Origin of the sequence: Kribbella sp. NPDC051718 (genome assembly GCF_040681515.1) — a bacterium.
GTDB lineage: Bacteria > Actinomycetota > Actinomycetes > Propionibacteriales > Kribbellaceae > Kribbella.
This window is the reverse complement of record NZ_JBFAYZ010000009.1, coordinates 113,131-228,473: the sequence shown is the minus strand read 5'-3', so window position 1 is coordinate 228,473 and position 115,343 is coordinate 113,131. Positions and strand designations below refer to the sequence as shown.

At 68.2% G+C, this 115,343-nt stretch carries 102 protein-coding genes and 1 pseudogene (2 of these 103 only partly in view); 47 read left to right on the top strand and 56 right to left on the bottom strand.

Features of this window, described 5'->3' with window-relative positions; translation table 11 throughout:
• The 20 genes from AB0M15_RS30690 to AB0M15_RS30595 all read right to left on the bottom strand — a co-directional run.
• Positions 1-551, bottom strand: the 5' portion of a protein-coding gene (locus tag AB0M15_RS30690) for a hypothetical protein (protein ID WP_363825529.1). Its footprint begins 3,313 nt before the window's first position; only the first 551 of its 3,864 coding nucleotides appear in the window; the start codon lies at positions 549-551; its stop codon lies off the left edge, out of view.
• 137 nt (positions 552-688) lie between these two features.
• Positions 689-913: a translation initiation factor IF-1 gene (infA, locus tag AB0M15_RS30685; protein ID WP_363825526.1), complete on the bottom strand. Its 225-nt coding sequence runs from the start codon at positions 911-913 to the stop codon at positions 689-691.
• Between the two features lie 2 nt (positions 914-915).
• On the bottom strand, positions 916-1,698 hold the full coding sequence (locus AB0M15_RS30680; RefSeq protein ID WP_363825521.1) for a GNAT family N-acetyltransferase: 783 nt from the start codon (positions 1,696-1,698) through the stop codon (positions 916-918).
• A 189-nt stretch (positions 1,699-1,887) separates the two neighbouring features.
• Positions 1,888-2,430, bottom strand: a complete 543-nt coding sequence (locus AB0M15_RS30675; RefSeq protein WP_363825518.1) for an HAD-IA family hydrolase — start codon at positions 2,428-2,430, stop codon at positions 1,888-1,890.
• Positions 2,427-3,407, bottom strand: a complete 981-nt coding sequence (locus AB0M15_RS30670; protein ID WP_363825516.1) for a hypothetical protein — start codon at positions 3,405-3,407, stop codon at positions 2,427-2,429. The genes AB0M15_RS30675 and AB0M15_RS30670 overlap by 4 nt, the downstream gene beginning before the upstream one ends.
• On the bottom strand, positions 3,382-5,580 hold the full coding sequence (locus AB0M15_RS30665) for a bifunctional (p)ppGpp synthetase/guanosine-3',5'-bis(diphosphate) 3'-pyrophosphohydrolase (RefSeq protein ID WP_328335278.1): 2,199 nt from the start codon (positions 5,578-5,580) through the stop codon (positions 3,382-3,384). Before AB0M15_RS30665 ends, AB0M15_RS30670 begins: the two co-directional genes overlap by 26 nt.
• 311 nt (positions 5,581-5,891) lie before the next feature.
• Complete coding sequence (locus tag AB0M15_RS30660; RefSeq protein ID WP_363825513.1) at positions 5,892-6,431, bottom strand: adenine phosphoribosyltransferase; 540 nt, start codon at positions 6,429-6,431, stop codon at positions 5,892-5,894.
• A gap of 10 nt (positions 6,432-6,441) precedes the next feature.
• On the bottom strand, positions 6,442-7,629 hold the full coding sequence (gene secF, locus AB0M15_RS30655; RefSeq protein WP_363825511.1) for a protein translocase subunit SecF: 1,188 nt from the start codon (positions 7,627-7,629) through the stop codon (positions 6,442-6,444).
• Positions 7,629-9,395, bottom strand: coding sequence for a protein translocase subunit SecD (gene secD / locus AB0M15_RS30650; RefSeq protein ID WP_363825508.1), 1,767 nt, complete (start codon positions 9,393-9,395; stop codon positions 7,629-7,631). Before secD ends, secF begins: the two co-directional genes overlap by 1 nt.
• A gap of 82 nt (positions 9,396-9,477) precedes the next feature.
• The gene (gene yajC / locus AB0M15_RS30645) at positions 9,478-9,927 is read right to left on the bottom strand and encodes a preprotein translocase subunit YajC (RefSeq protein ID WP_363825506.1); all 450 of its coding nucleotides are present in this window, start codon (positions 9,925-9,927) and stop codon (positions 9,478-9,480) included.
• A 197-nt stretch (positions 9,928-10,124) separates the two neighbouring features.
• Positions 10,125-11,177: a Holliday junction branch migration DNA helicase RuvB gene (gene ruvB / locus AB0M15_RS30640; protein ID WP_328325328.1), complete on the bottom strand. Its 1,053-nt coding sequence runs from the start codon at positions 11,175-11,177 to the stop codon at positions 10,125-10,127.
• 5 nt (positions 11,178-11,182) lie between these two features.
• The gene (gene ruvA, locus AB0M15_RS30635; RefSeq protein ID WP_363825501.1) at positions 11,183-11,785 is read right to left on the bottom strand and encodes a Holliday junction branch migration protein RuvA; all 603 of its coding nucleotides are present in this window, start codon (positions 11,783-11,785) and stop codon (positions 11,183-11,185) included.
• A gap of 16 nt (positions 11,786-11,801) precedes the next feature.
• Positions 11,802-12,398, bottom strand: coding sequence for a crossover junction endodeoxyribonuclease RuvC (gene ruvC / locus AB0M15_RS30630; protein WP_343966041.1), 597 nt, complete (start codon positions 12,396-12,398; stop codon positions 11,802-11,804).
• 88 nt (positions 12,399-12,486) lie between these two features.
• Positions 12,487-13,656 (bottom strand): GNAT family N-acetyltransferase, encoded by a 1,170-nt coding sequence (locus AB0M15_RS30625; RefSeq protein WP_363825497.1) that lies wholly within the window; start codon positions 13,654-13,656, stop codon positions 12,487-12,489.
• Positions 13,657-13,697: 41 nt separating this feature from the next.
• Positions 13,698-14,159, bottom strand: coding sequence for a hotdog fold domain-containing protein (locus AB0M15_RS30620; protein ID WP_363825494.1), 462 nt, complete (start codon positions 14,157-14,159; stop codon positions 13,698-13,700).
• A 33-nt stretch (positions 14,160-14,192) separates the two neighbouring features.
• Positions 14,193-14,954: a YebC/PmpR family DNA-binding transcriptional regulator gene (locus tag AB0M15_RS30615; RefSeq protein ID WP_363825491.1), complete on the bottom strand. Its 762-nt coding sequence runs from the start codon at positions 14,952-14,954 to the stop codon at positions 14,193-14,195.
• 34 nt (positions 14,955-14,988) lie between these two features.
• The gene (gene pdxT, locus AB0M15_RS30610) at positions 14,989-15,582 is read right to left on the bottom strand and encodes a pyridoxal 5'-phosphate synthase glutaminase subunit PdxT (protein WP_363825487.1); all 594 of its coding nucleotides are present in this window, start codon (positions 15,580-15,582) and stop codon (positions 14,989-14,991) included.
• Positions 15,579-16,139, bottom strand: coding sequence for a hypothetical protein (locus tag AB0M15_RS30605; RefSeq protein WP_363825485.1), 561 nt, complete (start codon positions 16,137-16,139; stop codon positions 15,579-15,581). Before AB0M15_RS30605 ends, pdxT begins: the two co-directional genes overlap by 4 nt.
• 9 nt (positions 16,140-16,148) lie before the next feature.
• Positions 16,149-17,051 carry a pyridoxal 5'-phosphate synthase lyase subunit PdxS gene (gene pdxS, locus AB0M15_RS30600; RefSeq protein ID WP_363825482.1) on the bottom strand — a complete coding sequence of 301 codons (903 nt, stop codon included), beginning with the start codon at positions 17,049-17,051 and terminating at the stop codon, positions 16,149-16,151.
• Positions 17,052-17,126: 75 nt separating this feature from the next.
• Complete coding sequence (locus AB0M15_RS30595; protein WP_363825479.1) at positions 17,127-18,482, bottom strand: PLP-dependent aminotransferase family protein; 1,356 nt, start codon at positions 18,480-18,482, stop codon at positions 17,127-17,129.
• Between the two features lie 66 nt (positions 18,483-18,548).
• Here AB0M15_RS30595 and AB0M15_RS30590 point away from each other — a divergent pair, with 66 nt between their 5' ends.
• Complete coding sequence (locus AB0M15_RS30590; RefSeq protein ID WP_363825476.1) at positions 18,549-20,201, top strand: bifunctional 3'-5' exonuclease/DNA polymerase; 1,653 nt, start codon at positions 18,549-18,551, stop codon at positions 20,199-20,201.
• Here AB0M15_RS30590 and AB0M15_RS30585 read toward each other — a convergent pair.
• The gene (locus AB0M15_RS30585) at positions 20,183-21,169 is read right to left on the bottom strand and encodes a sigma-70 family RNA polymerase sigma factor (RefSeq protein WP_363825473.1); all 987 of its coding nucleotides are present in this window, start codon (positions 21,167-21,169) and stop codon (positions 20,183-20,185) included. The genes AB0M15_RS30590 and AB0M15_RS30585 overlap by 19 nt on opposite strands.
• Complete coding sequence (locus AB0M15_RS30580) at positions 21,169-21,654, bottom strand: hypothetical protein (protein ID WP_363825470.1); 486 nt, start codon at positions 21,652-21,654, stop codon at positions 21,169-21,171. Before AB0M15_RS30580 ends, AB0M15_RS30585 begins: the two co-directional genes overlap by 1 nt.
• Positions 21,655-21,740: 86 nt before the next feature.
• Between AB0M15_RS30580 and AB0M15_RS30575 the strand changes: the two genes are divergently transcribed.
• Both AB0M15_RS30575 and AB0M15_RS30570 read left to right on the top strand, forming a co-directional pair.
• Positions 21,741-22,532 carry an S-methyl-5'-thioadenosine phosphorylase gene (locus AB0M15_RS30575; RefSeq protein ID WP_363825467.1) on the top strand — a complete coding sequence of 264 codons (792 nt, stop codon included), beginning with the start codon at positions 21,741-21,743 and terminating at the stop codon, positions 22,530-22,532.
• The gene (locus tag AB0M15_RS30570) at positions 22,529-23,548 is read left to right on the top strand and encodes an NAD-dependent epimerase/dehydratase family protein (protein ID WP_363825464.1); all 1,020 of its coding nucleotides are present in this window, start codon (positions 22,529-22,531) and stop codon (positions 23,546-23,548) included. Before AB0M15_RS30575 ends, AB0M15_RS30570 begins: the two co-directional genes overlap by 4 nt.
• On the opposite strand, the gene AB0M15_RS30565 is transcribed toward AB0M15_RS30570, so the two are convergent.
• The 5 genes from AB0M15_RS30565 to AB0M15_RS30545 form a co-directional block, all read right to left on the bottom strand.
• Positions 23,545-24,222 carry a response regulator transcription factor gene (locus tag AB0M15_RS30565; protein WP_363825461.1) on the bottom strand — a complete coding sequence of 226 codons (678 nt, stop codon included), beginning with the start codon at positions 24,220-24,222 and terminating at the stop codon, positions 23,545-23,547. The genes AB0M15_RS30570 and AB0M15_RS30565 overlap by 4 nt on opposite strands.
• The gene (locus AB0M15_RS30560) at positions 24,219-25,364 is read right to left on the bottom strand and encodes a sensor histidine kinase (RefSeq protein WP_363825458.1); all 1,146 of its coding nucleotides are present in this window, start codon (positions 25,362-25,364) and stop codon (positions 24,219-24,221) included. The genes AB0M15_RS30565 and AB0M15_RS30560 overlap by 4 nt, the downstream gene beginning before the upstream one ends.
• Positions 25,365-25,367: 3 nt before the next feature.
• On the bottom strand, positions 25,368-27,425 hold the full coding sequence (locus AB0M15_RS30555; protein WP_363825455.1) for an MMPL family transporter: 2,058 nt from the start codon (positions 27,423-27,425) through the stop codon (positions 25,368-25,370).
• Positions 27,426-27,709: 284 nt separating this feature from the next.
• Positions 27,710-28,873, bottom strand: coding sequence for a HAMP domain-containing sensor histidine kinase (locus tag AB0M15_RS30550; RefSeq protein WP_363825452.1), 1,164 nt, complete (start codon positions 28,871-28,873; stop codon positions 27,710-27,712).
• Positions 28,870-29,568, bottom strand: a complete 699-nt coding sequence (locus tag AB0M15_RS30545) for a response regulator transcription factor (RefSeq protein ID WP_363825448.1) — start codon at positions 29,566-29,568, stop codon at positions 28,870-28,872. The genes AB0M15_RS30550 and AB0M15_RS30545 overlap by 4 nt, the downstream gene beginning before the upstream one ends.
• 122 nt (positions 29,569-29,690) lie before the next feature.
• Here AB0M15_RS30545 and AB0M15_RS30540 point away from each other — a divergent pair, with 122 nt between their 5' ends.
• The 5 genes from AB0M15_RS30540 to AB0M15_RS30520 all read left to right on the top strand — a co-directional run bounded on the left by AB0M15_RS30540 (position 29,691) and on the right by AB0M15_RS30520 (position 34,353).
• Complete coding sequence (locus AB0M15_RS30540; protein ID WP_363825445.1) at positions 29,691-30,356, top strand: glycosyltransferase family 2 protein; 666 nt, start codon at positions 29,691-29,693, stop codon at positions 30,354-30,356.
• On the top strand, positions 30,353-31,633 hold the full coding sequence (locus tag AB0M15_RS30535; protein ID WP_363825442.1) for a DUF2064 domain-containing protein: 1,281 nt from the start codon (positions 30,353-30,355) through the stop codon (positions 31,631-31,633). Before AB0M15_RS30540 ends, AB0M15_RS30535 begins: the two co-directional genes overlap by 4 nt.
• A gap of 251 nt (positions 31,634-31,884) precedes the next feature.
• On the top strand, positions 31,885-33,132 hold the full coding sequence (locus AB0M15_RS30530; protein WP_363825439.1) for a glycosyltransferase 87 family protein: 1,248 nt from the start codon (positions 31,885-31,887) through the stop codon (positions 33,130-33,132).
• A 5-nt stretch (positions 33,133-33,137) separates the two neighbouring features.
• Positions 33,138-33,995, top strand: coding sequence for a hypothetical protein (locus tag AB0M15_RS30525; protein ID WP_363825437.1), 858 nt, complete (start codon positions 33,138-33,140; stop codon positions 33,993-33,995).
• Between the two features lie 79 nt (positions 33,996-34,074).
• A complete protein-coding gene (locus AB0M15_RS30520) occupies positions 34,075-34,353 on the top strand; it encodes a WhiB family transcriptional regulator (protein ID WP_363825434.1) in 279 nt (92 codons plus the stop codon).
• Here the strand turns inward: AB0M15_RS30520 and AB0M15_RS30515 are convergent.
• On the bottom strand, positions 34,346-34,807 hold the full coding sequence (locus tag AB0M15_RS30515; protein ID WP_363825431.1) for a hypothetical protein: 462 nt from the start codon (positions 34,805-34,807) through the stop codon (positions 34,346-34,348). The two genes, AB0M15_RS30520 and AB0M15_RS30515, sit on opposite strands and share 8 nt — an antisense overlap.
• A gap of 35 nt (positions 34,808-34,842) precedes the next feature.
• Here AB0M15_RS30515 and AB0M15_RS30510 point away from each other — a divergent pair, with 35 nt between their 5' ends.
• On the top strand, positions 34,843-35,772 hold the full coding sequence (locus tag AB0M15_RS30510) for a threonine/serine dehydratase (RefSeq protein WP_363825428.1): 930 nt from the start codon (positions 34,843-34,845) through the stop codon (positions 35,770-35,772).
• Between the two features lie 20 nt (positions 35,773-35,792).
• Here the strand turns inward: AB0M15_RS30510 and AB0M15_RS30505 are convergent, their stop codons facing one another.
• From AB0M15_RS30505 to AB0M15_RS30460, 10 genes and pseudogenes are all read right to left on the bottom strand, one after another.
• Positions 35,793-37,247 (bottom strand): glycosyltransferase 87 family protein, encoded by a 1,455-nt coding sequence (locus tag AB0M15_RS30505; RefSeq protein ID WP_363825425.1) that lies wholly within the window; start codon positions 37,245-37,247, stop codon positions 35,793-35,795.
• 47 nt (positions 37,248-37,294) lie between these two features.
• Entirely contained in the window at positions 37,295-38,131 is an 837-nt protein-coding gene (locus tag AB0M15_RS30500; protein WP_363825422.1) for an alpha/beta fold hydrolase, read from the bottom strand.
• Between the two features lie 62 nt (positions 38,132-38,193).
• On the bottom strand, positions 38,194-40,473 hold the full coding sequence (locus tag AB0M15_RS30495; RefSeq protein ID WP_363825418.1) for a BTAD domain-containing putative transcriptional regulator: 2,280 nt from the start codon (positions 40,471-40,473) through the stop codon (positions 38,194-38,196).
• A gap of 169 nt (positions 40,474-40,642) precedes the next feature.
• Positions 40,643-41,413 carry a BTAD domain-containing putative transcriptional regulator gene (locus tag AB0M15_RS30490; RefSeq protein WP_363825416.1) on the bottom strand — a complete coding sequence of 257 codons (771 nt, stop codon included), beginning with the start codon at positions 41,411-41,413 and terminating at the stop codon, positions 40,643-40,645.
• 57 nt (positions 41,414-41,470) lie between these two features.
• On the bottom strand, positions 41,471-42,292 hold the full coding sequence (locus tag AB0M15_RS30485; protein WP_363825413.1) for a bifunctional allantoicase/(S)-ureidoglycine aminohydrolase: 822 nt from the start codon (positions 42,290-42,292) through the stop codon (positions 41,471-41,473).
• Positions 42,289-43,632, bottom strand: a complete 1,344-nt coding sequence (allB, locus tag AB0M15_RS30480; RefSeq protein WP_363825409.1) for an allantoinase AllB — start codon at positions 43,630-43,632, stop codon at positions 42,289-42,291. Before allB ends, AB0M15_RS30485 begins: the two co-directional genes overlap by 4 nt.
• A gap of 22 nt (positions 43,633-43,654) precedes the next feature.
• Positions 43,655-44,821 carry a glycerate kinase gene (locus AB0M15_RS30475; RefSeq protein WP_363825404.1) on the bottom strand — a complete coding sequence of 389 codons (1,167 nt, stop codon included), beginning with the start codon at positions 44,819-44,821 and terminating at the stop codon, positions 43,655-43,657.
• A gap of 173 nt (positions 44,822-44,994) precedes the next feature.
• Positions 44,995-46,755, bottom strand: a pseudogene (gcl, locus tag AB0M15_RS30470) (glyoxylate carboligase); the annotation flags it as partial.
• Positions 46,755-47,639 (bottom strand): 2-hydroxy-3-oxopropionate reductase, encoded by an 885-nt coding sequence (locus AB0M15_RS30465; RefSeq protein ID WP_363825400.1) that lies wholly within the window; start codon positions 47,637-47,639, stop codon positions 46,755-46,757. The gene AB0M15_RS30465 and the pseudogene gcl, both read right to left, overlap by 1 nt.
• Positions 47,640-47,662: 23 nt before the next feature.
• A complete protein-coding gene (locus AB0M15_RS30460) occupies positions 47,663-48,478 on the bottom strand; it encodes a TIM barrel protein (RefSeq protein ID WP_363825396.1) in 816 nt (271 codons plus the stop codon).
• Positions 48,479-48,686: 208 nt separating this feature from the next.
• On the opposite strand from AB0M15_RS30460, the gene AB0M15_RS30455 reads away from it, so the two are divergent.
• The 12 genes from AB0M15_RS30455 (at position 48,687) to AB0M15_RS30400 (ending at position 63,338) form a co-directional block, all read left to right on the top strand.
• Positions 48,687-50,219, top strand: a complete 1,533-nt coding sequence (locus AB0M15_RS30455; protein WP_363825393.1) for a helix-turn-helix domain-containing protein — start codon at positions 48,687-48,689, stop codon at positions 50,217-50,219.
• 132 nt (positions 50,220-50,351) lie between these two features.
• Positions 50,352-52,277, top strand: a complete 1,926-nt coding sequence (gene uraD / locus AB0M15_RS30450; RefSeq protein ID WP_363825389.1) for a 2-oxo-4-hydroxy-4-carboxy-5-ureidoimidazoline decarboxylase — start codon at positions 50,352-50,354, stop codon at positions 52,275-52,277.
• The gene (locus AB0M15_RS30445) at positions 52,274-53,716 is read left to right on the top strand and encodes an FAD binding domain-containing protein (RefSeq protein WP_363825386.1); all 1,443 of its coding nucleotides are present in this window, start codon (positions 52,274-52,276) and stop codon (positions 53,714-53,716) included. Before uraD (AB0M15_RS30450) ends, AB0M15_RS30445 begins: the two co-directional genes overlap by 4 nt.
• A complete protein-coding gene (gene xdhB, locus AB0M15_RS30440; RefSeq protein WP_363825383.1) occupies positions 53,713-56,046 on the top strand; it encodes a xanthine dehydrogenase molybdopterin binding subunit in 2,334 nt (777 codons plus the stop codon). Before AB0M15_RS30445 ends, xdhB begins: the two co-directional genes overlap by 4 nt.
• 1 nt (position 56,047) lies before the next feature.
• Positions 56,048-56,884, top strand: a complete 837-nt coding sequence (gene xdhC, locus AB0M15_RS30435; protein WP_363825380.1) for a xanthine dehydrogenase accessory protein XdhC — start codon at positions 56,048-56,050, stop codon at positions 56,882-56,884.
• Positions 56,881-58,173, top strand: coding sequence for a guanine deaminase (guaD, locus tag AB0M15_RS30430; protein WP_363825377.1), 1,293 nt, complete (start codon positions 56,881-56,883; stop codon positions 58,171-58,173). The genes xdhC and guaD overlap by 4 nt, the downstream gene beginning before the upstream one ends.
• Positions 58,170-58,661 carry a 2-oxo-4-hydroxy-4-carboxy-5-ureidoimidazoline decarboxylase gene (gene uraD, locus AB0M15_RS30425; RefSeq protein WP_363825374.1) on the top strand — a complete coding sequence of 164 codons (492 nt, stop codon included), beginning with the start codon at positions 58,170-58,172 and terminating at the stop codon, positions 58,659-58,661. Before guaD ends, uraD (AB0M15_RS30425) begins: the two co-directional genes overlap by 4 nt.
• Positions 58,658-58,987 carry a hydroxyisourate hydrolase gene (gene uraH, locus AB0M15_RS30420; protein WP_363825371.1) on the top strand — a complete coding sequence of 110 codons (330 nt, stop codon included), beginning with the start codon at positions 58,658-58,660 and terminating at the stop codon, positions 58,985-58,987. Before uraD (AB0M15_RS30425) ends, uraH begins: the two co-directional genes overlap by 4 nt.
• Before the next feature lie 4 nt (positions 58,988-58,991).
• Entirely contained in the window at positions 58,992-59,897 is a 906-nt protein-coding gene (pucL, locus tag AB0M15_RS30415; protein WP_363825368.1) for a factor-independent urate hydroxylase, read from the top strand.
• A complete protein-coding gene (locus AB0M15_RS30410; RefSeq protein WP_363825365.1) occupies positions 59,894-61,246 on the top strand; it encodes an 8-oxoguanine deaminase in 1,353 nt (450 codons plus the stop codon). Before pucL ends, AB0M15_RS30410 begins: the two co-directional genes overlap by 4 nt.
• Complete coding sequence (locus AB0M15_RS30405; RefSeq protein ID WP_363825362.1) at positions 61,239-62,465, top strand: aldolase; 1,227 nt, start codon at positions 61,239-61,241, stop codon at positions 62,463-62,465. The genes AB0M15_RS30410 and AB0M15_RS30405 overlap by 8 nt, the downstream gene beginning before the upstream one ends.
• A 72-nt stretch (positions 62,466-62,537) precedes the next feature.
• Positions 62,538-63,338 (top strand): IclR family transcriptional regulator, encoded by an 801-nt coding sequence (locus AB0M15_RS30400; RefSeq protein ID WP_363825359.1) that lies wholly within the window; start codon positions 62,538-62,540, stop codon positions 63,336-63,338.
• Between the two features lie 222 nt (positions 63,339-63,560).
• On the opposite strand, the gene AB0M15_RS30395 is transcribed toward AB0M15_RS30400, so the two are convergent.
• A complete protein-coding gene (locus AB0M15_RS30395; protein ID WP_363825356.1) occupies positions 63,561-64,610 on the bottom strand; it encodes a biotin/lipoate A/B protein ligase family protein in 1,050 nt (349 codons plus the stop codon).
• A 67-nt stretch (positions 64,611-64,677) separates the two neighbouring features.
• On the opposite strand from AB0M15_RS30395, the gene AB0M15_RS30390 reads away from it, so the two are divergent.
• Genes AB0M15_RS30390 through AB0M15_RS30355 form a run of 8 tightly spaced genes read left to right on the top strand, consistent with a single transcriptional unit; the run spans position 64,678 to position 74,492 of the window.
• A complete protein-coding gene (locus AB0M15_RS30390) occupies positions 64,678-65,235 on the top strand; it encodes a hypothetical protein (protein WP_363825353.1) in 558 nt (185 codons plus the stop codon).
• A 27-nt stretch (positions 65,236-65,262) separates the two neighbouring features.
• A complete protein-coding gene (locus tag AB0M15_RS30385) occupies positions 65,263-66,567 on the top strand; it encodes a SidA/IucD/PvdA family monooxygenase (RefSeq protein WP_363825350.1) in 1,305 nt (434 codons plus the stop codon).
• 35 nt (positions 66,568-66,602) lie between these two features.
• Complete coding sequence (locus AB0M15_RS30380) at positions 66,603-68,138, top strand: PqqD family protein (protein WP_363825347.1); 1,536 nt, start codon at positions 66,603-66,605, stop codon at positions 68,136-68,138.
• 3 nt (positions 68,139-68,141) lie between these two features.
• Entirely contained in the window at positions 68,142-68,609 is a 468-nt protein-coding gene (locus AB0M15_RS30375; RefSeq protein WP_363825344.1) for a cupin domain-containing protein, read from the top strand.
• Positions 68,606-70,258, top strand: a complete 1,653-nt coding sequence (locus AB0M15_RS30370; protein WP_363825341.1) for a class I tRNA ligase family protein — start codon at positions 68,606-68,608, stop codon at positions 70,256-70,258. Before AB0M15_RS30375 ends, AB0M15_RS30370 begins: the two co-directional genes overlap by 4 nt.
• Before the next feature lie 6 nt (positions 70,259-70,264).
• A complete protein-coding gene (locus tag AB0M15_RS30365) occupies positions 70,265-71,413 on the top strand; it encodes an FAD-binding oxidoreductase (RefSeq protein WP_363825338.1) in 1,149 nt (382 codons plus the stop codon).
• A 6-nt stretch (positions 71,414-71,419) separates the two neighbouring features.
• Positions 71,420-72,676, top strand: a complete 1,257-nt coding sequence (locus tag AB0M15_RS30360) for an ATP-grasp domain-containing protein (RefSeq protein ID WP_363825335.1) — start codon at positions 71,420-71,422, stop codon at positions 72,674-72,676.
• 25 nt (positions 72,677-72,701) lie between these two features.
• Entirely contained in the window at positions 72,702-74,492 is a 1,791-nt protein-coding gene (locus tag AB0M15_RS30355; RefSeq protein ID WP_363825332.1) for an ABC transporter substrate-binding protein, read from the top strand.
• A gap of 57 nt (positions 74,493-74,549) precedes the next feature.
• Here AB0M15_RS30355 and AB0M15_RS30350 read toward each other — a convergent pair whose 3' ends face one another.
• Positions 74,550-75,794, bottom strand: coding sequence for a cytochrome P450 (locus tag AB0M15_RS30350; protein ID WP_363825329.1), 1,245 nt, complete (start codon positions 75,792-75,794; stop codon positions 74,550-74,552).
• 235 nt (positions 75,795-76,029) lie between these two features.
• Here AB0M15_RS30350 and AB0M15_RS30345 point away from each other — a divergent pair, with 235 nt between their 5' ends.
• A complete protein-coding gene (locus AB0M15_RS30345; RefSeq protein ID WP_363825326.1) occupies positions 76,030-77,331 on the top strand; it encodes an MFS transporter in 1,302 nt (433 codons plus the stop codon).
• 125 nt (positions 77,332-77,456) lie between these two features.
• Here the strand turns inward: AB0M15_RS30345 and AB0M15_RS30340 are convergent, their stop codons facing one another.
• Entirely contained in the window at positions 77,457-78,851 is a 1,395-nt protein-coding gene (locus AB0M15_RS30340) for a hypothetical protein (RefSeq protein ID WP_363825323.1), read from the bottom strand.
• Positions 78,852-78,990: 139 nt separating this feature from the next.
• Between AB0M15_RS30340 and ddaH the strand changes: the two genes are divergently transcribed.
• The 6 genes from ddaH to AB0M15_RS30310 are packed head-to-tail and all read left to right on the top strand — an operon-like array spanning position 78,991 to position 84,298.
• Entirely contained in the window at positions 78,991-79,812 is an 822-nt protein-coding gene (gene ddaH, locus AB0M15_RS30335; RefSeq protein WP_363825320.1) for a dimethylargininase, read from the top strand.
• Positions 79,813-79,814: 2 nt separating this feature from the next.
• A complete protein-coding gene (locus tag AB0M15_RS30330) occupies positions 79,815-80,150 on the top strand; it encodes a hypothetical protein (RefSeq protein WP_363825317.1) in 336 nt (111 codons plus the stop codon).
• A 45-nt stretch (positions 80,151-80,195) separates the two neighbouring features.
• On the top strand, positions 80,196-80,660 hold the full coding sequence (locus tag AB0M15_RS30325; RefSeq protein WP_363825314.1) for a cobalamin-dependent protein: 465 nt from the start codon (positions 80,196-80,198) through the stop codon (positions 80,658-80,660).
• Positions 80,657-82,000, top strand: coding sequence for a methylaspartate mutase (locus tag AB0M15_RS30320; protein ID WP_363825311.1), 1,344 nt, complete (start codon positions 80,657-80,659; stop codon positions 81,998-82,000). Before AB0M15_RS30325 ends, AB0M15_RS30320 begins: the two co-directional genes overlap by 4 nt.
• The gene (locus AB0M15_RS30315; RefSeq protein ID WP_363825307.1) at positions 81,997-83,010 is read left to right on the top strand and encodes an asparagine synthetase A; all 1,014 of its coding nucleotides are present in this window, start codon (positions 81,997-81,999) and stop codon (positions 83,008-83,010) included. The genes AB0M15_RS30320 and AB0M15_RS30315 overlap by 4 nt, the downstream gene beginning before the upstream one ends.
• A gap of 31 nt (positions 83,011-83,041) precedes the next feature.
• Entirely contained in the window at positions 83,042-84,298 is a 1,257-nt protein-coding gene (locus AB0M15_RS30310; protein ID WP_363825304.1) for an amino acid permease, read from the top strand.
• Here AB0M15_RS30310 and AB0M15_RS30305 read toward each other — a convergent pair.
• Positions 84,283-85,308 (bottom strand): matrixin family metalloprotease, encoded by a 1,026-nt coding sequence (locus tag AB0M15_RS30305; protein ID WP_363825301.1) that lies wholly within the window; start codon positions 85,306-85,308, stop codon positions 84,283-84,285. The genes AB0M15_RS30310 and AB0M15_RS30305 overlap by 16 nt on opposite strands.
• Positions 85,309-85,444: 136 nt before the next feature.
• Between AB0M15_RS30305 and AB0M15_RS30300 the strand changes: the two genes are divergently transcribed.
• A complete protein-coding gene (locus AB0M15_RS30300; RefSeq protein WP_363825297.1) occupies positions 85,445-86,683 on the top strand; it encodes a glutamate synthase-related protein in 1,239 nt (412 codons plus the stop codon).
• Here AB0M15_RS30300 and AB0M15_RS30295 read toward each other — a convergent pair.
• A complete protein-coding gene (locus AB0M15_RS30295; protein ID WP_363825294.1) occupies positions 86,680-87,495 on the bottom strand; it encodes a BTAD domain-containing putative transcriptional regulator in 816 nt (271 codons plus the stop codon). The genes AB0M15_RS30300 and AB0M15_RS30295 overlap by 4 nt on opposite strands.
• A 311-nt stretch (positions 87,496-87,806) precedes the next feature.
• On the opposite strand from AB0M15_RS30295, the gene AB0M15_RS30290 reads away from it, so the two are divergent.
• The 7 genes from AB0M15_RS30290 to AB0M15_RS30260 all read left to right on the top strand — a co-directional run bounded on the left by AB0M15_RS30290 (position 87,807) and on the right by AB0M15_RS30260 (position 95,977).
• Positions 87,807-89,093: an ATP-grasp domain-containing protein gene (locus tag AB0M15_RS30290; RefSeq protein WP_363825291.1), complete on the top strand. Its 1,287-nt coding sequence runs from the start codon at positions 87,807-87,809 to the stop codon at positions 89,091-89,093.
• Positions 89,094-89,127: 34 nt separating this feature from the next.
• Complete coding sequence (locus AB0M15_RS30285; RefSeq protein ID WP_363825288.1) at positions 89,128-90,465, top strand: SidA/IucD/PvdA family monooxygenase; 1,338 nt, start codon at positions 89,128-89,130, stop codon at positions 90,463-90,465.
• Positions 90,466-90,493: 28 nt separating this feature from the next.
• The gene (locus AB0M15_RS30280; RefSeq protein WP_363825284.1) at positions 90,494-91,960 is read left to right on the top strand and encodes a cation:proton antiporter; all 1,467 of its coding nucleotides are present in this window, start codon (positions 90,494-90,496) and stop codon (positions 91,958-91,960) included.
• Positions 91,961-92,208: 248 nt separating this feature from the next.
• Positions 92,209-92,832: a sigma-70 family RNA polymerase sigma factor gene (locus tag AB0M15_RS30275; protein WP_363825281.1), complete on the top strand. Its 624-nt coding sequence runs from the start codon at positions 92,209-92,211 to the stop codon at positions 92,830-92,832.
• A gap of 97 nt (positions 92,833-92,929) precedes the next feature.
• Positions 92,930-94,123 (top strand): hypothetical protein, encoded by a 1,194-nt coding sequence (locus tag AB0M15_RS30270; protein WP_363825278.1) that lies wholly within the window; start codon positions 92,930-92,932, stop codon positions 94,121-94,123.
• 319 nt (positions 94,124-94,442) lie between these two features.
• Positions 94,443-95,540, top strand: coding sequence for a DUF222 domain-containing protein (locus AB0M15_RS30265; RefSeq protein ID WP_363825275.1), 1,098 nt, complete (start codon positions 94,443-94,445; stop codon positions 95,538-95,540).
• Positions 95,541-95,620: 80 nt separating this feature from the next.
• Entirely contained in the window at positions 95,621-95,977 is a 357-nt protein-coding gene (locus AB0M15_RS30260) for a hypothetical protein (protein WP_363825272.1), read from the top strand.
• Between the two features lie 17 nt (positions 95,978-95,994).
• Here AB0M15_RS30260 and AB0M15_RS30255 read toward each other — a convergent pair whose 3' ends face one another.
• The 6 genes from AB0M15_RS30255 to AB0M15_RS30230 all read right to left on the bottom strand — a co-directional run bounded on the left by AB0M15_RS30255 (position 95,995) and on the right by AB0M15_RS30230 (position 102,026).
• A complete protein-coding gene (locus tag AB0M15_RS30255) occupies positions 95,995-96,507 on the bottom strand; it encodes a hypothetical protein (RefSeq protein WP_363825269.1) in 513 nt (170 codons plus the stop codon).
• A gap of 163 nt (positions 96,508-96,670) precedes the next feature.
• The gene (locus AB0M15_RS30250; RefSeq protein ID WP_363825266.1) at positions 96,671-97,438 is read right to left on the bottom strand and encodes an enoyl-CoA hydratase; all 768 of its coding nucleotides are present in this window, start codon (positions 97,436-97,438) and stop codon (positions 96,671-96,673) included.
• Complete coding sequence (mmsB, locus tag AB0M15_RS30245) at positions 97,435-98,334, bottom strand: 3-hydroxyisobutyrate dehydrogenase (protein ID WP_363825261.1); 900 nt, start codon at positions 98,332-98,334, stop codon at positions 97,435-97,437. The genes AB0M15_RS30250 and mmsB overlap by 4 nt, the downstream gene beginning before the upstream one ends.
• Positions 98,331-99,383 (bottom strand): enoyl-CoA hydratase/isomerase family protein, encoded by a 1,053-nt coding sequence (locus tag AB0M15_RS30240; RefSeq protein ID WP_363825258.1) that lies wholly within the window; start codon positions 99,381-99,383, stop codon positions 98,331-98,333. The genes mmsB and AB0M15_RS30240 overlap by 4 nt, the downstream gene beginning before the upstream one ends.
• A complete protein-coding gene (locus AB0M15_RS30235; RefSeq protein WP_363825255.1) occupies positions 99,380-100,522 on the bottom strand; it encodes an acyl-CoA dehydrogenase family protein in 1,143 nt (380 codons plus the stop codon). The genes AB0M15_RS30240 and AB0M15_RS30235 overlap by 4 nt, the downstream gene beginning before the upstream one ends.
• A gap of 4 nt (positions 100,523-100,526) precedes the next feature.
• Positions 100,527-102,026, bottom strand: a complete 1,500-nt coding sequence (locus tag AB0M15_RS30230) for a CoA-acylating methylmalonate-semialdehyde dehydrogenase (protein WP_363825251.1) — start codon at positions 102,024-102,026, stop codon at positions 100,527-100,529.
• A gap of 172 nt (positions 102,027-102,198) precedes the next feature.
• Here AB0M15_RS30230 and AB0M15_RS30225 point away from each other — a divergent pair, with 172 nt between their 5' ends.
• A complete protein-coding gene (locus AB0M15_RS30225; RefSeq protein WP_363825246.1) occupies positions 102,199-104,931 on the top strand; it encodes a BTAD domain-containing putative transcriptional regulator in 2,733 nt (910 codons plus the stop codon).
• Here AB0M15_RS30225 and AB0M15_RS30220 read toward each other — a convergent pair.
• From AB0M15_RS30220 to AB0M15_RS30210, 3 genes are all read right to left on the bottom strand, one after another.
• Positions 104,891-105,811, bottom strand: coding sequence for a DUF916 domain-containing protein (locus AB0M15_RS30220; RefSeq protein WP_363825242.1), 921 nt, complete (start codon positions 105,809-105,811; stop codon positions 104,891-104,893). The two genes, AB0M15_RS30225 and AB0M15_RS30220, sit on opposite strands and share 41 nt — an antisense overlap.
• A gap of 59 nt (positions 105,812-105,870) precedes the next feature.
• Entirely contained in the window at positions 105,871-107,391 is a 1,521-nt protein-coding gene (locus tag AB0M15_RS30215; RefSeq protein ID WP_363825239.1) for a metallophosphoesterase family protein, read from the bottom strand.
• Positions 107,392-107,512: 121 nt separating this feature from the next.
• Positions 107,513-108,715: a HupE/UreJ family protein gene (locus AB0M15_RS30210; protein WP_363825236.1), complete on the bottom strand. Its 1,203-nt coding sequence runs from the start codon at positions 108,713-108,715 to the stop codon at positions 107,513-107,515.
• A 126-nt stretch (positions 108,716-108,841) separates the two neighbouring features.
• Between AB0M15_RS30210 and AB0M15_RS30205 the strand changes: the two genes are divergently transcribed.
• Positions 108,842-109,504, top strand: a complete 663-nt coding sequence (locus AB0M15_RS30205) for a hypothetical protein (RefSeq protein ID WP_363825233.1) — start codon at positions 108,842-108,844, stop codon at positions 109,502-109,504.
• Here AB0M15_RS30205 and AB0M15_RS30200 read toward each other — a convergent pair.
• The 3 genes from AB0M15_RS30200 to AB0M15_RS30190 are packed head-to-tail and all read right to left on the bottom strand — an operon-like array spanning position 109,436 to position 113,634.
• Positions 109,436-110,641 carry an acyltransferase gene (locus tag AB0M15_RS30200; protein WP_363825230.1) on the bottom strand — a complete coding sequence of 402 codons (1,206 nt, stop codon included), beginning with the start codon at positions 110,639-110,641 and terminating at the stop codon, positions 109,436-109,438. The two genes, AB0M15_RS30205 and AB0M15_RS30200, sit on opposite strands and share 69 nt — an antisense overlap.
• 36 nt (positions 110,642-110,677) lie before the next feature.
• On the bottom strand, positions 110,678-112,888 hold the full coding sequence (locus AB0M15_RS30195; protein WP_363825227.1) for an ABC transporter permease: 2,211 nt from the start codon (positions 112,886-112,888) through the stop codon (positions 110,678-110,680).
• Positions 112,885-113,634, bottom strand: a complete 750-nt coding sequence (locus AB0M15_RS30190; RefSeq protein WP_363825224.1) for an ABC transporter ATP-binding protein — start codon at positions 113,632-113,634, stop codon at positions 112,885-112,887. Before AB0M15_RS30190 ends, AB0M15_RS30195 begins: the two co-directional genes overlap by 4 nt.
• Before the next feature lie 211 nt (positions 113,635-113,845).
• Between AB0M15_RS30190 and AB0M15_RS30185 the strand changes: the two genes are divergently transcribed.
• Complete coding sequence (locus tag AB0M15_RS30185; RefSeq protein WP_363825221.1) at positions 113,846-115,234, top strand: BTAD domain-containing putative transcriptional regulator; 1,389 nt, start codon at positions 113,846-113,848, stop codon at positions 115,232-115,234.
• A gap of 5 nt (positions 115,235-115,239) precedes the next feature.
• Here AB0M15_RS30185 and AB0M15_RS30180 read toward each other — a convergent pair whose 3' ends face one another.
• Positions 115,240-115,343, bottom strand: the end of a protein-coding gene (locus AB0M15_RS30180) for a hypothetical protein (protein WP_363825218.1). Its footprint extends 139 nt past the window's final position; 104 of the gene's 243 nt are visible here — the last part of the coding sequence; the start codon falls outside the window, past its right edge; its stop codon occupies positions 115,240-115,242.

Genomic DNA, 115,343 nt, shown 5'->3' with positions numbered 1-115,343 from the left:
GCCAGCGCGCCGATGGCCAGCGATGGGAGGTCATCGGTCTTGGTCGACCACGAGCCGCTCGCCTGGTCGTACAGCCAGATCCCGCCTTGCGCACCGCCCAGGATGAACTGGCCGTTGCTCGGGCGGATCGCGAGGGCGCCGATCCTGCCGCTCATCGCGGTGAAGATCGGCGTGCTCCGGGTCACCTGGACGATCGGGTCGGGGCCCAGGCCGGTCCACGGACCGGTGAAGGTCGCCGGGCCCGGGCTCTTCGTGCGCTGCCGTCGCTGTTGCCCGGCATTGAGGGCCGCGACAGCGCGGAGCGCGCCCGCGCGCTGATTGTCGAGCTTCTGGTCGCCGGCGGTCCGCCTGCTCATGAAGAAGAAGTCCCGCTCGAGGAACGCCTGTTCGTCCTTCTCGCTCACCCGCGGCGGTCTGGTGCCCGGGATCAGCGTCGGGGTGTCGTCGACCGGCGGCGCGCCGGTTGCACCGACTGGCGCCAGCAACAGACCCGCGACGAGTACCGCCGAGCCGAGTGTTCCTCCTGCGACCTGCTTCCGCCCGATTGCCATAGTGCACTCCCCTTGACGATCCCCCGAGAGCGCGTGCAGACAGATTTGTCTCCATCCGCCAGTTGGTCACTCGCGGCTGCGGGTGTCAAGAGCCCGCGCCCCAGCAGCAGTGGCTGCCGGGCCGCGGCTCGTGCAGGTCAGTTCCGGTAGCGGAAGGTGATTCGGCCGCGCGTCAGGTCGTAGGGGCTCAGCTCGACCAGGACGCGGTCCTCGGGGAGGATTTTGATGTAGTTCTTGCGAATCTTGCCGGAGATGTGGGCCAGGACCTTGTGGCCGTTGGTGAGTTCGACCCGGAAGTTGGCGTTGCGAAGACACTCGACCACAGTGCCCTCGACCTCGATACCACCTGTTGCTTTGGGCATCATCAAACCTCCCGGCTGACGAGCTCGAGAGTGGTACCCGTCCTGCGCGCTCCCAGACTCTCGAAGAGCCCCAGAGCGGCCTTGTTGGATTCATCCACCTCCGCCGTGACGGCTTCGAATCCAGCACTGTGCAGGCCCTGCAGCACGTGAGTCAGCAGCGCCCGGCCAATGCCGTGCCATTGTTCGTCAACCAGGACCGCGACCAGCCCGATCCGGGGCCGCCGTGTCCTGGTCGCCACCCGGACCATACCGACGTACCGACCATCGTGAATCGCGACCGTGTACTTCGATGCATTCATCGGCCGCGTACCGCCCTGCCACGGCAGCACCTCCGCCGGCATCGTCTGCCAGCCGACGGCGGCCTCGACCTCGGCCCGAATCGCCTTGTCCAGCAGCCGAAGCGGCCCCTCGTCGGCGCCCGCGATCACCACGTCCGGAGGAATCGGTCCGACCGGCAGATCGGTCGGTACCACGAACTCGTACTCGCGACGCGAAGTCGCGAACCCGGCCCGCTCCCAACCAGCCCTCAGGTCACGATCGTTCTCGTCGACAACCGTGTACAAAAGCTCCGACTGGTCAGCCAGCATCGCCGCGGCGAGCTGGTCGAAGATCGCGTCGCGCCAGGTGTCGATGCTGACGAAGGTACGGCCGTCGAGCCGGCGTGAAGCGTGCCCGCGTCCGACGACCAGGTCGTTCTCCACGGCGTGCCACTGGTTGTCGGCGACCCGCGAGATCGTGACCGCCTCGGCGCCGGGGCCGTGCGGTGTGTAAGGCAAAGTGTTCATAGGTGTGTTCCTTCCGGGAGTGCCGAAGATTTCTCGGGGCGCTCCCGGCGACACCTATGTCAGTCGCCCGCCCGTGACCACGAGAGGGGACGCACCCACTGCGCTACAGCGTTCATGGGTTCCCACCTCCAAGCGTGATGTCACGGACGACGGAACGGTACCAACCGCCGCCTCATGCCGACCACTCATTTATCCAAGCCCCACCAGCCGACCCAGCGCCGGCATGGTGTGCAACCGCGGAATGCCGGCCGGAATCGAGTGCTTGTCGGTGTCGTCGCTGGTGAACAATGCGGTCTGCAGGCCCAGCTCCCGCGCAGGGAGGAGATTGGGCCCGCGGTCGTCGACGAACAGGACGGTCGACGGATCGACGTCCAAGCCTCGGAGCACTGCCTGGTACGCCCGCGGATCCGGTTTGCGAACGCCGAGCTCGGCGCTGACGTACCAGTCCTGGAGGTAGCGATCGAGGCCGAACCGTTCGCGGAGGATCACAGACCACTCCGCAGCATCGTTGGTCAGGCAGGCCAACCTCACCCCGGCTGACGAGAGCTGCTCCAGCAGCGGGATGAGTCCGGTAGTCAGCTCATGCGCCGAGCAGTACTCGGTGTCGCTCGCCTCGTCCGCTACGCCCAGGGAGCTCCACAGCGTCGCAGTCGTCATCTCGCCGCGGGTGCAGGCGTGGTACGTCGCGAGGACTGTGGCGGGGGATTCGTTGCAGCCTTTGGTGGTCGTCAAGTGCGGAAGCCGGCGTGGACGTGGTCGTGGTGGGTTCGGTCGGAAAAGTAGGCGGAACCGGAGAGTTGGTACGGGCCGCCGACGTTGTAGGAGCCGAGGGTCTCGGCTGCTTGCATGTAGGTGGTGATGAGGGTGCGTGGGGTGGACGGGTTCACGACTGCTTGGCCGTTGATCTGCCAGGTGTCGAAGGCTCGGCCTTGGGGGTGGTCGCTGGGGCGGGTGGTGCCGAAGACGTTCAGGGGGTGGCCGGAGCGGAGGACGCTGATGCCGATTCGGTAGGTCTTCGCGAGGGTGAGCATCGCGGTGAGGACGGTGTCGTGGATGTTGCCTGAGCGGACGTCGGCAGCTGAGGCCGGCGGGAGGGTGATGCGGTCGTTGGCTAGTACCTGGCGGGCAGCCGCAGTGAGGGTGCGGGCGGGTGGACCGGGTTGCGCCGGGTGCTGGGACGTCACCCGCCAGGTGCGGCCCGATCGGGTCAGGCGTACGTCGACGGTGGTGCCGGCGGTGGTCAGCTTGCCGTGGGCGACGGAGTAGGTGCGGCAAGGGACGAGGACGCTGGCGGTGTCGGCCAGCAGGCCGCCGTACTGGGCGTCGATGATCTCGACGACGGTGTTCCGGCGGGTCAGGAGCTTCTGGACGGCTTGGACGGCGGCGAGTTTGGCTTCGGGGACGAGTTCGCCTCGGCCGGGGGTCCAGAGTTTGACGGATGGCAGAGCTGCAGGCGGCGGAGAGGCGGGAGACGCGGGTGTCGACGGCGCGGACGCCGAAGGAGCCGAAGGGGTTGAGGACCCAGGTGGGGTTGAGGACGCAGGAGGCGTCGAGGACGCGGGCGTGGTCGGGGGCGCCGTTGAGCTGCTCGACGAGTTGTCGGAGCTGCAGCCGGTCAGTGCGCCGGCGCCGAGGATCAGCAGGCCGCGGCGGGTGAGCCGCGACCTGCTGACGAAGGATCGGCTACTGGGTGACCCGGTAGACGTCAAAAACGCCCTCGACCGAACGGACCGCCTTCAACACGTGGCCCAGGTGCGTCGGATCGCCCATCTCGAAGGTGAACCGGGACTTGGCGATCCGGTCGCGCGTAGTGGTCAGCGCCGCCGACAGGATGTTCACGTGGTAGTCCGAGAGGACCCGGGTGATGTCGGACAGCAGACGAGCCCGGTCCAAGGCCTCGACCTGGATCGCGACCAGGAAGACGGATTGGGCGGTGGGCGCCCACTCGACCTCGACGATGCGCTCGGGCTGGGTCTGCAGGTTCTCCACGTTGGCGCAGTCGGCCCGGTGCACCGAGACGCCGGCGCCACGGGTCACCCAGCCGATGATCTCGTCGCCCGGCACCGGAGTACAGCAGCGGGCGAGCTTCGAGAGCACGTCCGTCGCGCCCTTGACGATGACGCCGGCATCGCCGCGCGCGGTCCGCTTGCGCCGCTCCCGGGTGGCCGGCAACCGCAGCCCCTCGGCGAGATCCTCGGCCGCACCCTCTTCGCCGCCATAGGTCTCGATCAGTCGCCGTACTACGGCCTGCGCACTCACGTGACTCTCGCCGACCGCGGCGTACAGGCCGGTCACGTCGGGGTAGCGCAGTGAGTTGGCGACCGCGGTCAGCGTCTCGTGCGAGAGCAGGCGCTGCAGCGGCAGGCCCTCCTTGCGGAGCTGCTTGGCGATCGCGTCCTTGCCGTGCTCGATCGCCTCGTCGCGGCGCTCCTTGGAGAACCAGTGCTTGATCTTGTTGCGTGCGCGCGGGCTCTTGACGAACATCAGCCAGTCGCGCGACGGCCCGGCGCCCTGCGCCTTCGAGGTGAAGACCTCGACGACGTCGCCGTTCTCCAGCGTGCTCTCCAGCGGCACCAGCCGCCCGTTCACCCGGGCGCCGATACATCGGTGCCCGACCTCGGTATGGATCGCGTAGGCGAAGTCGACCGGTGACGACCCGGTCGGCAGCGACATCACGTCGCCGCGCGGAGTGAAGACGTAGACCTCGGAGTTGTTGATCTCGAACCGCAGCGAGTCGAGGAACTCCGACGGATCGGAGGTCTCCCGCTGCCAGTCGACGAGCTGCCGCACCCAGGGCATCTCGTTCGGAGCGCCGATCTCGGTGGTCGGCGGCGCGCCCACCTCCGGCGCCGGCGCGTTCGGGTCTTCCTTGTACTTCCAGTGCGCGGCGATACCGTACTCAGCTCGCCGGTGCATCGAGAAGGACCGGATCTGCAGCTCCACCGGCTTGCCCTGCGGGCCGATCACGGTGGTGTGCAGCGACTGGTACATGTTGAACTTCGGCATCGCGATGTAGTCCTTGAACCGCCCGGGAACAGGGTTCCACCGGGCGTGCAGGACTCCGAGGGCCGCATAACAGTCGCGGACCGACTCGACCAGCACGCGGATGCCGACCAGGTCGTAGATGTCGCCGAACTCGCGGCCGCGGACGATCATCTTCTGGTAGATCGAGTAGTAGTGCTTCGGGCGGCCGGTGACGGTCGCCTTCACCTTGGCCGCGCGCAGGTCCTCGTGCACCTGGTCGATCACGGAGGCGAGGTACTCGTCGCGCGACGGAGCTCGCTCGGCCACCAGCCGGACGATCTCGTCGTACACCTTCGGGTGCAGGGTCGAGAAGGACAGGTCCTCGAGCTCCCACTTGATCGTGTTCATACCCAGCCGGTGGGCCAGCGGGGCGTAGATCTCGAGCGTCTCGCGGGCGATCCGCTCCTGCTTCTCCTGCCGCAGGAAGCCCAGCGTGCGCATGTTGTGCAGCCGGTCGGCGAGCTTGATCACCAGCACCCGGATGTCCTTGGCCATCGCGACGACCATCTTGCGGATCGTCTCGGCCTGCGCGGACTCGCCGTACTTGACCTTGTCCAGCTTGGTGACGCCGTCGACCAGCATCGCGATCTCTTCGCTGAAGTCCTTGGTCAGCTCGGCGATCGTGTAGTCGGTGTCCTCGACCGTGTCGTGCAGCAGCGCGGCGCACAGCGTCGGCGCGGTCATGCCCAGCTCGGCCAGGATGGTGGCCACCGCGAGCGGGTGCGTGATGTACGCATCGCCGCTCTTGCGGAGCTGGCCGGTGTGGTGCTTCTCGGCGGTCCGGTACGCCCGCTCGATCATCGCCAGGTCGGCCTTGGGGTGGGTCGCCCGGACCACCCGGAACAGCGGCTCGAGCATCGGCGCCCGGTTCGGGTGCCGGGTGCCGCCGAGGCGAGCCAGCCGGGCGCGGACCCGGGCCGGCGCGATTCTGGGCGGCTGCGCCGAGGGTGGCGGCGCGGCGGCTGGAGACGGCGATGGAGCGGCCACCGGGCGGCTCGCGGGAGCGCGCGGAGGATCGAGCGGCACCACGTCAGGTACCGCTGAAGTCATCGCCGGGTCTTCACCCACGTTGTTTCCCTCCGCCGACAGAGCACCAGTCTAGAGGGAAGGAACCAACGCGGCCGACACGGCCTGTGGACAACACGCCGATTTGATGTAGCCACTTGACTTCAGACAGTGACTAGCGTGTCCACGCGCTCCCCCGCCAGGCGCTCGCGCCCGGGCAGGAACGACAGCTCGATCAGTACCGAGGTGGCGACCACTTCGGCACTGCAGCGGCGTACCAGGCGCAGGCAGGCCTCGACCGTGCCGCCGGTGGCGAGCACGTCGTCGATCACCAGCACCCGGTCACCAGGCTGGAAAGCGTCCTGGTGGACCTCGATGGTCGCCTCGCCGTACTCCAGCGTATACGACTCCTCGTACGTCGCTGCCGGCAGCTTGCCCTTCTTGCGGACCGGCACGAAGCCGGTCCCGAGGGCCAGCGCGACCGGGGCGGCCAGGATGAAGCCACGTGCTTCGATCCCGACCACCTTGTCGACGACGACATTGCCGTCGGCATCGCGACCGGAGGCGGCCAGCGCCTCCACCACCTGGGTGAACCCGCTGTGGTCCGCCAGCAGCGGGGTGATGTCCTTGAACACCACCCCCGCCTGCGGGTAGTCCTGGATGTCGCGAATGCCGTCCTGCAGTACCTGTTCGAGCGAACGCATCAGCCGCGGGTCACTTGCTGCGCTTGGAGCGCGGCTTGCGGGCCGGCTGTGGTCGTCCTGCGGCACTCGTCGGCCGCACCGGGCGGCTCGACGCCGTCGGAGCACCGGCAGTCGCGCTGGCGGCCTTGGGCCGGTCCTGCACCCGGGCCGCGTCCGCCACGGTCGCGCCACCAACTGCCGCGCCGGCGGTGACCGGCGTACCGGCCGTTCCGCCAACTTGGGCGCGCTTGGCGAGCACCCGGCGGCTGAGGGCCTGCATGCCCGGCTCACGCTCCTTGAACAGAGCCAGCAGGGCCGGAGCGATGAAGATCGACGAGTACGCACCGACGGCGATACCGACGAACAGGGCCAGCGACAGGTCCTTCAGCGGACCGGTGCCCAGGACGACCGTACCGACGACCAGGATCGAGCCGACAGGCATCAGCGCGATCAACGTGGTGTTGATCGAGCGGACGATGGTCTGGTTGACGGCCAGGTTGGTCGCGTCGCTGTAGGTGTAGCGGTTCGACCCGGTGATGCCCCGGGTGTTCTCCCGGACCTTGTCGAACACCACGACCGTGTCGTACAGCGAGTAACCGAGGATGGTCAAGACGCCGATCACGGTGGCCGGCGTGACGTCGAAGCCGATCAGCGCGTAGACGCCGACCGTGATGAAGACGTCGTGGATCAGCGCGATGATCGCCGCCATCGACGCCTTGGGCTCGCGGAAGTACGCCCAGATCACGCCGAACACGAGGACCAGGAAGACGATCAGCGCCAGGATCGCCTTGTTCGCGATCTGGGAGCCCCAGGAGGCGCCGATCTGCTGGTTGCTGACCTGGTCGGTCGGAACCCCGACCTCCTTGCCGATCGCGGCCCGGACCTTGACGATGTCGTCCTGGCCGAGCGGCTTGGTCTGCACCCGGACCTGGTCGTCGCCGACCGTGGTAACGACCGGGTCGCCGAGGTCCTTGGCGTTGGTCGCCTTCACCGCCGAGGTGACGTCGTCGACCGTGTTGCTGGTGATCTTGACCTTGGCCTGGTACTCGACGCCGCCCTTGAACTCGATGCCGAGCGCCAGCCCCTTGGCCAGCAGCGCGGCCAGCGAGACGACGATCAGCACGATCGAGACGGTGAACCAGATCTTGCGCTTGCCGATGAAGTCGTAGGAGACCTCGCCGCGGTGCAACCGGGCACCGATGCTTCCGAGCTTCGACATCAGACCTCGCCTCCGACGGGCTTGGGCGTGGACTTCTTCGCGGCCGGGCGGGCCGATGGTTTCATCTGGCCGGGCAGCCGTTCGACGCCGAGATGCTCGGGATCGAGACCGGACAGCTTGTGCCCGTGGCCGAAGAAGTCGGTCCGGGCCAGTAGCGTCACGATCGGCTTGGTGAAGACGAACACGACGAACAGGTCGATCAGGGTGGTCAGGCCGAGCGTGAACGCGAAGCCCTTCACACTGCCGACCGCGAGGATGTAGAGCACCACGGCGGCGAGCAGCGAGATCGAGTCGGCCGCGATGATGGTGTGCTTGGCGCGGGCCCAGCCGGTCTCCACCGAGGAGCGCAGGCTTCGACCCTCGCGGACTTCGTCCCGCAATCGTTCGAAGTAGATGACGAACGAGTCCGCGGTGATACCGATCGCCACGATCAGACCGGCGATACCGGACAGCGTCAGCGAGAAGCCGATCGCCTTGCCGAGCAGCACCACCGACGCGTAGGTGAGCGCCGCCGCGACCAGCAGCGACATCACCACGACGATGCCCAGGCCGCGGTAGTACAGGAACGAGAAGAGCACGACGAGGCCGAGGCCGATCAGGCCCGCGGTGATACCGGCCGAAAGTTGGTCGCCACCGAGCTGGGCCGAGATCGTCTCGACCGAGGAGGTGTCGAACGCCACCGGCAGCGCACCGTACTTCAGCACGTTGCCCAGGTCGCGGGCCTCGGACTCGGTGAACGAGCCGGTGATCTGCGCCTGGCCACCGGGGATCGGCTGGCTCACGGTCGGGGTGGAGATGGTCACGCCGTCGAGCACGATCGCGAACAGGTTCGACGGCGGGGCGAGCTTGGAGATCGCGGTGGTGGCCTTGAGGAACTTGTCGCCGCCCTCACCGGTGAACTTCAGGTTGACCTGCCAGGCGACGCCGTTCTGCGGGATGGCCGCGGAGGCGTCGGACAGGTCGGTGCCCTTCAGGATCGCCGGGCCGAGCAGGTACTTCGTCGAGTAGTCCTGGCTGCAGGAGAACAGCGGCTTGTCGGCGGTGTCCTCCGGCTTCGGCTTTTCCTTGTCGCAGGTGAACGTCGCGAAGGCGGCAGTGGTGGCCGCGTCGGGCTTCCACGCCAGCGGGTCGCCGGTGACAGGTCCACCAGGGATCGTCGACGGGGTCGGCGTGGCCGGTGTGCTCGGCTTGGGGGTCGGCGTCGACGGCTTGGGCGTCGGCGTCGGGGTGGCCTGACCCAGAACGCTGCTCCAGGCCCGGCCGTTCGGCGTGGCGGGGCTCGACGGCTTGATCGTGCTGGACGGCTTCGGCGTCGTGCTCGGCTTCGGCGTGGTCGACGGCTTGCCGGTCGGCGTCGGCGACGGCGGCGCGGGCGGCAGCGGCTGGCCGGCCTGCTGGTCGTAGACGATCCGGAAGTACAGCAGCGCGGTCTGGCCGACCTGCTTGACCAGGGCATCCTGGTTGGCGCCCGGCACCGAGACGGTGATGTGGTTCTTGCCGGAGGTCGCGACCTCGGCCTCACCGACACCGGCACCGTTCACCCGCTGGGAGATGATGTTCTTCGCCTCGGACAGCTGCTCGGCTGTCGGGTCGCCGCCACCGCCGACGTTGCTGGCCGTCAGCGTGACGGTGGTACCGCCGCGCAGGTCCAGGCCGAGCTTGGGCGACCAGGTCTTGGCGATCGCCATGATCCCGAACAACAGGACCAGGATGGCTGCCAGGACGATCAGGTTCCTGCCGGGGCGGGATGTCGTCGTCGTTGCCACGTCAAATTCTTCCTTGCGCTACTGGGCGCGCTCGGGCATCACCGTGATGCCCGTGCGCCGCACGCCGATAGGACGGGGTGGATCAGTTCTCGGTGTGCGTAGGGGGCAGCTTGGGCTTGTCCTGGACCTTGTCGGCGCCGGCGTCCGGCACCTCCACGGACTCCTTGACGTCAGCCTGCTCCGTCGCGGTCTCCTCGGCGGCCTCATCCGCCGGCTCGTCCGCCGCCACGTCCTCGGTCTCCTCGGGGAGGACCCGGCCGATCGCGGCCTTCACGAACTGGACCAGCACGCCGTCGGAGATCTCCAGCGTCACGTACTCGTCGTCGACCTCCTCGACGATGCCGACCTGGCCGCTGGTGGTGATCACCTTGGTACCCGGCTGGAGGGCGGCGACCGTCTCGGCCTGCCTGGCCTTCTGCTTGCGCTGGGTACGGCTCATGAACCAGATCATCCCGACGATCAGGATCAGCGGGAGCAGGAGCGTGATGCCCCCACCGCCGGAGGAGGCCATCGGTGCGGCGATCAATACCATCGGGACTCAGAATCCTTCGTCGAGAGTACGGGTGCCCCGCACGCTCTGCTCGAGCGCGCAGGGTCGTTGCGGGATGGCCCGGGTACGGGCCACCGGGGAGTCTAACGCGTGAGCGGCAACAAGTACCTCATGACTGCGGGTCACGTTTGAGTTACTCGTTATCCGTACAACGTCGGCGATCGCCGGATGGTGCCCGGCTACTCGTCCTCGGTGTCGAAAAGGGTGTCCGCGAAAGTCGCGCCTTTCGGCACCGCCAGGCCGAGGTGGCGCCAGGCGGCCGGGGTGGCGACGCGGCCGCGCGGAGTACGCGCGAGGTAGCCGGAGCGGACCAGGAACGGTTCCGCCACCTCTTCTACGGTTTCGCGCTCCTCACCGACCGCGACCGCGAGCGTGGACAGGCCGACCGGTCCCCCGCCGAAGCGGCGGCAGAGCGCGTCCAGGACCGACCGGTCGAGCCGGTCGAGGCCCATCCGGTCCACCTCGTACAGCTCCAGCGCGGCCTTCGAGAGCGCGATCGTGACGATCCCGTCGGCTCGTACCTCTGCGTAGTCGCGGACCCGGCGGAGCAGCCGGTTCGCGATCCGGGGTGTGCCGCGGGAGCGGGAGGCGATCTCGGCGGCCGCCTCCTTGGTGATGTCGACGTCCAGCAACGCCGCCGAGCGGTTGATGATCTTCTCCAGCTCGGCCGACTCGTAGAACTCCAGATGCCCGGTGAAGCCGAACCTGTCCCGTAGCGGTCCCGGCAGCAGGCCGGCCCGGGTGGTCGCGCCGACCAGCGTGAACGGCGGGATCTCCAGCGGGATGGCGGTCGCACCGGGGCCCTTGCCGACGATGACGTCGACGCGGAAGTCCTCCATCGCCATGTAGAGCAGCTCTTCGGCCGGGCGGGACATCCGGTGGATCTCGTCGAGGAACAGGACCTCGCCCTCGTTCAGCCCGGACAGGATCGCGGCCAGGTCGCCGGCGTGCTGGATCGCCGGGCCGCTGGTGATCCGCAGCGGGGCGGAGAGCTCGGCCGCGATGATCATGGCGAGCGTCGTCTTGCCCAGGCCGGGTGGACCGGACAGCAGCACGTGGTCGGGCGCGCGGTTGCGGCCGCGGGCGGCGTGCAGGACCAGCTCGAGTTGCTCGCTGACCCGGCGCTGCCCGCCGAACTCGGCCAGCGTGCGCGGGCGCAACGCGGACTCGATCTTCCGTTCCTCGATGTCCATCGCATCCGCGGACACCAGCGGGCGAACGTTGTCGTCCATTTGCTTTATGCCTTCGAGAGCGCGCGGAGGGCGGCCCGGAGCAGGTCAGGCACGGACGGTTCGGTGTCGCCCTGGGCAAGCGGTGAGACGGCGATGACCGCGTCGTCGGCGTCGCGGGCGGACCAGCCGAGGCCGACCAGACCGGCATGTACTTGCTCGCGCCAGACCTCGGTCGTTGCCAACGGGCGGCCGGACACCGTGCGGGAGGGGGCGCCAATCTTGTCCTTCAGCTCCAGGACGAGGCGTTGGGCGACCTTCTTGCCGACGCCGGGGATCTTCACCAGCATGGCGAGGTCTTCGGCAGCGACGGCTTGCCGGAGTTGGTCGGGGCTCAGGACGGCGAGGGCCGCTTGGGCCAGCTTCGGGCCGACGCCCGATGCGGTCTGCAGCAGCTCGAACAGCTCCTTCTCGTCGGTGTCCGAGAAGCCGTACAACGTCAGGGAGTCCTCGCGCACGACCATCGAGGTGGCGAGCTTGAACTCCTGGCCGGGGCGCAGCGTCGCCAAGGTGCCGGGGTGGCAGTAGAGCTGCAGCCCGACTCCCCCGACCTCGATCACACAACTATCCAGCCCGATCGCGGCCACCGGGCCACGCACGAACGCGATCATCTTTCCCCTCCAGTAGTCATCGTCGGCCTTCTTGGGCGGCTACTGCGGCGCGCAGTCTTGCTACCTGGAGGCGGGATTGTGCTTGGGCCAGCGCTTCGAGGTTGGCTCGGCTGCCGGCGGCTTCTTCCAGGCGGCTTGTCACTCCGCCTCGCCAGACGTGGCAGATCGCCAGGGCTAGGGCGTCGGCGGCGTCGGCCGGGGTCGGGCGCTCGGCCAGCTTGAGGATGCGGGTCACCATCGTGGTCACCTGCTCCTTGCCGGCCCGGCCGGAGCCGGTGACCGCAGCCTTCACCTCACTCGGTGTATGCAGCGCCACCGGCAGCCCACGCCGGGCAGCAACCACCATCGCCACCCCGGACGCCTGCGCCGTGCCCATCACCGTCCGCACGTTCTGCTGGGCGAACACCCGCTCGACCGCGACCGCGTCCGGCCGGTGCTCGACGATCCACTCCTCCAGCTCGGCCTCGATCCGGACCAGCCGCTTGGCGACGTCCAGATCGGCCGGCGTCCGGATCACTCCGACCGCGATCATCTTCGGCGGCCGCCCAGGGCTGCCTTCGACGACACCGAGACCACACCGGGTCAGTCCCGGGTCGACACCGAGCACGCGCACTGGATCACCTCCGAACGTTTGTTCGACAAACCCTAGACGCCCACCCGGAAGCAGATGAAATCGACGCGCCCAGGACCTGTGGACAACCTCAGAAGTAGTCGAGCATGTACGACGTCGAGCCCGAGAAGGCCGTATCGATCGCCCCGTCGTCGGCGGCCGCGCCACCCCACGCCAGCCCGGCCTTGCGCACGGCAGCCAGGGGCGTACCGGCGTACAGGGCGGTCAGGCCGCGGGAGCCGAGGCGTAGGGCGTCGCCGGCGGACTCGACCCGTGTCAGGGAGCCGGAGCCGCCGGAGACGGACAGGTGCCAGCGGCCGGTGTTGGCGCTGAGTTCGGAGTCGTCGAGGTCCAGGTCGACCTCCAGCGAGGCGCCCAGCGCGAAGCCGCGAGCGGAGATGGCTGCCGGCGCGTCCAGCACCCGCAGCATCCAGCGCTCGATCAGCGCGTGCTTGTCCGCTTCCGTGGGGACCAGGAGGTGCGCAGGGTCTTCCGGCGACAGGTAGGCGTCCACATCGGTCGAGATGGAGGACCCCGAGCCGACCACCGCCCACAGGGCGCGCGCAGTAGCTTCAGAGCCTGCGATCAGCTCCTCCACGCGCAGCTTGCCGCTTTGCCAGCCGTAGACGACGAACCCGTCCTCAGCCAGGTAGCAGAAGCTGTTCTCCTCCCCCAGCCACTCGGCCACCTTCGTCTCGGGCCAGACCACTGGCCCGTTGCTCCGCCCAGTGCTGTGCAACTGCCCGGCGAGCTCAAGGAGGCGGCCGGCGTCGTCAGGACCGGCCCGGCGGACGCTGACCTCCTTGCCACCCAGTGAACGCAGGTCAGCCGCCGGGAAGGTGTACCGGTACCGTCCGCCGCCGAACTCGTACCCCAGATGCCGATAGATGACTGTGGTAGCCGGGTAGAGCCCCGACAACGGGTACCCATGCTCGACCGCCCGGGCAAGAATCCCCCGCATCACCATGCTGCCGACCCCACGCCCCCGGTACTCCGGTGCGACGACGACCCCGGCGACACCGGCCATCGGCACCTTGCGCCCGCTCCACCACTGCTCGAACGGCCAGTACCGGGCGGCGGCGACCACCTCGTCGCCATCCACTACACCGACTATCCGCCGGTCGGCGATCCAGGCCTGCGCATCCGCTTTCCACTCCTCACGACGCCCGGCCTCCAGCAACCCGAAGGAGCGCGATCGGACGCGCAGTACGTCGTCCAAGTGCTCGGTCTGGACATCTACCAACCGCATGTCGTCAGCCACGGTCAGACCCTACGACGCGGGCGGCCCGGAGTACCCCGGGTTTATTTCTTGTCGGTGACCCAGAGGTTGATCGTGCCCTGCACTACGACCGTCCCGTCGGTACGGGTCGCCTTGACCTGGACAGGGACGTCCGGGCCGGCCGTCCACGCGTCCGGGTCGGTCTCGGCCGAGCAGGTGAGGTCCGAGGTCGACTTGGCGAGATACGCGACCTCCATCCCCTTCGGCAGCCAGCGCTTGCCGGAAGGAATGGTCGCCTCGGCCAGGGCGCCCATGGCCGCCTCGAGGCCGTTGCAGACGGCGATCGCGTGCACGGTGCCGATGTGGTTCTGGACGGCCCGGCGCTTCGGTAGTACCAGGGAGGCGTAGTTCGGGCTCACCTGGACGAAGCGTGGGCGGACCGAGCGGAAGTACGGCGCCTTCAGCGTGAAGGCCAGCGAGAACAGCCGCGAACCGCCCGGAACCCCACGGAACTTCTCCCACATGTGCAGCACGTCGTTGGCCATGCCGCACATGTTACCCACGGGTAAAGCTAAATGTCAGCCGACCTCGGCCATGACCTCGTCGGAGACGTCGAAGTTGGCGTAGACGTTCTGGACGTCGTCGCTGTCCTCGAGGGCGTCGATCAGGCGGAAGATCTTGCCGGCGCCCTCGGCGTCCAGCTCGACCGTCATCGACGGGACGAAGGACGCGTCGGCCGACTCGTAGTCGATACCGGCGTCCTGCAACGCGGTCCGGACCTTGACCAGGTCGCTGGCCTCGCTGATCACCTCGAAGGACTCGCCCAGGTCGTTGACCTCGTCGGCGCCGGCCTCGAGCACGGCCTCCATCACGTCGTCCTCGGAGTAGGTCTTGCCGTCCTGCTCCTTGTTCACCACGATGACGCCCTTGCGGTTGAACAGGTAGGCGACGCTGTTCGGGTCGGCGAGCGAACCGCCGTTGCGGGTCATCGCAGTCCGGACGTCGGCCGCCGCGCGGTTGCGGTTGTCGGTCAGGCACTCGATCAGCATCGCGACGCCGTTCGGCCCGTAGCCCTCGTACGTGATCGACTGCCAGTCCGCGCCACCCGCCTCGGCACCGGAACCGCGCTTGACCGCGCGGTCGATGTTGTCGTTGGGGACCGACGACTTCTTCGCCTTCTGGACCGCGTCGTACAGGGTCGGGTTGCCCGCGAGGTCACCGCCGCCCGTCCGGGCGGCCACCTCGATGTTCTTGATCAGCTTCGCGAAGAGCTTGGCGCGCCTCGAGTCGATGACCGCTTTCTTGTGCTTGGTAGTGGCCCATTTGGAGTGGCCTGACATCGCGAACCCAACCCTTCTACCGCCTGCAACTGACCTAGAGGTCGCGCACCAGATCGGCGAAGTAGCCGTGCAGCCGAGCGTCACCCGTCATCTCGGGGTGGAACGACGTGGCCAGCAGCCGATCGTGGCGAACCGCGACGATCCTACCTGCGGCGGGGCCCGACCTCACCGTCGACAGTACTTCGACGTCGCGCCCGACGCGTTCCACCCAGGGTGCCCGGATGAACACCGCGTGGTACGGCGTGTCGAACGCGGCGAAGTCGAGATCCGCCTCGAACGAGTCGACCTGCCGTCCGAACGCGTTCCGGCGGACCGTCACGTCCAGGCCGCCGAGCGTCTCCTGGCCGTCGATCCCGCCGGTGATCTCGTTGGCCAGCATGATCATCCCGGCGCACGTGCCGAAGGTCGGCATCCCGTCCGCGATCCGCTTCTGCAGCGGCTCGAACAGCTCGAAGGTCCGGGCCAGCTTGTCCATCGTGGTCGACTCGCCACCGGGCAGCACCAGCCCGTCGACCTCGGCGAGCTCGGACGGCCGGCGTACCGGGCGCGCCTCGACGCCTACCTGGGCCAGCATGGCCAGGTGCTCACGCACGTTGCCCTGCAGCGCGAACACACCGATCACCGTCACAGCTGAACCCTCCGTTGCCAGTCGATGGTCACTTCGATCCGGCCCTCGTCGAAGACCGCCGGTAGGTCCCGCTCGTGCAGCAGAGCCAGTACGTCGTCCAGCAGCGACTCCCCCGGCGCGACGTTGGCCGTGTCGGGGTGCCAGACCTTCAACTCGAGCATGCTGAAGTCCACTGCGTGCCAGACGTCCGTGTCGGTGAAGAAGACCAGGCCCTTGGGGTCCGCGGCCGACTCCAGCACCGCACGTGCAGCGTGGTGATCCGACGTGTAGCGCACTACTACGACCCCTAGCGACTCCAGCTCGGCCAGTACTGCGTCCAGCCGGTCCGGGTCGGTCTCCTCAGCCCAGTCGGTCGAGTCGGCAGCTAGAGCCGTCACTGCCTCGTCCACGAGCTCCGGCACCAGTACGCCCGGGTCAGCCGCCGGGGCGTCCTCCTGCACAGCCTCCGTCAGGGCAGCCGTGACGGCGGCGCGGTCGGCGTACCCGGAGCGGACCAGGACGCGAGCAAGACCGCGCAACTCGCGCGCGGTCCGCTCACCTACTGCTTGCTCTGCCACCGGTGTTGCTTACCAGCCGCGCTCGGCGAGCCGGTGCGGCTGCGGGATCTCGTCGACGTTGATGCCGACCATGGCCTCGCCCAGCCCGCGGGAGACCTTGGCGAGCACGTCCGGATCGTCGTAGAACGTGGTGGCCTTCACGATCGCCTCGGCGCGCTGGGCCGGATTGCCGGACTTGAAGATGCCGGAGCCGACGAACACGCCCTCGGCGCCGAGCTGCATCATCATGGCCGCGTCGGCCGGGGTGGCGATGCCACCGGCGGTGAACAGTACGACCGGCAGCTTGCCGGCCACTGCGACCTCCTTGACCAGCTCGTACGGCGCCTGCAGCTCCTTCGCCGCGACGAACAGCTCGTCCTCGGGCAGGTTCTGCAGGTGGCGGAGCTGCTGGCGGATCTGGCGCATGTGGGTGGTCGCGTTGGACACGTCACCGGTGCCGGCCTCGCCCTTGGAGCGGATCATCGCCGCGCCCTCGGTGATCCGGCGCAGCGCCTCGCCCAGGTTGGTCGCGCCGCAGACGAACGGAACGGTGAAGTTCCACTTGTCGATGTGGTTGGCGTAGTCGGCCGGGGTGAGCACCTCGGACTCGTCGATGTAGTCGACACCGAGGCTCTGCAGGATCTGCGCCTCGACGAAGTGACCGATCCGGGCCTTGGCCATCACCGGGATCGACACGGTGTTGATGATGGATTCGATCATGTCCGGGTCGCTCATCCGGGAGACGCCGCCCTGGGCCCGGATGTCGGCCGGAACCCGCTCGAGCGCCATCACCGCGACGGCACCGGCGTCCTCGGCGATCTTGGCCTGCTCGGCGGTGACGACGTCCATGATCACGCCGCCCTTGAGCATCTCGGCCATCCCCCGCTTGACCTTGGCGGTACCGGTCTGCGGGGTGTTCTGGGTCTCGGTCACTGCATCCTCCTGGTCGCGGTCTGGCACGGATCCAGCGTAGGACGAGTGGACTGACAACCTTCAGTCCACCTTAAATCAACTGGACTGCTTCAGCGCCTCTCCCAACCGGGCGACGACAAGCCGCAGGGTGGCCGGCGGGGCGGTGAACGGGATCCGGATATGCCGTCGGTCGGTCCCGTCCGGCGTGAACAGCTCCCCGGCACCCAGGAGCAGTCCCTGCTCCCGCGCGGCCTCCAGCACCTTCCTGGCCCGTACTTCGGTGAGCTCGAGCCACAGCGTCATGCCACCGGTCGGGGTCGGCCACGCCACGCCGTCGAGTGTCTTCAGCCCGGTCTCCAGCGCCGCCAGGTTGGACCGGAGGCGGGTCTTGCGCCGGGAGATCACCCGGTCGAGCCTGCCGAGGATCGCCTGCGCCAGTAGGTCATCCAGCGCGCTGGGCGACGTCACGCTGAGCTGTGCCGAGGTGTTGATCCTCCGCCTGAGCTGCCGGCCGGTACGGACCCAGCCAACGCGTAGTCCGCCCCAGACGGTCTTGCTGAGCGAGCCGACGCTAACCGTGCGCGGGTATCGACTCAGCGGCTCGGCCTGCTCTCCACTGGCCAGCCAGAGCGGCCGCATGGTCTCGTCGCTGATCAGTGCGGCGTCGTAGCGTCGGGCGATCTCCACTACGGCCGTACGCCGGTCCGCTGGGAGGCTGAGGCCGGTTGGGTTGTGGTTGTCCGCCTGGAGGTAGATCACCTTCGGCTTGTGGCGCCTGCAGAGATGGGCGAGCTGGTCCGTGTCCCAGACGCCAGCGGGCCAGCCGACCACGTCCAGGCGGTGTCGGCGGAGCAGGTCGAAGGCTGCTGGGTAGGTGGGCGACTCGGTGATCGCGACGCCCGGTCCCAGGTCCAGGCCCGCCAGGGCTGCGTTGAGGCCGGCTGCGGCGCCTACGGTCAGGGTCAGTTGGCCTGGTTCGGTGGGGACGCCTTCGAGGATGAGGCGTTCGGCTAGCGCAGTACGGAGGTCCAGTGAGCCGCCGGAAGGTGGGCCGTCGCCGCCCATGGCTTGTGGGAGGCCCTCGGCGATGATCTGCGCGGCCACCTCGGCCACGTCGTGCGGGGCGGCGGTGGTGGCGAAGCGAAGGTCGAGCAGGGGCTGGTCGCCGGCCGACACCGTCGAGGCCGGGGCAATGGGGTCCAGTAGGCGGTCGAGCGGCCTTACGTGCGTACCGGAGCCTCGTTTTGTCTCCAGTACGCCGTCAGCGCGCAGCTGGTCGAGTGCGCGCACCACTGTCACCCGGCTGAGGCCGAGTCGCTCGGCCAGTACTCGCTCTGACGGGAGGCGGGATCCGATCGACAGGTCGCCTCGCTCGATCCGGCGCAGCACCAGAGCCTCGACCTGTTCGGTCTTGGTCCCGTCCGCCGGATCCAGGTCGCTCCCCCGCCACATAAGTCCAGTGTCACACGATTGGCCTCACTCACAGTTTTTGTCCGTGCCAGGTGTGAGGATCAGCGCATGGACGAGCGGTGGGCGATCGCGCCGGTTGAGGGTGGTGGGGCGCTGTTGGCCGCCCTCCATCCCGACGGTCAGCCGGCGGGTCCGGTGCTGCGTGAGCCGGACCTGGCCGCCGCTGTCGGGTCTCGGCCGGAGGTGACGAGGTGGGTCTGGCGGTCGTCGCCCGAGATCTACCCGCGGTTGCTGGCGGCCGGCGTCCGGGTCGAGCGGTGCTATGACATCGAGTCGGCCGAGTTGTTGCTGCTCGGGCATGAGGGGCGATGGGGTGAGCCTCGGTCCGCGGCGGCTGCTTGGGCCCGGCTGAGCGGGAAGCCGGTGCCTGCCGATCCGCCATTGCGGTCGATCACACCTGGCGAGCAGTCGTCGCTGTTCGAGATCCAGGAAGAGCCGATCGGATTCGAGGCGTTGCTGCGGGTCTATGCAGAGCAACTCCGCCGGCATCAGCAAGCGGAGTATCCGGAGCGGATGCGGCTGCTGACTGCCTCGGAGTCGTCCGGGATGCTGGTCGCCGCCGAGATGGATCGCGCCGGGCTGCCGTGGAGTGCGGAGCGGCATCGGACGCTGTTGACCGAGTTGCTTGGCGAGCGGTTCGCGGGGAGCGGGGAGCCGCGACGGTTGACCGAGTTGGCGGATCAGATCTCCGAGGCGTTCGGGCGACGGGTGCGGCCGGAGCTGCCTGCGGATGTACTGAAGGCTTTCAAGCAGGCGGGGTTCCAGGTCACGTCGACTCGCAAGTGGGAGCTGGAGCGGATCGAGCATCCGGCGGTGGCGCCGATCCTCGAGTACAAGACGCTCTACCGGATCTACACAGCCAACGGGTGGTCATGGTTGACCGACTGGGTGCATGACGGGCGGTTCCGGCCGGGGTTCATCCCGGGTGGCACCGTGTCCGGGCGGTGGGTGACCAACGGCGGCGGCGGACTGCAGATTCCGAAGGTGATCCGGAAGGCGGTGGTCGCGGATCCGGGGTGGCGGCTGGTGGTCGCCGATGCGTCGCAACTGGAGCCTCGGGTGCTGGCGGCGATCTCGCGTGATCCTGGGTTGATGGAGGTCGCGGGCGACTCGGGCGATCTGTACAAAGCCGTTTCGGACAAGGCGTTCTCGGGTGATCGCGGGATGGCGAAGCTGGCCGTGCTCGGTTCGATCTACGGGCAGACGTCGGGCGACGGGCTGAAGAATCTCGCCATGCTGCGGAAGCGGTTCCCGAAGGCCGTCGCCTATGTGGACGATGCGGCTCGGGCTGGGGAGGAAGGGCGTTTGGTGCGGACCTGGCTCGGGCGGACCTGCCCGCCGTCGGGGTCGCCGATCGACGAGGCGATGCTGGAAGGGCCGTCGGAGGAACGGCAGACGGACGCGCGGCATGCTCGGGCGCGGGGACGGTTCACGCGGAACTTCGTCGTCCAGGGATCGGCTGCGGACTGGGCGTTGTTGATGATGGCCGCGCTGCGACAATCCATCGCCGAGCTCAAGGCCGAGCTGGTCTTCTTCCAGCACGACGAGGTGATCGTGCACTGCCCGGCCGACGAGGCCGAGGAGGTTGCCCGGGCGATCCAGGCCGCGGGCGATCTTGCGGGCCGGATCACCTTCGGGGAGACGCCGACCCGCTTTCCTTTCACGACGGCCATCGTGGAGTGCTATGCCGACGCGAAATGAGTAGGTAGCCCGAGGCGTTCGAAGTCGGTGAGCTCGAAGGCGGTCATCTCCGCAATCAGGCCGTGCTCGATCCGGAACACGTCGATGCCGAACGGGCGGTAGAGGTCGTCGCCGGGCACCCGGAGGTACGCGGCCAGGGCCGGCTGGCGGTTCACCGTGGTGGGTATGAAGCGCCAGTCGCCGCGGTTGGTGTCGCCGTCGGGATCGAGGTTGGCGGCCATGATCCGCTGGGCGTCGACGCGGCCTTCGAACCAGAACGGGTACGGCGGCATGGTGATGCGGATGTCCTCGTGCATGAGCTGGGCGATGCCTGCCGAGTCGGCTCGCTCCCAGGCGTCCATGTACTTCTTCAGCAGCGCCTGCTCTTCGGCTGAGGGGTCGCCGGTTGGGGCCCACTCGGTGCGCCTCGGCGGGAGGTGCTCACGTAGTACCGGCCGGGCTCGCTGGAGGGCGCTGTTGACCGAGGCGACGGTGGAGTCGAGTAGGTCGGCGGTCTCTTTGGCGGACCAGCCGAGTACGTCTCTCAGGATCAGTACGGCGCGCTGACGCGCGGGGAGGTGCTGGATCGCGATGAGGAAGGCCAGCTCGATCGTCTCTCGTCGTACGACTGCTGCGTCAGGCTCTTCGGCTCGGTCGAGGAGGACGTCGGGGTACGGCTGGAGCCAAGGGAGGTCGGTGCGGGCGATCGCTTCGCCTGTTGGCCAGGAGGCGGGCTCCAGTTGGTGCGGGAGGACGCGTTGCGGGCGGCGTACGTCGTCGATGCATGCGTTGGTGGCGATCTTGTACAGCCAGGCGCGGAAGGAGGAGCGACCCTCGAAGTCCGTGCGCCTGCGCCAGGCGCGGAGGAAGGTCTCCTGGACCATGTCCTCGGCGTCGTCGAAGGAGCCGAGCATGCGGTAGCAGTGCACGCGCAGCTCGTGCCGGTACTGCTCTGCCTGGGCGGCGAAGGTTTCCTCGGTGACAGTCATCAGCTGCCGTCTTCCAGTTCGATGGTGGTGGGCATGGGCGCGTGGCCGGCTAGGCGGAACCACGTGACGATGCGGCGGGTCCGGAGCACGCGGGTCGACACCACGATGTCGTTGTGGAATCGCCTGGCCAGTTGGACCCGGCGTACCGCAGTACCGAGCTCTGTCGCCCAGGGCTCGACGTCTGTGCCGGTTGCTCCGATCGCCCGGGTCAAGGCCGACTCGGCTCGCTCGCGGGTGTCGCTGGTCGCAGTACTGGCTCGGTGGGCTGCATCCAGCAAGAGTAGGGAGGACGCGGGGTCTAGCGCGCCGCTGCCGGCCAGCTCGGCGACCAGGGCGGAGCGGCGGGCCAGTTCGGTCTCGAGAGAGGCGCGGGCCGTGGCAACGCGGTGGTGGAGGCGGTCGAGGCGGCCGGCGGTCCAGCTGCAGTAGGCGCCAAGCAGGAGCAGTAGCACTCCCACCAGGATCAGCACTGCAGAGACCGTCACGGGGACATTCGACCATCGATTACGGAGCGCTGACGGTCCGGGCGGATCGGGTAGTTGCCGGGGCGCGGGATTCTAGGGTCGGAGGCATGGCGGAAATCGGTGTTATCGGTGGGTCTGGCTTCTACTCGTTCCTGTCCGGGGCGCGCACGGTGGAGGTGTCGACGCCGTTCGGGCCGCCTAGTGAGCTGCCGGTGGTGGGGGTCGTCGGCGGGCGGGAGGTCGCGTTCATTCCGCGCCATGGTGGGGATCATCGGTTCCCGCCTCATCGGGTCAACTACCGCGCGAATCTGTTCGCCTTGCGCCAGCTTGGCGTCCGGCAGGTCCTGGCGCCCTGTGCCGTCGGCTCGCTGCGTGTGTCGCTGACGCCTGGGACTTTGCTGGTGCCTGACCAGTTCGTCGATCGGACTTGGGGGCGGGAACATACGGTTTACGACGGCAGCGGACCGGTTGTGCACGTTTCGGTGGCTGATCCGTACTGCCCGGCGGGGCGAGCTGCAGTGATTGCTGCAGGCAACGGATCGGTGGTTGCCGAGGGCACCATGGTGGTGATCAACGGGCCGCGGTTCTCGACCCGGGCGGAGTCGCAGTGGCATGCGGCGCAGGGGTGGTCGGTGGTCGGAATGACCGGCGCTCCGGAGGCGTCGATCGCCCGCGAGTTGGCGCTCTGCTACACGTCGGTCGCTGTCGTCACCGATCACGATGCGGGTGTCTCGGTGGGTGGAGGCGTCACCCAGGCGGAGGTGTTCGAGGTCTTCGGCCGGAGCATCGAGCGGTTGAAGGGGCTGCTGTCCGAGGTGATCGGGCAACTACCCAAGGCCGACGAGGACTGCAGCTGCCGGCATTCCCTGGACGGTACGGCCGGAGAGGACCTCTGGTGAAGATTCTGCTGACGGGTGGCGCCGGTTTCATTGGCCGACACGTACACGCGCAACTGCTCGCCGACGGGCACTCGGTGCGCGTGCTCGACTCGCTACGCCCAGATGTGCATGAGATCCCACCTGTCATCGACAGCCTGATCGTCGGCGACATCCGCGATGCTTCGGTGGTCTCGGAGGCGTTGCAGGGCGTGGACGCGGTCGTGCATCTCGCGGCGAAGGTCGGCCTCGGCGTCGACCTCGACGACATGGACGACTACGTCGGTACCAACAGCCTCGGTACCGCCGTACTGCTGCGCGCTCTTGGGCAGCACCACGTGCAGCGACTCGTCTATGCCAGCTCGATGGTCGTCTACGGCGAGGGCCACTACGAATGCGACCGCCACGGCGCTGTCGCCCCCGGACCACGCCGGGTCTCGGATCTTGAGTCCGGGCTCTTCGAACCGCCCTGCCCGATCTGTTCCGAACCTCTGCGGCCAGGGTTGGTGAGCGAGGACGCTCCCACCGACCCCCGCAACACGTACGCCGCCACCAAACTCCACGGCGAACACCTGGCCGCCACCTGGTCCCGCGAAACCGGCGGCCAGGCGACTGCGCTTCGCTTCCACAATGTCTATGGCCCGGGCATGCCCCGCAACACCCCGTACGCCGGAGTCGCCGCCATCTTCCGCTCGATGCTGGAACGAGGAGAGGCACCGCGGGTCTTCGAAGACGGCGGTCAACGGCGAGACTTCATCCACGTCGCGGACATCGCGTCCGCGGTGCTCGCGGCTGTCGACGCGCCTGCGGCTGCACCGTTCGTCGCTTACAACGTAGGCAGCGGTACGGTCCGCACGATCGGCGATCTGGCGTCCGAGTTGGCACGCGCATACGGCGGCCCCGCACCGGTGGTCACCGGCGCATACCGGCTCGGCGACGTCCGGCACATCACCGCGTCATCGGAGCGCCTGCGAGACGAGCTCCACTGGAAGCCCGACTACGACCTACGGAGCGGCATCGCAGACCTCATCGGCTCCTAAGGTGGGTCTCCTTGGCTGGAGGCGCGAACCAGACCGGATTCGTAGGCGGCGATCACCAGTTGGGCCCGGTCGCGGGCGTCCAGCTTGGTCAGCAACCGGCTCACGTAGGTCTTCGCGGTCAGCGGACTGATCACCAGTTGTTCGGCGAGTTCGCCGTTGCTCAGGCCACGGCCGATCAGCGTCAGTACCTCGCGTTCCCGCCGGGTCAGCGCCGCCAGTGCGCCGGGTGCCGGGCCGGCCGGATCGGGTTGCCTCAGCACTCTTTCGATCAGTGCCTGGGTCGCACCGGGCGACAACAGTGCCTCGCCGGCGGCCACGGTACGGATGGCGGTCAGCAGGTGCGCGGGTTTGGTGTCCTTGACCAGGAATCCGCTCGCTCCCGCACGCAACGCGGCCACCACGTTGTGGTCGCTCTCGAACGTGGTCAGGATCAGCACCCGTACGCCGCTCAGATCCTCGTCGGCCGCGATCGTGGCGGTGGCAGTGATCCCGTCCGTCCCCGGCATCCGGATGTCCATCACGACGACGTCGGCCCTGGTCGACCGGACCAGTTCGACCGCCTCGTCGCCGTCAGCGGCTTCACCGACGACGTCCATGTCCGGCGCGGAGCGGACGAGCATCGCGAAGGCGCTCCGGACCAGCTCCTGGTCGTCGGCCAGCACCACCCTGATCATCGCGCTCCCGGAGTGGGTACGGTCGCCGCGACCCGGAATCCGCCGTACCGGTCGTCGCCAGTGACCAGCTGACCTCCGACGGACTGCGCCCGCTCGTACATCCCCGCGATGCCGTAGCCGGCTGTGCCGCCGCTGTCGGACCTGCCCCGGCCGTCATCGGTGACCTCGAGCCGAACCTCCTCGACGTCGTACTCGAGCCGCACCAGTGCCTGTCGAGCGTGCGCGTGCTTCACCACGTTGGTCAGGGCCTCCTGCGCGATCCGGTAGAGGGTGATCTCGACGGCTGCCGGCAGCGGCCGGCTGGTGCCACTGATTCGCAGCTCGACCTGTACTCCGACCGCTGTGGTGACCGCTACGAGCCGGGCCAGGCCTGCGAGATCCGGCGTCGGGTGCCGATCCACGTCGACCTCGTTGCCGCGGAGGACGTCGAGGGTGGTTCTCAGCTCGGCCAGTACTCCGCTGCTCGCGTCCGCCACCGTGTGCAGCGACTGAGAGATCAGCGCGAGGGTCGGATCGTCGGTGCGCTCGTCGAGCAGATGAGCGGCCACACCGGCATGGGAGTTGATCACGACGATGTGGTGGGCCAGGACGTCGTGCAGGTCGCGCGCGATCCGCAGCCGCTCCTCGGCGACCCGGCGCTCGCTCGTCTCCGTGAGCAGGGCGCGGTGCAGGCGCATCGCCTGGCCACCGACCGCGGCGACCGCGAACCAGCCAAGCGGGCTGATCACCTCCGCGCCGATCGATTCGTCTTGCGGGACGCTCGCGCTCACCAGGACTCCGGCGACGCTGATTCCGACCATCGCCAGCGTCGAGGCGCGGGAGGTGGTCAGGGAGACCGTGTAGATGAGGACTACCGCTACGGGGAGCATGACTTCGTGCGTGTAGTTCAAGGCGTGGTAGACCATCTGGACGGCTACACAGAAGAGCAGCGCCTGGATCGGGTAGCGGCGTCTGACAAGAACCGGCATGGTCGCCAGGACGAGCAGGGTGACCCCGAGAGCGTCGAGTTGCCTGTCGTCGAGCCAGTGCGGCGGCAGGGCTAGGACGGCGGCCACCGGCAGGACCAGCAGCGCCGCGGTCAGCAGCAGGTCGCCCCTGCCGATCCCCCACCGCCTCGCTCCCACCAAGACCGCCGTCCCCATCCCTCAGCTCCGTTTCTCGCCGACCAGCACCGACTCGTCCGGTACTGCTGGCGGTAGTGGGTTGTCCGCGGGCCGGCTCGGCCACCAGATCCATCGGCGCAGGCCCACCATCATCGGCGCCAGCAACGCGGGCGCTACCAGCAGAGTCTGCAGCAGAACCCCGACGGCGACCACCACACCCATCTCCACCATCGGCACGAACGGCAACGACGCCAGCACCCCGAAGGTTGCCGCCAGCACCAATCCGGCCGACGCGATCACCGGCGCGGTGGCCCGCACCGCCCGCCGGGTGGCGACGGTGGTACCGAGTCCCTTGCGGTCCTCGGCGATCCGGGCGACCAGGAAGATCGCATAGTCGACGCCGAACGCCACCAGGAACACGAACACCAGCACCGGCAGCGTCGGCTCCACTCCGCCGAACCCGAGCACGTGCTCGAACACCAGCGAGCCAAGTCCGAGTGCCGCGAGATACGAGAGCACTACCGCGGCCACGACGAGCAGCGAGGCGACCAAGGATCGGAGCAGCAGGAACAGAACCAGCAACACCACGGTGAGTACGAGGGGAATCACCAGTTTGGTGTCGGCGGCGCTCGCCTCCTGGACGTCGACCCGCTCCGCCCCTTCGCCACCGACCAGCGCCGCGGGCGGCAGGTCGGCCCGCAGCCGTTTGATCACGGCCGCTTCAGCATCGCTGTCCGGCTGAGCCGCCGGTACGACGTCGACCAGTGACCAGCCGTTGCCCTCCCGTTCGGTCTCCGCTGACACCACCTTGTCCGTCGCACGCGCCACGGCGAGCACCTGTGCCACCTGGTCGGTAGGAGTCGCAACGGTGAGGGGCCGGCCACCCTCACCCGGGTAGGCCCGGTCAAGCGTCGCGAACCCCGTCACCGACTCCGGAGTGTTGGTGAACGAGTCGGCCTCCCGCAGGTCCGTCGAGAGCCCGAGCACCCCGAGTCCCAGCAAGCCGAGCGCCAGCGCCGAAACTCCGGCCGACCGCAACGGCCGGGCGAAGACCCACCGCCACCAGTCGCGGCCGGCGGGCGCAGTACTGGCCAGGGCAGGGACACGCGGCCAGAAGACCTTGCGGCCGAGCGCCGTCAGTACTGCGGGGAACAGCGTCAGCATGGTGACCAGAGTCGCCGCGATGCCCAGCGCACCGATCACCCCGATCCCGGAGATGTCGTTCATGTCTGCCACGAACAGACAGCCCAGGCCGAGGGCGACCGTCGATCCCGACGCGAGGATCGCCGGCCCCACACTCTTCAGCGCGGCGCGCATGGCGGCATGGACGTCGCGGTGGTGGCGCAGTTGCTCGCGGTACCGCGCGACGATGAGCAGCGCGTAGTCGGTCCCGGCGCCGAACACCATCACGATCATGATCGAGGAGCTCTGCGTACTCACCGTCAGGTCCAGCGCACCGGCGACGACCCGGACCAGCGCCATCGACAGGTACGCGGCAGCCCCGACGGTCAGCAGCGGCACCAGCCAGAGGAACGGGCTGCGGTAGGTGATGATCAGCAGGACCGCTACGACGATGACGGTGACGAGCATCAGGGTGGTGTCGATCCCGTCGAACACTGCGTCGACGTCCGCGCCGATCGCGGCCGGGCCGGTCACCTCGGCCCGCAGACCACTCGGCCGGTCGGCGGTGACCGCCCGGACCCGCTCGACGAACCTGGCGACACCTGCATCGTCCGCGCTCGCCGGCTGATCGACGGCGTACATCAGCGCCGTGCCGTCCTCGGAGGGGACCGGCGGCATGTCGACCTTGAACTCGCGTGCCAGCGTGGCGTGCTGCCGCGCCACCGCCTGCTTGTCCCCGTCGGCCAGACCGCCGTCCCGGTGATACACGACGATCAGTTCGTCGTCCTCGGAGCCCGGGACGCGATCCTCGGTCTGATGTACGAGCGTCGATTCCGCATTGCCCGGCAGTTGATCGGTGGCGTCGTCGCTCTGCACGTCACCCAGCCCCGCGACCAACGGAAACACCGCCACCAGCAACAGCACCCAGACCGCGACCACACCCCACTTACCCCGCCGCCCAGCCTGCAACGTGAACATGAGAACCTCCCTGTCTTCGGACCCCAAACACTGGCCCAGCAGGCGAGGTGATTCGTCCGCCCCCAGTGGACAACCCGCACTACTCCCGTGGTCGACAACCACCGCCCCCCGCGGCTCTACCCACCGCCACTTTGTGCTCCGTCTGAGCATTCCAACGCCGTCCAGATGCTCAGGCGGAGCACAAAGTGCTCGCATTGCCGACGAAGGAGGCCGCGCGCCAGGGTGCAGGGGAGCGCCGGCGAGGCGCGGGACGGAGGAGCGGGCGTAGTGGGTCGCGTGGGGGTTTATGCGGTGGTGGTTACTGGTGGGAGTTCGATTTTGAAGGTGCAGCCGCCGGGGATGTTGGTTACTGCTATGCGGCCGTCGTGGGATTCGACTACGCCTCGGGCGATGGCGAGGCCCAGGCCGCCGCCGCTGCTGGTGCTGGTGCTGGTAGCGAGGCCGTCGGCGGGGGTGCGTTGTTCGTCGCCTCGCCAGCCGATGTCGAAGACGCGGTCGAGGTCGTCGTCGGGGATGCCGCCGCAGCCGTCGGTGACGGCCAGGCGGACTCGGCCGTCGTCCTCGCGGGCGACCATCACCCGGACGGAGCCGCCGCGTTCGGTGTGGCGGATCGCGTTGCCGACGAGGTTTGTGACCGCGCGCGTCAGCTCGTCCGCATCGCCGTGGACTGCGAGCCGGTCGTCGTCTGGCGGCGTCGACACCGTCAAGGACACGCCCTCCGACCGGGCGTGCTCGCAGCTCTCCCCCACCACGTCCTCAGCCAGTTCACGCAAGCTCACCGCCGACCGCCGACGCGGCGGTGGCGCGGCCGACAACCGGGACAGCTCGAACAGGTCGTCCACCAACCCGGTCATCCGGTCAACAGTCGCCCGCATCTGCCGCAGAGCACCAGGTACGTCGTCGATGACGCCGTCCTCCAGCCCCTCCGAGACAGCCCGCAACCCAGCGAGCGGCGTACGCAGATCGTGGGACATGAAAGCGACCAACTCCCGCCGACTCGCCTCCAACGCCCGCTCGCGCTCGTTCGACGCGGCCAGCTTCTGACGAGTCATCTCCAACTCGTCAGTGATCGCGGCCAACTCGGCCGGCACGTTCGCGATGCCCTCGACCGGCTCGTACGACGTACCGAGGTGCCGCAACCGTCGTCCGACATCACGCGAGCCTGTACTGATCCAGTGCCCGAGCAGCACCGACATCGCCAGCCCCAGCAACCCGGAGAACGCCAGCGTCCACAACACCACCAGCGAGTCATGAGCCGAGATGAACATCGCCTGCACGCTCTGAGTCACCGCAGCAAGCGCACCCAGCATCGGCACCAGACCGGCGACGATGATCGTGATCCGCAGCGACTTGCGCCGGAATCGCCACAGCACTGCCGCACCGAGCAGGGCGACGATCAGCGTCCAGCCGGCGGTGAGCGCGAGGATCGTGAACTGGTCGCGGTTCATTCGGCCTCACCCGCGAACCGGTAGCCCGTCCGGGGAACGGTCAGCACCAACTGCGGATCCGACGGATCCACCTCGATCTTCTCCCGCAGCCGGCGTACGTGCACGGTCACCGTCGACGAGTCGCCGAAGTCCCAGCCCCACACCCGCCGCAGCAGCTCCGCCTTCGTGTACGCCTTGCCCGGATGCGACACCAGGAACGCCAGTAGATCGAACTCGCGATGCGTCAACGACAACGCGGCCCCCTCGAGCGTGGCGATCCGGGCAGCGGTATCGACGGTGATCGGCCCGGCGCGAAGCTTGGTCGGCGTCAGGTCGAGCCCGGCCAGCCGTTCCTCCCGCCGCAGCATTGCCTGCACCCGCAGCGTCAGTTCGCGCGGGCTGAACGGCTTGACCACGTAGTCGTCCGCGCCGAACTCCAGCCCGACCAGGCGGTCCTCTTCCTCACCCCGGGCCGACAGCATGATCACCGCGGCACCGTCGTCGGCGGCGCGCATGCGGCGCAGTACCTCCAGACCCGACAGTCCGGGCAGCATCACGTCCAGTACGACGACCGACGGCTTCCACTGCTGCCACACCTCGACCGCCATCACACCATCGGCGACCACGCGGGCGTCGTACCCGGCCTTGGTCAGGTACGCCGAGACGACGTTCGACACGGTCGGGTCGTCGTCCACCACGAGCACACGAGTAGCCACTGGTCGAGCGTAGATCCTCCGTCTGGCCGAAAGCGCCACCTGGCCCGCTACGGAGTGGGACGTAAGCGAGCGGTATCCACTACTGGCCCCTGAAACCGGCCGATGCTCCCTACGGTCGAAGAGTGCAGCCAGTAGATGCCGAAGTCGACCTCATCCTCCCCTGCCTCAACGAGGCCGCCGCCCTGCCCTGGGTGCTCACCCGGCTGCCGGCCGGAGTACGGGCCGTTGTCGTCGACAACGGCTCCACCGACGGGTCCGCGGAGATCGCTGCTCGGCTAGGGGCGCTAGTGGTGCCGTGTGAGGTCCGCGGGTACGGCGCTGCCTGCCACGTGGGTCTGGAAGCCAGTACTGCGGCAGTGGTCGCCTTCCTCGATGCAGACGCGTCTCTGGATCCTCGGCAGCTCGTACGGGTGACCGCACCCGTACTGTCCGGGCAGATCGACCTCATGCTCGGCAGGAGGCGACCGGTGTCGCGCAATGTGTGGCCGTGGCATCTACGGCTGGCCAATGCGGAGCTGTCCAGGCGCGTGCGTCGACGTACCGGAGTGCAGCTGAAGGATCTCGGACCGATGCGGGCAGCGCGGCGGGAGGCTTTGCTGGGGTTGGATCTGCGCGACCGGCGGTCCGGGTATCCGCTGGAGACGGTGGTGAAGGCGGCGGACGCGGGGTGGCGGATCGCTGAGGTCGAGGTGGACTACCTGCCACGCTCTGGGCGCTCGAAGGTCACCGGTACGCCGCTAGGCGCCGCGCGGGCCGTACTGGACATGTCGAAGGTGCTGTCGGCGTGAAGGCGGACACGCTGATCGTGATCGCCAAGGAGCCGGTCGCGGGGCGGGTCAAGACACGGCTGCAGGCCGAGTTCACCCCTGCGGAGGCGGCAGCGCTTGCTCGGGCCTCGCTGGCCGACACGCTCGCAGCAGTCCGCGATACGCCAGTACGCCGGTACGTGCTCGCTCTGGACGGTCGGAGTGGGCCGTGGTTGCCCGCCGGGTTCGAGGTGATCGAGCAGCGGGGTGATGGGCTGGCAGAGCGACTTGCAGAGGCCTTCGAGGACGCCTACGCCGGTGGGCCGATGCTGCTGGTCGGTATGGACACTCCCCAGCTCACCCGAGAGTTGCTGGACGTCGACTGGGCCGACCACGACGCTGTACTGGGGCTGACCGAGGACGGTGGCTACTGGGCCCTCGGGTTGCGTCAACCGGACCGGCGGGCGCTGGTCGGCGTACCGATGTCCACTGATCACACCGGGGCGGATCAGCTGGCGCGGCTGCGGTTGCTTGGGTACAGGGTGTTGCTGCTGCCGATGTTGCGGGACATGGATACGCCGGAGGATGCGGCGGTGTTGGCGGCGCTCTTCCCCGCGCTGCGGATGTCTCGGTTGCATCGGCGGTTACAGCATTCCGCGTCGCCGGGGCTGTTGTTCGAGAAGGCGCTCTCGGGTGCGCGGGTAGTTGCCACTGGCATCGATGGGCGGGCGGTGCCGTCGCTGAGCGAGATCGATCGCTGGCAGGCGCCGGCGGACGAGGTGGATCTGTTGGCGCTGAGCCGGTGCGAGGGGCCGGTGCTCGATATCGGGTGCGGGCCGGGGCGGATTGTCACGGCGCTGGCGGAGCGTGGGATTCCGGCGCTCGGCGTCGACATCTCGGCCGAGGCTGTCCTGTTGACCACCAACCGAGGTGCTCCCGCGCTCCGGCGTCCTGTCCAAGAACCATTGCCGGGTGAGGGGCGCTGGGGAAGCGTTCTCTTGATGGACGGGAACATCGGCATCGGCGGTGCGCCTGCTCTCCTGCTCCGCCGGTGCGCTGAGCTGGTCCGCCCCGACGGTCTGGTCCTGGTGGAGGTCGACCCCGACGACAACCTCGACGACACCGCCCCGATCATCCTCCAGGCCGACGGCGGCCGACGCTCAAAACCCTTGCCCTGGGCAAGGGTCGGCACCCGGGTAGTACTACGCCACGCCCGCGCCGCCGACCTCCTGGCCACCGAGGACTGGCGCACCCCACACCGAGCCTTCCTAGCCTTCCGCCGCTCCCCCGCCACCCTCCGCCAGGCCTCCTACCGATGAAGCCGTCGGAGGTGCCGGACGAACTCCGCCGGAGAGGCGTGAGTGTTCGCGGCGGCGTGGGGCTACGCCGGGGCGGCGTGGGTGGCCGCCGGGGCGGGATAGCCGTTCGCCGGGGCGGGGTGGGGGTGGCGGCTGGTGGTGTTGTTGCTGTTGGTGTGTCGGTGGGGGTTGTGGCTGCCGAGGCTGCTGGGTGGTGGCCGAATGTGGTGTTGGTGAGCGGGTGTTTGGTGGTGGGCGGTGTTGGGTGGCTGGTGACCAGGCGGCCGGCTGGAGCGCGCGTAGTACTGGCTGTGGTTGCGGTGGCGGCGGTGTGTCAGGTGCCGGGGTTGTTTAGGGCACCGATCACCAGTACGGACGCCTACCGGTATGTGTGGGATGGGCGGGTGCAACTGTCCGGCACCTCGCCCTACAGCCACGTGCCGCTGGCTGACGAATTGGCTCGGCTGAGGGATCCAGTGCTGTTCCCAGGCCTCTCACCGACCGACCACTCCGGAGTGACCGGACCACCACGGGTGCCACGCGACCCAGCGGCGCTAGCAGCAGCCTCAGCAGATGATCCGCGGACGAAGATCAACCGGCCGCGAGTACCGACCATCTACCCACCAGTGGCCCAGGCCTACTTCGCAGCAGTCGCCCTAGTCACCCCGTGGTCGGTAAGGACATTCGGACTCCAGGTAGCCGCCGCAGCACTCGCCGTCGCCCTGACCGCACTCCTGGCCAGCCAACTCAAGCGCACCAACCGCGATCCGCGCTGGGCTCTCCTGTGGGGTTGGTCACCGATCGTGGTCCTGGAGGCCGGCAGCGCAGCCCACGTCGACGTGCTCTCGGCCCTCCTCATCGCAGCCGCAGTAGCCGTCGCAGCCCGCCGCCGACCAGTCCTGGCAGGCCTCCTCCTAGGCGCGGCCGCAGCCACCAAACTCCTGCCTCTCCTCCTGCTCCCAGCCTTCACCGCAATCAAACAACGAGACCTCCGCACACCATTGGTTGCCATCGGCACCTTCATCGCCAGCTACATCCCGCATCTGCTCGCCGCCGGCACCCTGGTGATCGGCTTCTTGCCCGGCTACCTCACCCAGGAAGGCTTCGACGACGGCAGCTCCCGCTCGGCGATTCTCGCGCTGGTATTGCCTCCTGAGGCCCGCCAGCTCGCCGCCGGCCTACTCGCGGTGACGCTGGCCATCCTGGCCATAAGGCGCCACGGCCGCGAGCCGATCGCCGTCACCTGCTGTTGGCTGTACGGCGCCGCCCTACTCATCACCACGCCGACCTACCCCTGGTACGGACTCCCCCTGATCGCCCTCGCCGTACTGGCCAACAGGTTCGAGTGGCTCGTCGTACCGGTCGCCGCCTACCTCGCATACGCCAGCTTCGGCCACGACCAGCGCCAGGGCCTGATCTACACGGCCGCCCTTGTCATCGTTGTCATCGCGATCACGCTGCGTCAGCGAAGCGCCACACCAATCCGGTTTGACGAACCGATCGGGGCGCGCCAACACTGAGCGACGTGAGAATCGCTCTGGTTAATTCGGCCGACCACGCCGAGCTGCACCCGCACGACCTGCCACTTGCGGCCGCCCTGCAAACCGCCGGGCTCGACCCGGTGGCCGAGGTGTGGACCGACCCGTCGGTCGACTGGTCCGCGTACGACGCGGTGCTGCTGCGCGCCGTCTGGGACTACCACCGGCGCTACCTCGAGTTCACCGAGTGGCTCGGCCAGCTCGACAAGGCCGGCGTCAAGCTGCTCAACGAGGCCGACCTGGTCCGTTGGAACGCCGACAAGCGCTACCTGCTCGAGCTGCGCGAGCGCGGCGTCGCGATCGTGCCGTCGCAGGTCGCCGCCGGTGCCTGCCTGCGCGAGGTCGTCGGCGGGCTGGACGGCCAGGAGATCGTGATCAAGCCGACCGTCAGCGCCACCGCCCACAACACGATCCGCGGCATCGCCGGCTCCCCCGAGCTCAGCGGCGCGATCGAGGACCTGCCCGAAGACGTCTACCTCGTGCAGCCGTTCCAGCCGGAGATCCAGAGCGAGGGCGAGTGGTCGCTGATCTTCTTCGGCGGCGAGTTCAGCCACGCGGTCCTGAAGCGCCCGGCAGCTGGTGACTACCGGGTGCAGAACGACTTCGGCGGTACGGCCGAGCTGCTCGACCCGCCCGCGGCCGTCCTCGACGGCTCGACCGCGGCGCTCGCGGCAGCCAACAGCCGCAAGGCCCCCGTCTACGCCCGCGTCGACGGCATCCTCAGCAACGGCCGCTATCTGCTGATGGAGCTCGAGCTGATCGAGCCGTACCTGTTCCTGCCGCTGGCCACAGACGCGGCAACCCGCTTCGCCACCGCGATCACCGACCGGCTCGAGCAAGCTTAAGTACAGTATTCGAGTGGACTAACTCTCATATAGTAAGACGCGCTCCGGAACCCGGTCGGGCGGGCATAGCGTTTGCGTTATGAGGCCGACCCTGACAGTGATCGCAGACCCCGCGGACCGCTGGATGACCAAGGCAGCCTGCGTCGGACAAGCATCCTTGTACGACGAGACTGCATCGCCTTGGGAACAGCGCAAGGCGCGCGAGCTCTGCCTGAGCAGCTGCCCCGTGATCGACGAGTGCCATGCCTGGGCGCGCCGGGAGAAGTTCACCGGTACCGCCGCCGGCCAGCGACTGCTCTACGGCCGTCGGCGTGGCCACCCGGAGCCAGCGGCCGCTCCGGAGAGCGCAGTCAGCTGAGGCCGAGGTTGACGCTGAGGTAGCCGTCGTAGTCCGGGTCGTGCGGCCGTGAGAGCACATGCGCGACCCAGGACTGCCGCTCCTGATCCACTACGAGCAGCTCCCACGCACACGCGGTCGGACCGTCCGGCGGCACCAGGTGGAAGTCCGTAGTACCGAGGTCTGCGCGCAGCGAGCGCACGTACAGGATGTCGAGCTCCCACCAACCGAGGATGCCCCAGAGCGCCTCGGTGCCGGTGTGGACGATCAGGAACGCCATCCCCGGACGCTCAGCCGTCACTGGCGGCAGGAGCTTGTCCGCTGCGTCCAGGGCCGCCTCCTGGGCGGCAGCATCCGGCAGTACTCCGGAAGCCGAGATGCCGGTCACCCTGACCCGCCAGTCGCCGCGTGGCTCGACGCCGAGGGTACGAGTCAGCCGTGGTCGGTAAGCCGTCATCGGGAGTGGCGCGGTCATGGGTCAATCTTCTCAGGCCTACTAATGTCTGACCCATGCCGACCATCGAGGACGTTCGTACTGCCGCCGCCGGACTGCACGGGCGGATCCACCGGACGCCGATGGTCGAGTCGTCGGCGCTCGATGAGCTCTTCGGAGGCCGGCTCACTCTGAAGGCCGAACTGTTCCAGAAGACGGGCAGCTTCAAGGTCCGCGGACTGCTCAACAAGACGCTCAAGTTGACCGCTGAGGAACGCGAGCGGGGCGTCATCACCGTCTCGGCGGGCAACGCGGCCGGTGCGCTGGCCTGGGCGGCGCGGGATGCCGGAGTGCCGGCGACCGTGGTGATGGCGAAGACGGCGGTACCGGCGAAGATCGCGGCGGCGCGGGCGTACGGGGCTCAGGTGGAGCTGGTCGAGGGCGATCTGATGGGCGCCTACGAGTCGATCCGGGACGAGCGGAAGCTGACCGGCGTCCACCCGTTCGACGACCTCGACGTCATCGCCGGGCACGGCAGCCTCACGCTGGAACTCCTCGACGATCGCCCTGACGTGGATACCGTGCTCGTGCCGGTCGGCGGCGGCGGACTCATCTCAGGCGTCGCGCTCGCGCTCAAGTTGATCCGGCCGAGCATCCGGGTGATCGGCATCGAGCCGGAGAACGCCGATGTCGTCAGCCGCAGCCTCGAAGCCGGTTCACCGCAGAAATTGCCGACCGCCAAAAGCGTCGCCGACGGCCTCGCCGCCCCGGTCTGCGGCACCCACAACTACGCGATCATCGCCCAGTACGTCGATCAGCTCGTCCGGGTGAGCGAAGACGCGATCATCGAGGCCACCAGGCTGGTCATCTCCCGTACCAAGCTGGCCCTCGAGCCCGCCGCGGCAGCGCCCTTCGCAGCCTTGCTGGAAGGCAAGGTCGAGCTCGGCACGCTGACAGCCAGCGTGGTCAGCGGAGGAAATCTGGACGTGGCGAAGCTCGCCCTCTGACTGATCCGCCAGCGAGGGGGCTAGGCGTGCGCTGGGTCCAGCTGGCGGAGGGGTGGGTCTGCGATGACGCCGTCGCCGGGGTCGTTGACCAGGTCGCCTTGGCGGACCGGGTCGTTCTCCGGGAGGAGGATGTCGCGGGCCACGACCAGCATCAGCCACAGGGTGCCGGCCATCCGTAGTACGACCGACAGCCAGTAGATCTTGTCGGGCTGGTTCGGGTCTCCGGGCGCGAGGTACTGGGCGAGATGCAGCCAGACCATCATCCAGTAGAAGGACTCGCAGGCCTGCCAGATCAGCCAGTCGCGCAGCTTCGGCCGGGCCAGCGCGACCAGCGGCAGCAGCCAGAGCACGTACTGCGGTGAGTACACCTTGTTGACCAGCAGGAACGCGGCCACCACCAGGAAGGCCAGCTGCGCGAACCGCGGCGGCCGCGGCGCCATCAGCCCGAGGATCGCGATCGACAGGCAGAGCCCGGCGAAGATGACGATGTTGAGCTGGTTGACGTCGGCGACCTCGTGCTTGGCCAGCTTCAGGACGTACCAGATCGAGCCGTAGTCGCTCTCGCGTTCGTCGTTGAAGACCCAGAACGACAGCCACTCGTTCTTCGCCAGCAGGTAGATGGGCGCGTTGACCAGGCCCCAGCTGAAGCCGGTCGCCACGAGCGCGAGGAACCACTGCCAGAGCTTCCGGCCCCGCAGACAGACGATCAGCAGCGGCCCGAGCAGCAGGAACGGGTAGAACTTCGCCGCCGTCCCCAGCCCGAGCAGGATGCCGAACCAGATCGGTTTGCCCCGCGACCAGGCCCACATCGCGCCCGCTGTCAGTACTACCGCGAACAAGTCCCAGTTGATCGTGGAGGTGAAGGCCAGTACCGGCGCAGCGGCGACGTACAGGGCGATCATCGGCTGCCCGCGGGCCCCGCCCTGGCGTTTGGCCACCCCTCGCGCGGTCGCCACGGTCAGGCCGACCAGGATCAGCGCGCAGAGGAAGAGCATCGCGACGTTGACGACGAAGAAGACACCGGCCGTGTCGCGTTTCTGCGCCTCCGTGACGTCCTTCTTCGGGTCGCCGGTGAACACCCAGGTGATCTTGGCCGCGACCTCCATGAAGCCACCGGTGAGCACCGGGTACTCCAGCACCGGGTAGTTGCCGGTGTCCAGGAACGGCCGGTTGCCCTCGGCGAAACCGCGCTCCTGGTAGAGGTAGCCGATGTCGGAGTAGCACAGCGCCTGGAACGGCCGCCAGCTCTGCCGGTTCCAGCCGTCCTCCATACAGGGCGCCTTCTGCAGGACGCCGAGCGCGAAGGTGATGCAGCACACCGCGAGCGCTATCCGCAGCGGCGTCCACCACGACGAGCTGAGCCGGGCGAACTTGCCGGTGGGACCGCCGAGGCCGACAGTCAGACGCGCGACGGCCGGTTCGACCTCAGGCCGTCGTTGCGAGTCCTGGGCACTAGGTGGCGTCACGGTGGCCATACTCTCCTATCCGTCGGCCGCCCGGCAGGCGGCGCCCGCCAGGTTACCTAGGTTGTCCACCCCTGTGCGTCATTGCGGTCGGCCGCGCGTCTCTCCAGCTGGGTCAGGGCGGCAGCGGCCCGGGCCGGGTCCTCCCACCAGAACAGGTGCCCGGCGCCGTCGAACAGCTCCAGCTGAGCACCAGGGATCAAGCCGGCCAGTCGGTGCCCGTTCACTACTGGGGTGCCGGCGTCCGCAGTACCGTGCAGGACCGTGGTCGGCCTGTTGACGGCTCCGAGCCGCTCGCCGGTGTCGTGGGCGAGCGCAGCCTGCCACTGCAGCTGGATGACCGGTACCGGGACCTTCACCGAGAGTGCGCGGCTCTGGTAGGTCTCGAACAGCCCGGGCGTCTCAGCGGCGAACCGCCGGGAGAAGTTGGCCTCGAAGCTCGTCTTGGTCGCATGGTCGGGATCCCTGGTCGCGAACGCCTCGACCATCCGCCGGGAAGTCTCCGACATCACCCCGTCCGGCCCGCCTGCCCAGCTACAGCCGATCGCCAGTGCCCCGACCAGCTCCGGGTGGCGCAGGACGAGTTCCTGCGCCACCATCCCCCCGAGCGAGATCCCGAACACCAGTGCGTCGCTCCACCCCAGCGACGCGATCACTGCGGCCGCATCCTCGGCCAGGTCGGCAGTACTGAACGCCTCGTCCGCCCGGTCGCCGCGCCCGACCCCCCGATGGTCGTACGCGACGATGTCGAACTCCGGCTCCAGCAGGGACAGCAACTCCTCGCCCCACATCTCGTGATGGGCGCCCATCCCCTGGATCAGCAACAGCGGCGCACCCCGCCCGCGCCGTACGTAGTCCAGCCGGCGACCGCCGGTACCTGTCAGATAGTCGAGCATCGTCCCTCCGGGTTCCCTGTCTCGGGCAACCGTCTCCGGAGGGCCTTGCAGCTGACTTGCAGTCAGTCCCCGGCGAGCAGAGCGAGCATGGCGCTCCAGGAGAGCTCCAAGCCCTCCGGTACCGCGATGCCTTCGAAGGCGTCCTCGACCCAGGGCTCAGCCGGGTTGACCAGCCCCCGAGTGCGCAGGCCGAGCAGGGCCGCATGAGTCTGTACCGCCGCCAGCAACCGTCCAGCGTCCTCAGGCGGCCGCCCGACCCGTACCATCGCCAGCGCGCCGATCCGCAGCACGTTCAAGGCGTACGGGTAGTCCTCATGCTCGAGGAACTTCGCCAGTCCGGTCAGTCCGTGCTCGTTGCTGATCGCCTCCACCCGTCCGGTGATGTCGGCAGTCAGCTCGGTCCGGCCACCGACCGCGCAACCGACAGCTAGGAACAGGCACAGCTCCGCGTAGTCGCGGGGCGATTCCTTCGACGCCTCGGGGAGCAGTGCGACCACCTGGTCGACCAACTCGTCCACACCGCGCAGGTCGCCGGAGTAGTAGGTGAGAGCGGTCAGTGAGTTCAGCGCGCGGCCGCGGTCGATCGCCGGCCCGTCGGGCGCGGCCTGCAGCGCGTCCCGGAGCATCCGGATCGCCTCGGCGTGATGCACGCTGCGGTACAGGTAGACGCCCAGGCCGACGGCCGTCGTCAGCGCGGCTGCCGGATCGCGGGCGAGGTCGTGGGCGAATCCGGACCGGACGTTCGGCAGCTCACGGTTCATCCGCCGGATGAACCAGCCTCCCCGGTGCTCGCGGATCGCTACGGCACAGCGCGCGGTGAGCAGATGCACCCAGCGAGCCTGCAGTCTGAGCGTCTCGTCGGGATCCGGATCGAGTCTGCGGCTGTAGGCGCGGATGCTCTCCAGCAGCAGGTACCTGGTCGGCTCGGCCGTGGTGTCGGCGACCACGACGGACCTGGTCACCAACGCCGAGAGCGACTCCAGTACTTCTACCTCGGTACTCCGAACTCCCAGGCTCTCCGCGGCTTCCAGCGTGAACCCGCCTTCGAAGGCCCACAGCTTGAGCAGCAACTCACGATCCGCCGGGTCGAGCAGGTCGACACTCCAGCCGATCGCGGCTTCGAGCGTCTCGTGACTGGCCAGCGAGCCTTGTGGCACTGCCCCGAGCAAGGCGAAGCGGTCGTCGAGGCGGTCGGCGATCTCGCCCAGGCCGAGGACTCTGGCTCTTGCGGCCGCCAGCTCGATCGCCAGCGGGAGGCCGTCGAGGGCGGCTGCGATCCGGCGGGCGGCTGGTAGCTCGGTCGTCGACGGCAGCCAGCCGGGGCGGACCGACTGGACCCGGTCGATGAGCAGGTCCACGGCCGCGTCGGTGTCGGTTGCCCAGGGCAACGGGTTGACCGGGAGGGTCAGCTCGCCTTCGACGGCCAGCGGTTCGCGGCTGGTGGCGAGGATTCGTAGTCGCGGGCAGCCGCGGATCAGGTCGGTGACCAGCTTTGCGGCTGCTGCAATGAGGTGCTCGCAGTTGTCCAGTACGAGTAGGCCTGGATTGGTTCCGATTGTTTGGATCAGCAGTGCGGTCGGGTCGTCTTCTCTGGTGACCAGGCCGAAGGCGTCGACGACGGTTGTCAGCAGAGCGGCGGGGTCCGAGACGTCAGCGAGCTTGGCGAACCAGAGTTCGCCGGCGGCGTTGCTCGATACGTACTCGACTGCCAGGCGGGTCTTGCCCACGCCAGCCGGGCCGATCAGGGTCACCAGGCGGTGGCGGGTCAGGCGGTCGGTGAGTTGTTGCAGGTCGGCGGTGCGGCCGAGGAAGGAGGTCAGCGGGCGTAGTACCGGCGGGATCGGGGTGGCGAGTGCCGGTTCGGCAAGCCGGAGTCTTGGGTCCTGGGCGAGGATCTGCTGTTCGAGTGCTTGCAGTTCGGGGCCGGGGTCGACGCCTAGTTGATCGGCAAGCAGGTCGCGGACTTTGCGCAGGGTCGCGAGCGCGTCGCCTTGGCGGTCGGCTCGGTAGAGGCCGAGCACGAGGAGAGCCCACCGGCGTTCGCGGAGCGGTTGCTCTCGGACCAGTTGTTCGAGTTGGACGACGGCGCCGATCGCGTCGCCGTCGTCCAGTCTTGCTGCGGCGAGTTCTTCCGCTGCTACCTCGCAGAGCTCGTGGAGGCGGCTGCGGTCGGCGGCTGTGGAGTCCTCGGGGAGTTCGGCGTACGGGTCGCCGCGCCAGAGAGCCAGTGCTTCGGTGAGTTGGCGGCGGGCGGTTGCCGGCTTGCTTGCTCTCGCCGATTCGATCAGCTCGGCGAAACGTCGTACGTCCAGCTCGTCGACGGTGAGCCGGTAGCCGGTCATTGGACACAGCAGACCCACCGGCCGCCGCCAGCGCAGCAACCAGCCGGCGCGGCAACGCGCCCCCGACCTCAATCTGAACCCCGTCAACCAAAACCTCGACCGGCCCCAGAACCCGGCACTCGAACACCCCCAGACCATACGCTGCCCCTTCGATGCCTGGGGCTGGGTGTCAGCGCCAGCGGCCGCTTCGGACGGGGACTCGGTGGCGTGGGGTGAGGCGGTGTTCGAGGGCGCACAGTGACGGGCCCGGGTCGAGGCCGACACCGTCGGCGAGGAGGCTGCGGACTCGGTGGAGTTCGGCGATTGCCCTTTCGGGCCGACCTGCTTGACAAAGGGCCAAGACGAGCAGTTCCCAGCGGCGTTCGCGATAGGGGCTCTCGGCAACGGCCTGTTCCAGCGCAGGAACAGCCCGAGCGACATCACCGACCGTCAGCCGAGCCGCCTGCAACTCCTCCACCGCGACCTGGCGAAGCTCCTCCAACCGCGCCCGCGAGCCGGCCACCAACGGCGACTCCCCCAGATCCGCCCACGGCGTACCGCGCCACAACGCCAGCGCCGACTCCAGACTCGCCTCAGCCCGGATCGCGTCATTCCCCCTGAGCTGCTGCAGCCCCCTGTTAACCGCAGCAACAAACTGACCGTGATCCGTCTGCTCGACCGGCACGGCCAGCGCATAGCCCGCCGGCATCCGCCGAATCCACTCCCCGATCCCCGTACTTCGCAACCGCCAAACCATCACCCGCAACGCCCGTACCGCGGCCGCCGGCTGCTCGTCCTGCCAGACGTACTCGGCCAGCACCTCATCAGACACCGCGAACCCGTCCCCCGTGGCCAGCCCAGCCACCAACCGCCGCGACAGAACCCCACCCAACGGGATCCCGACCCCGTCGATCTCGAACGCCAGCTCCCCCAACACCCGACACACCACCCCGGCTCCCATGCCCCCACGTTCCCGCCCAGACCTTGCAAACACCTTGCAAGGCCTGGGCGGGGGTGGTCAGCTCAGCCGCGGGAGCTTCGCGTGGCGGTTCACGTCCTTGTAGATGAGGTACCGGAACGGCCCAGGACCGCCGGCGTAACAAGCCTGGGGGCAGAAGGCGCGGAGCCAGAGGAAGTCGCCCTCCTGCACCTCGACCCAGTCCTTGTTGAGCAGGTACACGGCCTTGCCTTCGAGGATGTAGATGCCGTGTTCCATCACATGCGTCTCCGGGAACGGGATCACCCCGCCCGGCTCGAAGCTCACGATGTTGACGTGGAAGTCGTACCGGACATCCAGCGGATCGACGAACCGCTGGGTCCGCCACCGCCCCTCGGTGCCGGGCATCTCGATGCCCTCGACCTCGGTCTCGTTCGTGACGAAGGCCTCCGGCGCCGGAATCCCCTCGACCGCCTCGTACGCCTTGCGGACGAAATGGAAGGTCGCGAGCTGATCGCTGGTGTTGCGCAGCGTCCAGTCCGAGCTGGGCGGCAGGAATGCGTAACCGCCCGGCGCCAGCTCGTGCTTCTCCCCGCCGACCGTCAGCACCAAGTTGCCGGAGACAACGAAGAGTATCGCTGACGCACCCGGATCCGTCTCCGGCTTGTCGCTGCCACCGCCCGGTGAGACCTCGACGATGTACTGCGAGAACGTCTCCGCGAACCCCGACAGCGGCCGCGCGATCACCCAGAGCCTGGTGTTGTCCCAGAACGGCAGCTGGCTGGTGACGATGTCGCGCATCGTGCCCCGCGGCAGGACGGCGTACGACTCGGTGAAGACCGCGCGATCGGTGGTCAGCTCCGTCTGCGCGGGATGCCCGCCCTTCGGGGAGTAGTAGGTCATGCGTCGTCTCCTCGGGTCAGCAGCCGGCCACGGGGGTCGGCGTGGATGTCGATCGGGCGGCCGCGCAGCCACGTACTGCGCACCACACCGGCCAGTGGCCTGCCGGCGTACGGGGTGATCGCGTTCTTGTGGTGCAGCGCGGCGACGTCCACCACGAACGACTCGTCGGGCGCGAAGACACAGAAGTCCGCGTCGTACCCGACCTCGAGCCGGCCCTTTTGTCCCAGACCGACCTGCGCGGCCGGTGCCTGACACATCCAGCGGGCGACGTCGGTCAGCGTGAATCCGCGCTCGCGCGCCCCCGTCCAGATGGCAGGCAGCCCGACCTGGAGCGAGGCGATACCACCCCAAGCCGCGCCGAAGTCGCCGGTGTCGAGCCGCTTGAGGTCGATCGTCGATGGCGAGTGATCGGACACCACCAGGTCGATCAGCCCGTCGCGCAACCCCTGCCAGAGCAACTCGCGGTTGGCCGCCTCACGGATGGGCGGGCAGCACTTGTACTGCGTTGCGCCGTCGGGGATCTCCTCGGCGGAGAAGGTGAGGTAGTGCGGGCAGGTCTCCGCCGTGATCCGTACGCCGTCGCGCCGGGCGGTCGCGAGTAGCGGCAGGACGTCTGCGCTGGAGACGTGCAAGATGTGCACCCGGCAACCAGTCTGGCGAGCGAGGTCGATCACCTGAGCCACCGCCGCGTTCTCCGCGTCGCGTGGACGGGAGTGCAGGAAGGGCTGATAACTCGCACCGTCCGGCGCGGGAGCACTGTCGATCCGATGCGCATCCTCGGCATGCACGATCAGCAGCCCGTCGAACGAACTGATCTCCCGCATCGCCTGCTCCAGCTGCCCGGAATCCAGCGGCGGGAACTCGTCGACCCCCGAGTGCAGCAGGAAGCACTTGAACCCGAACACCCCGGCCTCGTGCAACGGCCGCAACTGCTCAGCGTTCCCCGGAATCGCGCCACCCCAGAACCCAACATCCACAAATGCCTGGCTCTGGGCCGTCTTCCTCTTGAGCTCCAGCGCCGGTACGTCGCAAGTCGGCGGGATGCTGTTGAGCGGCATGTCGACGATCGTCGTGACACCACCGGCCGCGGCCGCCCGGGTCGCGCTGGTGAACCCTTCCCAGTCGGTCCGCCCCGGATCGTTCACATGCACATGCGAGTCCACCAGCCCCGGAAACAACACCTCGTCCTCAGCCAACTCGACGACGTCGAGTGCTTCGCGGGCGGCGTCGTACGGGTCGATGCTGACGATTCGGCCGTCTTTCACGCCGACGGCGGCGGGCACCAGGCCCGTGGTACTGACCATCCGGCGGGCCCGGATGACGAGGTCCAGCGCGGTCATGCGGTCCCCTCTCGGTTGAAACTCATCGTAGGTCGGCGGCGATCTGTTCACCGAGCAATCGCAGCAACGGCGCCGGATCGGCGATACACCGCTGCACGTCGGGCTCCAGGTCGGTCAGCGCGTAGGCCTTCCCGACCCCCGCCTCCCTCAACTGCTCCCCGTCCAGCGTGTTGACCCCGCAAACAGCCACCACCGGTACGCCGGCAGCCGCCCCCATCGCAGCCACGCCCGCCACCGCCTTCCCCCGCAACGTCTGCTCGTCCAACTTCCCCTCCCCCGTCACCAGCAGATCCGCCCCCACCAGACGCTCCCTGAACCCCACCAGCTCCAGCACCAACTCAATCCCCGCCCGCAACTGCCCGCCCAGCACCGCGACCACCACAAACCCCACGCCGCCGGCAGCCCCCGCCCCCGGCGCCTCCCGGAGGTCGCGACCGACTGGGCGGGCGACCAGATCGGCCCAGTGCCCCAGTCCCTTGTCGAGCTCCTCGACCTCCCCCGGCCCAGCCCCCTTCTGAGGCCCGTACGTCGCCGCAGCGCCGGTTGGGCCGGTCAGCGGGTTGTCCACGTCGCAGGCGACAACCAGCTCGACGCCCTGCAGCCGTTCGCGGAGTGCGGCTAGCTCAAGCGACTCCGCGGCAAGTAACCCGGCACCACCCTCCGGTACTTCGTCCCCGTGGGCGTCGAGCACCCGGGCTCCCAGTGCTCGGATCAGCCCGACGCCTCCGTCCGTACTGGCACTGCCGCCGATCCCGAGGATCACCCGGGTACAGCCGCTATCGATCGCAGCAGCCAGTACTTCACCGACACCACGCGAGGAGGCCGTCATCGGAGCCGGCTCACCGCCAGGCAGCCGCACCAGCCCGCAGACATCAGCCAACTCAACAACAGCCGTGTCCCCGCGCCGGGCGTACCCACTCCGCACCAGCTCACCAGTAGGCCCACAAGCCGCCACCGGCACCAGCTCGAACCCCGCTGCAACAACAGCAGCCAACGTCCCATCCCCACCATCAGCCACCGGCACCCAGTCGACCTCAACATCCGGTCGCGCCTTGCGCACCCCGTCGCCGACTGCAGCCGCGACTTCGTCGCTAGCCAGCGACCCCTTGAACTTGTCCGAGGCAACAATGACCCGCCATCCCGCCGCTGGCTCCGCCAGCGGCGGCGGCGGCGAGGAAGAACCCGACATCAGCTAGGCGCCGACACGGCGGTGGCCGTGGCCGCCGTGGCCGAGGACGGCTGCGGTGCGGTGGCCGGAGCGCTGGTCGAGGAGAGCGCCGAGGCTCCGGCTGGGGCGAGGGCTGGCGCTGACGCCCCGGCCGGGGTGGAGCTGGGGTGATCGGCGGGCTGTGTGGAGGTGAGGATTGCAGTGGGGGCGTCTTCTGGGGTTTCTGCCAGGGGTTCGAATTCGGTGATGTTGTCGAGTTCGGTGCCCATGGAGACGTTGGTGACTCGTTCGAGGATCACCTCGACGACTACCGGGACGCGGAACTCGTCCAGCAGTTTCTTCGCCTGTTCCAGGGCGGGGAGGATCTCGTCCGGCTCGGAGACGCGTAGCGCCTTGCAGCCCAGGCCTTCGGCGACCTTGACGTGGTCGACCCCGTACCCGTTGAGTTCGGGGCTGTTGAGGTTTTCGAAGGAGAGTTGGACGCAGTAGTCCATTTCGAGACCGCGCTGGGCTTGGCGGATCAGGCCCAGGTACGAGTTGTTCACGACGACATGGATGTAAGGGATGTTGAACTGGGCACCCACCGCCAGCTCCTCGATCAGGAACTGGAAGTCGTAGTCACCCGACAGCGCGACGACAGTCGAGTCGGGGTCGGCAACCGCGACACCGAGCGCCGCCGGCACAGTCCACCCCAACGGTCCGGCTTGACCCGCGTTGATCCAGTGCCGCGGCCGATACACATGCAGCAACTGCGCCGCCTGGATCTGCGACAGGCCGATCGTGCTCACATACCGGGTGTCCGCATCGAAGGCGCGGTTCATCTCCTCGTAGACGCGTTGCGGCTTCACCGGCACCACATCGAAGTGCGTCTTCCGCTGCAGCGTCGCCCGCCGCTCGCGGCACTCCTCGCCCCAGCTGAAGCGCCCGGCCAGCTTGCCTTCCAAAGCCCACTCCCGCGCGACCTCGATGAAAACCTCGAGCGCGGCCCGCGCATCCGAGACGATCGAGTAGTCCGGCGCCAGCACCCGCCCGATCTGCGTCGGCTCGATGTCGACGTGCACGATCTTGCGGCCTTCGGTGTACGTCGCGATCGACCCGGTATGCCGGTTGGCCCACCGATTGCCGATCCCCAGCACGAAGTCCGACGCGAGCAACGTCGCGTTCCCATACCGATGCGACGTCTGCAGCCCGACCATCCCAGCCGCCAGCGGATGATCGTCCGGAATCGAACCCCACCCCATCAACGTCGGCACAACCGGTACGCCGACCAGCTCGGCAAACTCGACCAGCAACGAAGCGGCGTCCGCGTTGATCACCCCACCACCCGCAACGATCAGCGGCCGCGCGGCGGAGTTGAGCATGCCCAGCGCCTTCTCCGCCTGCGCCCGGGTCGCGGCCGGCCGTAGTACCGGCAGCGGCTCGTACGTGTCGATGTCGAACTCGATCTCGGCCAGCTGCACGTCGATCGGCAGGTCGACGAGCACCGGCCCCGGCCGCCCCTCGCGCATCAACCAGAACGCGCGCTGGAACGTCCCCGGCACTTGCGCCGCCTCCATCACCGTCACCGCCCACTTGGCGACCGGCCCGGCGATCGAGGCGATGTCGACCGCCTGGAAGTCCTCCTTGTGCAGCTTGGCCACCGGCGCCTGCCCGGTGATGCACAGGATCGGGATCGAGTCGGCCGACGCGGAGTACAGGCCGGTGATCATGTCGGTACCGGCCGGCCCCGAGGTACCGATGCAGACGCCGATGTTCCCGTAGGCGGCCCGCGTGTACCCCTCGGCCATATGAGAAGCAGCCTCGACGTGCCGCGCCAGAACGTGCTTGACCCCGCCATGCTTCTTCAGAGCGCTGTAGAACGGATTGATCGCGGCACCAGGCAACCCGAAGGCCTGCGTCGCGCCCTCCTTCTCCAGGATCAGTACTGCGGCATCGACCGCGCGCATGCGAGCCATCAGGCCACGCCCTTCCCGGAGAGTCGCTCCACGCCGCGCAACAGAGCAGAGTGGTCAAGCCCGCCATCACCGTTGGCCCGAGCCGACGCGACCAGCTGAGCAACCAGAGCACCGAGCGGCACGACGACCCCCGCCTCGCGAGCGGCCGCCGTCACGATGCCCATGTCCTTGTGATGCAGATCGATCCGGAACCCGGGCTGGAAGGAGCGCGACAACATGTTCTCCTTCTTCTGCTGCAGCACCGCCGATCCGGCAAGACCACCACCGAGCACCTCCAGCGCGGCCTTCGTGTCCACGCCGTATGCCTCCAGGAAGATCAGCGCCTCGGACACCGCCTGAATGTTGGCAGCGACGATCAACTGATTGGCAGCCTTGACCGTCTGCCCCGAGCCGCTCGGACCGACATGCACCACGGTCTTCCCGACGGCGTCGAACAGCGGCTTGGCGATGGCGAAGTCGTCCGCCTCACCGCCGACCATGATCGACAACGCCGCGTTCCGGGCGCCGGCCTCACCGCCGGACACCGGAGCGTCGAGCATCCGGAACCCGACCGCCCGCGCCTGCTCGGCGAGCTGCTGCGTGACGTCCGGGCGGATGGACGAGAAGTCGATGATCAGCGTGCCCGTCTCGGCCAGCTGGAAGACCCCTTCCTCGCCGGTCAGCACCTGCTCGACGTCCGGCGAATCCGGCACCATCACGCAGACCACGTCGGCACCCTTGACCGCGTCGGCCAGCGATTCGGCCGCCCGCCCACCGGCCTCGACCAGCGCGACAGCCCGCTCCGGGCTCCGATCGAACCCAGCGACCACGTGACCCGCGTTGGCGAGGTGGACAGCCATCGGGTTGCCCATGATGCCGAGCCCGATGAAAGCAATGTTCGTCATCTCTATCTCCTAAACGGTGTCTATCAGGAAGGAGCCAGGCCGCGGCGCGAACGCGGCAACCAGCTGAAGCTGTCATTGGTGGAAGTGGCCGGCTTGTACTCGAGCGAGACCCAGCCGCCGTAGCCGTTGGCCTCCAGCGCGGCGAGCTGGGCGTCGAGCGGAAGCGATCCGGTCCCGGGCTCGTTGCGCCCAGGAGCATCCGCGATCTGCACATGCGCGATCCGGTCGGTGTGCTCGGCGATCACCCGATCGACGTCATCACCGTTGACCGCGAGGTGGTACAGATCCGCAAGCAGCCCGAGGTTCTGTACCTGCACCTGATCGATGACGCCCAGCACATCGGCGGCCGTCCGCAGCGGATACCGCTCAGCCCCGCTGACCGGCTCGACCAGCACCGTCGCGTCGATCCGGCCGGCCGCCCGAGCCGCCAGCGCAAGGTTCTCCACGGCAAGCTCATCCTGCTCCCGCGCCGCCACGCCGTCTTCGCGGTTCCCGTAAAGCGCGTTGAAGGCCCGGCACCCAAGCTGCTCGCCGATGCCGACGGTCACGTCGACGTTGTCCCGGAACTCCCCCGACCGCTTGGGCGACGACACCAGCCCGCGATCACCAGCCGGCATGTCGCCGGCGAAGAAGTTGAGCCCGACCAACTGCACCCCGGCATCCCGGATCGCCGCCACGAACCCCTCGACGGAGGCATCCCCCGGCACGGCCTCAGCGAACGGCCACCAGAACTCGACCGCCCCGAACCCGGCCTCCCGGGCAGCTGCCGGGCGCTCCAGCAGCGGCAGCTCGGTGAACAGAATCGAGCAGTTCACGGCGTGACGCAGCGCGTGGCTCATGGAGTCCTTCTCTCATTTTCCGCATTGTGGAAACTTGCTTCTGCTATGCGAAATGACCATAGGATGCCGGTCGACGGCCCGTCAAGCACCGGCCGCAAAGCCCGAAGAGGCCTGATCGCTGTCCGGAGGGGCGCTCTTCTCGAAAAGCACTCCTTTCGCGCGCGCGTGCCCGCGTTGTACGTTCCTCCAAAGGGATGAAGGGACGCAGATGCTGCTCTCCGAACTGTTCGAGCCGCCGGAACTGCGGCTCCGGCTGCTCCACGCGGCCCGCGGCGCCTACGACCGCCCGATCGGCCGGATCATCACCACCGACCTGCTCGAGCCCGGCAACTACCTCAACGGCGGCGAGCTCGTCCTCACCGGCCTGGTCTGGCGCCGCAGCGCCAAGGACAGCGAAACCTTCGTCGCATCGGTCGCCGGGCGCGGCGCGACCACGATCCTGGCCGGCAAGGCGCTCCTCGGCGAAGTCCCCGCCGACCTCCTCGAGGCCTGCCGCCGCCACCAGGTCACGCTCGTCGAGGTCCCCACCGAGATCGCCTTCGCCGACGTCACCGAGTACGTCGCAGCAGCCGGCTCAGCCGGTACCGGCGCCCGCCTGTCCGCCAGCCTCGTCCGCCAGCGCCAGCTCCTCTCGGCGATCGCCTCCGGCCGCAGTCTCGATGAACTGACCGCTCGCATCTCCACGGAAATCGGCCACGACTGCCGCGTCATCACCTCCACCGGCCGTCACGTAGTACCGGGCCCGGGACCGCTCGACGACGACACTCTCAACGCGATCACCAGGCGCTTCCTGACGGCGGATCGCACACCCGCGGTCGCCGACGCAGCCGGCACGTCGTACAGCGTGTTCCCCATCGGATCCGGGCTCGGCAACCGCCTCACCGCCTGGCTGCTCGTCGTCGACGGCGACCACACCCAATGGGCCCGCGCCCACGTCGAGGCAGTCCAAGAGTTGTGCGCCATCGCCGCTCTCGACCGCGTACGCCGCGACGAGGGCCGCCTCGCGCTACGCCCGCTGGTCGAGGACGCGCTGAGCCTGGTCGAATCGGGTGGCCCGCAAGCGGAGGTCGCTACTCGCCTGCGCCAGGCCGGCGTACAGGTCGATCGCCCGATGGCTGTCGCCGTGGCCGAGCTCAGAGACGACGGCCCGGTCGAGATCGCGCACTCGCTGATCGAGGACGTCGCCCTCACCGTCGGACCGGCAGTCGTGGCGGCCGGGCGGGACGGCCTGCTGGTCGCGTTGCTGCCGTGGACTGCCGAGCTGCCAGACCTACTCCGCAGCGCATTCGGCCGCCTCGAACCCGGCCTGTCGAGGGCCAGACTCGCGGTCGGCGTCAGCGGCGAGACGACCGTCGACGCCCTGACCGGAGCGCTGGAGGAGGCACGCTTCGCGCAACGGGCGGCGCTGTCCGGGCGTACCAGGGTCTCGGTCGTCACCTCCGACGAGGTCGCCTCGCACGTCCTGCTGCTGGCGACCGTGCCCGACGACGTCCGGCGCACCTACGCGCACCGCGTCCTGGGCCCGGTGCTCGAACACGATCGCCGGACCCGGGCGGATCTGCTGGCCACGCTGACGGAGTTCCTGGCCTGGTCGGGCTCCTGGTCGCGGACCGCGGAGTCCCTGCACCTGCACGTCAACACCGTTCGCTACCGGATCGAACGCGTGGAGCAACTGACCGGTCGCGATCTGTCGAACTTCGAGGACCGGGTCGACGTGTTCCTCGCCCTCAAATCGCTCTGATTGGAGGATCCTCCAAAACACCTGGATCGGAAACCCCGCAAGTTCAGAGGTTTATCGGGTGCAATCAGCCGCCGCCTGAGCCCAAGCTGTCGTGCAGGTCAGATCCGCCGCGACCCCTTGGAAGGTGCCGAAATGAAGGCAGAAACGCGACCGAGCCGCGCGAACCGTCATCCCGTCGACGAAGTCCTGTCGCCGGGCAAGCTCGCCGTCTACGGCACCCAGCACGTGCTGGCCTTCTACGCCGGCGCGGTGATCGTCCCGATCCTGCTGGCGAACTCGATCGGCCTGACCACGGCGCAGCTCGTGCACCTGATCAACGCCGACCTGTTCACCTGCGGCATCGCCTCGATCATCCAGTCGGTCGGCTTCTGGAAGGTCGGCGTCCGGCTGCCGCTGCTGCAGGGCGTGACGTTCACAGCCGTCTCGCCGATGATCGCGATCGGCCTCGCGGCCGGCGGCGGTACCAACGGCTTGCTGGTGATCTACGGCGCTGTCCTGGTCGCCGGGTTGGCCACCTTCTTCATCGCGCCGTTCTTCAGCAAACTGATCCGGTACTTCCCGCCCGTCGTCACCGGCTCGGTGATCACGATCATCGGCCTGGCCCTGCTACCGGTGGCCGCCGGCGACGCGACGGGCGGCGCGGGACCGACCTCGGACCCGACCAGCGGCAAGAACCTCGCGTACGCACTCGGCACGCTCGCACTGATCGTCTTGATCCAACGGGTCTTCAAGGGCTTCATGGCCACCGTCGCGGTACTGGTCGGTCTGGTCGTCGGGACGCTCGTCGCTTGGTCCTTCGGTGACGCGCACTTCGGTGCGGTCGGCGACGCGGCCTGGGTCGGTGTCACGCAGCCGTTCTACTTCGGCTGGCCGAAGTTCTCGATCGCCGCGATCATCTCGATGGTCGTCGTCATGCTGATCACCGCGGTGGAGACCACCGGCGACGTGTTCGCGACCGGCGAGATCGTGCAGAAGCGGATCAGCCGCGACGACATCGCCCGGGCCCTGCGGGCCGACGGCCTGGCCACCACCATCGGCGGTGTCTTCAACTCCTTCCCGTACACCTGCTTCGCCGAGAACGTCGGGCTGGTCCGGCTGACCCGGGTGAAGAGCCGCTGGGTGGTCGCCTCGGCCGGCGGCATCATGATCCTGCTCGGCCTGATCCCCAAGGCGGGCGCGATCGTGGCCGGCATCCCGCACCCAGTCCTGGGCGGCGCCGCCCTGGCGATGTTCGCGACGGTGGCGGTGGTCGGTTTCCAGACGCTGGCCAAGGTCGACTTCCACGACCACCGCAACGTGGTGATCGTGGCGACCAGCGTCGGGCTGGCGATGTACGTGACCGCGCAGCCGCAGATCTCCCAGGCGGTACCGGACTGGGCCGAGATCATCTTCGGCAGCGGCATCACGCTCGGCAGCCTGACCGCGATCGGGCTGAACCTGCTCTTCCACCACGTCGGCAAGGACTTCGGGCCCGCTGTGGCCGGTCAGCCGAACCGTACCGGTCTGGTCCGGCTCGACCAGGTCAACAAGATGAGCCGCGACGAGTTCGTGCAGACCTTCTCCGGGTTGTTCCAGGGGCCGACGTGGATGGTCGAGCGGGCCTGGGAGATGCGGCCGTTCACCGACACGCACGCGTTGCGGCGGTCGTTCCAGGAGGCGCTGTTCTCCGGGTCGCCTGAGGAGCAGCGCGAGCTGATCGGGTCGTACCCGCAGCTCGGTTCGCAGTTCGTCGCTGATGGGCTCAGCGGTGAGGCGTCGCTGCGGGACCAGGCCACCCGTGGGCTGACGTTCCTGCCGGAGCCTGATCGGGACGAGTTGGCGGCGATCACCGCGGAGTACAAGGAGCGATTCGGTTTCCCGCTCGTTATCTCGGTAAGGGATGCGGAGTCGTTCGACCGGATCGTGGAGCAGGGCCGGGTGCGGCTCGGCAACTGCGAGAACCAGGAACATGCCGCCGCGCTGCTGGAGATCGCGAAGATCGCCGGCTACCGCTTCGACGACTTCCTGCAGGACGCGAACCCCATCCACAGTGCAAGGACCCGCTGGAGCCGACCATGACGACGATCAAGGTGAACGGCCGGGACGCCCGACTCGACGGCGTACCCGTCCACACCACCGTGCTGGACTGGCTTCGCGATCGCGGGCTGACCGGCGCCAAGGAAGGCTGTGCCGAGGGCGAGTGCGGTGCTTGCTCCGTGCTCGTCGCCCGCCCCGGTATCGACAGCCCCACCGAGTGGACGGCCGTCAATGCCTGCCTGCTGCCCGCTGCCTCCCTGGACGGCCAGGAGATCATCACCTCCGAGGGTCTGGGCAAGAGCACCTCGCTGCACCCCGTCCAGCAGGAGATGGCCGTCCGCGGTGGTTCGCAATGCGGCTTCTGTACTCCCGGCTTCGTCTGCAGCATGGCCGCCGAGTACTACCGCCCAGCCCGTACTGCGCCCGCCGTCTCCGATGGCTGCGACCACGAACACGGCCCCAACGGCTTCGACCTCCACGCCCTCAGCGGCAACCTCTGCCGCTGCACCGGCTACCGCCCCATCCGAGACGCCGCCTACGCCTTGGGCACCCCCTCCCCCGACGACACCCTCGCAACACGCCGCTCATCACCACCCCCTCCCCCCGCACCCACCCAGCTGTCGACAAACGGATCCGAGTTCCTCCGCCCAGCCACGCTGCCCGAGGTGCTGGACCTCCTAACCACCCGCCCCGAAGCCCGCCTGCTCGCCGGCTCCACCGACGCCGGAGTCGAAGTAAACATCCGCGGCCTCCGCCCACCCCTAGTAATAGCCATCGACCGCCTCCCCGAACTCCGCGAGTTCGACTTCGGGGCCGGTGAGGTGCGGATCGGTGCGGCGTTGACGCTTTCTGAGATTGAGCGGTTGCTTGATGGACAGGTGCCGCTGCTCGGGCAGCTTTTCCCGCAGTTTGCCTCTCGTCTGATCCGGAACGGGGCGACTATCGGTGGCAACCTCGGGACCGCTTCGCCGATTGGTGATACGCCGCCGGCGTTGTTGGCTCTCGACGCGTCGCTTGTGCTGGCGTCGGCTCGTGGTGAGCGGGTCGTCGCGTTGGCGGAGTACTTCACGGGGTATCGGCAGACGGTGAAGGCGCCGGACGAGTTGATTCGTAGTGTGGTGATTCCGTTGCCGTTGGCGCCGATGACCGCGTTCCACAAGATCGCCAAGCGGCGGTTCGACGATATTTCGAGTGTGGCGATCGGGTATGCCGTCGAGGTCGTCGACGGGGTTGTCAGCCGGGCGCGGATCGGGCTCGGTGGGGTGGCTGCTACTCCGTTGCGCGCGAGAGCGACGGAGGAGGCGCTGGTCGGGCGACGGTGGGATGAGTCGACCGTCCGCGAAGCGGCTGTGGTGCTGGCCGCCGAGGGGACTCCGATGGACGATCACCGGGCCAGTTCGGCGTACCGGTCGGCGATGCTGGGGCAGTCGCTGCTGCGGTTCTATGCCCAGCACCTCGCAGCAGAGGGGGTCAGCGCATGAGCTCGCTGTCGCTTCGTCCGGAGAACTCGATCGTCGGGCTGCCGCTCCCGCACGAGAGCGCAGCGTTGCATGTGACCGGCGAGGCGCTCTACACCGACGACCTCGTCATCCGCACGCACGACGTACTGCACGCGTGGCCGGTCCAGTCGCCGCACGCTCACGCGCGGATCCTGGATCTCCGGGTCAAGCCCGCGTACGACGTACCGGGGGTTGTCCGGGTACTGACGTCCGAGGATGTTCCTGGCGTCAACGACGCCGGGGTCAAGCATGATGAACCGCTGTTCCCATCGGAGGCGATGTTCCATGGGCACGCGATCTGCTGGGTGCTCGGCGAGACGCTGGAGGCTGCGCGGCTCGGCGCCTTGGCGGTCGAGGTCGAGTACGAAGAGCTGCCTTCGCTGGTCACAGTCCGCGAGGCAATTGCCGTAGGCAACTTCCAGGGAATCGGCCGCCACCTGGAGAGCGGCGATGTCGAGGGTGCGTTGGCGTCGGCTCCGCATGTCTTCGAGGGCGAGTTCGAGTTCGCCGGCCAGGAGCACTTCTACCTGGAGACCAACTCGGCGCTGGCGCTCATCGACGAGGGCGGCCAGATCTTCGTCCAGAGCAGCACGCAGCACCCGTCGGAAACGCAGGAGATCATCGCCCACGTGCTCGGTGTAGCGAGCCACGCGGTGACCGTCCAGTGCTTGCGGATGGGCGGCGGCTTCGGCGGCAAGGAGATGCAGCCGCACGGGTTCGCGGCCATCGCGGCACTCGGCGCGACGCTGACCGGGCGCCCGGTACGGCTGCGGCTCAACCGCACCCAGGACGTCACGATGACCGGCAAGCGCCACGGCTTCCACAGCTCGTGGCGGGTCGCCTTCGACGACGAGGGTCATCTCCTTGCCCTTGATGCAACCCTCACCGCGGACGGCGGCTGGAGTCTCGATCTGTCCGAGCCGGTGCTCGCCCGCGCGATGTGCCACATCGACAACGGGTACTCGATCCCGAACGTCCGCGTCGACGGCCGGATCGCCAAGACGAACAAGACGTCGCAGACCGCTTTCCGCGGCTTCGGTGGGCCGCAAGGCATGCTCGTCATCGAGGACATCCTCGGCCGGTGCGCGCCGAAGCTCGGGTACGACGCGATGGAGCTGCGGCGGCGCAACTTCTACCGGTCCGGCGACAGTACGCCGTACGGGATGCCGGTCCGGCACGCTGAGCGGCTCGAGGCGTGCTGGAGCGAAGTCCTCTCGGAGGGCGACATCGAGCGCCGGAAGACCGAGATCGAGGAGTTCAACGCAACCCATCCGCACCTCAAGCGGGCGATCGCGATGACGCCGGTGAAGTTCGGGATCTCGTTCAACCTGACCGCCTTCAACCAGGCGGGCGCGCTGGTGCACGTCTACAAGGACGGGTCGGTGCTGATCAATCACGGCGGCACCGAGATGGGCCAGGGCCTGCACACGAAGATGCTGCAGGTGGCGGCGACGTCGCTGGGCATTCCGCTGTCGCGAGTACGGCTGGCGCCGACCAGGACCGACAAGGTGCCCAATACGTCGGCGACGGCGGCTAGCTCGGGTGCCGACCTCAACGGGGCCGCGATCAAGAACGCCTGCGAGCAGATCCGCACCCGCCTCGAACAAGTTGCCGGGGGCAAGCTCGGCATCGGTGCGCATGATGTGCGCTTCGTCGACGGCGTCGTCCGCGGGCTGACCTTCGACAGCCCGACGCTTACCTGGGAAGAGGTCGTCAACGCGGCGTACTTCCAGCGGGTGCAGCTGTGGGCGGCCGGCTTCTACCGCACCGAGGGTCTGCACTGGGACGCCAACGCGATGCGGGGTGAGCCGTTCAAGTACTTCGCGTACGGCGTGGCTGCCTCCGAGGTGGAGGTCGACGCCTTCACTGGCGCGTACACCTTGCGCCAGGTGGACATCGTCCACGACGTCGGCGACAGCCTCAGCCCGTTGATCGACATCGGCCAGATCGAAGGCGGCTTCGTCCAGGGCGCCGGCTGGCTGACCCTCGAGGACCTCCGCTGGGACGAGAGCACCGGCCCGAACCGCGGCCGCCTAGCCACCCAAGCAGCCAGCACGTACAAGCTCCCGAGCTTCTCCGAGATGCCCGAGATCTTCAACGTCCGCCTCCTGGAGAAGGCCCACGAAGACGGCGCAGTCTACGGCTCCAAAGCCGTCGGCGAACCCCCACTGATGCTCGCCTTCTCAGTACGAGAAGCCCTCCGCCAAGCCGCCGCAGCCTTCGGCCCGGCCGGAACGAGCATCGACCTGGGCTGCCCAGCAACGCCCGAGGCGGTCTATTGGGCGCTGGAAAGAGCTAGGCGGGGTGATTGAGATGGAATGGATGCGAGCTGTGCAGCGCCTGCGGGAGCAGCGGCGGGCCGGGGTGTTGGTGACTGTGGTGTCGGTGCGTGGGCACTCGCCGCGGGATGCGGGGGCCAAGATGGTCGTCTCCGCTGATGACGTCTGGGCGACTGTTGGTGGCGGCAATCTCGAGGCGGTCGCGATCGATCGCGCTCGGGCGTTGCTGGCGACCGAGGTGGTCGAGCCTGAGGTGATGGAGTTCTCGCTGTCGGACAAGGCGCCGTTCCAGCAGGCCGTTCAGTGTTGTGGCGGTGAGGTGAAGCTATTGCTGGAGCCGTTGCCGGTGGTACCGGCAGTCGCGATCTTCGGGGTCGGTCACGTCGGACTGGAGCTGGCCCGGATTCTGGCCCGTCACGACCTGGAGCTCCACCTGATCGACTCCCGCCCCGACCAGCTCGTACCGTCGCGGCTGTCGGTCCTCGACGACGCCGTGGCGGGCGTGCACATCCACCACGTACCGGTACTACCGGAGCTCGTCGTCGGTGAGCTCCCGCCCGGCACGCACGCGTTGGTGATGACGCACGACCACGCGGAGGACGCCGCCCTCTGCGACGCCGCGCTGCGCAACGGGCAGCTGGCGACGATCGGCCTGATCGGATCGAGCGCGAAGTGGGCGCGGTTCCGCAAGAAGCTCGCCGACGACGGCAACTCGGCCGAGGCGATCGACTCGATCACCACGCCGATCGGGCTGTCCGACCTGCCCGGCAAGGAGCCGGCCGTGATCGCGGTCAGCGTGGCCGCCTGGCTGCTCCAACTGTTTGTCGCCGAGCGCAACTCCGCGCCGGTTCACCGTGAGGCGAAAGCATGACGCTCTTCAGAGGAACCTTCCTCGATACCCCCGAAAACCCGTTCACCGGCGGCGCTCTGCGAGTCGCGACCGACGCCGCACTGCTCGTCGAGGACGGCCTGATCACCGCCCGCGGCAGCTACGCGGATCTGCGCGACGCCCACCCGGCCGAGCGCGTCGTCGACCTGACCGGCGGGCTCGTACTGCCCGGGTTCGTCGACACCCACGTGCACTTCCCGCAGATCCGCGCCGTCGGCGGGATGGGGATGCCGCTGCTCGAATGGCTCGACCGCTACGCGCTGCCCGAGGAAGCCCGGATGGCCGACGACACCTACGCCTCGGGTGTCGCCGACGAGTTCGTCCGCGGCCTCGCAGCAGCCGGTACGACGAGCGCGCTGGTCTTCGGCGCGCACTTCGCCTCCGCCGTCGACATCCTCTTCACAGCCGCCTCGCGAGTCGGCCTCCGGATCACCAGCGGCCTGGTCGTGAGCGACCGCATCATCCGCGCCGATCTCCTCACCACCCCGGAGCGCGCCTACACCGAGTCGCTCGCACTGGCCGCTCGCTGGCACGGCGTCGGCCGCAACCGGTACGCCGTAACGCCCCGCTTCTCCCTCTCCTGCACAGACGACCTCCTCGCGACCTGCCACACGATCCTCGAGGAGATCCCGGGCGCGCTCTTCACCTCGCACCTCAACGAGAACGAGGCCGAGATCGCCACCGTGACCGAGCTCTTCGGCGGCAGCGACTACGTCAGTACGTACGACAAGCACCGCCTCGTCGACCACCGCAGCGTGCTGGCTCACAACGTCCACCCGACCGATGTCGAGCTCAAGCTGCTCGGCGACAGCGGTGCGACGGTCGCCCACTGCCCGACGAGCAACGCGGCGCTGGGGAGCGGGCTGTTCCCGCTGACGCGGCACCTCGAGCACGGCGTACGGGTCGCACTCGGATCGGATGTCGGCGCTGGTACCGGGTTCTCGCTCTTGAAGGAGGGGCTGCAGGCATATTTCTGTCAGCAGCTGATGGGCGACCGCGGTGTGGCCCTCAACTCCGCTCACTTGTTGCATCTGGCAACGACCGCCGGGGCTACGGCTCTAGGGTTGGACGATGTCGGCGAGCTGAGTGTGGGAAAGCGCTTCGACGCCCAACTGCTGCGGCCGGCCGACGGCTCGCCGCTGGCGATCGGGCTGGAGCACGCCGAGGATGCCGAAGACGCGCTGGCCCGGGCCTTCACGCTCGGTACGCCGGCCGACGTCCGCGCCGTCTGGATCGACGGCCAACTGGTCAACGACGTGGAGGTCGGATGAACCTGCAGGAATTCGACACCGCTCCGGCCGACGAGCTGCGCCCGCTGCTCGCCGCGTGCTGCGACGTCCCGCGCTGGGTGGACTCCGTGCTCGAAGCCCGTCCGTACGCCGACCTCGCCGCCCTCACCAAGGTCGCCGACGAAGCTGCCCGCTCCCTGACCAACGACGAGGTTGCCCGTGCCCTCGCCGCTCACCCGCGCATCGGTGACCGCGCCCAGGGCGAGAGCACCGAAGCAGCCTGGTCCCGCAAGGAACAGTCCGGCGTCGGCGACGACCCGGTGGTCCGGGACGCACTCGCGGCCGGCAACCGGGAGTACGAGCAACGCTTCAACCGGGTCTTCCTGATCTGCGCCACCGGCCTGTCGGCCACTGACATGCTCACCGCGCTGCGTCACCGCCTCACCAACGACGACACCACCGAGACAGTCGTAGTCCACGAAGAGCTCCGCAAAATAGCCCTCCTCCGCCTAGCAAAGGCGATCACATGACCACCCTCTCCACCCACGTCCTTGACACCGCCCTCGGCCAACCCGCTCAGGGCGTTCCAGTCCAGCTCACCCGCCTCACCCCAGCCGTCCTGGTACTCGGCAGCGGAACCACCGACCAGGACGGACGGATCGGCAGCCTGACCGCCAAGGAACTCACAGCCGGCACTTATCAGCTGAGGTTCGACACCGCCGCCTATGCGCGCGCCACCGAACAAGAAATCTTCTTTCCCGAGGTCACCGTGACCTTTCTGATCTCCGACGAGCGGCATTACCACGTTCCGTTGCTGCTCAGTCCGTTCGCCTTTTCCACTTATCGAGGGAGCTGATCCGATGGCGATCCACCTGGGGCCCAATCAGTACGGCAAGGCCGAGAGCCGCGTCGTCCGCATCTACCGCGACACGCCCCGGCACCAGATCCGTGACCTCAACGTCTCCTCCGCGTTGCGCGGCCGGTTCGAGAACGCGCACACGACCGGCGACCAGTCCGACGTGCTGCCGACCGACACCCAGAAGAACACCGCCTTCGCCTTCGCCAAGGAGAAGGGCATCGACTCGATCGAGTCGTTCGCCCTGACGCTCGCCGACCACTTCCTGCAGGCCTCGGCCGCGGCCGACGGCGCCCGGGTCGAGATCGAGGAGTACAACTGGGAGCGCATCCCGGTCGACGGCGCGGGCCACGACCACTCCTTCGTCCGCAGCGGCGCCGGCATCCGGACGACGGTGGTCAACGTCGACGGCCGTGGCGACGACCGCCAGGCGCACGTCGTCTCGGGTATCCGCGACCTGACCGTGCTCAAGTCGACCGGCTCGGAGTTCCACGGCTTCCTCAAGGACAAGTACACGACCCTGAAGGAGACCGACGACCGCATCCTCGCCACCTCCCTGGTCGCCCGCTGGCGCTACGACCACACCGACGTCGACTGGGACAAGTCGTACGACGAGATCAAGAGCCTGCTGCTGGAAAAGTTCGCCACGATCCACAGTCTCGCGCTGCAGCAGACCTTGTACGGGATGGGCGAGGCGGTTCTGGAGCGTCACCCGGAGGTCGCGGAGATCAAGTTCTCGGCGCCCAACAAGCATCATTTCCTGGTCGACCTCAGCCCGTTCGAGGTGGAGAACCCTGGTGAGGTCTTCATCGCGGCGGACCGTCCGTACGGCCTGATCGAGGCGTCGGTCGTCCGGGACGACGCAACGGACGCGGGGTCGGCCTGGCACGCAGTACCGGGCTTCTGTTGATCGTCATCGACGGCGCGGCCGTGGTCACCCTCGACCGGGAACGCCGTGAGCTGACCACCGGCCATGTCGTTGCCGATGGCAACCGGATCGTGGCGGTCGGGGCGGGGCCGGCACCGGCGTACGAGGGCGCGCGGGTGATCGACGGACGCGGGTGTCTGGTGACGCCCGGGTTCGTCAACACCCACCAGCATCTGTACCAATGGGTGACGCGTGGACTGGCAGTCGACGCGACGCTCTTCGGCTGGCTGAACACGCTCTATCCGGTCTGGGCGGGTATCGACGAGCAGTCGGTCCATGTCGCCGCGCAAGGTGCACTGGCTCAACTGGCTCGAACCGGTTGCACGACGGCGTCGGATCACCACTATGTCTTTCCGCGCCGTGGCGGTGATGTCCTGGAGGCGGAGATCACGGCGGCTTCCGAGGTCGGGTTGCGGTTCCATCCGGCTCGCGGGTCGATGGATCTCAGCCAGAAGGACGGTGGGTTGCCGCCCGACTCGGTGGTCGAGGATCGCGAGGAGATCCTGCTCGCGACCGAGGCCGCGATCGACCGTTGGCATGACCCTTCGCCGGATTCGATGCTGCAGGTCGTCGTCGCTCCTTGCTCGCCGTTCAGCGTCACCGGCGACCTCATGCGGGAGTCGGCGGAGCTCGCCCGCCGCAAGGGCGTCCGGCTGCATACGCATCTGGCCGAGACGACGGACGAGGCCGAGTGGTGCGACGAGCGGTTCGGCTGTACGCCGTCGGAGTACGCCGCTGAGCTGGGCTGGACCGGCTCCGACGTGTGGTTCGCGCACGGCATCCACTTCGACGACGCGGAGATCAAGCGGCTGGGCGCGACGGCCACGGGGGTCGCGCATTGCCCCAGCTCGAACGCTCGCCTCGGCGCCGGGATCGCCCGCGTCGCCGACCTGCGAGCCGCCGGTTGTCCGGTCGGACTCGGGGTGGATGGTGCCGCCAGCAACGAAGCGGGCAGTCTGCTCGAGGAGTTGCGGCACGCGCTTCTGTTCGCCCGCGCTCGTGGTGGGCCGCAGGCTCTCGACGTACGAACCGCTCTGGAGCTGGCGACCTTGGATGGTGCGCGGATCTTGGGTCGCTCGGACGAGATCGGCTCCTTGGAGGTCGGGAAGCTGGCCGACCTCGCCGTCTGGCGACTCGACACGCTCGCTCACGCCGGCATCGACGACCCGGTCGCCGCGTTGGTCCTCGGCGCTCCCCCGCCGCTGGAGCTGCTCTTGGTCAACGGACGTCCTGTCGTTGAGCACGACACCGTCGTCACCATCGACGAATCGACCTTGGCCCGCCAGGTGGCCGATACCCAGCGTGCACTTCTAAGGAGCATCAGTGGATGAACAGCTGTTCGCCGAACTGGATCGACGACTGGCGGACGCCGACGCCGCGCTGACGACGCTCTACCCCGGCGACCGTGGGGTCAGGCAACCGATCCACACCGTGTACGTACCGGCCGATCGCTTCACGGCCGGTACGGTCGGTGACTGGGCGGAGCAGGCTCGGTCCGTACTCCGTGAGCACGGTGGGGCGGTCGCTGACCTGGGTTTGCCTGCCGAGCATGCCGCCGAGGTGTACGACCGGGTGCGCGCCAAGCTGGGGCGCGAGCCGATCGAGGACCTGCGCATCGACTTCGAGGACGGCTACGGGGTCCGGCCGGACGAACAGGAGGACGCTGCGGCGGTCGATGCGGCCCGCGCGCTGGCTGACCTCCTCAAAGCCGGCACGGCGCCGCCCTACTACGGACTCCGGATCAAGTCACTGGAGGCTGTCAGTCGCCGGCGCGGTGTGCGGACCCTCGATCTGTTCGTCGGCGAGCTTGCCGGGGTGTTGACTGACGGCTTCGTGATCACGCTCGCCAAAGTCACCTCGGTCGAGCAGATCTCGGCGATGGTGGTGGTGCTCCAGGCGATCGAGGAGGCCCATGGGACAGGCCCGTTGAAGTTCGAGATCCAGGTGGAGACACCGCAGGCGATTCTCGGGGCGGACGGTAGGACGCCGCTGCCCGCGATGATCCGTGCGGGTGCGGGCCGAGTGACTGGTCTGCACTACGGCACCTATGACTACTCAGCTTCGCTGGGCGTCGCAGCGGCGTACCAGAGCATGGAACATCCGGTCGCCGACCATGCGAAAGACGTCATGCAGTTGGCTGCGGCAGGTACCGGCGTCTTCGTCTGCGACGGCTCCACGAACGTGTTGCCCATCGGCTCCCGCGAGCAGGTCCACGCCGCCTGGCGTCTCCACCAACGCCTGGTCCGCCGCTCGCTGGAGCGCGGCATCTACCAAGGCTGGGACATGCACCCCGCCCAACTACCAAGCCGGTACCTCGCCACTTATCTCTTCTACCGCGAGGGCCTGCCCACCGCCGCCACCCGCCTCCGCGCCTACGTCGAAGGTGGCAATTCCGGCTACCTGGACGAGCCCGCCACCGCCGCCGCCCTCGCCGGCTTCGTACTCCGCGGCCTCGAATGCGGCGCCCTCGACTCCACCGAACTCGACCAGCTGATCGGCGTGGACACCCCCGGCCTGGCAAAACTCGCCCGCCGTCCGCTCCGCTCGTAAGATCCTCGGCACTTCCGCCATCTGTGGTTAAACTTCCATAATCCGGAAGTACCGAGCAGATCGGAGCCCAGCGTGGCGGAAGTGGCAGGCCCAGAACTGGCTGGGACGACGCCTGAGGGCGCGGGAGCAAAGCCCCGCACTGGGAGCGTGCAGTCGATCGAGCGGGCGTTCGCTCTCCTCGAGATGATGGCCGACGCCGGTGGCATGGTCCCGCTCTCCCAGCTCGCCACCACGTCCGGACTGCCGCTGCCGACGATTCACCGCCTGGTCCGGACGTTGGTCGACCTCGGTTACGTGCGGCAGGAGCCGTCCCGGCAGTACGTGCTCGGGCCGCGGCTGATCCGGCTCGGCGAGGCGTCCTCGCACATGCTCAGCATCTGGGCCCGCCCTCATCTGGCGCAGCTGGTCGACCAGGTAGGTGAGTCGGCCAACATGGCGATGCTCGACGGCGACCAGATCGTGTACCTGGCCCAGGTACAGTCCCGGCACTCCATGCGCATGTTCACCGAGGTCGGCCGCCGCGTCCTCCCGCACTGCACGGCCGTCGGCAAAGCGATCCTCTCCAAACTCCCCGAACCCGAGGTCCGCGACCTCCTCCACCGCACCGGCATGCCCCAGCACACCTCCACCACCATCACCGACCCCGACGAGTTCATCGCCCAACTCCACAAGGCGGAATCAGACGGCTACGCCCTGGACGAAGGCGAACAGGAACAAGGCGTCCGCTGCATCGCAGTACCAGTCCCCGACGCCCCTTCCCGCCTGGCCCTCTCCCTCTCCGGCCCCGCCGGCCGAATGACCGAAGACCTCCTCCACCAAGCAGTCCCCCTCCTAACCCAAGCTGCCAAATCCCTCTCCGACGACCTCCGCTAAGACCCCACCCAGCCTCACCGCTCGCCGCTCGCCGCTCGCCGAGAGTGGTTGCTGCGGGCAACTAGCTGCTCTCCATGCACGCACAACCCGGCGCGCAAGCGCTTTCCTAGCGTGTCGGGTCGGTGCGCGAGAGGTTATGCGTGCGTGGCGGTCCGCCCCTCCGGCTGCACGAAGCCGTCAGGCCGACCACGATCCCGGCCTACTTGGTCACCGGGACAAGACTTACGGCACGCGGCTGAGCCACTCCTCGGTGCCGAACTTCGAGTCAACCCGGCGCTGGGCCTCGGCGACCGTCTCGTCGTCGATACCGGCGTCGGTGAGGCCGTAGCGGTTGGCGAAGGTGCGGACGAGGCGGGTGATCACCTCGGCGCGGTCGAGGCCGGTTTGGCTGCGGAGGGGGTCGACTCGTTTGCTGGCGCTCTTGGTGCCCTTGTCGGACATCTTCTCGCGGCCGATCCGGAGTACCTCGACCATCTTCGCGGCGTCCATGTCGTACGCCATCGTCACGTGGTGCAGCACCGCGCCACCCGCGAAGCGCTTCTGGGCGGCGCCGGCGATCTTGCCCGCGGGTGAGGTGATGTCGTTGATCGGCTGGTATGTCGCGGCGATGCCGAGTTCGTTCAGCGCGCCGACCACCCAGTCGTCGAGGAAGGCGTACGAGTCGACGAAGGACAGCCCCGAAACGAGCGACTCGGGGACATACAGCGAGTACGTGATCGTGTTGCCCGGCTCGACGAACATCGCGCCGCCACCGCTGATCCGGCGTACCACCGTCACGTCATGCTTGGCCGCCCCGCCCAGATCGACCTCGTTGGCCAGCGACTGGAAGCTCCCGATGATGACCGCGTTGGAGGCCCACTCCCAGATCCGCAACGTCGGCGGACGCTCCCCCGACCCGACCTGCTCGGCCAGTACCTCATCCAGCGCCATCTGCAGCGCCGGCTCCCGCGGTACGTCGTGCACGAACTCCCACGCGTGATCCGTCCACGCTGTCGCCCCCATCAGCGCCCGCCGCACCGCAACCGCCACGGCCTCCGGCGAGAACCCCAGCATCTCGACCCCCTCGCCGAGCACCCCACGAACCCGAGCCGCGATCTGAGCCACCGGCATCTCCACCGGTACCCCGGTCAGCGCCCCGTTGATCCGCTCCAGCGCATCATCCGGCTCCAGAAAGAAGTCCCCGCTGATCCGCCCTCGTCGCACCACCTCATCGACGACGTCCAGATCAGCTACAACCAGCTTCCCACCAGGCACCTTGTATTCACCATGCACACCACTAGCCAACCACCCGCCACCCAGAGATGTTCCTCAAGACCCCCTCCGGGAGCGATCATCAGCCATGCGCGAACGCCTGAACTCGACCCCCACCTGGGCCCTGCTGCTGATCTTCTGGCTCGCCTGGGCTGCCGTGACGTTCGCCATCGGCATCATCGAGACCAGAGATCTGCTCTGGTCAGTCGTGTCCGCCGCCGTGATCTCACTCGTCATAGCCACCGGCATGGCCCTGGCCATCAAGGCCAGACTGCGCTGGGAGAACGGCGCACTCGGCGACGCCCCGAAGGACCACCGTCGGCTGGCCCTGAAGGCCGCCTGGAAAGGCCCGATCCCCACCGACCCAGAGCTCCGCGCGACAACCCTGGCCGTCGCCCAGGAACAACTCCGGCAGATGCGCCGAGGCCGCCCCCTCCAGATCATCGCCATCTCCCTGGCAGTGATCTCCGCCATCGGCCTGGCCGTCACCAACTCCCCTGGCAGCTCCTCCTGCTCGTCTGCTACGTCCCCCTGGCCATCACCTTCGTCTACGCCCCCAGCCGCCTCCGGAAACGCATCGCTCTGCTGTCCGAACCGGAGTAGGTGTATCAGCGGACGTGCGCCGAAGGCTCTCGAAGGGAGGTGATCACACCCCGAGACGAGGGCGGCACAGATGTCGGAACTGAGCGTGGACGTGGAACTGCTGGCCATCGGCGCCGGGCCGTCGAACCTGGGGCTCGCGGTGGCGCTCGAGGAACTGGCCCCGGAGCTGGCGGAGAACAGCCTGCTGATCGACCGGAATTCGGAGATCGCCTGGCAGCAGGGCATGTTGATGCCGTGGGCCACCAGCCAGGTGTCGTTCCTGAAGGACCTGGTGACGCAGCGGGATCCCACCAGCAAGTTCTCCTTCCTCAACCATCTGTTCGAGACCGGGCGGATGGACGAGTTCGTCAACATGAGCACCTTCACGCCGTACCGGGTGGAGTTCACCGAGTACCTGCGCTGGGTCGCCGCGTCGCTCGAGAAGGTGAAGATCGAGCTCGGCCGCGAGGTCATCTCGATGCGCGCCAAGACGGACGAGACCGGCTCGGTGACCGGCTGGGTCACCACGCTGGCCGACGGCAGCACGATCAACAGCCGGTACCTCGTGTACGGCGGGAGTCGCGAGGCCAACATCCCGCCGGTGCTCGCCGACCTGCCGCCCAACCGGGTCGTGCACAGTACGGAGTACCGGCAGCGGGTCGCCCAGTTCGACGGCGAGCTGCCGTACCGGGTCGCCGTCGTCGGCAGCTCTCAGAGCGCCGCGGAGATGTTCCGCGCCCTGCGTGACGACCTGCCCGACAGCGACGTCGCCTGGCTGATGCGGTCCATCGGGCTGAGCTCCGACGCCTCCAGCAAGTTCACCAACGAGCTGTATTACCCCGGCTTCGTCGACGAGTTCTACGACGCCCGGCCGGCCGCGCGCGAGCAGATCCTGCAGGAGATGTACCGGACCAACTACTCCGTCGTCACTCCGCCGATGCTCGAGCACCTGTACGCCGACCTGTACCTCGACCGCTTCAACCACCGTACCGAGCGTCGCCTGATCCCGATGGTCGACATCACCGGCGCCCGCGACACCGGCGACGAACTGGTACTGGAGCTGACCGACCGCCGCACCGGCGCGGTCACCGAACTCCACCGCGACGTCGTCTTCCTCGGCACCGGCTTCGACACCCGGATGCCGCGCCTGGTTCGCGAACTGGCGAGCAGCCTCGACCTCGACCGGATCGACGTCACCCGGCAGTACCAGCTGGAGCTCGGCGTACCGAGCGCCGCGGCCGTCTACCTGCAAGGCGTCAACGAGCAGACCCACGGCATCTCCGACACCCTGCTCAGCGTGCTGGCCCAGCGGGCGGAGGAGATCTGCCGCGACATCATCGCCCACCGCGAGCGGATCCCGGCGGCTGTATCAGGCGAAGAGGCGGCCGCGCTCTAACGGGTGGCAGAACGGCGACCCCGAGGAGACCCCGGATGGCAATGGTCGAACTGGAACGGACCCCACTCGACGAGGTGGCCCGGGCCCGGGAGCAGGCCTTCGCCGGTCTGCAGGCAGCGATGCCACCGGCCATCCTGGCCGAGGCATTGCAGTGCACCGTCAAGCTGCAGGCCGAACTGCCGCATCGCGAGGAACTGGAGAAGAACCTCGTCATGGTGGCGTTCGGCGGCGGCAAGGACAGCTCGTACACGCTGGCCTTCGTCCGCGCGATGCAGCTGATCCTGTACCGCGTCCACGGCCGCACGTTCAAGATGCGGGTCGCCACCAACCGGCACGCGGGCATGCCGCGGCCGGTGATGGAGAACATCGATCGCGAGTACATCGCGCTGCGACTGTTCGACGATCCCGACTGCGAGCTGCTGCTGGTCGACGGCGACGAGGTGTCGGAGTTCTACGTCGACTCGCCGCAGCGCGAGCACGTGATCCGGCGCAACCGGCTGGACATCCTGATGACCGGCCACCGCACCTTCGCCGACGGTCGCCCGACGTTCTGCAACTCCTGCAATCTCAGCGTCTTCAACGCCTTCGGGGTGGCCGCGGCCTACGGCGACGGCGCCGACATCATCATCACCGGCGACTCGCCGCGCGAGCAGCGGCAGTACACCGCCTGGGTCGGCCGGCTGGCCCGCCAGATCCGGGCGACCGACCCGGGCACGATCCGCGAACACGCCAGTACCGAGAACGGTTTCGGCAAGGTGCTCGGCCAGCTCGACGACATCGCCGGCGCCTACTTCACCGACATCCTCGGCCCCGACGCGACGACGGCGATCGCCGAGCGGCAGGTCAGTACCGCGGTCCCGGACCGGTTGAAGTTCTTCTCGATCTACGACGAGACCGACTACGCGGCCGGTGACCACTTCGAGCTGCTGACCGGCTTCCTCGGCTTCCAGTTCGACGACCTGGCCTTCAGCTTCACCGAGTCCGACTGCGCCAACCCGGCCCTGATGGCGCACCTGCGCGGGATCAAGGCGGAACACCTGTTCCAGCGCTCGTACGACGAGGGGATGGCCGAGTACGTCCAGTTCGCCCTCGGCCTGATGCGCAAGAAGGACATCCCGGCCGGCCTGATCGAGACGATGCGGGCCCGGTACGACACCCCGGACGCGCTGAAGCGGATGCGGCTGCTGGCCGAGGAGTACGCGCTGGAGACCTTCGCCCTCACCGAGAGCCACCTGGTCTGCATGACGTACTCCCCCTTCGCCGGCCAGGGCGCCGGGCTCGAGCAGTTCATCGAGCGTGAGCACCCGGAGCTGGTCGACCGGGTCGCGGAGATGCACAGCCTGCTGGCCGGGGTGACCAACGATGTCGAGCTGGCCGCCGAGCTCGAGCGGATCAGCGGCCTCGAGCCGAGCCAGTTGCGGGTGCTCTACAGCCGGTCGGTGCAGACCCCCGGCGGCGGTGGCGCCCCGGTGATCGACCTGATCCTGCAGGGCGATCCGCACAAGGCGGTCATCGAGACCAAGCACTCCCAGAACGGTCCGAACACCTTCGAGCAGATTTCGGGACGGTAACCCATGGTCGTACACATCTCCCGGCTGGATCGTGACAATCTCGTGCACGAGTACAGCGTCGACACCCAGCGGCTCCAGCCGTGGGCGGTGCTGAACGCGCCGTTCGAGGTCTCGTACGCCGTCTGCCGGGCGAACACGGTGTCCAAGCTGCACACCCACCACGAGCAGGAGATCTTCGTCGCCGTCTCCGGCGAGGTCGAGGTCGAGTGCGGTGGCGAGCGGCAGCCCTTCCGGGCCGGCGACGTCTGCTACTTCACGCCGGGCCAGCTGCACCGGGTGCACAACCACAACGACGAGGACTTCGTCTTCACCAGCATCTGGTGGGATCCCGAGATGTCGCACCGGTTCCTGGCCGAGCATGCCGGGTCGGAGACCGAGAAGCTCGCAGCCGAGGCACGCGAGAAGGAAGACGAGAACGCGGCGACCGCCGCGGCAATCGAGAACTCCGAGCGCGAAGGAGCCACCGCGTGACCGGCGTACTGCCCAAGGACGACGACCGTCCCGTCCTGGTCCTGGGCCCGAACCCGACTCCCAACGGTGGCATGCATCTCGGCCACATCGCCGGGCCGTACCTGGCCGGTGACGTGTATGCGCGCTACCAGCGAGCCCGTGGCCGCAACGTCATCTTCACCACCGAGACCGACGACAGCCAGACCTACGTGGTCGCGTCGGCCGCTCGCGAGGGGATCACGTCGGAGGAGCTCTGCAGGCGCTCGACCGGCCAGATCCAGGAAGCCCTGCAGGCGATCGGCATCTCGTACGACGGCTTCGGCCCGTTCGACTCGATGTACAAGGCCACTGTCCTGCAGTACTTCAAGGCGCTGCACGACGCGGGAGTGTTCAAGCTCAAGACCGTCCGGCTGCCGTTCCTGGAGCGGACCGGCGAGTTCATGGTCGAGGGTCTGATCGAGGGCGACTGCCCGGTCTGCCTGAGCAGCAGTCGTGGTGGCCTGTGCGAGACCTGCTGCCACCCGAACAACTTCGACCAGCTGCTCAACCCGCACTCGACGATCAACCCGGACGACAAGCTCACCTACCGCGAAGCCACCATCATGGTGCTGCCGCTGGAGGAGTACCGCGACCGGCTGACGAAGTACCACGAGTCGCTGGCCACCCACCGGCGCCCGCACGTTCGGCAGATGATCGCCGAGCTGCTGGCCCGCCCGTTGCAGGACGTGCCGATCACCTTCCCGCTCAACTGGGGTATCGACGCGCAGTTCCCGGAGGTCCCCGGCCAGGTGCTCAACGCCTGGCTCGAACTCATCCCGGCCGGCATGTTCACCACCTCGTACGCCGCCAGCAAGCTCGGCCGCGACACCGTGCCCGGTGAGCTGTGGAAGAAGGCCGAGAACCTGCGGATCGTGCACTTCCTCGGTTTCGACAACGCGTACTACTTCTGCCTGCCGCACATCGCGATGCTGATGGCGCACGGCGACAAGTACGTCTGGCCGGAATCCATCATCAACAACGAGTTCTACGAGCTGGAGAGCTCGAAGTTCTCGACCAGCAAGCGGCACGTGCTGACGCCGCAGGAGCTGCTGACGGAGGTACCGCGGGACGTCGCCCGGCTCTACCTGGCGCTGACGGCCCCGGAGTACCAACGGTCGACCTTCAGCCGGGCGGGCCTGGACAAGATGGCCGAGGACCGGCTGATCGGCCCCTGGAACCAGCTCGCCGGGACGCTGGCGAAGGCGGTCGCCAATGCCGGCGACGACAGCGCCCGGTTGCCGGTCACCCCGGGCGGGCGCGGCCGGATCGTTCTGATGCTGGAGCGGTTCGACCTGTTCTACGAGATGCCGACGTTCAACCTGAACCGCGCGGCGGACACCGTACTGACCCAGCTCGACCGTCTGCGCGGCCGGGCGGCAGCCCTCGACGGCATCGGCCTGGACGAGCAACCCGAAGCCTGGGGTGACCTCTTCGCCGAGGTCAAAGCCCTGCTGGCGTTGGCTTCCCCGCTCCTGATCGACCTCGTGGCAGCAGCAAAAGCGGCCGGCGTCTTCGACGGTACTTCGAACGCTCTGCTGGCCGCCGGAGCCTTCGACGCCGCCGACATCAAGCCGTTCGCCCCGCCGCTCCTGTCGGCCGAGCCGGCCGGCGCGCTCGCCGGAGGTGGGTGATCCCGGATGCGGATCACGGTGGTAGGTGGTGGCGTGATCGGGCTGCTCACCGCGATCGAGTGCGTCCGCGCGTCCGGCGCCCACCAGGTGGATCTGGTGGACGCCGGTCCGATCCCGTCGCCGCTGGCCACCTCGAACGACCGGCTCCGGGTGACTCGCGCGCTGCACCGGGGCGACCCGGTGCTGACGGCTGCGGCCGCGGGCGCGCATTCCGCCTGGCAGGATGTCGAACGGCTGCTCGGTACGCGGTTCTATCACCCGACCGGTGCCCTCACGGCGATGCCGGCTGAGCAAGCCAACGTCGAACTGGCGGAGCTGACGGCCGACGGCGCGAAGGCCTGGGCGCTGTCGCCGAAGGACCTGGCCAACTGGTATCCGCGCGTCAACTTCCCCCTCGGCAGCGCCGCCGTACTCGAGGCCACGGCCGGCGTGCTGCTGGCCGACCATGCCTTGGTCGCCATGGCGCGCTGGCTCGCGGAGCATCCCCGGGTGCGGCTGCTCCCCCACCGCCAGGTGGTCGCGGTGTCGGAGGTCGAGGGCGACGGCGTGGTCCGGTTCGCCGACGGCGCGACGCAGTCGGCGGATCGAGTGGTCATCGCCGCCGGGCCCTGGTCGCGAGAACTGCTGGCCAACTCGGTCGGGCCGGACCTCACGTTGTACCGGCAGAGCGTGCTCTCCTACCGGCCGCCGACCTATCGCCGGAACTGGGCGGAGATGCCGGTGGTGCTCGGCCTCGGCCCGGACCGCGATGCCTGGTTCATGCCGACGGTGGCGCAGTCGGAGGCACCGATGCGGCTGAGCGCGGCGAGCGCGTGCCGCCCGGTGGACGAGATGACCGACCGCGGTACGCCGGATCAGTGGCGTCATCACCTCGTCGACCTCTTCACCCAGCTGATCGACGGTTTCGATCCGGCCGGGGTGGTCGGCGCCAACGACGGCTACTACCTGGCCGAGCGCACGCAAGGTGGGCCGCTGCTGGCTGCGTACGGAGCAGGCACGATCTGGGCCTTTGCCGCGTGCGGCGGGATGTCTTTCAAGTTCGCACCCCAGATCGCCCGGGCGATCGCCGATCGTGCAGTGGGCGAATCGCCCCGCGCGACCGGTATTGAGTCGATCGACAGGCCGCGCCAGCTCGCCGCGGTCGGTGAGGAGTAGATCTACATGAAGCTGCTCGCTCTGGAGGCCGTGCAGAACGCCGGCTATTACCAGTCCCGCTACCAGCAGATCGAGGAGTTCGGCGGCACGCTGTCTGTGCTGAATGGCCTCGGCCAGGAAGGCTATTGGCCGGCCGACCGGTACCGGATCGCCGGCTCCAAGCACATCGACGACATCATCAAGGCCGCCCAGGAATGGCACGCCGACGAAGGCTTCGACGGTGTCCTCACCTTCTCGGAGTCGGGTGTGCTCACGGTCGCCGCGGTGGCCGAGGCGCTCGGGCTGCCTGGCGTCGGTCTCGACGCGGCGCGGATCAGCCGGAACAAGCTGCTGATGCGGGAGGCGCAGGAACGCGGTGGCGCGCCGGTACCGAAGTACCGGCTGGTGCCTGATGTGGACGCGGCGCTGAAGGCGGCCGAGGAGTTCGGCTACCCGATCATCCTGAAGCCGACGTTGGGTGCCGCGAGCAACTTCGTGTTCAAGGTGGACAGCGCCGACGAGCTGCGGACCCGGTTCCCGCAGGCGCTGGAGGGAATGGCCGGCATGTCGTGGTTCCGGATGGAGCCGGACGGGCTCGACCTCGGACCGTACGGCCTGCTGGTCGAGTCGTTCCTGGACGGCCGGGAGATGCAGATCGAGGCGCTCGCCTGGGACGGCGAGGTGTACCTGGGATCGATCGTCGACCGGATCACGATCGAGGGCAACACGTTCGACGACGACGCGCACCAGGCGCCGACCACGCTCGACGCGGACCAGCTGGCCGCCGTGCACGAGGTCGTCACCAAAGCTGCGCACGCGCAGGGACTGAAGCGCAGCGTGATGCACGCCGAAGTCCGTTTCCACCAAGGCAAACCGCACATGCTGGAGATCGCCGTACGGCCCGGCGGTGGTGGGCTGGACTACTTCGCCCGCCTGAGCACCGGGTATTGCCCGATCCGCGCCACGATGGCGGTTGCCTCAGGGGTGAAGCCCGAGGTCCAGCACTACCACCCGACCGGCGTCCACCTGGCCGGCACCTGCTTGATCAGCGCGCCCGGCCGGATCGAGCAGATCACCGTGCCGCCGGCGGTGGCCGAGTCGGACCGGGTGTTCTTCCTCAAGATCACCGCCAAGCCCGGTGATGTGGTCCGGCGGCCACCGGACGGCAACAACATCCTCGGCTTCCTCTGCACCAGCGGCGCGACCTTCGACGAGGCGATCGCGACGGCGTACGAGTTCGCCGCGCAGATCGACGTACGGCTGGCCCTCCCCGCTACAGCCTGACCAGACCCACAAGAAAGGTGACCTGATGTCCACAACGTTGACCACGCAGGATTCCGGCCAGCCGTCCGAGGCGGGCCGGCCAGTCAAGGGTGGCATCGTCACCTGGGCCTGCAACCCCGGCTTCCCGCCCGCCGCGATCTTCCCGTTCACGCCGCGGGAGCGGATCGGGATCCGGAACCTGTACGAGTTCCAGATCCTGATGTTCCGCCCGCTGTACTGGCTGGGCAAGGACGGCGCGGCCGGCGTCGACTACGACCGCAGCCTGGCGCACCCGCCGGAGTGGAGCGACGACGGCCTGAGCGTCACCGTCACGCTGAAGGACTGGCAGTGGTCCAACGGCGAGCCGATCTGCGCCGACAACGTGATGTTCTGGGTGAACATGATGGCGGTCAAGGGCGACCGGCTCGGGTACTACGTGCCCGGCTACTTCCCCGACAACCTGTCGTCGTACGAGAAGATCGCCGAGGACAAGGTCCGGTTCACCTTCAACGAGGTCTACTCCAAGACCTGGGTGGAGATGAACCAGCTGACCCTGATCACCCCGATGCCGAAGGCCTGGGACCGTACCGCCGAAGGCCCGGCGCGGGCGTCGTTCGACAAGGACGACATCCCGGCCGTCTACGACTACCTGGTGTCGGAGAACGGCGAGTGGACCGAGGAGGCCAACCTGCACCGCGGCGGCTGGGCCGACAGCCCGGTCTGGAGCGTCGTCAGCGGCCCGTGGAAGCTGAAGAGCTACGACCTCGACGGCCTGGTCACCTTCGTCCCGAACGAGAACTACTCCGGCCCGCACAAGCCCCAGCTGGCCGAGTTCCGCCAGGTGCAGAACGACACCGACGAGCTGATGTACAAGCGCCTGCTGGCCGGGCCGGACGCCGAGGACGGCATCCACATCGGCTACCTGCCGCCGGGGATGGAGATCACGGACGGCAGCCCTGACCCGCTGGCGGAGAAGTACCGGGTGGTGCCGCAGGACGTGTTCGTGCTCCGGTACATGCCGTTCAACTTCGACAACGACTCCGACGCCGCGGCGATCTACAAGCACGCGTACGTCCGGCAGGCGCTGCAGATGTGCCTGGACCAGGACCGGATCATCGCCGAGGTCTTCAACGGCAACGCCTACCGGATGGACGGGCCGATCCCGCCCTCGCCGCCGAACCCGCACGTCTCCCCCAAGCAGCGCAACGACCCGATGCCTTTCGACCCCGAGGCCGCCAACGAGTTGCTCCGGGCGCACGGCTGGGACACCAGCACGATGCCGGCCGGCTGCGTCCAGCCCGGCGAGGTCGCCGGGTGCGCCGGTGAGGGTGTGGAGATCGGCGCCCACATGTCCTTCACGATCCGGTACGTCGAAGGCAAGGACGCGCTGCTCAAGCTGCTGGAGATCTTCAAGGAAGACGCGGCCAAGGCCGGTATCGAGCTCAAGCTGGAGCCCGTCTACGGCTCGGTGATGGTGGCCGAGGACCACAGCCCGAACGTACCGAGCAAGCGGCTGTGGGAGATCAACACCTGGAACGGCGGCTGGTCGTTCTACGGCCACCTGACCGGCGAGATGCTGTTCGCCACCGGCGCCGGCAGCAACTTCGGCGACTACTCCGACCCGGTCGCCGACAAGCTGATCGACGCGACCGTGCACAGCGACGACCCGGAGGCGCTGTACGCCTACCAGGACTACCTCGCCGAGCAGGTGCCGACGATCTGGTCACCCGGCTTCCCGAACCGGATGTTCGAGGTGGCCAAGAACCTGCGCGGCGTGGAGCCCTGCAACCCGTACGGCCTGATCAACCCCGAGGACTGGTACTACGTCGAGGACTGACCCCGGCAACGCGAAAGCCGCCCCAACCGATTCGGTTGGGGCGGCTTTCGCGTTCCGTCAGTGCTTCAGCGGGGTGGTTGCCGCCGGCAAGTGGTGCATGCCGCGCAGCAGGGTGCTCGGCTCCCACTCCAGGAACTTCGGGTCGGCGGTCATCCGCAGATCCGGGAAGCGCTCCAGCAACCGGGTCAGCGCGATGTTCGTCTGCATCTTGGCCAGCGGCTGGCCGATGCAGAAGTGCGGACCGTGGCCGAACCCGAGGACGCCCTTGGGCTTGCGGTCCAGGTCCAGCTTGTTCGCGTTCGGGTACTGCGCCTCGTCGCGGTGGGCCGACAGGATCGACAGCGCCATGATGCTGTTCTCCGGCACCACGGTGTCACCGATTTCGATGTCCTCCAGCGAGAACCGGAAGGTGGCCACCCCGACGCCGCCGTCATAGCGCATCAGCTCGTCGATCGCCTGCGACATGATCCCCAGGTCGCCGCGCAGCCGGGCCATCGCGTCCGGGTTGGTGAGCAGGCTGAGGATCGCGTTCGACAGCGTGTGCTGCGAGGTGATGTGGCCGGCCACGGTGTAGAGGAAGATCATCGCGACGAGCTCGTCGTCGGTCAGCCGGTCGCCGTCCGGGTTGCCCTCGATCATCGCGCTGACCATGTCGTCACCGGGGTTCTTGCGCTTCATCTCGATGATCGACTGGCCGTACTCCTGCACGTTCTTGGACGCCTGCTCGACCACCTCCGGCGGGTGCCCCGCGCCGACCAGCTCGACCGCCCACTGCTGGAACCGCTCGCGGTCCTCGAACGGGATGCCGAGCACGTCGCAGATGATCACGATCGGCAGCGGCTGGGCGAACTCGGTCACCAGGTCGACGTCGTCGCGGCCTTCGAGCTTGTCCAGGTACTGGCCGACCAGCTCCTCGATCCGGTCCCGGAAGTTCTCCATCCGCTTCAGCGTGAAGGCCTTGCTGACCAGCGCGCGCAGCCGGGTGTGCCGGGGCGCGTCGGTGTTCAGCATGTGCTGGGACAGCTCGTCGTCGAAGCCGACGTCGGGCTTGTCCGTCTCGACGTACGTACCGGTGTGCCGGGCGAACATCTCGTTCATCCGGGTACCGTCCTTGCTCACCCGGGGGTCCTGGAGCAAGGTGCGTACGTCGGCGTACTGGGTCACGAGCCAGACGTCGGCACCGTGCGGGAAGACCACGTGGTGCACGCGGCCCGCCTTCCGGTACGGCTCGAGAATCTCGTACGGCCTCTGCATGAAGTCGTCCGGGATCCGGTCGAGGTCCCGGTGGATTTCGATGGTCATATTGGTCCGATCCTCCTGCCAGCGGGGCATGACGACGCGGGGGGCACACGCGGTCCGCGATGTGTCGCCGTCACCCCACCAGAGGCAGCCCGGATACTCCCCTGATACACGTGTTTTAGTTGCCTGCAAACCCTGTCGGAGCAGCGTTTCGCGCGGTAGCGTGCGGGACCAAATGTCCGCTGGCAGACCCGCCCCGGACAACTCGCCTGCCCGGAACCAAGGGGTGAAGTAACCGATGAGTGAAGAAGTCGACCGCGATCCGGCACCGGCCGAACAACCCGGTACCGGGCTCGGCGCGATCGCGACCTGGCGGCAGACATCACTGACGTCCAAGGCGCTGCTGTTCGGCGTGTTCGTCAACCGGCTGGGCGCCTTCCTGCAGATCTTCCTGGTGCTGTTCATGACGCACAAGGGGTTCTCGGCCGGCGAGGCCGGCTTCGCGCTGGGCGTCTACGGCGCCGGCCACGTGCTCGGCTCGTTCGTCGGTGGCTGGCTCACCGACCGGCTGAGCGCCCGGGCCGCGACCCTGATCAGCATGCTCGGCTCGGCCGCCCTGATCGTGTCGATCCTGTACATCAAGCCGTACTGGCTGATCCTGCTCGCGATCCTGGTGGTCAGCACGGTCAGCATGCTGAACCGGCCGGCCGCGCAGGCGATGCTCGCCGAGCTGACCAAGCCCGGTCAGCTGGTGATGACGATGGCGATGTACCGGCTGGCCATCAACCTCGGTACCGCGGTCACCCCGATCGTGGGTGTCGCGCTGGTCTCGGTCTCGTACAACCTGCTGTTCTGGGCGGAGGCCTTCGCCGCGATCCTCTACAGCGCGATCGCGTGGAAGTTCCTGCCTGGCAAGCCGAGTGCTGCCGAGGCCGCCGAGAAGGCCGCTGCGAAGGCGGCCGAGAAGAAGCAGGGGTACCGGGCGGTCCTGGCCGACTGGCGCTACGACTTCTACCTGGCCGCCGTGTTCCTGGTGACCATCGTCTACTGCCAGTACCTCGCGGTACTTCCGCTGGCGATCGTGGACGACGGCATGAGCCTTTGGTGGTACAGCCTGGTGGTCTCGGCGAACGCGATCGTCGTGGCGGTGTGCGAAGTACCGGCGACGAAGTACGTGCAAACCTGGCCTTTGCGCATCACCGCAATCGCCGGCTTCGGCCTGGTCGCGGTCGGCTATGGGATGTACGCCATCGCCCTGATCCCGGCGCTCCTGATCGTAGGCACCATCATCTGGACGGCCTCCGAGATCATCGGCGCCCCGACCACCTTCGCCTACCCCGGCATGGTCGCGCCGCCCCACCTGATGGGCCGCTACTCCGGCGCCATGCTGACCGTCTTCGGCCTGGGCAACGCCGTCGGCCCCGCAGTAGGCGTCTGGGCCTGGTCCCACCTGGGCCAGTCCTTCTGGATCTGGGCCGCCGGCGTAGCAGTCCTCTCCGCAGTCTGCGCCCGCATAGGCATGCGTAGGCCAGACGGCGAGCCGTCGAAGATCCCAGCTCCCACCCCCACCACGGATCCCAGCACCGAACCCGCCACCTAACAACTGCTCACGCGAAGCAGCACAAGCGAAGCGTCGTGCGGGCGGAGAACAGCGCGGCCCTCCGACACCAGCTGCCAACAAGAACGGCGCCGCGGCCCCCCGGGCCGCGGCGCCGTTCTTGTTGGTTACTTGACCGGAAGCGCAGTGCCGGGTTCTACGTCTGAGTCTTCTGGGAGGACGTGCATGCCGGTGCCGACGGAGGCGCCGGCCTTGAGGCGGATTACCTCCAGGTCGGACTCCACCGTCGCGGCTCGGGCGAAGACGCCGCCGAAGCCGTTGACGACCGTGAAGACGCCCCAGTTGACCAGCCAGGGCACCGGATCGCCCTCGGGCATCGGGAAGTACTCCACCACCGGCCGGATCCGGCGCTGGACGATCCAGGAGCCGCCGACGGCCGACCGGACCCGCTCCTCCCACTCCTCCGCGCTGGTCTCCGCGCGCCAGCCCAGCAGTACGCCGTCACCGCCGTGCAGCTGCGTCGGCTTGAGCACCAGGTCGTCCTGGTGCGAGAGCACGTAGTCGATCAGGTCGACCCGGCTACCGTCCTCCAGAGTGACCTGCTCGGAGCGGACCGCCCGCGTCCACGGCAGGATCCGGTCCAGGCTGGCCAGCGTCTCGGCGTCGAAGTGCTTGCGGTTCGCCTCGTCCGACAGCATCGCCAGCGCGCTCTTGCTGGCGAACATCTCCGAGTCCAGCGGCGTGAAGATCTTCACCTCACCGCGGGCCGCCGCGTCCAGGATCGGCTCGGCCAGCGCGAACGACTCCGGGTCCTCGAGATCCTCCAGCATGAACAGCCGCTGGATGATGTCGAGCTTCACGTCGCCGAGCCAGACCCCGCCGTCGCGGACCTCGAGCTGCCCGATGTGCCCGAAGACGGTGTCGATCCCCATCTCGGTCAGCCGGCCGGAGAAGTGCTGCATGTACGGCTCGAGCGTCTCGTAGCTACTCGGCCAGTCGACAGTCGCCATCTTCGGCCGCGAACCGGGCGCGAACCCGCTCTCCACCAGCATGTCGTTGACCTGCTCGCGCATCGTGTCGACGAAGGTCAGCCGGTGCTTCTGGGCGAACTCCAGCATCACCGGCTGGTCCAGCAACGCGGTGGCCATGTCGGAGTGGTCGATGCCACCGAGCGCGCTGCCCATGTTGAACTCGAGCAGCTTGAACCCGTCCTCGGACAGGTACAGGTCGCCGCGGCTCTGCTTGGTGACGGTCGTGCCACGGCTGCGCAGGACGGCCGAGACCTGCGCCTCGCTCAGTCCGACGGCCCGGCCGAACGCGCCGAAGTCACCGCCGTACAGCTTGTCGGGCAGGCTGACCAGGGCCGCGTGCATGTTCAGCATGTCGTGCGCCAGCTGCTCGGTCTCCTCGGCACCGAGGAACAACGGGCGGGACAGGTACCGGCCGCCGTAGAAGGACTGCAGACCGACGGACTCGGGTTGGGTGCTGGTGAGTTCGCCGGCCGAGATCCCCCGTCGCTTGACCTCGTCCAGGTACAGCGCAGTGAGTTCAGCTCGGCTCAAGCCGGTAACCATATGTCGGACCTCCGAGTGGGCTGGGCGGAGCAGAGCCGCTCCTACTCGCAAGAGACCTCGACCGGCCCCCGGAAATACACCCCTGGTGGGAGGTATCTGACAGCGCCCCCCGCATCCTCTGGTGGGCATGGAAAACACTGCTCGGCAGGCCACAGCCCGCCACTACCTGATGTGCCCGCCGACCCACTTCGACGTCACCTACTCCATCAACCCATGGATGGATCCCGGCAAGCCGACCGACCAGTCGATCGCCATGGACCAGTGGCAGCGGATCCACGACCAGCTGATCGACCTCGGCCACACCGTCGACGTGATCCCACCGCTCGAAGGCCTGCCCGACATGGTCTTCGCCGCGAACGGCGCCACCGTGTACGGCGACCGCGCGCTGGTGGCCCGGTTCCGGTTCCCCGAGCGGGACGCGGAGTCGGCGGGCTACCTCGACTGGTTCGCCGCCAAGGGACTCAAGGTCCGCCAGGCGGCGCTCGAGAACGAGGGTGAGGGCGACTACCTCGCCGCCGGACCGTGGATCCTGGCAGGCAACGGCTTCCGTACCGACCGCCGCAGCCATGTGGAGACCGAAGAGTACTTCGGCCGCCCAGTGATCGGCCTGACCCTGGTGAACGACAAGTTCTACCACCTCGACACCGCGCTGTCGGCGCTCGACGATCGCACGATCATGTACTACCCGGCCGCCTTCACCCCCGGCAGCCAGAGCATCCTGCGCGAGCTCTTCCCGGACGCGATCATCGCGGACCACGACGACGCCGAGGCGTTCGGCCTCAACGCGGTCTCCGACGGCAAGCACGTCCTCATGCCCGAGGGTGCCGCGAACCTGGTCGCTCAGCTGCGCGCGGCAGGCTTCGAGTCGTTCGGTATGGACGTCTCCGAGCTGCTGCGGGCCGGCGGCGGCGTGAAGTGCTGCATCCTCGAACTGCACGACCAGGTCTAGTAGTGATCGACTACGACGGCAGGAGGTTCCGCGATGTCGCGCACGCCGAGGGCGACGGCCCGTCGGCTGTGTACCGGCAGCGCGGTGACCTCCTGTGGGGAGACTTCAGCGGCGGCAGGGTACGGCGTGGATCGCTGACCGGCGTCTGCCGGCCGGACGGCTCGATCGAGTTCACCTACACGATGGCGCTGGCCGATGGGACCGTACTGGCGGGGCACTGCGAGAGCACGCCCGAGATGCTTCCCGACGGCCGGATCCGGCTCCACGAGCGCTGGGAGCGGTACGGACCTCAGGCGGCTAGTGGTGTCTCCCAGCTGGACGAGATCGCCTCACCCTGAGCAGGCCCGTGTATCAGGGCGTGACCGAGCGATGCTCTGGTTGTCATGGATCATGTCGCCGCCGTCCCGGCCGGCAGAGCCGCCGGGAACGGCGACCTCACCGTGCTGCTGACCAGCGTCTCGTCGGACTCGCACACCTGGAACCTGGTGTTCCTGCAGCTCGTCCTCGAAGAGCTCGGCCACCAGGTGCACAACCTCGGCGCCTGTGTGCCGGACGACCTGCTGATCGCCGAGACGGAGCGCATCCGCCCCGATCTGATCGTGGTCAGCACCGTCAACGGGCACGGCTTCCACGACGGGCTGCGGGTGATCGGCCAGCTCCGCGACCGGCCGGGCCTGAGCCAGGTACCGGCGGTGATCGGCGGCAAGCTGGGCATCGACGGCCCGGGCTCCGACGGCTCCCGGGCCAAGCTGATGTCCGCGGGGTTCGACGCGGTCTTCGACGACGGGACCGGGCTGACCGCCTTCCAGTCGTTCGTCCGTCAGCTGACCACCGGTGTCGCTTCGTGAGCCTCCCGTCCACCGGCTCGTTCGGTGGCTTCGTCACGGGCGCGCAGCAGGCCGGCCGGCTCGTCGTCCAGCCCCGGATGGGGGTCAGCGACGCGGCCTCGATGCGCTTCGGGCTGCAGCTCACCAAGAGCGCGGCCGCCACCACGGTCGGCACGATCACGCTCGACAGCTACACCCGGGTCGGCGACCACGACAGCGCCAGCGCGGCGCTGGCGGCCGGCATCGAGCTGAACGGCTACCCGATCGTCGCGCAGGACGTGTCCACCACCCGGGCGGTCCTGGACGGCGTCGTCGGCGCGGATTTCCCGGTCCAGGTCCGGCACGGCTCACCGTTGCCTGCGGCAATCATTCGCTCGCTGGCCGCGGCCGGTCTGCACGCAACGGAGGGTGGCCCGGTCTCGTACTGTCTGCCCTACAGCCGCGCGCCATTGACCGAGTCGATCCCGAACTGGGCGCTCAGCTGCGAGTTGCTGGCCGAGGTCCGCGAGACCGGCGTCGAACCGCATCTGGAGAGCTTCGGCGGCTGCATGATGGGCCAGCTCTGCCCACCCGGCCTGCTCGTCGCGCTGAGCGTGCTCGAGTGCATGTTCTTCCGCCAGCACGGCCTCCGCAGCGTCTCGCTGAGCTACGCCCAGCAGACCGACCCCGACCAGGACGCCGAAGCCATCCTGGCGATGCGCCGGCTGGCCGCGCAGTGGTTGCCGGACATCGACTGGCACGTCGTGATCTACACGTACATGGGCGTCTATCCGCGCACGCCGGAAGGTGCCTCGCGGCTGCTCGAAGAGGCCGCCCGGCTGGCCGTTCGTACCGGATCGGCCCGGCTGATCGTCAAGACCGTTGCCGAGGGCTACCGGATCCCGACCTTCGCCGAGAACGTCGACGCACTGGAGACCGCCGCGGCCGCCGCTGCCCGCTGCACCAGGATCATCGGCGACATCGACGACACCGGTATCCACGCCGAGGCGAGCGCGTTGATCGACACCGTGGTCAACCTGCACCCCGACCTCGGTACGGCGCTGGAACTCGCCTTCCGCCGCGGCTACCTCGACGTCCCGTACTGCCTGCACCCGGACAACGCCGGCAAGGCTCGCAGCTATCTCGACGACACCGGCCGGCTGCAGTGGTCGTCGGTCGGCTCGATGCCGATCCGCGACTCGGTCCGGCGTACCGGCACCGGCAAGCTGACCGCGATGGGGCTGCTGGCGACGCTGTCGTACATCGAGCGGAAGTTCGACAGCGCGAGTCTCGAGCAGGAGTACCAGGCCGCACCCGCGGCCGAGCAGCTGCCGGACTCCAAACCACCGCCCCGTGACGAACTGACAGGGAGCAACTTATGACCGAGACCCGGATCCCACCCGCGCAGGCCGCGGCCTCGCTGCCGCCGAGTCCCCGTGAGCACCTGACCTCACCGGTCACCCGGGCAGTACTCGTGATCCAGAACAAGATCCTTTCCGCGACCCGCGAGTTCCTCACCGGCCGCGGATTCATGGAACTCCTGCCGCCGATCATCGGACCGGTCACCGACCCGGGCGCCCGTGGCGCCAAGCAGGTCGACGTCGACTACTACGGCCACCGGTACAAGCTGATGACGAGCGCGATCCTCTACAAGCAGGCGGCGCTGACGTCGTTCGACAAGATCTTCTTCATCGCGCCGAACGTCCGGCTGGAGCCGCTGGAGACGACGTCGACCAGCCGGCACCTGGCCGAGTTCCACCAGATCGACTGCGAGATGGCGAACGCCGGCCGCGACGACGCGCTCGAACTGGCCGAGGGCCTGGTCCGGTACGTCGTCGAGCGCGTGCTGAGCGACCTGCCCAATGAGCTGCACACGCTCGGCCGGGACGCCGGTGCGCTGGCCGAAGTACTGACCGGGCACTTCGGGCGGCGTACGCACTCGGAGGCCGTCGCCGATCTGCACGCCATGGACCACCACCAGAGCCCGGACGCGGAGATCGACTGGGTCGGCGAGGCGAAGCTGTCGCAGCAGGTGGACCGGCCGTTCTTCGTCACCGACTACCCCAAGGGGTCGCGTGGCTTCTACGACAAGGAGAGCAAGGACCAGCCCGGCATGCTGCGCAACTTCGACCTGATCGCGGCCGAGGGGTACGGCGAGCTGTGCAGCGGTTCCGAGCGCGAGCAGGACTACGCGACCATCGTCGCCCGGATGCGGGAGACGGCGGAGAACCCGGCGAAGTACGCGTGGTACCTGGAGATGCTCAAGCAGGGCGTGCCGCCGAGCGCGGGCTTCGGGCTGGGGCTGGAACGCTTCACCCGCTACGTCGCCGGTGTGGACTCGGTCTGGCAGGCGAGCGCGTTCCCGAAGGTACCGGGTATCCCCTCCCCGTGACGCCTCGCCGGGCCAAGCGAAGATGTCCCGCATGACAACCACGGAGCCGAGCGGGACGCTCAGCCTGGGCCAGGGCACGGCCTTGTACGTCGGGGCCGTGCTGGCCACCGGCGTGATCGCACTGCCGGCCCTGGCCGCCGAGGTGGCCGGGCCGGCGTCGTTGCTGGCCTGGCTCGGCCTGGCGATCGTCTCCGCTCCCCTGGCGGCTACGTTCGCCGCGCTGGGTGCGCGCTATCCGGACTCCGGCGGCGTCGCGACGTACGCGCGGCTGGCCTTTGGCGACAAGGCGGCAGCAGTCGTCGGCTGGTGCTTCTACCTGTCTGTGCCCGTCGGTGGTCCCGCTGCCGCTCTGTGGGCCGGCGGCTACGTCGAAGCCGGCATCGGTGGCGGCGAGAAGACGGTACTGATCACCATGCTGCTCCTGATCCTGGCTGTACCGGCCACCAACGCCTTCGGGATCCAGGTGACCGGCCGGGTGCAGATCGCCCTCGCCGCCTTGCTCGCTGTCTTCCTGGTTCTCGCGGTCGCGCTGTCGCTGCCCCACGCGGACATGGCCAACCTGCAGCCGTTCGCACCTCATGGCTGGAGGGCGATCGGCCCGGCAGCCGCACTGCTCGTCTGGAGCTTCGTCGGCTGGGAGGCGGTCACCCACCTGACTGCTGAGTTCCGTCGGCCGGACCGCGACGTACCGCGGGCCACTGCGATCGCAGTGGTGGTCGTCGGCGTGCTCTACCTCAGCGTCGCCTTCGCTACCATCACGGTGCTCGGCCCTGGCGCAGCAGACACCGATGCGCCGCTGGGCGATCTACTGGCGATCGGGCTCGGCGGCAACTCCCGCATCCTGGCCGCCTGTGCCGCGCTACTGCTCAGCTTCGGCGCCATGAATGCGTACTACGCCGGCGCCTCCAAGCTGGGCGCTGCCCTGGCCCGCGATGGCTCTCTCCCCAAATGGCTCACCCAGGGCAGCGCCGCTGGCGAGATCCCCCGCCGCAGCCTCGCCTTGCTCGGAGGCATGTCGACAGCGACCGCGCTGGTCGTCGTAGCGGCAGGGATCACCCCCTCCTCGCTGGTGCTGCTCACCACCGGGCTGTTCGTCACCGTGTACGCCGTGGGCGTCGCGGCCGCCGTCAAGCTGCTGCCGAAGGGCAGCAAGGGTCGCCTTGCTGCCCTCGTGGCACAGGGTGCCGTCGTAGTCCTGCTACTGATGGCTGGGCCCTACCTGCTCTGGGCCTTGATCGTCACTGTCGCCGCGCTGCTCTACCGATGGCAGCTTCAGCGGCGTCCGTAGAGGGCCTGCATCCCGAGGACGTCACCTCGGCCGAGCGTGCGCATGTGTCCGGTACAGCGCCGGACACCCGGGTACATCGTCAGGTTGAGGTCCTCGTCGGCGCTGAGGTTCACCAGCCCGTAGACGTGGCCCATCTCGTGAGTCAGGACCGACTCCACGTCGTACCGCCAGCGGTCCTTGTCCGGCGGCAACTCAGGCTTGCACAGGGGATCGTTGACGGGGTCGTAGGTCCAGTTGTAGTCGGCACTGTTCATCCTGATGTCGGCCTCGACGGCTCGCGTCCGGCCGTGTCTGGTCTCGGACCAGGTGCAGGTCCAGGCCAGGGTCGCCTCGAACGAGCCGCCGGGCAGGTCACCTTCGTCGATCACGCTGTGGTGATCGCGTTTGCCGCAGGTGGTCTGACCGTCGGCGTACACGAAGTTCCCCTGCCGGGCGGTATGACCGACCAGTGCACCGGACGCGCCGTTCCTGCCCCGGATACCGCAGGTGTTGCGGCCCTGGGTCATGTTGGCGAGGGCTCGGCGGGCGGCCGCGTCGAAGTCGGACTGCCGGTCGGTGGCGAGCTTGGTGCCCCACGTCGTACGGAACAACCAGGGTGAGTGCCACTTGTAGTCGCGGAGTACGTAGGTGTCGCGGTCGCAGGCACCGGGCTGGCCGGCCAGGTCAGGGAACTGGTTGGCCGGCTCGTGCTTGGCGGGAGCCGATCCGGTACTCACCCGCCCCTGCTCGTCGGTGGTCAGCGTGTAGGTGCGGGCGCCGGACGGGAACAGCAGGTCCATCGTGACGCTGTCCCCTGGCTGCGGGACGGTCAGCGCGACGCCGTCACCGGCGTCGATGAGTCTGCCGACGGCTCCGCAGGCGACTGCGGAGCGTGCGGCGAGGGCGGTGGAGTGCAGGACGCCTTCCGGCAACCGGCAGGGATTCGTGACGGCGGCAGCGCCGCCGACGGGCAACGTACTGAGCGCCAGTGTGAAGGCGGCCAGCACAGTGGTCAGGCGTGCGAACTTCATGGTTTGTGCCCCCCGGCCCATTGAAAGTGAACCGCTTACATCGAAGGTGAGGGGGCTGCCCGGCGCGGCTGATACGTATTTTCGCCGCTCTGTCGCCGCCTCTGTCGGGGCAAGAGCTCGCTGCGATCCGATTGAGGTGGCCATCCTGCACGCCGAGACGTTCCCCGAGGCAGCAGTCCGAAGCCGGGCCAAGACCGGTGCTGCCGACGCGTTCCCGCCCGCGGACCAGTACGGGCACGCGTTGTTCGGCGCCGAGACCGGCGGCCCGGAGCCGACCTGCCCGATCGACCGGCACCGGCTCGTACCACCGGTCTTCGTCCCGCAGCGGTTCGCGAAGCTGGTCGAGCTGACCCGTGAACCCGTCTACCGCGATGTCGTACTGGAGACCACGATCGGCGGGTTCCGGTCCATGCTGCCGTTGTACGTCTCGGCGTTCGGCTCGACCGAGGCAGCCAGCGTCGCGCTCGGCATCTCCGCCAGCAGGCAGGCCGGGCGGCTCGGCATCCCGATGGTCGTCGGCGAGAACGTGATGCCGGTGAACAGTTACGGCAGGCTGGAGGCCGACGCCGAACGCTCTCTGCTCGGCCGGATCAGCGCGTACCAGGCCGAAGCGCTCGAAGGGTACGGCGGTGTCGTCGTCCAGCAGAGCACCGAGGACGCGGACGCCGAGGTGTGGAACCTGGTCTACAGCGACCCGAACGCCTTGTCGCTGCTGGAGTCAGGGCGGCTGGCTTTCGAACTCAAGGTCGGCCAAGGCGCGAAGCCGGGGCTGGGCGGGATGACGCTGATGGGCGCCGAGGCGGCCGAACGACTGGCCGAGGCCTATCTCCTCGACCCCGTCGTCGGCAACGGTCAGGTCCTGCGCAGCAGCAGCCCGGGCAGCTTCACCGCGGAGATCCTGAAGCAGCAGATCCGTCTGATGCGCAACAACTATCCGCGGGCCCGGATCTGGGTAAAGCTCCCACCCGCCCGAGACGTCGCGGCAGCCGCCCGAGTGGCCTGGGAGGCCGGAGCCGACGCTGTGACGGTCGATGGCGCCGAGGGCGGTACCGGCTGGGCACCGCGGGCATTTCTCGATCAGGTCGGTCTCCCCCTGGGCGAGTGCCTCCGCCGAATTGAAACAGCTGTTGGATGCCTGCTGGTGTCCGGGCGGATGTGGGAAGGCGCGCGGGTCGCCAAGTCGCTTGCCCTCGGCGCCAACGCGGCCGGCCTGGGCCGGGCCGCGTTGATCGCCGTCGACACCGATCCCGACAACGGTCTGGTCAACCTGGTCGAGTGCCTGGCCCTCGAACTGCAGTTGATCGTGAGCGCCCTCGGCAAGTACCACGTCGAGGCACTCGACCGCGAGGACGTGTGGAGTCCAGCTGTGTACTAGGCCAGATTGCGGTTCCTCCGGAGCATGTCGGGCACCTCGCGGCGAGCATGCGTGACGGTCTGCCGGCTGCGGACGAGATCCACCAGTTCCGCGGTCGGCTCGACGCCGAGTTCGGTGGCCAGGCTCTTGCGGAAGAACTCCAGCCGCCGGATCGCCTCCACCACGTTGTCCTCGGCCAGGTGCACCTCGATCAGCACCCTGGTCGCGCTCTCCCGCAACGGCTCCAGCCGTACCGCTGCCATCGCGGCCTCGATCGCTTCGGCGTACCGGCCGTCGCAGGTCAGCGCCTGGGCGGTCAGCTCGAGCGCGTGCAGCTGCAACTGGCGCAGCCGCTCCCGGCCCAGCAGAACCCAGTCGTCGTACCAGCCCGGGAGCAGCTCCCCCATCGTGGCCAGCGTCGGCAGCAACCCCTGATCGGCACCGCACTCGCCATCGTTGATCACCCGGCGAATGGCGGTGACGAGGGTACTGACGTCTACATCAAGCGCTTCATCCAAACGCAGCGTCTCGTCGCCGGTGACCAGCGGGTGCTCGCTCAACTGGCGCAGCCGCCACAGAGCGGTCCGCAGGCAGGCCTGGGCCTTCGAGTCGGACACCTCCGGCCAGAGCGTGCCAGCCACCTCCGCGCGGCTGGACCGGCCGCGGAGCGCGACGTACGCGACCACCCGCCGGGCACTCAGCGGAATGGACAGCGTCTGCTGGTCCACCACCGCCCGGAAACCGTCCAGCAGCCGGAGTTTCGGTACGTCCGGATTTTCCTCAGGCGCGAAATCCGGCGGCGCGCTGCCGACTAGACCGGATTCATTCGTCATATGTCCCCCCACAGGCATGAATTCCCACTTCCTGTGATTACTGGGCGACGCTCCGTTACGGCGAAGACTTTCGCCGGATCCGTCTCCCGATATGGGCATCGGCGACCTCCTCATCAGTGACCCCTGCGTTACCTGCGGTGAAGTCTGAATCCTCAGCTAATTGAGTACAAGGCATTGGCCCGGCAGATATCAGACATTTCCCCGGCAGTTCCCGAACGAACCCCTCGACCGGCTCCAACGGACAGTCGCTGTATCACCCGTGGCGCCCGGTCCCCTCTCGTTGGGTAGTGCTCAGCCCGGGAGGCAAACGCGTGGACGACGACAACACCGACGGTGTCGTGCTGCAGTTCGGTAGCGGCTTCCAGCCCTACCGCCAGTACCTGCTGGAGGGTGCGGCGAAACGCCGGCCGCTGTGGCTGATCGACGACGAACCGGTCGGCTGGCAACAGCCCTACCTGGCCGGTAGCAGCGTCGTCGTTCCCTTGCAGGGATCCGGTCTAGTCCTTGATCACGACGCTCTGCTCGCCGCCGCCGAAGCGGTCGCACGGACCCATCGCGTCCGCGGGGTCTTCACGTACGACGAACCTTCGGTGATCATCACCGCGTTGGTCGCTGACCGGCTCGGCCTCACCGGCCTGACGCCCGCGGGCGCCGAAGGATGCCGCAACAAGGTCAAGAGCCGTGAGGCGCTGACCGCTGCCGGACTCCCCCAGCCACGGTTCGCGGTGGTGACGACGGCTGAAGCCGCCGCTACCGCAGCCGCGGAGATCGGGTACCCGGTCGTGGTCAAGCCGCGTGGCATGGCGGCCAGCATCGGCGTCGCCTTGGTGGCCGGCCCGGACGACATCGCCGCCGCCTTCGAGCGGGCCGACGACTCCAGCCGGAGCGGACCGGTCGCGTACCACGGTGGCGCCCTGATCGAGGAGCTGGTCGACGGTCCGGAGATCAGCGTCGACGGTGCCGTGGTCGACGGCGTGTACACCCCCTTCTGCATCGCCCACAAGCAACTCGGGCCTCCCCCGTACTTCGAGGAGATCGGCCACATCGTCGACGGCAACGACCCGTTGCTGACCGACCCGGAGCTGCGCGAACTACTCCGCTCCGCCCACGCGGCGCTCGGCGTTCCGTACGGGATCACCCACACCGAGATCCGGTTCAGCTCGCGCGGCCCGACGATCATCGAGGTGAACGGGCGACTCGGCGGCGACCTGATCCCGTACCTGGGAAAGCTTGCCACCGGCATCGATCCGGGCGCGGTGCTGGTCGACGTCGCCGAGGGTGTCCAGCCGGACCTGGAGATGGACCACCGCAGCTGCGTCGGAATCCGGTTCTGCTACCCGCCCGAGGACGCCCGCGTCGTCGAGATCACGGTGCCGGAGCCGGGCGCAGTACCGGGCCTGATCGAGGCACACCCGATGGTGCCCGCCGGCGCGACCGTACGGCTACCGCCGCGCGCGCACATCGGCCGGCACGCGTACGTCATCTGTACCGCTGACGACCCCGACACCTGCGCCGACCGGCTGACCGCCGCGGCGGAGCTGGTCGAGCTGAAGTACGAAGCGCTGAACGAGACCGAGTTCTCCGGCCGGCCATGGTGAGCCGAGTCCCGAGCCACAACAACTGGGAGCCCGCATGACAAACCGTGAGGTCGAGTTACTCGCAGTCGGTGGAGGTCCGGCGAACCTGGCCCTGGCCGTCGCGGTCGAGGAGCTCGGGATCGACGGCCTGGCAGAGAACTCGCTGGTGATCGAGCGCGGCCAAACGGTCGAGTGGCAGCGCGGCCTGCTGCTGCCGTGGACGAAGAGCCAGGTGGCCTTCGCCAAGGACCTGGTGACGCTGCGGAACCCGCGCAGCAAGTTCACCTTCCTCAACTACCTGCGCAGCGTCGGCCGGCTCGACGACTTCATCAACATGGGCAGCTTCACGCCGTACCGGGTGGAGATCTCCGGCTATCTCAGCTGGGTGGCGCAGTCGCTGCAGAAGGTGAAGTTCGAGCTCGGCTGCGAGTGCACGTCGATCGCGCCGGTCCGGGACGCTTCCGGCACGCTGACGGGCTGGCTGACCAAGCTCGCGGACGGCAGCACGATCTCCAGCCGGTACCTCGTCATCGGCGCCGGTCGCGATGCGTACGTACCGCCGGTTCTGGCCGGCCTGCCTTCTGACCGGCTCGTGCACAGTACGCAGTACCGGTACCGGATCGCGGAACTGGCCAAGGACAAGCCGCACCGCGTTGCCGTCATCGGTGCGGCGCAGAGCGCGGCCGAGATGTTCCGTGCGCTGCAGAACGACCTGCCGACGGGCGACGTGAACTGGGTGATGCGGTCGATCGGGCTGCGGGCGTACGACACCAACAAGTTCATCAACGAGCTGTACTACCCGTCGTTCATCGACAAGGTCTGGGACGCGCGGCCGGAGGGCCGGGAGCAGATCCTGCGCGAGATGCACCTGACCAACTACTCCGGGGTCGAGACCGACCTGCTGCAGGACCTCTACACCGGGATGTACCTGGACAAGCTGCACGGCGTCGACCGGCGCCGGCTGATCACGATGACCGACATCACCGGCGCCCGCGAGGAAGACGACGAGGTCGTCCTCGAGCTGACCGACCGGCGCAGCGACAAGATCACCGAGTTGCGGCTCGACTACGTCTTCCTCGGCACCGGCTTCGTCCGCGAGATGCCCTCGATGGTCCGTGATCTCAGTGCGGCGATCGGGCTGGACCAGATCGGTGTCACCCGCAAGTACCGGCTGGAGCTGAACGAGGAGTCGGAGGCGGCCTGTTACCTGCAGGGCGTCAACGAGGCGACGCACGGTATCGCCGACTCGCTGCTCAGCGTGCTCGGCAACCGGGCCGGCGACATCATGAGCGACCTGCTCGCCCGCCGGGCCGGGAAGACCAACGGAGCGCACCGGAACGTGGACGAACTCACCGCGGTACCGCTGTCGGCCGACGGCGCGCTGCGCAGCTGAACCCCTACACCTGAACAGAGAGGCCGCCATGTCCGCAACAGACAGCTCCCTGCTGCCCAAACCCGGCCGAGGACTGGCGGTGGCCGGCGGTCTCGTCGGCGGCGCCGTCGTCCTGCTGGGGATTGCGTACGCCGTCGGCTGGCTCGATCCGGATCACCATGCAGCCGCGGCCGGTCCGGTCGCACCGGCCGCGGCCTCTCCGGCCCAGCTGATGTGGCGGCTGCTGATCGCGGTCGCCGTCGTCTGCGCGCTGGCGACCGTCTTCGGCAAGCTCGCGAAGACGATCGGCCAGCCGCCGGTGGTCGGCGAGATCATCGCGGGGCTGATCCTCGGCCCCTCGGTGATCGGATCACTGGCGCCCGGGTTGTTCAACGCGATCGTGCCTGCCGAAGTACTGCCGAATCTGAATCTGCTCGCCCAGGCCGGGTTGGCGATCTTCATGTTCACCGTCGGCGCCGAGTTCGGCCGGGACAAGCTCGGCCGTGATCGGGGGGCGATCGCCGGCGCGAGCCTCGCGATCATGGCCGTACCGTTCGCGCTCGGCGTGATCGCGGCACTGCCGCTGTACTCGACGCTGGCCGGTCCGGCGGTCGGCCGGTTGCCGTTCGCAATCTTCATCGGTACCGCCCTGGCCATCACCGCTTTCCCCGTGCTCGCCCGGATCGTGCAGGACTTCGGTCTGGTCGGCAGCCGGCTCGGTTCGCTGGCGATGCTGTGCGCGGCCGTCGCCGACGTACTGGCCTGGTGTGCGCTCGCGATCGTGCTGGCGATGGTCAAGTCGTCGGACTTCAGTACCTCTTTGGTAGCGCTGGTCCTGACGATCCTGGTCGGCGCCGGGTCCGTCTTCGTCCTCAAGCCGGTACTGCGCTGGCTAGCCGACCGGTACGCCGCAGTGCTGCCCACCCCGATCCTCGTGCTGGCGGTGCTCGCGCTGATCCTCGGCCTCGCCGCGGCGACCGACGCGATCGGCGTACACGCGATCTTCGGCGGCTTCCTGGCCGGCCTGGTGCTGCCCAAGGAGATCCTGCCGGTGAAGCAAGTGTCCGAGCAGATCGGCGGGCTGAACCGCGCGCTGCTGGTCCCGGTCTTCTTCGCCTCGATCGGCCTGAAGACCGACGTCAACGCCGCGATCTCGCACCCGCAGGTCCTCGCGGCCGGCGCGCTGCTGCTGGTCGTCGCGGTGGCCGGCAAGTTCCTCGGCGCCACGCCGGTGGCGCGAGCCGGTGGCATGCCGGTCAGGTCGGCGATCGGGCTCGGCGTCCTGATGAACGCCAGAGGCATCACCGAGATCGTCGTCCTGTCCGCCGGGCTCAGTGCCGGGCTGATCAACCAGGGTGCTTTCACGGTGATGGTGATGATGGCGCTGATCACCACGATGATGGCGCTGCCACTGCTCCGGCTGCTCGGACCATCACTTCGCGAACCCACTGCGACCGATCAATTACCGATTGCTGATACGTATGCCGGCGGTGACGCCAAGACCGTCGTTCCGTGACGCCATCACTACGCCTGCGTGACGGGGCCAGTGATCGAATAGTCACTGAAGGCAGCACTGACGACGGCCGCTGGGGGCGCGTGAGGCACAGGTCGCTTCAAGGTAATGCCGAGTGAGGTTTCATCCAGCCCACAGTTCCCTGCGGGCTGCCTGCTGACGTCCGCCAGCGTCGGCAGGACACACCTGTGCCTTTTTTGCTCCCGCCGCCGGTCGCTCATTCTGCGTGAATCAGCGAAAGGACGTGGAACGTGTCGACGATCTCGCCACGCAAAACCGAACGGACGCCCGAGGGAAATCGCCACCACACCGATTCCGGACCTTCGTTGGAGGTCCTCCTCGGCCGGGCCCTGGCCTCCGACTGGTCGGCGTGGAAGGAGCTGGAGGGGCGCTACGCCCACCTGCTCACTCACGCCGCCCGCGGCGTCGGTCTCAGCCACAGCGACGCAGCGGACGTCGCCCAACTCACCTGGCTTCGCCTGTGGCAGCACGGACGCCAGATTCGCGACCCCGAGTGCCTGCCGGCCTGGCTGGCCGCGACGGCCCGGCGCGAGGGACTGCGGCTGGCGATCAGCCGGAAGCGGTACCTCCTGTACGCCGACCCGACCGCGGAGCACAGCGACGGTCAGCGGACCGCGGTCCTCGACGTCTACCCGGTGGACGGGGAGTACGAGCCTTCCACCGAACAGGCTCTGCGCCGGCTGCCAGGCCGGTACCAGCGGCTGATCCGGCTGCTGATGTCGGACAGCTGCCCGTCGTACACCGAGATCGCGGAGATGCTGAACCTGCCGATCGGCAGCATCGGCCCGATGCGGATGCGAGCCCTGCAGATGCTCCGCCGTACGCCGGAACTGGCGGGCGCAATGGCCCATTGAGCCGGGTCGTGTGGTCGACGTTCTGTGCCGAAGTCATTGCATTCAGTGGCCGGTCGACTGCATTCTTGGGGCGCCCCGATCGATTGTGAGGAGATCGATGAGAATCCGCCCCAGCTCCGCCCTGCTCGCCACGTTGTCTTCCTTCGTCCTGACCGCCGCGGCCGCCGGTGGTGCCCTCGCGGCGATCCCGCCCGAGGCACCACCGGCCGCTGCCGGTCCGGTCGCCGCACCTTTGGCTCCTTTGGCTCCCTTGGCGACCGATACCGACGGCGACTCGTTGCCCGACACCTGGGAGACGAACGGCTACGACGCCAACGGTGACGGTGTGATCGACGTGAACCTGCCCGCGATGGGCGCGACGGCCAACAAGAAGGACCTGTTCGTCGAGATGGACTACATGAGCGGCCGGCTCGCCACCACGGCCGCCTTCGACCGGATCAAGGCGGTCTTCGCCGCTGCACCGGTCAGCAACCCCGACGGGAGTACCGGCATCCGGATCCACCTGGACGGAGGGCCGGCGGCCGGTTCGGCGTACAACCTCGGTGGCGGCAACCAGGTGCCGTACGACAGCAACCTGCAGCCCGCCGAGTCGCAGACCGACGCGATCAAGAACGCCAACTTCGCGCCGGCCCGCAAGGCCGTCTTCCACTACATGCTCTGGGCCGACGACTACGACAACACCTGCAGCAGCGGCAACGCCTTTGCCATCCCGAACGACACCTTCATCGTCACGATGGGCCCGAAGTGCAACTGGACCGTCACCGAGAACCGCAACGTGGGCACCTTCATCCACGAACTCGGTCACGACCTCGGCCTGACCCACGGCGGCACCGACCACGTGAACTACAAGCCGAACTACCTCAGCGTGATGAACTACTTCTTCCAGTTCGACGGCGTCCCCCGCACCAGCGGCGCCAACTGGTTCAGCTACTCGAACTTCGCCCCACCCGCGCTGAACGAGAACAGCCTGCGTGAGTCCGTCGGCCTCAACACCGCCACGGCCGCCACCTGGAAGACCTACTGGAAGTGCCCCAACGGCACGACCCGTACGTCCGGCGCCGGCAACTCCGCGATCGACTGGAACTGCGACGGCGACACCCTCGACACCGCCGCCACCTCCATCAACGGCGACTCCAGCCGCACCACCCTCACCGCCCAGAACAACTGGGCGAACATCCGCTTCGGCGGCGGCGACGTAGGCGGCGGCAGCCCCCAGTCGAAGACAGCCGCCAGCGAGCTACGCGAGATGACCCAACAGGAATACAACACCTTGAAATCCACCACCCGCTGACGACTCCCCCACGCCTGCCGCCCCGAACGCCGGTTCCTACGTCGCCGGCTAGACCGACCACCGGGGTGCCGCCCGTGTGGGTCAAGGTAAAACTCGATCCACACGGCGGCGCTCCATCCAACCCGTGACGAGGCAGCTTGCGCCCGTCCGTCCGGTCAAAACCGCTGTCAACCCTCGAAGACTCCGGGATCCCGGAACACAGGCGGCTCACCACCACCGACGCTGGCCCGACCCCCTGGACACTTGCAGCCCCTGCAGGGAAGGGAAGTGAGCGTCTCTCGATTTCTTCGTGACGCAAAGTCACGATAGAATCGAACGTATGTTCGACGATGGATGGAGTGACTTCGACGCCCGCGCGACACTCGACGCGGCGGTCGAGTTCGACGCGGAGGAAAACCGCGCCGCGCTCGGCAAACTCCGGGCAACCCTGCACTTCGCCGACCTCCACGCCGCCCTACCCGCAACCTCCGCCAGGGAGCGTGCGGGTGAGCGCCTGGTGGTCCACGGCGGCGACGGCTGCCCTCCGATCGCCGAATTCGCCCCCGCCGAGCTCGGCGTCCTGCTCAAGATCTCCAGCGGCGCAGCCGCCGCCTACATCGGCGAGGCCCTCGCCCTGCGCCACCGCCTCCCCCGGATCTGGGCCAAAACCCTCAACGGCCAAGCAGTCGTCTGGCGCGCCCGAGCCGTCGCCCGCGCCTGCCTCAAACTCTCCGCCGAAGCCGCCGCCCTGGTCGACGAACGCGTCGTCGCCGTCATCGACAGCCTGTCCGCGTACCGGCTGCAGAAAATCATCGACGCCGTCATCAAAGAAGCCGACCCCGACGCGGCCCGCCGAGCCGCCGAGAATCGCGCCCGCGAACGCGGCGTCTGGGTCCAGCCCTCCGACGACCACGGCACCAAAACCATCTGGGTCAAGGCCGCCAGCGGCGACGTCATCACCTTCGACGCCACCATCAACGACCTCGCCTGGGCCCTTCACATGCTGGGCGACCCCGACCCCCTGACCGAACGCCGCGCCAAAGCCATCGGCTGGATCGCCGACCCCCTGGCCGCCTACGAACTCCTCACCGCCGCCCGATACCTAGCCAGCCATCCCACCCCCGCCGAACCCACAACCCCCACCGCGAGCCCACCCCGAGCGTCTGCGACGGAGCCAGCAGTACCAGCAGAGCCGCCCGCAGACCTTGCTGACTCTGGCGACTTCATCAACGTCAGCGACTTCGGCGGGTTCGGTAGGCCTGAACCGGCAGGTGCAGTCCGTTGTCCCGTTGCCGAGACGCGAGCAGCGATCGACCCGTACTCACGCCACCAACTGGCCAGCAAACTCGCCACGATCAAAACCGCCGCTCACGCCCCAGAACCAGCACCGGCGGACGCGTCGTCCTGTACGTCCACGTCACCGACGAAACGCTGCTGACCGGCGAAGGCATCGTCAGAGTCGAAGAGCACGGAGCATTCATCGCAGCCCAGCTCAAAGAACTGCTCGGCCACAACCAGGTGATCCTCAAACCAGTCATCGACCTCAACGAACACCTCGACGTCAACGCCTACGAGGTCCCCACCCGAATCCGAGAACGCATCCGACTCGCCCAGCCCGTCGAGCGATTCCCCTACGGCACAGTGGAAACCACCCCACACACCGACCTGGACCACATCCAGCCCTACGACCCCCACGGGCCACCAGGCCAAACCGGCACCACCAACCTCACACCAGCAACGCGGTACCACCACCGCGTCAAAACCCACGGCCGCGGCTGGCACGTCCAGCCCGCGGGGCAAGGAGCGCTGCAGTGGACCACCCCACACGGCTTCACCTTCCGCGTCGACCACACCGGCACCCACCGGCTCACCTAACCGCGCGTCTGCCTGATCTACTCACGACGCGGGGACCAGCGCAGTATCACAGAGATGACGTTGAGGTCGCGGTGCGGGATGACGAGGGCGAAGAAGCGGGTGGTGTCCGTTGACGGGGTGGCGACTGCTGGGGCGGTGTAGGTCTTGCCGCCGGCGATCACCCGTACAGCGCGAGCGTCGATCTTGATGGTGCTCTTCTCCTTGGTGTGTCCTTGGAGGACCGCATACTCGCCGCCGGCTCGGTCGAAGCAGTAGTGCGGGTCGCCGAAGTTGCTGGCCTGGCCTTCGTCACCGACCATGCAGTTCTGCCTGGAGTAGACCAGGATGGCCCACTTCTCGGTCGGGATCGTGCCCTTGGCGACGTAGTACGCCTTGTAGGGCGCGTAGCCCGCGACGCCTGGCTGTTCGTTTGCCGACCGCAACGATCCGAGGGCCGGTACGGCGAGCACCGCCGCGGCGGTCGCCGCCGCGCAGGCAAATACGGCCAGCCCCGTACGCCGACGCCGCCGGTGCACGATCGACTGCCGCACCTGGACCACCGGGTCGGCCGGCTCGGGCCGGTCTTCAGTCAGTACGTCGAACCTGTCCTTCAGCCGATCACCAAGCCACCACAGCCCAACCCTGCGACAGACCCACCACCAGCCAACCCGGCTCCCAACGGCAGGCGTGGGGAATGCCTGCCGCCGAAGGTGCTCAGCGGTGGGTGAAGTTGGGTTTGCGTTTTCCGGTGAAGGCGGTCATGCCTTCGGTGCGGTCGTCGAAGGCGAAGGTTGCGTGGAAGGTGCGGCGTTCGAAGAGAATGCCCTCGGTGAGGGTTGATTCGAAGGAGCGGTTGACGGCTTCCTTGGCGGCGTAGACGACCGGCAACGACATCGAAGCGATCTTGTGGGCGACTTCGGAAGCCTCGGCCAGCAAGGTGGCGGCGGGGACGATGCGAGAGACGAGGCCGGCGCGTTCGGCTTCTTCGGCGGAGATCGTCCGGCCGGTCAGAATGAGGTCCATCGCCTTGGCCTTGCCGATGGCGCGGGTGAGGCGCTGGGAGCCGCCGATGCCGGGAATGACGCCGAGCGTGATCTCCGGCTGACCGAACTTCGCAGTGTCGGCCGCGATCAGGATGTCGCACATCATCGCCAGCTCGCACCCGCCACCCAACGCATACCCGCTAACCGCCGCGACCAACGGCGTACGGACCGCCGCCAGCCGATCCCACGCCGTGAACCAGTCCGACAAATACATGTCCTGGTACGACTGCGCGGCCATCTCCTTGATGTCAGCCCCAGCCGCGAAGGACCGCTCCGACCCCGTGATCACGATCGCGCCGACGCCACGATCGGCGTCAAGGGAGGTCGCGGCCTCCACCACCTCGTGCATCAGCTCCTCGTTCAAGGCGTTGAGCGCCTTCGGCCGATCCAAAGTGATCGTCGCCGTCCGCCCGTCGCGGGTCACGATGATGTTGTTCATGAAGCATCCCTGATCTCGTTGATGATGGCCGAGAAGTCCAACCCCGAACCGTTGCCCTCGGCAAATTCTCGATAGAGCGACGCAGCCAAGGCACCCAGCCCAGCGGACATACCGGCGGACGAGGCTGCCTGCAGAGCCAGCCCGAGGTCCTTCGCCATCAGCGGCGCCGCAAAACCAGGCTGGTACGACCGATTGGCCGGACTGGTCGGCACCGGACCCGGCACCGGGCAGTTGGTCGTCAACGCCCAGCACTGCCCGGAAGCAGTCGACGTCACGTCAAACAAAGCCTGATGCGAAAGACCCAACTTCTCCCCAAGAACAAAAGCCTCACTCACCCCGATCATCGAGATCCCCAGGATCAGGTTGTTGCAGATCTTCGCCGCCTGTCCGGCGCCAGGCTCACCGCAGTGCACCACGCGCCCGGCCATCGGCTCGAGTACCTCTCGCACAGCCTCGAGATCCGCAGGCAGCGCACCCACCATCAAAGTCAACGTGCCCGCGGCAGCGCCGACCACCCCGCCGGAAACGGGCGCATCCAACGCCCGATGCCCCGCCGCGACGACGAGCGCGGCAGCCGACCGCGCATCGGACACCGCGATCGTCGAGCAATCGACGAACAGCGCGCCCGCAGGAGCCGACGCCAAAAGCCCCGGCGCGGCGGCAGTGCCCTGGTAAACGTCGAGAACATGACGCCCACTAGGCAGCATCGTGATCACCACCTCAGCACCCACCACCGCCTCAGCAGCAGAAGCAGTAACGACCACGCCGGCCTCAGTAGCCAACGCACGCGCCGCCTCAACCGGATCGAACCCAGTCACTGCATACCCAGCCTTTACCAAGTTCGCGGCCATCGGGCCACCCATGTTGCCCAGCCCGACAAACGCAACCGCCTTCACAATGCACTCCCCTGAGTCAGCCCAAGCTCATCGGCACCAAGCCCGGCGAAGTAAGCAGCAACAACCGATTCAGCGACATCGTCGAGCCGAGCAGGCACCCACTGCGGATTCCGGTCCTTGTCGATCACCTGCGCCCGCACCCCCTCGAGAAAGTCGTGCGACCCGTGAAACCGCAAGGACAGCCGGTACTCCTGATCCAGCGCCTCTCGCAGCGACGACAGATCCGCCGCCTCCCGCAGCGCCCGCAACGTCACCTTCACCGATGTAGGCGACTTCGCAGCCAGTACGTCGGCAGCCGACCGAGCCGCCTCAATCTCAGACCCCACCAACCGGGCCTGGATCTTCACCACGTCATCGCCCTCGTACGCCGCGTCGATCCACTCCCGATCCGCGAGCAACCCAGAAGCCGGAGCCTCCGCAGCCACCGCAGCGACTGCCTCCGCAGGCGCCACGGAAGCAAGCGAAGCGATCAAGCCAGGAAGCCGGTCGCTAGGCACATACCAATCGGCCAACCCCACAGCGATCGCGTCACCCGCCCGCACCGAACCAGCGGTCAGCGCCAGATGCGTCCCCAACTCCCCCGGCGCCCGCGACAACAAGTACGTCCCGCCGACATCCGGGAAGAACCCGATCCCCGTCTCCGGCATCCCGATCTTCGACCGCTCGGTGACGACCCGCACCCCGGCATGCGCCGACAGCCCGATCCCGCCCCCGAGCACGATCCCGTCCATGATCGCCACGAACGGCTTCGGGTACTCCGCGATCGTCGCGTCCAGCCGGTACTCCGCCGCCCAGAACTCCGCCGAGGCCGTACCTCCGGCAAGGCCGTCCTGGTAGATCGAGACGATGTCGCCACCTGCACACAACCCGCGCTCGCCACCACCGGTGAGCACCACTGTCTCCACCGACGGATCGGCAGCCCAAGAGTCCAACGCTGTCTGGATCAAGTCCACCATCTCGTGGGTCAACGCATTGATCGCCTTCGGCCGATTGAGCACGATGTGCCCCGCCCGGCCGTCCTGGCTGATCAGCACCACCGGCTCACTCATGCCGCCGCCTCGATCAGGGCACGGCCGACGATCAGTCGCATGATCTCGTTGGTTCCTTCCAGGATCTGGTGGACGCGCAGGTCGCGTACCACCTTCTCGATGCCGTACTCGCTGAGGTAGCCGTAGCCCCCGTGCAACTGCAAAGCCTTGTTCGCAACGGTGAACGCCGCATCGGTGACGAACCGCTTCGCCATCGCGCAGACCTTCGCCGCGTCGGCCGCCTTACCGTCGAGCGTCCGCGCCGCGTGATGCAGCAGGCACCGCGAGGCCTCCAACTCGGTCGCCATGTCAGCGAGCTGAAACACCAACGCCTGCTGCGTGATCAGCGGCCCACCAAACGCAGTACGAGACTGCAGGTAACTCGTAGCCTGTTCCAAAGCCCACTGCGCACCACCAAGCGAACAAGCGGCGATGTTCAACCGGCCACCGTTTAGCCCGCGCATCGCGATACCGAACCCCTCGCCTTCCTCGCCCAGGCGCTGAGACAACGGGATTCGTACGCCGTCCAGGATGACCTGCCGAGTCGGCTGCGCATGCCAGCCCATCTTGCGTTCGTTCGCCCCGAAGGACAGTCCGTCGGCATCGCCGGGCACGATGAAAGCCGTGATCCCCCGCGGCCCCGCGTCGCCGGTGCGCGCCATCACGACGTACACACTGGAAGACCCCGCCCCGGAGATGAACTGCTTCACACCATCGAGCACATAGATGGAGCCGTCGCGACGAGCGGTCGTGCGCAAAGCACCCGCATCCGAACCGGCCTCGGGCTCGGTCAGGCAGTAGCTCCCAAGCCCTTCCATACTTGCCAATCCAGGCACCCATTGCTTCCGCTGAGCGTCCGTACCGGCCGAGTCGATCATCGACGTGACCATGTTGTGGATCGACACGTACGCCGCGATGGCGGTGTCCCCACGCGCCAGCTCCTCGAAGATCGTCACCGCCTCGAGCCGGCCGAGGCCGGACCCACCGACATCCTCCGCGACGCAGATCCCGCCCAGCCCCATATCGCCCGCGCGCCGCAGAACGTCGACGGGGAAGTGCTTGGCCTGGTCCCACTCGATCGCGTTCGGGGCCAGCTCGTGCTCGGCGAACTTGCGTACCTCCCGCGCGATCGCCTGCAGCTCTTCGTTGTCCGAGGTCATCGCGTCAGCTCATCGTCGGGATGACGAAGCTGGCACCCTCTTTGGCCCCGGACGGCCACCGCGACGTCACCGTCTTGGTCTTGGTGTAGAAGCGGAACGAGTCCGGACCGTGCTGGTTGAGATCGCCGAAACCGGACCGCTTCCAGCCGCCGAAGGTGTGGTAGGCGATCGGCACCGGGATCGGCACGTTCACACCGACCATGCCGACGTTGACCCGGGCAGTGAAGTCCCGCGCGGTGTCGCCATCGCGGGTGTAGATCGAGACACCGTTGCCGTAGGCATGCTCACTCGGCAACCGCAACGCCTCCTCATAGCTGTCCGCGCGCGCGATCACCAGCACCGGCCCGAAGATCTCCTCGTCGTAGATCCGCATGCCGGGGACAACCTTGTCGAACAGCGTCGGCCCGAGGAAGAAGCCCGACTCGTGGCCGGCCAGAACGAACTCGCGACCGTCGACCAGTAACTCCGCGCCCTCTTCCACACCGGCCCCGATGTACTCGATCACCCGCTGCCGGGCCTCGGCCGTGACCAGCGGTCCGTAGTCCGCCTTCTCATCCAGGCTGTGCCCCACGGTCAGCTGATCGATCCGCTCCTGAAGCTTCGCGACGAGCGCGTCGGCCGTCTCTGCACCGACCGGGACCGCGACCGAGATCGCCATGCACCGCTCGCCGGCTGAACCGTACCCGGCGCCGATCAGCGCATCGGCCACGTCGTCGAGATCCGCGTCGGGCATCACGATCAGGTGGTTCTTCGCGCCACCGAAACACTGCGCCCGCTTGCCGTTCGCGGCCGCGGACTCGTAGATGTACTGCGCGATCGGCGTCGACCCGACGAACCCGATCGCCCGAACCCGCTCATCCTCCAGCAGCGTGTCGACCGCTTCCTTGTCACCGTTCACGACGTTGAACACACCGGCCGGCAACCCCGCCTCGAGGAACAGCTCCGCGATCCGCAGCGGCACCGAAGGGTCGCGCTCCGACGGCTTGAGGATGAACGCGTTACCCGCGGCCAGCGCCGGCCCGGCCTTCCACAGCGGAATCATCGCCGGGAAGTTGAACGGGGTGATCCCCGCGACCACGCCGAGCGGCTGCCGCATCGAGTAGACGTCGATCCCGGTCCCGGCGCCGGTCGTGTACTCACCCTTGAGCAGGTGCGGTCCCCCGGCAGCGAACTCGATCACCTCGAGCCCGCGCTGGATGTCGCCCTTGGCATCGGCGACGGTCTTGCCGTGCTCACTCGACAACGTCCGGGCCAGCGACTCCATGTCCCGGTTGACCAGATCGAGGAAGCGCAGCAGTACCCGCGCCCGGCGCTGCGGATTCCAGGCTGCCCACTCGAGCTGAGCCCGCTCGGCGTCATCGATCGCCGCGACGACCTCCGCCTTGCTCGCCAGCGGCACGCGCGCCTGCACCCCGCCCGTGTTCGGATCGAAGACGTCGGCGAACCGCCCCGAGGTCCCCGCCACGTGCTGCCCGGCCACGAAATGGCTCAACTCGTTGGTCAACGTCTCACTCCCGTACATCGCGACTGCAATGGCAGCCTCACCAGATACTAGGAAGGCCGACTATATACGTGGACGTCCTACTAAATCGCCGTGATCTAGCCCACCGCCGACCTCCGAGCGGCACCCGGTGCCGGAGTGCGACGATGGCGGGAGGCTGAGCACGGGGAGAGCGATGCTGGAGGTTCGGGTACTGGGGCCCGTCGAGGTGACGGCCGCGGGCGTGCCGCTGGTGATGGCGGGAACGCTGGAGCGGGCGTTGCTCGTCCGCCTTGCCCTGGCCGGAGGCCGGAGTGTGTCCGACGATCAGCTCGTCCGCGATCTGTGGGGCGACGCCGAGCTAGCTCGCCCGGTTCAACGCCTTCGGGTGCTGGCCTCACGGCTTCGATCGAGCCTCGGCCCGCACGCCGAACTACTGCAGCGATCACCGGCCGGCTTCTCCCTCGCCGCCGGCGCGCTCGACCTGGAGCTCGCAACCAAGGCCACCGAACGCATGTACCGGGCCCGCACGGCAGGCAACCGAACCGCCGCCGACCTCGCCGCCACCGAAGCACTCCAGCAATGGCGCGGCCCCGCACTCACCGGCCTCCGCACTATCCCGTACGCTGCCAAGGACGCCGAGCACCTGGACGCCGAACACCTCGAACTCCAGCTCGCCCTGCTGGAATCCGAAGTCGACCGCCACTCCCCCACAGCCGGCGCCGAACTGGACCGCCTGGCCCGCCAGAACCCACTCCACGAACGCCTGATCGGCCTGCTCGCCCGCTCCCTGTACTACGACGGCCGCCGCGCCGACGCCCTCAACGCACTGACCGACCTGAAGGAACGACTCGCCGACCAACTCGGCATCGACCCCACTCCCGCCACCACCGACCTCGAACTGAAACTCCTCCAGCACCAGCCCGAGCCGTCGACAACACCACGCGTGGTTCCGATCCGCACCCCGGAGGCAGGCAGCACCTTCGTCGGCCGGGCCGACGAGCTGCGCACATTGCGCGCCGAGCTGGCCCACCCCGGCCTCACCACCGTGCTCGGCGGCCCCGGCGTCGGCAAGACCCGGCTCGCCCAACAAGTTGCCCTCAGCACCCAAAAGACAGGCCGCCCGGTCGCCTGGCTCGACCTCGCTCCGCTCCGCTCACCGGCCTCGGTGAACAGCGCGCTGGAGGCCGCGATCGGACTCGACAGCCGCCCCGGCGACCCCATCGCCCATTGCGCGGAGACGCTCGACGGCTCCCTGCTCGTCATCGACAACGCCGAGCACCTCATCGACGAGGTCGCCAAGCTGGCCGCCGAACTACTCCGTACCGCCCCAGCGCTGTCGATCCTCGTCACCTCGCAACGCCCGCTCCACATCAGCAGCGAGGAGCTCCACCACCTCAACGCCCTACCCGCTGACGCCGCCGTCGCCCTCTTCTGCGCCCGCGCCGGCGCACTGCCTGGCCCAGAAGCCGAAGCAATCTGTACAGCCGTCGACCGCCTCCCCCTCGGTATCGAACTGGCCGCCGGCCTCACCAGAACCCTCACCATCACCCAGATCGCCAAGCGGATCAACGACCGCCTCCGCCTCCTCATCGGCGGCCCTCGCGACAACGGCCGCCGCCACACCAGCCTGCAATCAGCGCTCGACTGGAGCCACGACCTCCTCGACCCCACCAGCCGGATCGTCCTACGCCGGCTGGCTGTCTTCCCCGGCGGCTGCACTCTCGAAGCGGCGGAGGCCGTGATCCCCGGTGGCGACCTCGACGCCGCCGACATCGTCCCCGTGCTCACCGAGCTCGTCGACCGATCTCTGGTGACGGTACGTTCCGCGGCTGGTGTACGACGCTTCGGCCTACTCGAAACGGTCCGCGACTACGCCACCAACCGGCTCCGCGAATCGGGCGACGAACCCGTCGTACGGGAACTGCAGATCGCGTGGTGCCGGCAACTCGCCACCACGGCCGATACCGGTGGCGATCCCGGCTCCAAGGAGCTGATCGCCGTCGTGAACGAGGAGGAGCCGAACCTCCGGTCCGCGATCGACTGGTGTCTCGGCGACGGCGGCCGGCCCGAGGCGGTACTCGGCCTCGTCTCACCCCTGTGGTGGCACTGGCGAATGCGCGGCTCGTTGCCCGAGGCACGTATCTGGCTCCGGACCGGACTCGCGCACACCGGTCCCGCGCCGACCCCTGACCAGGCGGTGGGTCTCCGCGTGCTGGCCTCGGTGGCCCGGCACAGCGGCGATCTCGACGAAGCCCTCGACTGTGGCGAACGCGCACTCACCGCATTCCACACACTCGGCGATACGGGCGGGCTCATCCTCACCCTGTACGGCCTCTGCCTCACCAGCATCGGTCTGGGGAGGTACACCGAAGCCATCGACTACGGCGAGGACGGTTGCCACCTCGCCGCGGCCGTCGACGACCAGCCCCTGCTGGCCGGACTCCTGGACAACCTCGGTATCGCGCTGCGCTGCCTCGGGCGACTCGACGAGGCCGAGGCCAAGATCCTCGAAGCCCTGAGCATCCAGCCGGACGACGAGTTCGCAGTCGCCGCCGGAACCGAGCACCTCGGCATGATCGCCTGGCGCCGCGGCGAGCCCGGCCGCGCTCGACAGCTCTACCTCGAAGCGCTGCGGTACTTCCTCGATCGCGACCTGGTGGAGGCACAGATCGGCATCCTCGAGTCCATCGCCTGCCTCGAGGTCACCGAACACCCCATCGCCGCGCTCCGGATGCTCAGCGTCGCCGCCCACCACCGAGAGGCCCTCGGCACACCCGGGTACGTTCCGGACCGACTCGCCGATCGAACGACCGCACTCACGGCGGCCCGCAAGGCAGTCGGCGGGGATGCGGTCCTGATCGAACGTACCGCCCGGGACATACCGCTCAAGCAGCTTGTCGACGGGTTGCTCGCACCCGGCGAATGACCAGCACGGCTGCGACGATCACCAGGACGAGCAGCACCACGACGACCCACGGAATCGTCCAAGCGTGCGTGGTGGTCTGAACGGCGGCAAAGGTCGCGGTCGAGCCGGCCGCGTCGGTCACCAGCGGGAGCAGCTCGACTGCTCCGGTGAGGCGGCCGGCGGGGGTTACGTCGCGTACCGGGACGGACACCTTCCAAGATTCGCCGGGTAGCAGCTGGGGCGAGTCGGCGATGGCGGCTGATTGGGACTTCAACTGACCGAACGGGCCCGAGACAGAGGCAGTCTGGCGGGCCGCGGCGATCGTGTTGCCGGTGTTGCGGATCTCGTAGGCGACGGTCGCGTCGCCGTTGCCCGCGTAGTTCACCTTCAGGTCCTCGACGGCCAGGCTCGGCTTGAGCTCTCCGCTGACCCGCAACCGGATCCGGATGGCCAGCCGGCGCTCCACGTCGTTCTGAGTCAGCGAGGTGATGACGCCGCCCAGGTGGTCGCCCGGTCGCGCATCGGCCGGTACGGCGATCTTGAACGGCACCTCGACCGACTTGCCCGGCAAAACCTTTACCTGCGAGCGATCCGCGTGCACCCAGGTACCGACGTCCTTCGAGTCCGCGCCACGAAGGTCGAGCTGACCGGTCGACGTCGTGAACGCATCGCCCGCAGAGACCGCGAGGTCCAGCGCCGCCTTCCCCCGATTCACCACGACAAAAGCGTCCTGTACCTGACTCCCCGCAGCCACGGTGTAGCTGTAGTTAGCGCGGCTGGAGCCATAGCTGTTGGACGCGGTCTTCACCTGCCAGGGCACGGTGTCGTCCGCGACGGCGGTACCCGCTCCCAGAACGACGAGACCGACGGCGAGCAGCAGGGTGCCCTGGACACGAAGCATTTTATGACTCTCCCAATGCGGATGGGGTGGGCGCCCGAAGAACGCCCACCCCGCCACGATCAGCTCACCGAGGTGAGGGTGATCTTGTCGTCGGTCTTGCTCTCGGTCCAGTTCACGCCGTCCGCGGCCGCGGCGCGGACGCCACGGTCGTTGTACGGGTAGTACCGGACCCGGTCGATCACGGAGCCGACCGGCTGGGCCGGGCTGGCGCCGCTGTTCGGGCCGCACCAGGCGACGCGGCCGAGCTCGACCGCGGCGTTCGGGGCGGCACAGGTACCGCTGCGGATCTCCTCGACCGTGAGCTTGTCGTTGCGTACGTCGACCTTCACGTACGTCCGGACGTGCTCCTGGTTCTCGACCGAGTTGGCCCAGTGGTTCTTCGGGTTCAACGGGTCGGGACCGTAGTTCGGGTCCTTGGTGGTGTCGGGTGCCGTCAGGTCGTAGTACTTCGAACCCGACGCCGAGTTCGCCGTCACGTAGATGACGCCGCCCGGGCCCTGCTCCACCTTGGTGGCGCCCGGCTGCTCGGCCGGGTTCGCCTTCTTGCCGTTCTTGATCACGTAGCTACGCGAGTAGCTGTGGTCGTGGCCCTGCAGCACCAGGTCGACGCCGAGGTTCGAGAACGCCGTCGGGAAGTCCAGCCGGCGCTTCTGGTTGTCGGTGTCGTTGGCGTGATCGGCCGGCGAGTAGATCGAGTGGTGGTACACGAGCACCGTGTACTTCGCACCCGCGCCCTGCGCCGCGATCACCTTGCTGACGTAGTCGATGTGAGCCGCGTCGGCGTTGTTGGCGTAGGCGTTGCTGTTCAGGTCGATGAACAGCACGTCCTTGTACTTGTACCAGTAGTCGCCGCCGGACTCGGACTTGGCGTCACCGCGGTAGAACGGTGCCGAACGGTCGGTGTTCGGAGTCCAGAAGTGCTGCTCGTACGCCTTGCCGCCGACGTCGTGGTTGCCGATGGTGGCCGCCCACGGGTACTGCCGCAGCTTGTCGGAACCCAGGAAGGCGTCCCACTGCGGCTCGTTGTTGGCGGTCTCGACCTGGTCGCCACCGGAGACCAGGAGCTCGGCGCTCAGGTTCGCGGTGAGCGCGACGTTCAGCGTGTCGGCCCAGCCGGCACCGTCGCGCGCGACGTCCCCGGACGACCCGATCTGCGGGTCGCCGAAGAACAGGAAGCTGTAGTCACCGCTGAACGTGCGCGTCTTGAACGTGTACGCCGGCGACCAGGTGGCGCCGTTGCCGACGTGGTACGTGTACGACGTGTTCTGCCGCAACCCGTCGAGCGTCGCGTGCCCGTTGAAACCGCCGTTCACGGTGTTGGCCGCAACGGTGGCCGGGAAGCTGGTCGAGTTCGCCGGGAACCTGCCCTTGACGATCTTCGCCGTCTCGGCGAGCTCGACGACCTGCGCCGCGTCGGTCGAGGCGTACCAGCTCACGACGCGTTGAGCCTCGGAGGAACCGACTCCGAGGATGATGCGGGTGGGCGCCGGGGCATCGGTGGCCTGCGCCGTGCCCAGGCCGCCACCGAACGCCACCGAGGCGCCGATGACTGCCACTGCCGCCCAGTTGATGAGCTTCATCGATTGTCCATCCATTGACGGGGATGTTGAAAGTGCGGTCTGAGCGTCTTCCTGGTCGGTGGAATCCAGGTGAACAAGGGTTCACTACTCCACTGCACGCCACGCAACAGTCGAGGGCGCGTCACATCCCGGTCACTCGCTGTACGAACCAGAACAGCCCGGCCGCCGAGACGCCGGCGGCGATCGTGCCGGTCACCCACAGCGCGGCCACCGGCGCCCGGTGGCGCAGCAGCGCGAGCAAGGGGAAGGTGAGCGCGATCAGCGAGAGCTGGACGACCTCGATGCCGATGTTGAAGACCAGCAACGACCACAACAGCTGCCATGACCAGGCCTCGTCGATACCCAGCGCGCCGGCGAAACCGAGTCCGTGGACGAGTCCGAAACAGAACACGACCCCCAGCCGGGTCCAGCCCGCCCGGTCCAGGCTGAGATGACTGCGGTTGTTCGTCTCGATGTCGGTCGCGGTCCGGCCCCGGCGCCAGAGCCGCCATAGATGCCAGCCCGCGACAACTGCGATCGACAACGCGATGACAGGCTCCACGAAGGATGCGGTCACGTGGACCAGGCCGAGCGCGGCCAGTACGAAGGTCACCGAATGGGCGATCGTGAAAGTCGTTGCCGCGAGCACGATTTCGCGCAGCCGACGGGATCCGGCGATCAGCGCCAGCAGGAACAGAATGTGGTCGAGCCCGGTCAGCAGGTGCTCGGCGCCGAGCCGGAAGAACTCCCAGAACCGTTGCCCTGTTGACTGTTGTGTGGACAGCACCGGGTGCTGGTCGTCGAGGGCGCTGCTGCCCTTCTTCAGGTCGAGGTGGTACGTGACGATCGTCTTGGTGCCTTTGACGTAGCCCTCGGCGTCGGGGAACAGCCCGCTGCGGATCTCGTGGGCGGCGGCTTGAGGGCATTGGAAGTCGAGTGCCAGGACGACGTACGGGACGCCTTCGCGTTCCTCGATGGTGAAGTCGCCGTCGCGTTGCGCAGTACAGGCCTGGCCGTCGGCCGTGACCGTGAAGCGCTTGGTCGCGTAGCTGACGACCGAGTCGGCGTGCTTCGTGAGGGCAGCGGCCTGTTGCGCGGAGTCGCCGGATTCGAACGCGGCGGTGCCGTCCTTGAAGAGCGGGTCGTCCTTCCCGGCGTCGGCGGCGGAGACGACGAGTAGGTCGTACTCGAGTCCGAGCTGGGCGCGGACGTGCTCCCTGGCGGGCGAGGTCAGGTCGGCGTACACGGTCGAGCTGAAGCCGTGTGCTTGCGCCACCGGCGCGGTCCCCAGTACTACGACCACGGCGGCCGCGGCCACGGCGAGGACCTTCTTGATACCTGACATGGAGCGCACGCTCCACCTGGTGGGTGAACGATCGGCTGCCCGGAGACGAACAAGTACCGACCACCAGAAGTATCGGCGAACCATGAGGTAGAAAGAGCTGATCCCCTGCTGACGAAGGACGATTCCGTGCGCCTGCTCCAAGCCGTTGGTACGACGGTCGCGATCGCCGTACTCGCCACGGGCTGTGCATCGGCCGATGACTGGTCGCAACCACGCGACACCGCGCCGACCCCGATCGGCGCCCTCGGCGCCGGCTTCGTGCCCAGTGTGAAACCGTCGCCCGAGGCAACGATCACCCCGCGACCGGGTTCCTGGGACGGCGTCCATCCACCGAAGGGCTACCGTGTCGTCCTGCTCACCGCCGGTGACGACCCGCAGACCAAGACCCTGGTGACCGCGGTCGAGGACTGGGCGAAGCAGGAGGACGTCAGCCTGAAGACCGTCAAGGCGACCAGCTCGGACAAGTACATCGCGCAGATCGGCGACGCGATGGATCTGCACCCCGACCTGATCGTCGCCGCCGGCAACAATCTCGTCGACCCGCTGGCGATGGTCACCCCCAACCACCTGGACCAGCAGTTTCTCGTGGTCGGCGCCGAACTGGCCGAGCCCACCGGCAACGTCACCGCCGCCGACTGGACCGGCGCGTCCTTCCGCGGCGAAGGTCTCGGCGCGTCGTCAACCTACGATCCCACCACCTTCACGCCCGCCCGCGCGGCCTCAGCCATCCGCGCGGGTGCCGCCAGCGTCCTCACCGGCCATACCGGAATCGTCCTCTGGTTGTCGTAGCGCTTGGCGTTTGACCCCGAAGAGCACCGAGACTCCGGGGAGGGTGGACAGCAGCCAGGCCAGCAGGGCGGAGAGCAGGAATGCGGTCGGCATCAGGACGGCGTACTTGGCCGGGATACCCGCGTTCCAGCCGACGACGTAGTACGCGATCGCCAGGATCACCGGCTGGTGGATCAGGAAGAACGGCATCGCCGCCCGCGCGAGTGGTACGGGCAGCGGCCGCTGGAACGCGGGCAGCCGCAGGCCGAACCCCAGCGCGGCGACGAGCCAGCCCCAGACGGCGAGGGTGATGAGCGTGAAGTACCAGACGTACGGCCAGCTGTAGCCCGGGTCATCCCACCAGGCCTCGAGGAAGTCCATGATCCCGGTGACCAAGCCGACGAGGAACGCCCCGAGGCCCAGGGCCAGCCCGTAGACGGCGTTGCGCCGGACGGCCGCGATCAGCCGATCGTCCGACAGCACCAGGAAGCCGACCACGAAGAAGTCGAAGAAGAAGACGAACTCACCCCACCCGTGGTCGGGACCGGGAGCGGCCTGGAAGAGCAGATGCACCGGCACGAGCGGCACCGCGAACAGCAGGATCCTCCCGGGCCGCTCACAACGCACGGCGATCCAGTCGACCAGCCGTCGGCCCTGCGGACCGCGCAGCCAGAGGAAGATCGGCAACCCGAGCAGGGCGAACTGCAAGAGGTAGACGAGGAACCACAGGTGGTACGTGTCGCGCAGCCAGAGCGGCGGATCGCCCCGCAGGTCGCTGAAGAACGTTTTCACGTCACCCAGGAACGAGTCCTGGGAACGGCCCTTGTGGTGCTCCTCGATGAAGTACTGCGGCGGAGAGAGCAACACGTACGCGACGATCAGCGGCACCAGCAACCGGAGCAGCCGCTCCCGCAGGAATCCGGTCGCGGTCCGCCACCGCAGCGCCAGCCACACGGCCGCCCCGGAGATCAGGAAGAAGAACGCCAGCCCCCACAGCCCGAGGAACGCGATCCCGACCGAGATCCCCTCGCTGGTCTGGGCGTTCTTCACATGCCAGTCACCGTCGTCGAACGGCCGCAACGTATGGAACACGAACACCCCGGCCACGGCCAGCACCCGCAGCCAATCCAGGAACCACAACCGCCCCTCGTCAACCATCCCGCAAGGATCGACCATCCGACCCCACCTGCGCCATCACTCGCGGGAGCCGGCCTGGGCCAGGGCCGGCCTCCGGAGGAGTAGCGCGATGGGCCAGATCGTGGTGGTCATGGCGAGGACAGTGGCTCCGCCCAGCACGGCGATCCAGCCCAGGGCCGGTACGTAAGGCAGGGCGCCGCCGGTTACCGCGCGGACGACTGTCGTCAGGGTGACGGCTGCGACCGCTCCGCCGATGACGAGGGCCACTCCGAGGAGCGCTGCTTGTTCGGCGTTGACCATTCGCTTCACCTGGCGAGTTGTGACGCCGGTGAGGCGCAGGACTGCTACCTCACGGCGGCGGGCCAGCGCTGCCATCACCATGGTGTTGGCGGCGGCCAGGGCGGCGTACCCGATCATCACGCCGATCAGCAGTTTGTTGAGCCAGGCGCTGATCGCGAGATCCTTCGCGGTCTGCATGGTGAGCTGGCTGACCGGGATCAGGGTTGCGCCGGGGAGCTGTGCCAAGGTGGTTGGTTTGCTTCCCGAAGTACGGATCAGTACCTCGTCGGGGGCTTGGCCGACGGTCGCGCGGTCGAGGACGAAGTCGCCGAAGCCGAGGCCGCGGGAGTAGATGGCGGTGATCTTCAGCTGCTTCGGGGTTCCGTCGGCGAGCCAGATGTCGGCGGTGTCGCCGAGCTTCCAGTTCTGCGAGTCCGCCCGGACCTGCGAGACCGCGACGCCGCCGGGAGTCAGTTCGCCTTGCTTGATCTGGAGGTCGGTGGTCTTGAGGGCGCTGGTGAGGTCCATCGCCTGGGCGGGAACGACCTCGGCATCCTGCATGACTTTCACGATGACCGAGGTACGACGTACGCCCGTCGCCGCCTCGACTCCGGGGACCTTACTCAGTTGCTCCGCTGCGTCGTCCGGCAAGCCCTTGGGTGAGACCACGGCGTACTGCGCGAGAGTGCCGGCTTGTACCTGCTGAACGGTCTGCCGTTCGAGGTTGTCCTGCAGGAACCAGACGGAGCCACCGAAGCCGACCGAGAGGACCAGGGCCGTCAGTACCGTCGCCATGCCTCGTGCATTCGCCGCGAGATTCCTGGTCGCGAGGTAGCCGCTGTTGCCCCAGATCACGCGAAGAAGCGGGCTGAGCAGTCTTGCTGCACGGCTGTTGATCCAGGGCGCGAGCAGGGCTACGGCGAGCACTAGGAGGTACAGCATGCTGATCGCACCGCCGAGTGCCGCTTGACCGCCACCCATCACTGCGAAGGCGCTGGACGAGATCGCTCCCACGAGCGCCGCGAGGCCGAAGCCGAGACGCACTTTGCCACTGCGGGTCGGCTCGACGGCCGCGTCTGCCAGCGCCTCGGCGGGGCGGATCTTGGAGATCCGCCTCGAAGCGAGCAGTGCCGCGACCACGGCGAGCAGGACGATGAGGAGAGCGGCTGCCGGTGCGGCCAGAAGGCCTGTAGCCATGGGGAAATCGGCTGGTACGAATCCTCTGCTGATCAGCTGGTCGCCCATCCAGCGGCTTGCCAGCAGGCCGGTGGGGATGCCGATCGCGGAGCCGACGAGGGCGAGGATCGCGGCTTCGCCCATCAGCATCCGGCGGAGTTGCCAGGGGGTCGCACCCGTTGCCCTCAGCAACGCGAGCTCGCGTCGGCGGCCGCGGATCGACAGGCCGATCGTACCGGCCACCACGAAGACGATGAGCATCACGACGTAGCCACCGAAGGCGGCGCCGACCTGGATCAACACGTCACGGGCGGCCGCGAGGTCCGGCCGCTCGACAGTTCCCCGCGCATTGCCGGCGTACGCCTTGGCCGACTCCCCCGCCGCAAGCCTCTCAACCGCAGCCTTGACCGCCGCCCGATCAGCTCCTACTTGCTCAGTGATCGCAATAACCTCCACCCGCGCGGCCTCGCTCCGGCCGGGCTCCGCCCTGTTGGGGTCTGCGACCGCTTTGGCTACTCCTGGGACTTGGCGGAGTTGGTCGACCAGGGTGGCCGGCATGGTGCCTGGTTCGGGGAGGCGGGTTGTCGTGGTGTAGGTGTCGCCGCCGAATTCCTTGCCGGTGAAGGTGATGTCGCGCTTGGCGACGACGAGGTCGGCCGCCCCGTAGAGCTGCGGCTTCGGCTGATGACGAAGGCCGGATTCCACCAGCGCGCCGGTACCGGTCATCACCATCACACCGGCAGCGAGAGCGATCAGAGTGGCGAGGACCGTACCCGGTCGATGCCGGAGAAGACGCGTTGCGAGCCCGATCATGCCCGTACTCCCGTGTCCGAGACGATGCGTCCGTCGGCGAGTACCAGCACGCGATCGGCGTACGAAGCCGCCAGCTGATCGTGCGTGACCATGATGATCGTCTGGCCCTGCTCATCGACGATCGACCTCAACAGACCGAGGACATCGGCAGCGGTGTGGCTGTCGAGAGCTCCCGTCGGCTCGTCCGCGAAGACCACCGTCGGCCGCATCGCCAACGCCCGGGCGATCGCGACCCGCTGCTGCTGGCCACCCGACAACTCAGCCGGCCGATGCTGCAGCCGCTCCGTGACGCCCACGCGCTCGACAACCTCGGCCAGCCACTTGCGATCCACCTGTACTCCGGACAGCCGCAGTGGCAACGTGATGTTCTCCTCCACCGTCAAAGCGCCCACCAGGTTGAAGTTCTGGAACACGAAGCCGATCTCGCTGCGGCGCAACCGGGTGAGCTTGGCCTCTGACAACCGGGACAACTCCTGGTCGCCGACCCAGACCCGTCCGGAGGTCGGCCGGTCCAAACCGGCCGAGGTCTGGAGCAGGGTGCTCTTGCCGGATCCGGACGGCCCCATCACCGCGGTGAACGTGCCGCGGGCGAAGGCGGCATCGACGTTGTCGAGGGCCGCGACCCGTTGCCCGCCGGCGGCGTAGATCCGGGTCAGCTGCTCCACGCGCACAGCCGCCGCCGTGGCGTTGGCGGAGACCGCTAGTCGGTTCAATGCGAGGTCAGTTTCGGTGGTCGTTGAGGTCATACCGGCAACGCTAGGGAGCCCGTAGCGTCGGCGACATCCCATCCACTGGCGGTTCGGAGGTAGAGCAGGCACCACCCCCGACGGATCAGGACGGCACTCCGGATCTCGTACTGACAACCCTTTCCGCAGGTAGGCTCCGGTAACACTTCGCCGGTCAGGCGGGGTTACCGGAGTACTACATGGATGCGGGGACATGTTGGGGCAGTCTCGCGTGCGTTTGGGGATCCTCGGGCCGATCCGGGTGCAGGTGGGCGGCGAGACGGTGGCGGCGAAGCGGCCGGCCGTTCGCAATCTGCTGGGTGCGCTGCTGCTGCACTCCGGCGAGGCGCCGAGCGCCGCGCGCGTGACGGAGCTCGGCTGGGGACCGGCCGGCTGCTCGAGCGGGTCGCTGCACACGACCGTGTCGCGGCTCAGGGACTGGCTCAAGGAGGAGTGCGGCCCGGCGGCGACCGTCAGCTGGGACGGGCAGGGGTACCGGCTCGAGATTCCGGACTCGGACGATGACTTCGCGGAGTACCGGCGACTCGTCCTGGCGCCGCGAGCGACCGACCCGACTGAGCGCGCCCACGAACTGCACCGGGCGCTCGAGCTGTGGCGCGGGCCACTCTTTGCCGACGGCCCCGAATGGATCCGCACCGACCCGCTGGTACGCCGGTGGGAGGAGTCGCGGATCAGCCTGGCCCTCGAACTCGCCGACGCGGCGCTGGAGGCCGGCAAGCCCGATTTCGCGCTGGATCAGCTGGAGCAACTGGCGTCCGAGCTGCCCTACGACGAGCGCGTCCACGCTCGGCTGCTGACGATCCTGCTCGCCTGCGGCCGACGAGCCGAGGCCCTCCGCCGGTACGACGATGTGCGCCGCCGACTGTCCGAGGAGCTCGGCGTCAGCCCCAGCGCAGCCCTCGCCAAGGTCCACGCAGAGTTGCTCCGTGAGCCGCGCTCGGCCAGGGCACCGTTCCACGACCCGCCGAAGTCCGGCCAGCTGGTGATCGGCAGCCACGAGGCGATCGTCGCCCTGCCCGAGGTCCGCGCCCTGCTCGCCGAGATGCGGCTCCACCATCCGGACGTCACCATCAAGGTCCGCCACCTCGACTTCGTCGAACAGGTGACCGCGCTGCCGCAGGGCAAGGTCGACGTCATCGTTGCCTACCTCCCCGTCCCGCCCGGCGTCCCGGTCCAGGTCATCGGCACCGGAACCCGAGCCGTTGCAGTCAGCAACAACCACGAACTGGCCAGCCGCGACCACCTCCGGATCGCGGACCTGAAGGGTCACAAGGTGGTGAGCCTGTCCCCCAGCGTCCACCAGGAGTACCGCGACTTCTGGGCCGTCGACCCCCGCCCCGACGGCAGCCGCGTCGAGTTCACCGACGACGAGGTCACCAACCTCGAAGAACTCTTCTCAGCTGTTGCCCTAGGCCCCAACATCACCGTCGTCCCGTCCGCCTGCCGCGACTTCTACCCCCGCCCCGACATCGCCTACATCGACGTCCTGGACATGCCCCCCATCACAGTCGCACTAGCGTGGCTCCCCGGCCCCACCCGCCCCGCCCTCGACGCACTAATCGACCAGGCCGCGCGACTGGGCCGGACAACGACCGCCTAGCCGGGTCAGGTCGCGAGCCGGGGGCGGCGCCATTCGCGCCGGGCGGCTAGGCCGAGGCAGAGCGCGGCCCCGGCGAGTACCGCCACGATCGCCCACTCGAGGGCCCCGT

Excerpts from the sequence above, each read along its gene's own strand:
- infA (WP_363825526.1), bottom strand. The coding sequence starts at position 913 with ATGCCCAAAGCAACAGGTGGTATCGAGGTCGAGGGCACTGTGGTCGAG.
- AB0M15_RS30680 (WP_363825521.1), bottom strand. The coding sequence starts at position 1,698 with ATGAACACTTTGCCTTACACACCGCACGGCCCCGGCGCCGAGGCGGTC.
- AB0M15_RS30665 (WP_328335278.1), bottom strand. The coding sequence starts at position 5,580 with ATGCTCGAGCCGCTGTTCCGGGTGGTCCGGGCGACCCACCCCAAGGCC.
- AB0M15_RS30660 (WP_363825513.1), bottom strand. The coding sequence starts at position 6,431 with ATGCGTTCGCTCGAACAGGTACTGCAGGACGGCATTCGCGACATCCAG.
- secF (WP_363825511.1), bottom strand. The coding sequence starts at position 7,629 with ATGTCGAAGCTCGGAAGCATCGGTGCCCGGTTGCACCGCGGCGAGGTC.
- yajC (WP_363825506.1), bottom strand. The coding sequence starts at position 9,927 with ATGGTATTGATCGCCGCACCGATGGCCTCCTCCGGCGGTGGGGGCATC.
- ruvB (WP_328325328.1), bottom strand. The coding sequence starts at position 11,177 with ATGGACGACAACGTTCGCCCGCTGGTGTCCGCGGATGCGATGGACATC.
- ruvA (WP_363825501.1), bottom strand. The coding sequence starts at position 11,785 with ATGATCGCGTTCGTGCGTGGCCCGGTGGCCGCGATCGGGCTGGATAGT.
- AB0M15_RS30620 (WP_363825494.1), bottom strand. The coding sequence starts at position 14,159 with ATGGCCAACGACGTGCTGCACATGTGGGAGAAGTTCCGTGGGGTTCCG.
- AB0M15_RS30615 (WP_363825491.1), bottom strand. The coding sequence starts at position 14,954 with ATGTCAGGCCACTCCAAATGGGCCACTACCAAGCACAAGAAAGCGGTC.
- AB0M15_RS30595 (WP_363825479.1), bottom strand. The coding sequence starts at position 18,482 with ATGTGGCGGGGGAGCGACCTGGATCCGGCGGACGGGACCAAGACCGAA.
- AB0M15_RS30590 (WP_363825476.1), top strand. The coding sequence starts at position 18,549 with ATGGACGAGCGGTGGGCGATCGCGCCGGTTGAGGGTGGTGGGGCGCTG.
- AB0M15_RS30585 (WP_363825473.1), bottom strand. The coding sequence starts at position 21,169 with ATGACTGTCACCGAGGAAACCTTCGCCGCCCAGGCAGAGCAGTACCGG.
- AB0M15_RS30575 (WP_363825467.1), top strand. The coding sequence starts at position 21,741 with ATGGCGGAAATCGGTGTTATCGGTGGGTCTGGCTTCTACTCGTTCCTG.
- AB0M15_RS30565 (WP_363825461.1), bottom strand. The coding sequence starts at position 24,222 with ATGATCAGGGTGGTGCTGGCCGACGACCAGGAGCTGGTCCGGAGCGCC.
- AB0M15_RS30560 (WP_363825458.1), bottom strand. The coding sequence starts at position 25,364 with ATGGGGACGGCGGTCTTGGTGGGAGCGAGGCGGTGGGGGATCGGCAGG.
- AB0M15_RS30555 (WP_363825455.1), bottom strand. The coding sequence starts at position 27,425 with ATGTTCACGTTGCAGGCTGGGCGGCGGGGTAAGTGGGGTGTGGTCGCG.
- AB0M15_RS30550 (WP_363825452.1), bottom strand. The coding sequence starts at position 28,873 with ATGAACCGCGACCAGTTCACGATCCTCGCGCTCACCGCCGGCTGGACG.
- AB0M15_RS30520 (WP_363825434.1), top strand. The coding sequence starts at position 34,075 with ATGAGGCCGACCCTGACAGTGATCGCAGACCCCGCGGACCGCTGGATG.
- AB0M15_RS30515 (WP_363825431.1), bottom strand. The coding sequence starts at position 34,807 with ATGACCGCGCCACTCCCGATGACGGCTTACCGACCACGGCTGACTCGT.
- AB0M15_RS30510 (WP_363825428.1), top strand. The coding sequence starts at position 34,843 with ATGCCGACCATCGAGGACGTTCGTACTGCCGCCGCCGGACTGCACGGG.
- AB0M15_RS30505 (WP_363825425.1), bottom strand. The coding sequence starts at position 37,247 with ATGGCCACCGTGACGCCACCTAGTGCCCAGGACTCGCAACGACGGCCT.
- AB0M15_RS30500 (WP_363825422.1), bottom strand. The coding sequence starts at position 38,131 with ATGCTCGACTATCTGACAGGTACCGGCGGTCGCCGGCTGGACTACGTA.
- AB0M15_RS30495 (WP_363825418.1), bottom strand. The coding sequence starts at position 40,473 with ATGACCGGCTACCGGCTCACCGTCGACGAGCTGGACGTACGACGTTTC.
- AB0M15_RS30490 (WP_363825416.1), bottom strand. The coding sequence starts at position 41,413 with ATGGGAGCCGGGGTGGTGTGTCGGGTGTTGGGGGAGCTGGCGTTCGAG.
- AB0M15_RS30485 (WP_363825413.1), bottom strand. The coding sequence starts at position 42,292 with ATGACCTACTACTCCCCGAAGGGCGGGCATCCCGCGCAGACGGAGCTG.
- allB (WP_363825409.1), bottom strand. The coding sequence starts at position 43,632 with ATGACCGCGCTGGACCTCGTCATCCGGGCCCGCCGGATGGTCAGTACC.
- AB0M15_RS30475 (WP_363825404.1), bottom strand. The coding sequence starts at position 44,821 with ATGTCGGGTTCTTCCTCGCCGCCGCCGCCGCTGGCGGAGCCAGCGGCG.
- AB0M15_RS30465 (WP_363825400.1), bottom strand. The coding sequence starts at position 47,639 with ATGACGAACATTGCTTTCATCGGGCTCGGCATCATGGGCAACCCGATG.
- AB0M15_RS30460 (WP_363825396.1), bottom strand. The coding sequence starts at position 48,478 with ATGAGCCACGCGCTGCGTCACGCCGTGAACTGCTCGATTCTGTTCACC.
- AB0M15_RS30455 (WP_363825393.1), top strand. The coding sequence starts at position 48,687 with ATGCTGCTCTCCGAACTGTTCGAGCCGCCGGAACTGCGGCTCCGGCTG.
- uraD (WP_363825389.1), top strand. The coding sequence starts at position 50,352 with ATGAAGGCAGAAACGCGACCGAGCCGCGCGAACCGTCATCCCGTCGAC.
- AB0M15_RS30445 (WP_363825386.1), top strand. The coding sequence starts at position 52,274 with ATGACGACGATCAAGGTGAACGGCCGGGACGCCCGACTCGACGGCGTA.
- xdhB (WP_363825383.1), top strand. The coding sequence starts at position 53,713 with ATGAGCTCGCTGTCGCTTCGTCCGGAGAACTCGATCGTCGGGCTGCCG.
- xdhC (WP_363825380.1), top strand. The coding sequence starts at position 56,048 with ATGGAATGGATGCGAGCTGTGCAGCGCCTGCGGGAGCAGCGGCGGGCC.
- guaD (WP_363825377.1), top strand. The coding sequence starts at position 56,881 with ATGACGCTCTTCAGAGGAACCTTCCTCGATACCCCCGAAAACCCGTTC.
- uraD (WP_363825374.1), top strand. The coding sequence starts at position 58,170 with ATGAACCTGCAGGAATTCGACACCGCTCCGGCCGACGAGCTGCGCCCG.
- uraH (WP_363825371.1), top strand. The coding sequence starts at position 58,658 with ATGACCACCCTCTCCACCCACGTCCTTGACACCGCCCTCGGCCAACCC.
- pucL (WP_363825368.1), top strand. The coding sequence starts at position 58,992 with ATGGCGATCCACCTGGGGCCCAATCAGTACGGCAAGGCCGAGAGCCGC.
- AB0M15_RS30390 (WP_363825353.1), top strand. The coding sequence starts at position 64,678 with ATGCGCGAACGCCTGAACTCGACCCCCACCTGGGCCCTGCTGCTGATC.
- AB0M15_RS30385 (WP_363825350.1), top strand. The coding sequence starts at position 65,263 with ATGTCGGAACTGAGCGTGGACGTGGAACTGCTGGCCATCGGCGCCGGG.
- AB0M15_RS30380 (WP_363825347.1), top strand. The coding sequence starts at position 66,603 with ATGGCAATGGTCGAACTGGAACGGACCCCACTCGACGAGGTGGCCCGG.
- AB0M15_RS30375 (WP_363825344.1), top strand. The coding sequence starts at position 68,142 with ATGGTCGTACACATCTCCCGGCTGGATCGTGACAATCTCGTGCACGAG.
- AB0M15_RS30365 (WP_363825338.1), top strand. The coding sequence starts at position 70,265 with ATGCGGATCACGGTGGTAGGTGGTGGCGTGATCGGGCTGCTCACCGCG.
- AB0M15_RS30360 (WP_363825335.1), top strand. The coding sequence starts at position 71,420 with ATGAAGCTGCTCGCTCTGGAGGCCGTGCAGAACGCCGGCTATTACCAG.
- AB0M15_RS30355 (WP_363825332.1), top strand. The coding sequence starts at position 72,702 with ATGTCCACAACGTTGACCACGCAGGATTCCGGCCAGCCGTCCGAGGCG.
- AB0M15_RS30350 (WP_363825329.1), bottom strand. The coding sequence starts at position 75,794 with ATGACCATCGAAATCCACCGGGACCTCGACCGGATCCCGGACGACTTC.
- AB0M15_RS30345 (WP_363825326.1), top strand. The coding sequence starts at position 76,030 with ATGAGTGAAGAAGTCGACCGCGATCCGGCACCGGCCGAACAACCCGGT.
- ddaH (WP_363825320.1), top strand. The coding sequence starts at position 78,991 with ATGGAAAACACTGCTCGGCAGGCCACAGCCCGCCACTACCTGATGTGC.
- AB0M15_RS30325 (WP_363825314.1), top strand. The coding sequence starts at position 80,196 with ATGGATCATGTCGCCGCCGTCCCGGCCGGCAGAGCCGCCGGGAACGGC.
- AB0M15_RS30315 (WP_363825307.1), top strand. The coding sequence starts at position 81,997 with ATGACCGAGACCCGGATCCCACCCGCGCAGGCCGCGGCCTCGCTGCCG.
- AB0M15_RS30310 (WP_363825304.1), top strand. The coding sequence starts at position 83,042 with ATGACAACCACGGAGCCGAGCGGGACGCTCAGCCTGGGCCAGGGCACG.
- AB0M15_RS30305 (WP_363825301.1), bottom strand. The coding sequence starts at position 85,308 with ATGAAGTTCGCACGCCTGACCACTGTGCTGGCCGCCTTCACACTGGCG.
- AB0M15_RS30295 (WP_363825294.1), bottom strand. The coding sequence starts at position 87,495 with ATGACGAATGAATCCGGTCTAGTCGGCAGCGCGCCGCCGGATTTCGCG.
- AB0M15_RS30285 (WP_363825288.1), top strand. The coding sequence starts at position 89,128 with ATGACAAACCGTGAGGTCGAGTTACTCGCAGTCGGTGGAGGTCCGGCG.
- AB0M15_RS30280 (WP_363825284.1), top strand. The coding sequence starts at position 90,494 with ATGTCCGCAACAGACAGCTCCCTGCTGCCCAAACCCGGCCGAGGACTG.
- AB0M15_RS30270 (WP_363825278.1), top strand. The coding sequence starts at position 92,930 with ATGAGAATCCGCCCCAGCTCCGCCCTGCTCGCCACGTTGTCTTCCTTC.
- AB0M15_RS30265 (WP_363825275.1), top strand. The coding sequence starts at position 94,443 with ATGTTCGACGATGGATGGAGTGACTTCGACGCCCGCGCGACACTCGAC.
- AB0M15_RS30250 (WP_363825266.1), bottom strand. The coding sequence starts at position 97,438 with ATGAACAACATCATCGTGACCCGCGACGGGCGGACGGCGACGATCACT.
- AB0M15_RS30240 (WP_363825258.1), bottom strand. The coding sequence starts at position 99,383 with ATGAGTGAGCCGGTGGTGCTGATCAGCCAGGACGGCCGGGCGGGGCAC.
- AB0M15_RS30235 (WP_363825255.1), bottom strand. The coding sequence starts at position 100,522 with ATGACCTCGGACAACGAAGAGCTGCAGGCGATCGCGCGGGAGGTACGC.
- AB0M15_RS30225 (WP_363825246.1), top strand. The coding sequence starts at position 102,199 with ATGCTGGAGGTTCGGGTACTGGGGCCCGTCGAGGTGACGGCCGCGGGC.
- AB0M15_RS30220 (WP_363825242.1), bottom strand. The coding sequence starts at position 105,811 with ATGCTTCGTGTCCAGGGCACCCTGCTGCTCGCCGTCGGTCTCGTCGTT.
- AB0M15_RS30215 (WP_363825239.1), bottom strand. The coding sequence starts at position 107,391 with ATGAAGCTCATCAACTGGGCGGCAGTGGCAGTCATCGGCGCCTCGGTG.
- AB0M15_RS30210 (WP_363825236.1), bottom strand. The coding sequence starts at position 108,715 with ATGTCAGGTATCAAGAAGGTCCTCGCCGTGGCCGCGGCCGCCGTGGTC.
- AB0M15_RS30200 (WP_363825230.1), bottom strand. The coding sequence starts at position 110,641 with ATGGTTGACGAGGGGCGGTTGTGGTTCCTGGATTGGCTGCGGGTGCTG.
- AB0M15_RS30195 (WP_363825227.1), bottom strand. The coding sequence starts at position 112,888 with ATGATCGGGCTCGCAACGCGTCTTCTCCGGCATCGACCGGGTACGGTC.
- AB0M15_RS30190 (WP_363825224.1), bottom strand. The coding sequence starts at position 113,634 with ATGACCTCAACGACCACCGAAACTGACCTCGCATTGAACCGACTAGCG.